The organism is Prevotella sp. lc2012, from assembly GCF_900107065.1.
In the GTDB taxonomy this organism is placed as follows: Bacteria; Bacteroidota; Bacteroidia; order Bacteroidales; family Bacteroidaceae; genus Prevotella.
Map to the genome: position 1 here is coordinate 1 of NZ_FNUF01000005.1, position 115,343 is coordinate 115,343.

100 protein-coding genes and 4 tRNA genes are annotated in these 115,343 nt (G+C 47.3%); 35 read left to right on the forward strand and 69 right to left on the reverse strand.

The window, feature by feature from the left end:
* The 4 genes from BLU99_RS09900 to BLU99_RS09915 all read right to left on the reverse strand — a co-directional run.
* Window positions 1-446 (reverse strand): carboxypeptidase-like regulatory domain-containing protein (locus BLU99_RS09900; RefSeq protein WP_144006128.1); only part of this gene is annotated, 446 nt, incomplete at its 3' end.
* A 3-nt stretch (window positions 447-449) separates the two neighbouring features.
* Window positions 450-1,097 (reverse strand): DUF4974 domain-containing protein, encoded by a 648-nt coding sequence (locus BLU99_RS09905; RefSeq protein WP_091901643.1) that lies wholly within the window; start codon window positions 1,095-1,097, stop codon window positions 450-452.
* 13 nt (window positions 1,098-1,110) lie between these two features.
* Window positions 1,111-1,659: an RNA polymerase sigma factor gene (locus BLU99_RS09910; RefSeq protein ID WP_091901645.1), complete on the reverse strand. Its 549-nt coding sequence runs from the start codon at window positions 1,657-1,659 to the stop codon at window positions 1,111-1,113.
* A 288-nt stretch (window positions 1,660-1,947) separates the two neighbouring features.
* A tRNA-Asn gene (locus tag BLU99_RS09915) sits at window positions 1,948-2,021 on the reverse strand.
* Between the two features lie 170 nt (window positions 2,022-2,191).
* Between BLU99_RS09915 and BLU99_RS09920 the strand changes: the two genes are divergently transcribed.
* From BLU99_RS09920 to BLU99_RS09960, 9 genes are all read left to right on the forward strand, one after another.
* Entirely contained in the window at window positions 2,192-3,955 is a 1,764-nt protein-coding gene (locus tag BLU99_RS09920; RefSeq protein WP_091901647.1) for a S41 family peptidase, read from the forward strand.
* Between the two features lie 109 nt (window positions 3,956-4,064).
* Window positions 4,065-4,532, forward strand: coding sequence for a ribosome assembly cofactor RimP (gene rimP, locus BLU99_RS09925; protein ID WP_091901649.1), 468 nt, complete (start codon window positions 4,065-4,067; stop codon window positions 4,530-4,532).
* A gap of 37 nt (window positions 4,533-4,569) precedes the next feature.
* Window positions 4,570-5,829 (forward strand): transcription termination factor NusA, encoded by a 1,260-nt coding sequence (nusA, locus tag BLU99_RS09930; RefSeq protein WP_091901652.1) that lies wholly within the window; start codon window positions 4,570-4,572, stop codon window positions 5,827-5,829.
* A 37-nt stretch (window positions 5,830-5,866) separates the two neighbouring features.
* A complete protein-coding gene (infB, locus tag BLU99_RS09935) occupies window positions 5,867-8,668 on the forward strand; it encodes a translation initiation factor IF-2 (protein WP_091901654.1) in 2,802 nt (933 codons plus the stop codon).
* Window positions 8,668-10,116: a Fe-S cluster assembly protein SufB gene (gene sufB / locus BLU99_RS09940; protein WP_091901657.1), complete on the forward strand. Its 1,449-nt coding sequence runs from the start codon at window positions 8,668-8,670 to the stop codon at window positions 10,114-10,116. The genes infB and sufB overlap by 1 nt, the downstream gene beginning before the upstream one ends.
* Window positions 10,117-10,141: 25 nt before the next feature.
* Window positions 10,142-10,897 (forward strand): Fe-S cluster assembly ATPase SufC, encoded by a 756-nt coding sequence (gene sufC / locus BLU99_RS09945; protein ID WP_091901660.1) that lies wholly within the window; start codon window positions 10,142-10,144, stop codon window positions 10,895-10,897.
* A gap of 26 nt (window positions 10,898-10,923) precedes the next feature.
* Window positions 10,924-12,288 carry a Fe-S cluster assembly protein SufD gene (sufD, locus tag BLU99_RS09950; protein ID WP_369807720.1) on the forward strand — a complete coding sequence of 455 codons (1,365 nt, stop codon included), beginning with the start codon at window positions 10,924-10,926 and terminating at the stop codon, window positions 12,286-12,288.
* A 2-nt stretch (window positions 12,289-12,290) separates the two neighbouring features.
* On the forward strand, window positions 12,291-13,511 hold the full coding sequence (locus BLU99_RS09955) for an aminotransferase class V-fold PLP-dependent enzyme (RefSeq protein WP_091901662.1): 1,221 nt from the start codon (window positions 12,291-12,293) through the stop codon (window positions 13,509-13,511).
* Window positions 13,512-13,534: 23 nt separating this feature from the next.
* Window positions 13,535-14,164: a ribonuclease HII gene (locus BLU99_RS09960; RefSeq protein ID WP_091901664.1), complete on the forward strand. Its 630-nt coding sequence runs from the start codon at window positions 13,535-13,537 to the stop codon at window positions 14,162-14,164.
* Window positions 14,165-14,232: 68 nt separating this feature from the next.
* Here the strand turns inward: BLU99_RS09960 and BLU99_RS09965 are convergent, their stop codons facing one another.
* Together BLU99_RS09965 and BLU99_RS09970 are read right to left on the reverse strand one after the other, a co-directional pair.
* Window positions 14,233-15,018, reverse strand: a complete 786-nt coding sequence (locus tag BLU99_RS09965; RefSeq protein WP_091901666.1) for an acid phosphatase — start codon at window positions 15,016-15,018, stop codon at window positions 14,233-14,235.
* A 22-nt stretch (window positions 15,019-15,040) separates the two neighbouring features.
* A complete protein-coding gene (locus BLU99_RS09970) occupies window positions 15,041-16,195 on the reverse strand; it encodes a porin (RefSeq protein WP_091901668.1) in 1,155 nt (384 codons plus the stop codon).
* 129 nt (window positions 16,196-16,324) lie between these two features.
* Between BLU99_RS09970 and gpmI the strand changes: the two genes are divergently transcribed.
* The 3 genes from gpmI to BLU99_RS09985 are packed head-to-tail and all read left to right on the forward strand — an operon-like array spanning window position 16,325 to window position 19,178.
* Entirely contained in the window at window positions 16,325-17,851 is a 1,527-nt protein-coding gene (gene gpmI, locus BLU99_RS09975) for a 2,3-bisphosphoglycerate-independent phosphoglycerate mutase (protein WP_091901670.1), read from the forward strand.
* A complete protein-coding gene (locus tag BLU99_RS09980) occupies window positions 17,851-18,516 on the forward strand; it encodes a uracil-DNA glycosylase (protein WP_091901672.1) in 666 nt (221 codons plus the stop codon). The genes gpmI and BLU99_RS09980 overlap by 1 nt, the downstream gene beginning before the upstream one ends.
* Before the next feature lie 20 nt (window positions 18,517-18,536).
* Window positions 18,537-19,178, forward strand: a complete 642-nt coding sequence (locus BLU99_RS09985; RefSeq protein ID WP_091901674.1) for a DUF3109 family protein — start codon at window positions 18,537-18,539, stop codon at window positions 19,176-19,178.
* Here BLU99_RS09985 and BLU99_RS09990 read toward each other — a convergent pair.
* Together BLU99_RS09990 and BLU99_RS09995 are read right to left on the reverse strand one after the other, a co-directional pair.
* Complete coding sequence (locus BLU99_RS09990) at window positions 19,173-20,048, reverse strand: AraC family transcriptional regulator (protein ID WP_091901676.1); 876 nt, start codon at window positions 20,046-20,048, stop codon at window positions 19,173-19,175. The two genes, BLU99_RS09985 and BLU99_RS09990, sit on opposite strands and share 6 nt — an antisense overlap.
* Entirely contained in the window at window positions 20,042-22,402 is a 2,361-nt protein-coding gene (locus BLU99_RS09995) for a glycoside hydrolase family 95 protein (protein ID WP_091901678.1), read from the reverse strand. Before BLU99_RS09995 ends, BLU99_RS09990 begins: the two co-directional genes overlap by 7 nt.
* An 83-nt stretch (window positions 22,403-22,485) precedes the next feature.
* Here BLU99_RS09995 and BLU99_RS10000 point away from each other — a divergent pair, with 83 nt between their 5' ends.
* A complete protein-coding gene (locus BLU99_RS10000) occupies window positions 22,486-23,322 on the forward strand; it encodes a phosphate acyltransferase (protein WP_091901680.1) in 837 nt (278 codons plus the stop codon).
* Window positions 23,323-23,372: 50 nt separating this feature from the next.
* Window positions 23,373-24,443 (forward strand): butyrate kinase, encoded by a 1,071-nt coding sequence (gene buk / locus BLU99_RS10005; protein ID WP_091901682.1) that lies wholly within the window; start codon window positions 23,373-23,375, stop codon window positions 24,441-24,443.
* Between the two features lie 69 nt (window positions 24,444-24,512).
* Here the strand turns inward: buk and gyrB are convergent, their stop codons facing one another.
* The 3 genes from gyrB to BLU99_RS12315 all read right to left on the reverse strand — a co-directional run bounded on the left by gyrB (window position 24,513) and on the right by BLU99_RS12315 (window position 27,190).
* The gene (gene gyrB, locus BLU99_RS10010; protein WP_091901684.1) at window positions 24,513-26,486 is read right to left on the reverse strand and encodes a DNA topoisomerase (ATP-hydrolyzing) subunit B; all 1,974 of its coding nucleotides are present in this window, start codon (window positions 26,484-26,486) and stop codon (window positions 24,513-24,515) included.
* Between the two features lie 222 nt (window positions 26,487-26,708).
* Window positions 26,709-26,963: a 30S ribosomal protein S20 gene (gene rpsT / locus BLU99_RS10015; protein WP_091901686.1), complete on the reverse strand. Its 255-nt coding sequence runs from the start codon at window positions 26,961-26,963 to the stop codon at window positions 26,709-26,711.
* 155 nt (window positions 26,964-27,118) lie between these two features.
* Window positions 27,119-27,190: transfer RNA gene (locus BLU99_RS12315), tRNA-Glu, on the reverse strand.
* Window positions 27,191-27,358: 168 nt separating this feature from the next.
* Here BLU99_RS12315 and recO point away from each other — a divergent pair.
* Complete coding sequence (gene recO, locus BLU99_RS10020) at window positions 27,359-28,084, forward strand: DNA repair protein RecO (RefSeq protein ID WP_091901687.1); 726 nt, start codon at window positions 27,359-27,361, stop codon at window positions 28,082-28,084.
* Between the two features lie 70 nt (window positions 28,085-28,154).
* Here recO and ftsZ read toward each other — a convergent pair whose 3' ends face one another.
* From ftsZ to mraZ, 13 genes are read right to left on the reverse strand one after another with little or no spacing between them, the layout of a single operon-like run.
* Window positions 28,155-29,492, reverse strand: a complete 1,338-nt coding sequence (ftsZ, locus tag BLU99_RS10025) for a cell division protein FtsZ (RefSeq protein WP_091901688.1) — start codon at window positions 29,490-29,492, stop codon at window positions 28,155-28,157.
* 42 nt (window positions 29,493-29,534) lie between these two features.
* The gene (gene ftsA, locus BLU99_RS10030) at window positions 29,535-30,983 is read right to left on the reverse strand and encodes a cell division protein FtsA (RefSeq protein ID WP_091901690.1); all 1,449 of its coding nucleotides are present in this window, start codon (window positions 30,981-30,983) and stop codon (window positions 29,535-29,537) included.
* Between the two features lie 17 nt (window positions 30,984-31,000).
* Window positions 31,001-31,750, reverse strand: a complete 750-nt coding sequence (locus BLU99_RS10035) for a cell division protein FtsQ/DivIB (protein WP_091901691.1) — start codon at window positions 31,748-31,750, stop codon at window positions 31,001-31,003.
* A gap of 14 nt (window positions 31,751-31,764) precedes the next feature.
* Window positions 31,765-33,144 (reverse strand): UDP-N-acetylmuramate--L-alanine ligase, encoded by a 1,380-nt coding sequence (gene murC, locus BLU99_RS10040; protein ID WP_091901695.1) that lies wholly within the window; start codon window positions 33,142-33,144, stop codon window positions 31,765-31,767.
* 29 nt (window positions 33,145-33,173) lie between these two features.
* Window positions 33,174-34,313 (reverse strand): undecaprenyldiphospho-muramoylpentapeptide beta-N-acetylglucosaminyltransferase, encoded by a 1,140-nt coding sequence (murG, locus tag BLU99_RS10045; RefSeq protein WP_091901697.1) that lies wholly within the window; start codon window positions 34,311-34,313, stop codon window positions 33,174-33,176.
* A gap of 30 nt (window positions 34,314-34,343) precedes the next feature.
* A complete protein-coding gene (locus BLU99_RS10050; RefSeq protein WP_091901700.1) occupies window positions 34,344-35,603 on the reverse strand; it encodes an FtsW/RodA/SpoVE family cell cycle protein in 1,260 nt (419 codons plus the stop codon).
* Between the two features lie 26 nt (window positions 35,604-35,629).
* Window positions 35,630-36,964: a UDP-N-acetylmuramoyl-L-alanine--D-glutamate ligase gene (murD, locus tag BLU99_RS10055; protein ID WP_091901702.1), complete on the reverse strand. Its 1,335-nt coding sequence runs from the start codon at window positions 36,962-36,964 to the stop codon at window positions 35,630-35,632.
* A 33-nt stretch (window positions 36,965-36,997) separates the two neighbouring features.
* On the reverse strand, window positions 36,998-38,269 hold the full coding sequence (locus BLU99_RS10060) for a phospho-N-acetylmuramoyl-pentapeptide-transferase (protein WP_091901705.1): 1,272 nt from the start codon (window positions 38,267-38,269) through the stop codon (window positions 36,998-37,000).
* 41 nt (window positions 38,270-38,310) lie between these two features.
* Window positions 38,311-39,762 (reverse strand): UDP-N-acetylmuramoyl-L-alanyl-D-glutamate--2,6-diaminopimelate ligase, encoded by a 1,452-nt coding sequence (locus tag BLU99_RS10065; protein ID WP_091901707.1) that lies wholly within the window; start codon window positions 39,760-39,762, stop codon window positions 38,311-38,313.
* Window positions 39,763-39,778: 16 nt separating this feature from the next.
* A complete protein-coding gene (locus BLU99_RS10070) occupies window positions 39,779-41,971 on the reverse strand; it encodes a penicillin-binding protein (RefSeq protein ID WP_091901710.1) in 2,193 nt (730 codons plus the stop codon).
* Window positions 41,972-41,979: 8 nt separating this feature from the next.
* The gene (locus BLU99_RS10075; protein WP_176771116.1) at window positions 41,980-42,465 is read right to left on the reverse strand and encodes an FtsL-like putative cell division protein; all 486 of its coding nucleotides are present in this window, start codon (window positions 42,463-42,465) and stop codon (window positions 41,980-41,982) included.
* A 43-nt stretch (window positions 42,466-42,508) separates the two neighbouring features.
* Window positions 42,509-43,456 carry a 16S rRNA (cytosine(1402)-N(4))-methyltransferase RsmH gene (rsmH, locus tag BLU99_RS10080; RefSeq protein WP_091901712.1) on the reverse strand — a complete coding sequence of 316 codons (948 nt, stop codon included), beginning with the start codon at window positions 43,454-43,456 and terminating at the stop codon, window positions 42,509-42,511.
* Window positions 43,453-43,908: a division/cell wall cluster transcriptional repressor MraZ gene (gene mraZ, locus BLU99_RS10085; protein WP_091901715.1), complete on the reverse strand. Its 456-nt coding sequence runs from the start codon at window positions 43,906-43,908 to the stop codon at window positions 43,453-43,455. Before mraZ ends, rsmH begins: the two co-directional genes overlap by 4 nt.
* 282 nt (window positions 43,909-44,190) lie before the next feature.
* Between mraZ and BLU99_RS10090 the strand changes: the two genes are divergently transcribed.
* The 6 genes from BLU99_RS10090 to BLU99_RS10115 all read left to right on the forward strand — a co-directional run bounded on the left by BLU99_RS10090 (window position 44,191) and on the right by BLU99_RS10115 (window position 49,672).
* Complete coding sequence (locus BLU99_RS10090) at window positions 44,191-45,015, forward strand: 1-acyl-sn-glycerol-3-phosphate acyltransferase (RefSeq protein ID WP_091902035.1); 825 nt, start codon at window positions 44,191-44,193, stop codon at window positions 45,013-45,015.
* A 34-nt stretch (window positions 45,016-45,049) separates the two neighbouring features.
* A complete protein-coding gene (locus BLU99_RS10095; RefSeq protein ID WP_091901718.1) occupies window positions 45,050-46,048 on the forward strand; it encodes a GNAT family N-acetyltransferase in 999 nt (332 codons plus the stop codon).
* Between the two features lie 225 nt (window positions 46,049-46,273).
* Window positions 46,274-46,924: a hypothetical protein gene (locus BLU99_RS10100; RefSeq protein WP_144006129.1), complete on the forward strand. Its 651-nt coding sequence runs from the start codon at window positions 46,274-46,276 to the stop codon at window positions 46,922-46,924.
* Between the two features lie 2 nt (window positions 46,925-46,926).
* Window positions 46,927-47,520: an RNA polymerase sigma factor gene (locus BLU99_RS10105; protein ID WP_255397547.1), complete on the forward strand. Its 594-nt coding sequence runs from the start codon at window positions 46,927-46,929 to the stop codon at window positions 47,518-47,520.
* Entirely contained in the window at window positions 47,507-48,820 is a 1,314-nt protein-coding gene (locus tag BLU99_RS10110) for an outer membrane beta-barrel protein (protein ID WP_144006130.1), read from the forward strand. Before BLU99_RS10105 ends, BLU99_RS10110 begins: the two co-directional genes overlap by 14 nt.
* 72 nt (window positions 48,821-48,892) lie before the next feature.
* Window positions 48,893-49,672 carry a hypothetical protein gene (locus BLU99_RS10115; protein WP_091901724.1) on the forward strand — a complete coding sequence of 260 codons (780 nt, stop codon included), beginning with the start codon at window positions 48,893-48,895 and terminating at the stop codon, window positions 49,670-49,672.
* Here BLU99_RS10115 and BLU99_RS10120 read toward each other — a convergent pair.
* The 5 genes from BLU99_RS10120 to BLU99_RS10140 form a co-directional block, all read right to left on the reverse strand.
* Entirely contained in the window at window positions 49,669-50,370 is a 702-nt protein-coding gene (locus BLU99_RS10120) for a response regulator transcription factor (RefSeq protein ID WP_091901726.1), read from the reverse strand. The genes BLU99_RS10115 and BLU99_RS10120 overlap by 4 nt on opposite strands.
* A 4-nt stretch (window positions 50,371-50,374) precedes the next feature.
* Window positions 50,375-51,682: a sensor histidine kinase gene (locus BLU99_RS10125; protein WP_091901727.1), complete on the reverse strand. Its 1,308-nt coding sequence runs from the start codon at window positions 51,680-51,682 to the stop codon at window positions 50,375-50,377.
* Window positions 51,683-51,790: 108 nt separating this feature from the next.
* Window positions 51,791-52,276: a hypothetical protein gene (locus BLU99_RS10130; protein WP_091901730.1), complete on the reverse strand. Its 486-nt coding sequence runs from the start codon at window positions 52,274-52,276 to the stop codon at window positions 51,791-51,793.
* Between the two features lie 83 nt (window positions 52,277-52,359).
* The gene (locus BLU99_RS10135) at window positions 52,360-54,033 is read right to left on the reverse strand and encodes a sigma-70 family RNA polymerase sigma factor (protein ID WP_091901732.1); all 1,674 of its coding nucleotides are present in this window, start codon (window positions 54,031-54,033) and stop codon (window positions 52,360-52,362) included.
* Window positions 54,034-54,042: 9 nt separating this feature from the next.
* Window positions 54,043-55,320, reverse strand: coding sequence for a hypothetical protein (locus tag BLU99_RS10140; protein ID WP_091901734.1), 1,278 nt, complete (start codon window positions 55,318-55,320; stop codon window positions 54,043-54,045).
* Window positions 55,321-55,545: 225 nt separating this feature from the next.
* Between BLU99_RS10140 and BLU99_RS10145 the strand changes: the two genes are divergently transcribed.
* The 4 genes from BLU99_RS10145 to BLU99_RS10160 all read left to right on the forward strand — a co-directional run bounded on the left by BLU99_RS10145 (window position 55,546) and on the right by BLU99_RS10160 (window position 61,150).
* Window positions 55,546-56,040, forward strand: a complete 495-nt coding sequence (locus BLU99_RS10145; RefSeq protein ID WP_091901737.1) for a DUF3836 domain-containing protein — start codon at window positions 55,546-55,548, stop codon at window positions 56,038-56,040.
* A 160-nt stretch (window positions 56,041-56,200) separates the two neighbouring features.
* Entirely contained in the window at window positions 56,201-59,017 is a 2,817-nt protein-coding gene (locus tag BLU99_RS10150; protein WP_091901739.1) for a M16 family metallopeptidase, read from the forward strand.
* A 100-nt stretch (window positions 59,018-59,117) separates the two neighbouring features.
* Complete coding sequence (locus BLU99_RS10155) at window positions 59,118-59,963, forward strand: DUF3737 family protein (protein ID WP_091901741.1); 846 nt, start codon at window positions 59,118-59,120, stop codon at window positions 59,961-59,963.
* Window positions 59,960-61,150, forward strand: a complete 1,191-nt coding sequence (locus BLU99_RS10160) for a MalY/PatB family protein (RefSeq protein ID WP_091901743.1) — start codon at window positions 59,960-59,962, stop codon at window positions 61,148-61,150. Before BLU99_RS10155 ends, BLU99_RS10160 begins: the two co-directional genes overlap by 4 nt.
* On the opposite strand, the gene BLU99_RS10165 is transcribed toward BLU99_RS10160, so the two are convergent.
* Window positions 61,143-62,405, reverse strand: a complete 1,263-nt coding sequence (locus tag BLU99_RS10165; protein ID WP_091901745.1) for a histidine-type phosphatase — start codon at window positions 62,403-62,405, stop codon at window positions 61,143-61,145. The genes BLU99_RS10160 and BLU99_RS10165 overlap by 8 nt on opposite strands.
* A gap of 207 nt (window positions 62,406-62,612) precedes the next feature.
* Here BLU99_RS10165 and BLU99_RS10170 point away from each other — a divergent pair.
* Window positions 62,613-62,684: transfer RNA gene (locus BLU99_RS10170), tRNA-Arg, on the forward strand.
* A gap of 282 nt (window positions 62,685-62,966) precedes the next feature.
* Here the strand turns inward: BLU99_RS10170 and BLU99_RS10175 are convergent.
* The 9 genes from BLU99_RS10175 to BLU99_RS10215 all read right to left on the reverse strand — a co-directional run bounded on the left by BLU99_RS10175 (window position 62,967) and on the right by BLU99_RS10215 (window position 70,824).
* Complete coding sequence (locus BLU99_RS10175) at window positions 62,967-63,569, reverse strand: outer membrane beta-barrel protein (protein ID WP_144006131.1); 603 nt, start codon at window positions 63,567-63,569, stop codon at window positions 62,967-62,969.
* Window positions 63,570-63,611: 42 nt separating this feature from the next.
* Window positions 63,612-64,142, reverse strand: a complete 531-nt coding sequence (locus BLU99_RS10180) for a hypothetical protein (RefSeq protein WP_091901749.1) — start codon at window positions 64,140-64,142, stop codon at window positions 63,612-63,614.
* Window positions 64,143-64,838: 696 nt separating this feature from the next.
* Window positions 64,839-65,810, reverse strand: a complete 972-nt coding sequence (locus tag BLU99_RS10185; protein WP_091901752.1) for a hypothetical protein — start codon at window positions 65,808-65,810, stop codon at window positions 64,839-64,841.
* A 65-nt stretch (window positions 65,811-65,875) separates the two neighbouring features.
* Window positions 65,876-66,343: a hypothetical protein gene (locus tag BLU99_RS10190; protein ID WP_091901754.1), complete on the reverse strand. Its 468-nt coding sequence runs from the start codon at window positions 66,341-66,343 to the stop codon at window positions 65,876-65,878.
* Window positions 66,333-66,650 carry a hypothetical protein gene (locus BLU99_RS10195; RefSeq protein WP_091901757.1) on the reverse strand — a complete coding sequence of 106 codons (318 nt, stop codon included), beginning with the start codon at window positions 66,648-66,650 and terminating at the stop codon, window positions 66,333-66,335. Before BLU99_RS10195 ends, BLU99_RS10190 begins: the two co-directional genes overlap by 11 nt.
* Window positions 66,651-66,664: 14 nt before the next feature.
* Window positions 66,665-66,964: a helix-turn-helix domain-containing protein gene (locus BLU99_RS10200; RefSeq protein ID WP_091901759.1), complete on the reverse strand. Its 300-nt coding sequence runs from the start codon at window positions 66,962-66,964 to the stop codon at window positions 66,665-66,667.
* Window positions 66,965-67,076: 112 nt separating this feature from the next.
* Window positions 67,077-67,937 (reverse strand): hypothetical protein, encoded by an 861-nt coding sequence (locus BLU99_RS10205; protein WP_091901761.1) that lies wholly within the window; start codon window positions 67,935-67,937, stop codon window positions 67,077-67,079.
* A gap of 47 nt (window positions 67,938-67,984) precedes the next feature.
* Window positions 67,985-69,421, reverse strand: coding sequence for a tyrosine-type recombinase/integrase (locus BLU99_RS10210; protein WP_091901763.1), 1,437 nt, complete (start codon window positions 69,419-69,421; stop codon window positions 67,985-67,987).
* 218 nt (window positions 69,422-69,639) lie between these two features.
* Window positions 69,640-70,824, reverse strand: a complete 1,185-nt coding sequence (locus tag BLU99_RS10215; protein ID WP_091901765.1) for a helix-turn-helix transcriptional regulator — start codon at window positions 70,822-70,824, stop codon at window positions 69,640-69,642.
* A 198-nt stretch (window positions 70,825-71,022) separates the two neighbouring features.
* Here BLU99_RS10215 and BLU99_RS10220 point away from each other — a divergent pair, with 198 nt between their 5' ends.
* Together BLU99_RS10220 and BLU99_RS10225 are read left to right on the forward strand one after the other, a co-directional pair.
* The gene (locus tag BLU99_RS10220; RefSeq protein ID WP_091901767.1) at window positions 71,023-71,901 is read left to right on the forward strand and encodes a Cbp1 family collagen-binding glycoprotein adhesin; all 879 of its coding nucleotides are present in this window, start codon (window positions 71,023-71,025) and stop codon (window positions 71,899-71,901) included.
* Between the two features lie 37 nt (window positions 71,902-71,938).
* Window positions 71,939-72,679 carry an autotransporter outer membrane beta-barrel domain-containing protein gene (locus BLU99_RS10225; protein WP_091901769.1) on the forward strand — a complete coding sequence of 247 codons (741 nt, stop codon included), beginning with the start codon at window positions 71,939-71,941 and terminating at the stop codon, window positions 72,677-72,679.
* Between the two features lie 86 nt (window positions 72,680-72,765).
* On the opposite strand, the gene secDF is transcribed toward BLU99_RS10225, so the two are convergent.
* The 3 genes from secDF to BLU99_RS10240 form a co-directional block, all read right to left on the reverse strand.
* A complete protein-coding gene (secDF, locus tag BLU99_RS10230; protein ID WP_091901771.1) occupies window positions 72,766-75,792 on the reverse strand; it encodes a protein translocase subunit SecDF in 3,027 nt (1,008 codons plus the stop codon).
* A 114-nt stretch (window positions 75,793-75,906) separates the two neighbouring features.
* Entirely contained in the window at window positions 75,907-77,001 is a 1,095-nt protein-coding gene (locus BLU99_RS10235) for an endonuclease/exonuclease/phosphatase family protein (protein WP_091901773.1), read from the reverse strand.
* Window positions 76,998-77,936: a rhomboid family intramembrane serine protease gene (locus BLU99_RS10240; protein WP_091902040.1), complete on the reverse strand. Its 939-nt coding sequence runs from the start codon at window positions 77,934-77,936 to the stop codon at window positions 76,998-77,000. Before BLU99_RS10240 ends, BLU99_RS10235 begins: the two co-directional genes overlap by 4 nt.
* Window positions 77,937-78,198: 262 nt before the next feature.
* Between BLU99_RS10240 and BLU99_RS10245 the strand changes: the two genes are divergently transcribed.
* Window positions 78,199-78,468 (forward strand): HU family DNA-binding protein, encoded by a 270-nt coding sequence (locus BLU99_RS10245; RefSeq protein WP_091901775.1) that lies wholly within the window; start codon window positions 78,199-78,201, stop codon window positions 78,466-78,468.
* A 75-nt stretch (window positions 78,469-78,543) separates the two neighbouring features.
* Here the strand turns inward: BLU99_RS10245 and BLU99_RS10250 are convergent, their stop codons facing one another.
* The 9 genes from BLU99_RS10250 to BLU99_RS10290 form a co-directional block, all read right to left on the reverse strand.
* A complete protein-coding gene (locus BLU99_RS10250; protein WP_091901777.1) occupies window positions 78,544-79,347 on the reverse strand; it encodes a gluconate 5-dehydrogenase in 804 nt (267 codons plus the stop codon).
* A gap of 137 nt (window positions 79,348-79,484) precedes the next feature.
* Window positions 79,485-79,555: transfer RNA gene (locus BLU99_RS10255), tRNA-Gln, on the reverse strand.
* A 58-nt stretch (window positions 79,556-79,613) separates the two neighbouring features.
* A complete protein-coding gene (gene tyrS, locus BLU99_RS10260) occupies window positions 79,614-80,909 on the reverse strand; it encodes a tyrosine--tRNA ligase (protein WP_091901779.1) in 1,296 nt (431 codons plus the stop codon).
* Between the two features lie 87 nt (window positions 80,910-80,996).
* Complete coding sequence (yidD, locus tag BLU99_RS10265) at window positions 80,997-81,227, reverse strand: membrane protein insertion efficiency factor YidD (RefSeq protein ID WP_091901781.1); 231 nt, start codon at window positions 81,225-81,227, stop codon at window positions 80,997-80,999.
* Window positions 81,224-81,610, reverse strand: a complete 387-nt coding sequence (locus tag BLU99_RS10270; protein ID WP_091901783.1) for a ribonuclease P protein component — start codon at window positions 81,608-81,610, stop codon at window positions 81,224-81,226. Before BLU99_RS10270 ends, yidD begins: the two co-directional genes overlap by 4 nt.
* A 12-nt stretch (window positions 81,611-81,622) precedes the next feature.
* The gene (locus tag BLU99_RS10275) at window positions 81,623-82,372 is read right to left on the reverse strand and encodes a uroporphyrinogen-III synthase (RefSeq protein WP_091901785.1); all 750 of its coding nucleotides are present in this window, start codon (window positions 82,370-82,372) and stop codon (window positions 81,623-81,625) included.
* A gap of 7 nt (window positions 82,373-82,379) precedes the next feature.
* Window positions 82,380-83,399 (reverse strand): DUF4271 domain-containing protein, encoded by a 1,020-nt coding sequence (locus BLU99_RS10280; RefSeq protein ID WP_091901787.1) that lies wholly within the window; start codon window positions 83,397-83,399, stop codon window positions 82,380-82,382.
* 3 nt (window positions 83,400-83,402) lie between these two features.
* A complete protein-coding gene (gene metK, locus BLU99_RS10285) occupies window positions 83,403-84,665 on the reverse strand; it encodes a methionine adenosyltransferase (RefSeq protein WP_091901789.1) in 1,263 nt (420 codons plus the stop codon).
* An 89-nt stretch (window positions 84,666-84,754) separates the two neighbouring features.
* Window positions 84,755-85,672, reverse strand: coding sequence for a site-specific tyrosine recombinase (locus tag BLU99_RS10290; protein ID WP_091901790.1), 918 nt, complete (start codon window positions 85,670-85,672; stop codon window positions 84,755-84,757).
* 80 nt (window positions 85,673-85,752) lie between these two features.
* Here BLU99_RS10290 and aroQ point away from each other — a divergent pair, with 80 nt between their 5' ends.
* From aroQ to BLU99_RS10310, 4 genes are read left to right on the forward strand one after another with little or no spacing between them, the layout of a single operon-like run.
* Entirely contained in the window at window positions 85,753-86,175 is a 423-nt protein-coding gene (gene aroQ, locus BLU99_RS10295; RefSeq protein WP_091902042.1) for a type II 3-dehydroquinate dehydratase, read from the forward strand.
* Window positions 86,172-86,798, forward strand: a complete 627-nt coding sequence (locus BLU99_RS10300) for an O-methyltransferase (protein ID WP_091901793.1) — start codon at window positions 86,172-86,174, stop codon at window positions 86,796-86,798. The genes aroQ and BLU99_RS10300 overlap by 4 nt, the downstream gene beginning before the upstream one ends.
* 28 nt (window positions 86,799-86,826) lie before the next feature.
* Window positions 86,827-87,162 carry a 30S ribosome-binding factor RbfA gene (gene rbfA / locus BLU99_RS10305; RefSeq protein WP_091901795.1) on the forward strand — a complete coding sequence of 112 codons (336 nt, stop codon included), beginning with the start codon at window positions 86,827-86,829 and terminating at the stop codon, window positions 87,160-87,162.
* Window positions 87,163-87,212: 50 nt separating this feature from the next.
* The gene (locus tag BLU99_RS10310; RefSeq protein ID WP_091901797.1) at window positions 87,213-88,442 is read left to right on the forward strand and encodes an FtsX-like permease family protein; all 1,230 of its coding nucleotides are present in this window, start codon (window positions 87,213-87,215) and stop codon (window positions 88,440-88,442) included.
* Here the strand turns inward: BLU99_RS10310 and murI are convergent.
* The 9 genes from murI to pckA all read right to left on the reverse strand — a co-directional run bounded on the left by murI (window position 88,434) and on the right by pckA (window position 98,448).
* Window positions 88,434-89,267 carry a glutamate racemase gene (gene murI / locus BLU99_RS10315; protein ID WP_091901799.1) on the reverse strand — a complete coding sequence of 278 codons (834 nt, stop codon included), beginning with the start codon at window positions 89,265-89,267 and terminating at the stop codon, window positions 88,434-88,436. The two genes, BLU99_RS10310 and murI, sit on opposite strands and share 9 nt — an antisense overlap.
* On the reverse strand, window positions 89,254-89,769 hold the full coding sequence (locus BLU99_RS10320) for an OmpH family outer membrane protein (RefSeq protein WP_091901801.1): 516 nt from the start codon (window positions 89,767-89,769) through the stop codon (window positions 89,254-89,256). The genes murI and BLU99_RS10320 overlap by 14 nt, the downstream gene beginning before the upstream one ends.
* A 1-nt stretch (window position 89,770) precedes the next feature.
* Complete coding sequence (locus tag BLU99_RS10325; RefSeq protein WP_091901803.1) at window positions 89,771-90,274, reverse strand: OmpH/Skp family outer membrane protein; 504 nt, start codon at window positions 90,272-90,274, stop codon at window positions 89,771-89,773.
* Window positions 90,275-90,309: 35 nt separating this feature from the next.
* Window positions 90,310-90,825 (reverse strand): OmpH/Skp family outer membrane protein, encoded by a 516-nt coding sequence (locus BLU99_RS10330; protein ID WP_091901805.1) that lies wholly within the window; start codon window positions 90,823-90,825, stop codon window positions 90,310-90,312.
* Between the two features lie 80 nt (window positions 90,826-90,905).
* Window positions 90,906-93,575 (reverse strand): BamA/OMP85 family outer membrane protein, encoded by a 2,670-nt coding sequence (locus tag BLU99_RS10335; RefSeq protein WP_091901807.1) that lies wholly within the window; start codon window positions 93,573-93,575, stop codon window positions 90,906-90,908.
* Window positions 93,576-93,640: 65 nt separating this feature from the next.
* On the reverse strand, window positions 93,641-94,384 hold the full coding sequence (locus tag BLU99_RS10340) for an isoprenyl transferase (RefSeq protein WP_091901809.1): 744 nt from the start codon (window positions 94,382-94,384) through the stop codon (window positions 93,641-93,643).
* A 3-nt stretch (window positions 94,385-94,387) separates the two neighbouring features.
* Window positions 94,388-95,059: a type IX secretion system protein PorG gene (locus BLU99_RS10345; RefSeq protein ID WP_255397549.1), complete on the reverse strand. Its 672-nt coding sequence runs from the start codon at window positions 95,057-95,059 to the stop codon at window positions 94,388-94,390.
* A gap of 3 nt (window positions 95,060-95,062) precedes the next feature.
* Entirely contained in the window at window positions 95,063-96,187 is a 1,125-nt protein-coding gene (locus BLU99_RS10350; protein ID WP_091901813.1) for a DUF6242 domain-containing protein, read from the reverse strand.
* A 647-nt stretch (window positions 96,188-96,834) separates the two neighbouring features.
* Window positions 96,835-98,448, reverse strand: a complete 1,614-nt coding sequence (gene pckA / locus BLU99_RS10355) for a phosphoenolpyruvate carboxykinase (ATP) (protein ID WP_091901815.1) — start codon at window positions 98,446-98,448, stop codon at window positions 96,835-96,837.
* Window positions 98,449-98,752: 304 nt separating this feature from the next.
* On the opposite strand from pckA, the gene upp reads away from it, so the two are divergent.
* Window positions 98,753-99,409 (forward strand): uracil phosphoribosyltransferase, encoded by a 657-nt coding sequence (gene upp / locus BLU99_RS10360; protein WP_091901817.1) that lies wholly within the window; start codon window positions 98,753-98,755, stop codon window positions 99,407-99,409.
* Window positions 99,410-99,484: 75 nt separating this feature from the next.
* Here the strand turns inward: upp and BLU99_RS10365 are convergent, their stop codons facing one another.
* From BLU99_RS10365 to BLU99_RS10395, 7 genes are all read right to left on the reverse strand, one after another.
* A complete protein-coding gene (locus BLU99_RS10365) occupies window positions 99,485-102,511 on the reverse strand; it encodes a leucine-rich repeat domain-containing protein (RefSeq protein WP_091901819.1) in 3,027 nt (1,008 codons plus the stop codon).
* Between the two features lie 34 nt (window positions 102,512-102,545).
* A complete protein-coding gene (locus tag BLU99_RS10370) occupies window positions 102,546-105,239 on the reverse strand; it encodes a leucine-rich repeat domain-containing protein (RefSeq protein ID WP_176771120.1) in 2,694 nt (897 codons plus the stop codon).
* Between the two features lie 214 nt (window positions 105,240-105,453).
* Complete coding sequence (locus BLU99_RS10375; protein WP_176771121.1) at window positions 105,454-106,959, reverse strand: SLC13 family permease; 1,506 nt, start codon at window positions 106,957-106,959, stop codon at window positions 105,454-105,456.
* A 293-nt stretch (window positions 106,960-107,252) separates the two neighbouring features.
* A complete protein-coding gene (locus BLU99_RS10380; protein ID WP_369807721.1) occupies window positions 107,253-108,257 on the reverse strand; it encodes a 2-oxoacid:ferredoxin oxidoreductase subunit beta in 1,005 nt (334 codons plus the stop codon).
* 19 nt (window positions 108,258-108,276) lie between these two features.
* Window positions 108,277-108,672, reverse strand: coding sequence for a four helix bundle protein (locus BLU99_RS10385; protein ID WP_091901826.1), 396 nt, complete (start codon window positions 108,670-108,672; stop codon window positions 108,277-108,279).
* A gap of 21 nt (window positions 108,673-108,693) precedes the next feature.
* Entirely contained in the window at window positions 108,694-110,541 is a 1,848-nt protein-coding gene (locus tag BLU99_RS10390; protein WP_091901828.1) for a 2-oxoacid:acceptor oxidoreductase subunit alpha, read from the reverse strand.
* A gap of 760 nt (window positions 110,542-111,301) precedes the next feature.
* Window positions 111,302-112,054 (reverse strand): hypothetical protein, encoded by a 753-nt coding sequence (locus BLU99_RS10395; protein ID WP_144006132.1) that lies wholly within the window; start codon window positions 112,052-112,054, stop codon window positions 111,302-111,304.
* 626 nt (window positions 112,055-112,680) lie between these two features.
* Between BLU99_RS10395 and BLU99_RS10405 the strand changes: the two genes are divergently transcribed.
* Window positions 112,681-112,890 (forward strand): hypothetical protein, encoded by a 210-nt coding sequence (locus tag BLU99_RS10405; protein WP_144006133.1) that lies wholly within the window; start codon window positions 112,681-112,683, stop codon window positions 112,888-112,890.
* Between the two features lie 10 nt (window positions 112,891-112,900).
* On the opposite strand, the gene BLU99_RS10410 is transcribed toward BLU99_RS10405, so the two are convergent.
* Both BLU99_RS10410 and BLU99_RS10415 read right to left on the reverse strand, forming a co-directional pair.
* Window positions 112,901-113,608 (reverse strand): hypothetical protein, encoded by a 708-nt coding sequence (locus BLU99_RS10410; RefSeq protein WP_091901836.1) that lies wholly within the window; start codon window positions 113,606-113,608, stop codon window positions 112,901-112,903.
* On the reverse strand, window positions 113,605-115,257 hold the full coding sequence (locus tag BLU99_RS10415; protein ID WP_091901838.1) for an RHS repeat-associated core domain-containing protein: 1,653 nt from the start codon (window positions 115,255-115,257) through the stop codon (window positions 113,605-113,607). The genes BLU99_RS10410 and BLU99_RS10415 overlap by 4 nt, the downstream gene beginning before the upstream one ends.
* Window positions 115,258-115,343 lie beyond the last annotated feature (86 nt).

Below are 115,343 nucleotides of genomic sequence, written 5' to 3' on the forward strand. Positions count from 1 at the left end.
ACGAAGAGACCACTCTCGTTCGATACGCCACCTGTGATGAGCGTGGAGTCCTGAGATGAGAGCAGGGCAATGTTAGCGTAGGCTACGGGCTGGCCTTGCTCGTCTATGATGTTCCCCTTGTATCTAGGGGCTGTCTTCTGCGGACACTCGACGATGACTTCCTGTTGGTTGGGATTTGTAATCCCTGGCTCAACACTCATGCGGATGGGGTAGAAGCCAATCATCTGACGGATGGCATCTGGAACGCTCTTACGATGTACCGAAGTAGTGATACGGAAGTCCTCCAGTTCGTTGTAGAGAAAACTGATGGTGTATTCCTCGGTCTGCTCGTTCAGTTGGCGCAGAGCCTCGCTGAGCGATATGTTATTGTATTCTTGCGTAATCTTCTGGGCCTGCACTCCTGTAAAGATGAGACAGCAGACAAGCATAAATATGATTCTTTTCATGGCTTACTCTATTATTATCTTGTTATCCTTCAGTTCCACGGTGATGCTCTCGAAAAGGTTGAGTCGATGCAATACGGCTTCAAGTGTCTCTTCCTGTTTCCATACGAAATAGAAACGGAATTGGCGGGCATCGGCATTTTGGAATTCCACCTCTTTGTTGTAGTAGGCAGCAATCTGCGGCAACATCTTATCCAATGTAATATTGTCGAAAACAATAGGCTGTACATTGGATACAGTGTCCGTCTTGATGGTATCTGTCGGTAATGCTGGAGCAGGCATGGCAGATGGGGTTTGTTCTGCCTGCATAGTCTGTGGTTGGGGGGCGCTAGCCATTCGCACAATGTGGATGGCTGCAAAGGTAATACCTGAGACAAGGAGCACACCGATGAAAGAGGCGGCGATCTTCATCCAGCCATACCTCTGCTGTTTAGGCTGAAGCTTCTGATTGAATCTCTGCCAGGCGACATCTACATCGACAGGCTTTTGGTTCTGGCGATGGCGGCTGCTACGCTTGGCTTCTACCATGAGGCGGTAGGTCTCGCGGGTGTCGTCGTCACGGTTGACGATGTCTTGGATTTCCTGATCGGTGTATGCATCGGGATTGTCGAGCATTTCCAGTAGCTGACGAATGTTTTCGTTGATCGTTTCCATTGTTATTGTTAGTTTAATGTTTCTCGAAGTGATGTCTGATACGCTGAATGGTCTGTATGAGATACTTGTAGGCGGTATTGGGATTCAAGCCAAGTCGACGGGCAATCTCGCTTACGGTCAAGTCTTCGTCGAAACGGAGGTGGAAGATGCTGCGATGAGGTTCCTCCACTTGCTCGTCCACGTAAGCAGCGATGTCGTCAATTCGTTCCAACCGTTTGTCAATAGGTTGAAGGTCGGCTTCATCTTCTATGGGCATCAATCCCTTTACTCTGTCGTGTATCCGCATCTGTCGGATTCTGTTCAGACAGGCATTGCGTGCGGCGGTCAGCAGATAACGGTCATTCTGGGGTGGAATGTCGCTGTCTGCTATTCGCAAGAAGATGTCCTGCACCACGTCCTCAGCTTCTTCGTCATTACCCAACAAGACTCTGGCCAGATGAATCATCTCGCTGTAGTTCTGGCGGAAAAGCTGTTCGATGAATTGCTTACGCTCAGTCAGCTCCAAGCGACTTTGCTTGGCACTCGCTGAATCGCAATTTTCAAGTTTTCTCTGTTCAAACATATCAGTCTATTCATTTTTGTACCCCGCTTATTGGGCACATCTATATGTAAGACACTTCAGATACATTGTTTTTTTATGGAAACGCCATTTTTTTTATTTATCTGTCATTCTTTCTTATTTCGTTACAATATTCAGTGCAAAGATACGGAAAATCCAGCAGTCTTATCCACGTTTTGTTGAAAAACCGATATAAGAATGATTAGAAATGGGTGCAAAATGGGTGCAACTTTGAAACGTGAGAAAAAGAAAAGTCCCGTAAATCATCGATTTACAGGACTCTTTCTAAGGCGCTTCAGGATGGGCTTGAACCAACGACCCCCTGATTAACAGTCAGGTGCTCTAACCAACTGAGCTACTGAAGCAGGTTTTGCTGTTAAGCGGGTGCAAAAGTACGGCTAAAAATTGAAACTACCAAACTTTTCAGCGAAAAAATTCAAAGAACCCTTATTTTTTTGCAAAAATGGGAGGAAAAAGAGTAATTTGTGGAGAGAATCGTTTAATTTTGCAGTTGTAATTAAATACAAAGAAGAATATGAAAAGATATATCTTGCCTTTGCTGTTGCTGCTGACTGTCACGTCGACGGCTTCTGCACAGAATAACAAGGATCACAATTTCGAAGTGGCGAAGCATCTGGATATCTTCAATCAGGTGTACAAGAACCTGGAGCTGCTGTATGTGGACACGCTGAACCCAAAGGAGACGATTGGCACGGGTATCGCTGCGATGCTCGCCAGTCTGGATCCGTATACGGAGTTCTATGCCCAGGACGAGACGAAGAACTTGAAGATGATGCTGACGGGTAAGTATGCAGGTATCGGCGCACTGATCCGGAAGCATCAGAAGTTGGACCGTATCGTAATCGATGAGCCTTATGCTGGTATGCCGGCCGCCGAGGCTGGTCTGAAGAAGGGTGACGTGATCCTGAGTATCGATGACTCGATGATGACCGATAAGCCCGTGGGGTATGTCAGCGACCATCTGAGGGGGGAGCCGGGGACGAGCTTCCTGCTGAAGGTGATGCGCCCCTCGACGGGTAAGATGATGAACTTTAAGATTACCCGGCGAAATATCAAACTGCCGGAGCTGCCTTACTATGGTATTCAGGACAGTACAGTCGGCTATATCAATCTGAACCAGTTTACTGAGGGTTGCGCGAAAGAGGTGCGCCGTGCCTTTATCGACCTGAAGAAGCGAGGGGCCACCTCATTGGTGCTCGACCTGCGCGGTAATGGTGGCGGTTCGGAACAGGAGGCTGTCGACATCCTGAACCTCTGGCTACCGAAGGGTATCACTGTCGTGGATAACCGAGGAAAGATCAAACAGGCCAGTAAGGAGTATAAGACGAGGATGGAACCGCTCGACACGGTGATGCCGATGGTGGTGCTTGTCAATAGTGAGACGGCTTCGGCCAGTGAGATTACCAGTGGTGCCATTCAGGATCTTGACAGAGGAGTCATATTAGGTACGCGCACATACGGGAAAGGTCTGGTACAGGTCCCTATCGACCTGCCTTATAACACGAACATGAAGGTGACGACCTCAAAATATTATATCCCGAGTGGGCGTTGTATCCAGGCGATTAACTATAAGAAGGGTAGTGGTGGTTATCGTGAGCATATCCCCGACTCACTGACAAAGGTCTTCTATACCAAAAATGGTCGTGAGGTGCGTGATGGTGGTGGTATCATGCCTGATGTGGAGCTGAGAGCCGACACGATTCCTAATATTGCCTTCTATCTTTCCGCTAGCGGACAGGACTCGACGGAGGTGATGTTCGACTATGTGGTTGACTATATCGCCAAGCATCCGACGATAGCCTCTCCGGCGGAGTTCCATCTGACTGATGCCGAATGGCAGGCATTCAAGGAGCGTGTTATCAAGAGCGGATTTACGTATGATCCTGTCAGCAGGAAGCAGTTCGAGCAGTTGGTGAAGACGGCGAAGTTTGAGGGCTATTACGATGATGCCAAAGCGGCCTTTGACGAGTTGGAGACGAAGCTCAGCCACGATGTGGCTTTCGCCTTGGATCGTTATGAGCAAACGCTTCGTCAGATCGTGGAGTCGGAGATTATCTCTGCTTACTATTATCAGGCTGGTGCTATTGAGGCAAGCCTTGGTTACGACAAACAGTTGAAGGAAGCCATCCGTGTGCTGAAGAGTCCTGAGGAATACAAGAAGATACTTGCTCCGCAGAAGAAAAAGGAAACCTCGTCGATTATCGGAATTGGGGAAAAGTTGGCAGGAAATATCACTTTTCAGCCGAAAATGAGAGAAATCTACAGTGTGATAGCATAAAAAACAGCTAAATATTTGGCAGTTAACGGGAAAATGCTTATCTTTGCACCCGTTCAGCGGAATGAGAGGCTCGGAGGAGTCTCTCATTTTCGATATTAATAAGTATTAGATGATTAATAAGGAAACTATTCAAGTATTGACGGAAGAGTGGTTGCAGGGCAACGACTACTTCTTGGTAGACATCAACTTCGGTGCTGATGAGAGAATCGTGATTGAGATTGACCATGCCGACGGTGTGTGGATTGAGGATTGTGCGGAGCTGAGCAGGTTCCTGCAGGAGCGTCTGGGTGACGAGCTTGGGGACTTTGAACTCGAGGTGGGCAGTGCCGGCCTGGGGCAGCCGTTCAAGGTAGAGCAGCAGTACGTGAACCATATCGGTGACACGGTGGAAGTGCTCGGACAGGATGGCAAGAAGATACAGGGCGTCCTGAAATCGGTTGACGGCAAGAATTTTACCGTTACTGTGCAGGAGAAGCAGAAGCAGGAAGGGAAGAAACGTCCCGTCTTAGTTGATGTGGATAAGACCTTCTCGATGGACGAGGTGAAGTATGCGAAGTACCTCCTCACCTTTAAGTAAGGAGACTGAAAGAAGAATAATAAAACAATATAAAGTAATGGCAACTAAGAAAGATGTGAAAGGCCCCTCGATGATCGAGACCTTTCAGGAATTTAAAGAGACCAAGAACATTGACCGTACAACACTGGTGAGCGTGCTGGAGGAAAGTTTCCGCAATGTTATCGCTAAGTTGTTTGGCTCTGACGAGAACTTCGATGTGATCGTGAACCCTGATAAGGGCGACTTCGAGATTCACCGTAACCGTATCGTTGTGGCCGATGGTGATGTGCAGGACGAGAACAAGGAGATCTCCCTGACTGATGCACAGAAAATCGAGCCCGACTATGAGGTGGGCGAGGAAGTGAGTGAGGAAGTAGAGTTCGCTAAGTTCGGCCGCCGTGCCATCCTGAACCTCCGTCAGACACTGGCCTCAAAGATTCTGGAGCTTGAGCATGACTCTCTCTATCAGAAGTACAAGGACAAGGTGAACACCGTGGTCAGCGGTGAGGTGTACCAGATCTGGAAGCGTGAGGTGCTCCTGATGGACGATGAGGGTAATGAGCTCCATCTGCCGAAGAGTGAGCAGATCCCTGCGGACAACTACCGTAAGGGTGAGACGATCCGTGCCATTGTGAAGGAGGTGCAGAACGAGAACAACAACCCCCGTATCATCCTCTCGCGTACCAGCCCTGTTTTCCTCGAGCGTCTGCTGGAGGCTGAGGTGCCTGAGATCAACGATGGCCTGATCACTATCAAGAAGGTGGCCCGTATGCCAGGTGACCGTGCGAAAGTGGCCGTGGAGAGCTACGATGAGCGTATCGATCCGGTAGGTGCCTGTGTCGGTGTGAAGGGTAGCCGTGTACACGGTATCGTCCGCGAGCTGTGTAATGAGAATATCGATGTGATCAACTACTCGTCGAACGTACAGTTGTTCATCCAGCGTGCGCTTAGTCCTGCCAAGGTGTCAAGCATCACCCTCGACCAGGAGAACCGTAAGGCTGAGGTCTATCTCCAGCCCGAGGAGGTGTCGCTGGCCATTGGTCGTGGCGGTATGAACATCAAACTGGCTTCCATGTTGACAGAATACACGATTGACGTGTTCCGTGTGGTTAACGAGAATGAGGCCGACGAGGATATCTATCTGGACGAGTTCTCTGATGAGGTAGACCAGTGGGTGATCGATGCCATCAAGGCTATCGGTCTTGACACAGCGAAGGCTGTGCTCAACGCTCCGCGTGAGATGCTGATCGAGAAGGCCGACTTGGAGGAGGAGACCGTCGACCATCTGCTGAGCGTGCTCCGTGCAGAGTTTGAGTAATTATCTATTATCAATTATCATTTTTCAATTCGAATAAATGGGAGTCAGATTAAATAAAGTATTAACAGAACTGAATATTGGACTTCAGACAGCCGTTGACTTTCTGAAGACCAAGAAGAGCCTGGGCGAGATCAAGGACGATGCAAACGTCAACACCAAGATCTCTGACGAGCAGTATGAGGCGCTTGTCAAGGAGTTCAAGGGTGATAAAGACGTGAAGGCCCAGGCAGGGATGATTTTCCCGAAGAAGAAAGAGAAACCCAAGAAGGAGTTCCATGCCGAGCCGGTAGTAGAGAAAAAGGAGGAGTCTCGGCAGACGTTCACACCGCTAGGGAAGATCGACCTGAGTACCGTCGGGAAACCGGCTGCCAAGAAAGAAGAGCCTCAGGCTCCTAAGAGTGAGCCTGTTGTCTCGAAGCCCGAGCCGGTAGAGGAGGTGAAAGTGGTGCCTGAGCCCGTCGCTGAGCCTGTCGTAACGACAGAGCCCGAGCCGGTGGTTGAGTCTGCCGCTCCTGAGGTGGTGGAGACCTCGGCTGCAACGGCTACCGCGGAGCCTTCTGAGTCGGCCGCCTCTTCTGTCTTCAAGTTGAGAACAGAGCAGAAGAAGGGACCCAATCTCAATGTGGTGGGAAAGATTGACCTCGATTCTCTGAACCAGAGCACCCGTCCGAAGAAGAAGTCTAAGGAGGAGCGTCGCAAGGAGCGTGAGGAGAAACAGGCTCAGATGCACGGTGCTAATGGTGAGAAGCGTAAGCGCGAACGTATCCATGGCGGTAAGGAACGTGTCGATATCGAATCGGCTGCAAACCAGAGCCAGGACAACGGTAACAAGAACAAGAAAGGCAAGGGCAAGGGTGGAAACCAGAACTTCCAGGATAATGGTCAGCAGGGCGGTAAGAACAAGAAAAAGAACCGTCCCGTGAAGCCGTTGGAGGTGGACGACGAGGCTGTTGCTCGTCAGGTGAAGGAGACACTGGCCCGTCTGACTTCAAAGAACCAGAATAAGAAAGGTGCCAAGTACCGTCGTGAGAAGCGTGATGCCGTAGCAGAGCGCATGCAGGAGGAGATGGAGTCACAGGCAGCAGAGAGCAAGGTGCTTAAACTGACCGAATTCGTGACTGTATCAGAGCTTGCTACCATGATGAACGTTGGTGTTAATCAGGTTATCGGCACTTGTATGTCTATCGGCATCATGGTGTCTATCAACCAGCGTCTTGATGCAGAGACCATTAATATCGTGGCCGAGGAGTTCGGCTTCACTACAGAGTATGTCAGTGCCGAGGTGCAGGAAGCCATCACAGAGGAGGTTGACGACGAGAACGATCTGATCAGTCGTGCGCCAATCGTGACAGTGATGGGTCATGTGGACCATGGTAAGACCTCTCTGCTCGACTTTATCCGTAACACGAACGTGATCGCCGGTGAGGCTGGTGGTATCACACAGCATATCGGTGCCTATAACGTGAAGTTGAAGGATGGTCGTCAGATTACCTTCCTTGACACTCCGGGTCATGAGGCCTTCACAGCTATGCGTGCCCGTGGTGCCCAGGTGACTGATATCGCCATTATCATCATTGCTGCCGATGACTCGGTGATGCCTACCACGAAGGAGGCTATCGCCCATGCACAGGCAGCCAATGTGCCGATGGTTTTTGCTATTAATAAGATCGATAAGCCGGGTGCTAATCCTGATAAGATCCGTGAGGACCTGGCCAACATGAACCTGCTCGTTGAGGAGTGGGGTGGAAAATACCAGTGTCAGGAGATCTCTGCCAAGAAAGGTATGGGCGTCGACGAACTGCTGGAGAAGGTGCTGCTTGAGGCCGAGATGCTTGACCTGAAGGCTAATCCTAATCGTAAGGCCACTGGTTCTATCATCGAGTCGTCACTCGACAAGGGACGTGGATATGTGTCGACCGTCTTGGTGTCAAATGGTACACTCAAGGTGGGTGATGTCGTTATCGCAGGTACAGCTTGGGGTAAGGTCAAGGCGATGTTCAATGAGCGTAACCAGCGTATCGAACAGGCAGGACCAGCTGAGCCCGCTATCATCCTAGGTCTGAACGGTGCACCTACTGCTGGTGATTCCTTCCATGTGATGGAGACAGAGCAGGAGGCTCGTGAGATTGCCAACAAGCGTATCCAGTTGCAGCGTGAGCAGAGCTTGCGTACCACGACGAAGCTTGGTCTCGACGAGTTGTCACATCGTATTGCTCTTGGTGAGTTCCATGAGTTGAACATCATTGTAAAGGGTGATACTGACGGTTCTATCGAGGCTCTCAGCGATTCGTTCATCAAACTCTCTACTGAGAAGGTTCAGGTGAACGTGATCAACAAGGCTGTGGGTCAGATTTCGGAGAACGATGTTATGTTGGCATCGGCTTCTGAAGCTATCATCATCGGTTTCCAGGTGCGTCCTTCTGCTGATGCCCGTCGTGCTGCAGAGCGCGAGGGTGTCGAGATCAACACTTACTCTATCATCTACGATGCTATCGATGATGTAAAGTCGACAATGCAGGGTATGCTCGACAAGGTGAAGAAGGAGATCATCACTGGCGAGATTGAGGTGAAGCAGGTGTTCAAGATCTCGAAGGTGGGTACTGTTGCCGGTGGTCTGGTGACCGAGGGTAAAGTTCACAACAAGGATAAGGCTCGTGTGGTGCGCGATGGTATTGTCATCCATACGGCTCCGATCGATGCCCTGAAGCGTTATAAGGACGACGCGAAGGAAGTGGCGACGGGTCTGGAGTGTGGTATCTCACTTGTCAACTTCAACGATATCCAGGCAGGTGATATCCTTGAGACCTTCACCGAGATTGAGGTAGAACAGAAACTTTAATGGAAGAAAAGAAGAATGAGTTTGTCCGTCAGGTGGCTGAACAGAAATACGAGTTCGGATTCACCACGGATGTACATACGGAGATTATAGAGAAGGGGCTGAACGAGGATATCGTTCGGCTCATCTCTGCTAAGAAGGGGGAACCCGAGTGGATGCTCGAGTTCCGCTTAAAGGCTTTCCGCTACTGGAAGGAGCAGACGGAGCCTACGTGGGGACATGTGCATGTGCCTCCCATCGATTATCAGGCCATCAGCTATTATGCTGACCCTATGGCAAAGAAACCTGCCGGCGACGGGAAGATCGATCCTGAGCTTGAGAAGACGTTCGATAAGTTGGGTATTCCTCTTGAGGAACGGTTGGCACTTTCTGGTAATACGGCTGTCGATGCTATTATGGACTCGGTGTCGGTGAAGACGACCTTCAAGGAGAAACTGCGTGAGAAGGGTGTCATCTTCTGCTCTATCGGTGAAGCTATCAAGGAGCATGGTGATCTTGTGCAGCAGTATTTAGGAACGGTGGTGCCTTACAAAGATAACTTCTTTGCAGCTCTCAATTCGGCTGTATTCAGCGACGGATCGTTTGTGTATATCCCCAAGGGCGTGCGCTGCCCGATGGAACTGAGCAGTTACTTCCGTATCAATGCAAGGAATACGGGACAGTTTGAGCGCACATTGATTATTGCCGACGACGATGCTTATGTGTCTTATCTGGAAGGATGTACGGCTCCGATGCGTGACGAGAACCAGTTGCATGCTGCTATTGTCGAGATTATCGTGAAGGATCGCGCCGAGGTGAAGTATTCGACTGTTCAGAACTGGTATCCTGGTGACGAGAATGGCAAGGGTGGTGTGCTTAATCTGGTGACGAAGCGAGGAGATCTGCGCGGTGTGGACTCGAAGCTCTCATGGACGCAGGTGGAGACAGGTTCTGCCATCACATGGAAATACCCTTCGTGTATCTTGCGAGGCGACAACTCTCAGGCAGAGTTCTATTCAGTAGCAGTGACGAACAACTACCAGGAGGCTGATACGGGTACGAAAATGATTCACATCGGCAAGAACACCAAGTCGACCATCATCTCAAAGGGAATCTCTGCTGGTCATTCGCAGAACTCATACCGAGGACTGGTCAGAGCGGCCTCTACTGCTGATAATGCTCGTAACTACTCGTCGTGCGACTCGCTGCTGTTGGGCTCTGATTGTGGTGCTCACACCTTTCCTTATATGGATGTACATAACGACACGGCCATCTTCGAGCACGAAGCAACAACCTCAAAGATCTCTGAGGATCAGTTGTTCTACTGCAATCAGCGTGGTATTCCTACTGAGCAGGCTGTGGGACTTATCGTCAACGGTTATGCAAAGGAAGTGCTTCAAAAGCTCCCCATGGAGTTCGCCGTCGAGGCCCAGAAACTGTTGTCTGTGTCATTAGAAGGTACGGTAGGGTAAGAGTAAAAATATAAAAGGTAAAATAATGCTTGAGGTAAGAAATCTACACGCCAAGATTGGTGATAAAGAGATATTAAAGGGCATCGATCTCGTGATTAACGATGGTGAAACGCATGCTATCATGGGCCCCAATGGCTCTGGTAAGTCTACGCTGAGTGCGGTGCTCGTGGGCAATCCGCTCTATGAGGTGACAGAGGGTGAGGCGTATTTCAATGGTAAGAATCTGTTGGAGATGAAACCGGAGGATCGTGCTCATGAGGGCCTGTTCCTCTCGTTCCAGTATCCAGTAGAGATTCCTGGTGTCTCGATGACCAACTTTATGAAGGCTGCCATCAACGAGAAACGAAAGTATCAGGGCTTGGAGCCCATGAACGCGGCTGAGTTCCTAAAACTGCAACGTGAGAAGCGTAAGATCGTGGAGCTCGATTCTAAGTTGGCAAACCGTTCCGTGAACGAGGGCTTCAGCGGTGGCGAGAAGAAACGCAATGAGATCTTCCAGATGGCGATGCTTGAGCCGAAGTTGAGCATTCTCGACGAGACCGATTCCGGTCTTGATGTCGATGCCATGCGCATTGTAGCTGAGGGCGTGAACAAACTTCAGACACCGGAGACCTCCTGTATCGTCATTACTCACTACGATCGTCTGTTGGAGATGATTAAGCCACAGTTTGTCCATGTACTCTATCAGGGACGCATCGTGAAGACTGGTGGTCCTGAACTCGCTGTTCAGATTCAGGAGCATGGCTATGATTGGATTAAGGAGGAAATAGGTGAGGAGTAATCTTAATTGAGAATTGAAAATTGAGAATGATGAATACTCCGAGTGAGAAACAATACATCGAGTTATATGAGCAGGCACGGGAGGTGATTTTCTCTCATGCTACTGATGCCATGAATGCTGTGCGCGAGCAGGCCTTTGAAGACTTCCGTAAGCAGGGCTTCCCATCTAGGAAGGTGGAACGCTATAAATACACGAATATCCAGAAGCTCTTCGAGCCAGACTATGGTGTCAACCTGAGTCGTATCCAGATTCCTGTCGATCCTTATGAGGCCTTTCGTTGCGATGTTCCTAACCTGAGTACAAGCCTCTATTTCGTGGTGAACGATATGTTTTATCGCGACGACAAGCCTAAGGGGCATCTACCTGAGGGTGTTATCATAGGTTCTCTTCGTGATTATCCAGATCTTGTGGCTATGTATTACACGAAATTAGCCAGAACCAACGAGGATGCCATTACGGCTCTCAACACGATGTTGGCGCAAGATGGTATGCTGGTTTATGTACCGAAGAACGTGAAGGTCGATCGTGCCATTCAGGTTATCAATATCTTGAAGGCAACTCCTCAGAACGCTCAGCGTCAGGTCTCTGATTTGATGGTAAACCGTCGTGTGCTCATCATCTTAGAGGAACATGCCGAGATTAAGATGCTTTTCTGTGACCATGCGGCTGATGATCGTAACTTCCTTGCTACACAGGTCATCGAGGCCTATGTGGGGGAGAACGCATCGCTTGACCTCTATTGTATGGAAGAGACACATGCTAAAAATGCCCGCGTGAGCAATGTCTATATCGATCAGCAGGCAAATAGCCGCGTGAACCATAATGTTATCACCCTGCATAATGGAATAACCCGTAATAAGCTTGATTTAACGTTTTCTGGTGAGGGAGCCGAGTGCCAGTGCTATGGCTGTGTGATTGCCGACAAACAGCAGCATGTAGATAACAATACGCTCATCATGCATAAAGTGCCTCACTGCACCTCGAACGAGCTCTATAAATATGTACTTGATGATGAGGCAACGGGAGCCTTTGCCGGACGTGTGCTTGTGGAACATGTGGCGCAGAAGACCAGTTCGCAGATGACGAATCAAAACCTCACTGCTACCAAACAGGCGCGGATGTATACCCAGCCGATGCTGGAAATTTATGCCGACGATGTGAAATGTGCCCACGGTTCTACTGTCGGACAGCTTAACGATGCGGCGCTTTTCTATATGCGTCAGCGTGGTATATCACTCGAGGAAGCGAAGTTACTGCTCCAGAATGCCTTTATCAATGAGGTCGTTGACAAGATGCAGCTCGAACCACTTCGTGACCGTCTCCATCATCTGGTGGAGAAACGTTTCCGTGGTGAACTCAACAAATGCTCCGGCTGTAAACTCTGTAAATAACTATGTATAATATAGGTAAGATACGCGAAGATTTCCCGATCCTGTCGAGGGAGGTATATGGTAAGCCACTGGTATATCTCGACAATGCGGCGACGACACAGAAACCGCTCTGTGTGCTTGATGCCATGCGCGATGAGTATATGAATGTGAATGCGAACGTGCATCGTGGTGTGCATTATCTGTCTCAACAGGCTACCGACTTGCACGAGGCCGCTCGTGAGAGGGTACGTGGCTTTATCAATGCTTCGAAGGTCGAGGAAATCGTTTTTACTCGTGGAACGACGGAAGCGATAAATCTTGTGGCGAACTCGTTCTGCGAATCGCAGATGCAAGCAGGTGACGAGGTAATCGTTACGGAAATGGAACACCATTCGAACATTGTGTCATGGCAACTTCAGGCGATGAAACGGGGGATTATCGTTAGGCATATCCCTATTACGGATGATGGTATTCTCTGTCTGGATCAGTTGGAATCGCTTATTACGGATAAGACCAAGATGATAAGTGTTGCCCACGTGAGCAATGTGTTGGGTACTGTGAATCCTATTGAGAACATCGTGAAGATTGCCCATGCACATGACATCCCTGTGATGGTGGATGGTGCACAGAGCGCGCCCCATTTTAAAGTGGATGTGCAGGCGTTGGACTGTGATTTCTTTGCTTTCAGCGGACATAAGATGTATGGGCCTACGGGCATTGGCGTACTATATGGTAAGGAGCAGTGGCTAGAGAAACTGCCACCGTATCAAGGAGGTGGTGAGATGATAGATAAGGTGACATGGGAGAAAACAACCTTTGAACGCCTACCGTTTAAGTTTGAGGCTGGTACACCTGACTATGTAGCAACGCATGGATTGGCAAAGGCCATCGATTATATTGATTCCATAGGCTTCGAGGTTATACAACAGCATGAACAGGAGTTAACACGTTACTGCATGGAACAGCTTCAGACCATTGAAGGTATGAGGATATATGGTCCTATGGATATGTCGCAGAAAGATGCGGTTGTCAGTTTCAATGTGGGTGAGATTCATCACTTGGATATGGGAACATTGCTTGATCGTTTAGGTATTGCAGTTCGTACGGGTCATCATTGCGCTCAGCCATTGATGGATCGCTTGGGTATCAGTGGAACTGTTCGTGCCTCTTTCGCCCTTTATAACACGAAGGATGAGGTCGACATTCTGGTGGCTGGCATCCGTCGCGTGGCTCAGATGTTTTGATGGAAGCATAGAATAAACAAGGTATGTTGAAGAGTCATTTTTATGAAGGAAAGGTTGAGGCCGGTTGTGATGAGGCAGGGCGTGGTTGCTTGGCAGGTAGTGTATATGCTGCTGCAGTAATTCTGCCAGAGAACTATCAGAATGATCTGTTGAATGACTCGAAGCAGCTTTCAGAGAAGAAGCGATATCAACTTCGTGAAATTATCGAGCACGATGCAGTGGCTTGGGCTGTTGGCATCGTTACTCCTGAGGAAATCGACAAAATCAACATCCTTAATGCATCGATCATGGCCATGCATCGTGCACTCAACCAACTTAAAGCGCGTCCTGAGGCGATCATCGTCGATGGCAATAAATTCAAGCCCTATAAGGATCCTGTTGATGGAAAGCAATTGCCTCATACTACTATTGTAAAGGGCGACGGTAAGTATCTGGCTATAGCTGCAGCAAGCATCCTGGCCAAGACATATCGTGACGACTATATGAACAAACTGGCAGAGGAATATCCACAATACGATTGGTTATCAAACAAGGGTTATCCCACAAAGAGACATCGTGAAGCCATAAAGCAATACGGCGTTACACCTTACCATCGCAAGAGCTATAATCTGCTTGGAGATGGCCAGTTAAGTATCGATTTTGGAGATTTCTAAAATATTCAAACACCATACAAGGGGACTCGTAAAGAGTCTCCTTGTATGCTTATTTGCGGTTTCTGAGATCACTTTTTGACGCGCTTGGCTTGCGCTTTTTGGTAGGCTTTCAGTTCGGCAGGGGTAGCGAGCCCCATCTTGCAACGGAACTCCTGACGGGCACGACGCATCTGTTCTAAGAATCGCTCGCTGGTGTGCAGACGGGCATAGGCGGCGCTAGCGGCCAAGCGGGCAGCGTCTATATCACTTTGCCAGTGGGCACCAACAATCACCCGACTTTCGCCATACATATAACCACGGGCCAAAATGGTGTCAGCACGATCCGGATTGATCTCAGAGAGCAGTAGGGCTGAGCTCCAACCAAGCAGCGTATGGCCTGATGGATAGGAGCCATTTGTGCGCAGATGTGGCTCATCAGCAGGGTAGAGTGTAGGCTCGTTGAATCGCATGAACGGGCGCTTGCGCATGTAGTAGCGCTTGGGGATGGTACAGATACTGTCGCATGTGGCAGTTCCCTCGCGCAACACCTTGTAAATCTCAGGTGTTTCTTCCTTTGAGATTTTTAGGCCAAAGGGCTCACTGAACTCACGGATGATACAATCGAGCCCATACACAGCATCGCGGATGGCAATGGCAGCGCGCTCTTTGTTGTTACGCATATCTTTACCCCAGAAGTACTGCATGATATCATACGCAAAGTGTGGACCAACAGTGTCGGGTGGGGCTGGACACCATTTCAGCATGTCGGGCATTTCGCTTGTTGTGAAATAAGCATCGACTGGTGACTTGTCACTCTGTGCCTGAGCACTAACGGCTGCAATAATCAAGGCAGCCAGTATAATAATCTTCTTCATATTGTTTGTATTTTAGTTGTGATTAGAATTTTACTTGGAAGCGGGTTTCGAGTATAGAAACTTCGTTGTCAGCATAGTTTGCACGACCAGTAACCTTGGTATATGAAGCGCGGATACGCCAAATCATATACTTGTTTACATAATAGTTGTAAGCGATTGTCCAGTCGTTGAGATAGCCACCATGGATACCAGCCTTGGCATCAGAAAGTGAGGTGTAGTTGTACTGGAACAGCAGTTCCATAAAGCCTGCATCGGGTGTGTCAATACCGCCATCATTCATTGTGTATTTATAGCCATCGCCCTTGATCAGACCGCGAACAGTAACATAGGCACCACTGCCTGTAAAGGCGTCGAGATTGTTGCGACGGGTGATGCGATTCCAGAAGTACTGACCTGCCATGGCAAAACGCCCTTTGGAGAAAAGAATCTCGGGGGTGAACTTAAACATAGTCTTTGCATCGGTTATCTGGGCCTGTTGAGCCTTGATCTTCGCTACGCGGGTGGGCCAATTGCTTGAGAGGGTGAACTGCTTGTGCTTCAGTTCTTCATGGGCGTCGTACCGTGCTCCCTCAACACCACCGCTGATACCCACGTGAAGCAGATGACCACGCTCTACATGTGGGTGCCAAACCAATCGTGTCAGGGCTCCAATGGCCTCACTACCTGTTACGTTGGTGTTCTGTTTCATGGCGTCAGGCTCTACCACGCCACTTACTGTAGCAAGCACTTTAGGACTCGTGTATTCATACATCATACCAATCATACGGTCGTCGTTAAAAGCGGCGTTGCTCTGTGGCTCTTCCATCGTTTCCTTGAACGAAGAGCTGGTACAGCTTTGGTATCCGTACTGATGGATGAAATATCCGCCACGCACGAAGTTCTTCTTGTTGAAATTGTACTGTACCCAGACATCCTTCATGTTCACTTTTCCATAGGCATAACCCATGTCAATCTTACCCTTCCATTGACCATAGGTGAAACCTACGCCAACACGCATGTCGGGGATACCAACACCCGATTCCAACTCGTCATCTTGATGTAACGGGTTGAGATAGGCCGCATCAAAAAGTATGCGTCCTGAGGGTTTTACCTCGAGCTTAGGCTCGTCTGTTACTTGTTGTGCTCTGCTAACGAGACATGTCAAGATGATTGTCAAAAGGAATCCAAAACGTCTCATAATCAATAAATTGTTAGTTATTGTTGGCAAAGATAAGAAATAAATATGAAAGGAAATATGAATTGCGATTTTTTTTCGTAACTTTGCACCGCGAAAAAAGAAACGTACGTTTAAATTAGTAATAAGATTATGGCAAAGAAAGCTCTATTGATGATTCTCGATGGATGGGGAATCGGTAAGCATGGTAAGGGTGACGTGATTTTCAACACACCGACGCCTTACCTCGATTTGTTAACAGCCACATCGGCTCACTCTCAGTTGCAGGCTTCTGGCGAGAACGTAGGTCTGCCCGACGGACAGATGGGTAACTCTGAAGTGGGTCACCTTAATATAGGTGCTGGTCGCATCGTTTATCAGGATCTTGTAAAGATTAACCGTGCTTGTAAGGATGGTTCTATCATGGAGAATCCGCAGGTGAAGGCTGCTTATACCTATGCTAAGGAAAACAACAAGAAACTGCATCTGATGGGTCTGACATCTGACGGTGGCGTGCACTCTAGTCTTGATCATCTTTATAAACTAATCGAGATTGGTAAGGCTTACGGATTGAAAGGTCAGGTGTTCGTGCACTGCTATATGGACGGTCGTGATACCGATCCGCACTCCGGTAAAGGATTTATCGAGCAGATTACCAAGGTCTGTGCTGATAACGATGCAGCCATAGCTTCGATTGTTGGACGCTTCTATGCTATGGATCGTGACAAGCGCTGGGAACGTGTAAAGGAGGGATACGACCTGATTGTCAACGGCAAGGGTAAGCAGGCTACAGATATGGTACAGGCTATGCAGGAGAGTTATGACGATGGTGTGACGGACGAGTTCGTTAAGCCAATCCATAATGCCGGTGTGGACGGTTGTATCGAAGAAGGCGACGTGGTAATCTTCATCAACTTCCGTAACGACCGTGCCAAGGAGATGACCATAGCCTTGACACAGGAAGATATGCCTGAGCAGGGCATGAAGACCATTCCTGGCTTGCAGTACTATTGCATGACTCCATACGACGCAAAATTCAAGGGCGTAAATATCCTTTTCCCAAAAGAGAACGTGGAGAACACGCTTGGTGAGTACTTGAGCAAGCAGGGCAAGAAGCAGTTGCATACTGCTGAGACAGAAAAATACGCTCATGTAACGTTCTTTTTTAATGGTGGACGTGAGCAGCCATATGAGGGCGAGGATCGTATTCTTGTGGCTTCGCCGAAGGTGGCCACTTACGACCTGAAGCCGGAGATGAGCGCTTTTGAGGTGAAAGAAAAACTCGTTGCTGCTATCAATGAGGCTAAGTATGACTTTATTGTGGTGAATTTCGCCAACGGCGACATGGTGGGTCACACAGGTATATACAATGCTATTGCTAAGGCTGTGTGGGCTGTGGACAACTGTGTACGTGAGGTCATCGAGGCGGCTAAAGCTAACGACTATGAGGCTATCATCATTGCTGACCATGGTAATGCTGATAACGCCATCAATCCCGATGGCACACCTAACACCGCTCACTCGTTGAACCCCGTTCCTTTCATCTATGTAACCAATAATAACTCGGCTACTGTTAAGGATGGTCGTTTGGCCGATGTTGCTCCCTCAATCTTGCACATTATGGGTCTGGAGCAGCCTGCCGACATGACTGGTGAGAACCTGATCTGCGACAATAAATAATGAATGTTCAGATAGAGCCAAGCTGGAAACAGCATTTACTTGGTGAGTTCGACAAAGATTATTTTGTCGGACTCACCAATTCTGTTCGTGCGGAATATAACCAATATACCTGCTATCCACCGGGCAAACTGATCTTCAATGCCTTCAATCTCTGTCCGTTCGACAAGGTAAAGGTGGTGATTATTGGACAGGATCCCTATCATGAGCCGGGGCAGGCTCATGGATTGAGTTTCTCTGTACAGGATGGTATTATGTTCCCTCCCTCCCTCCAGAATATCTTTAAGGAAATACAAGCCGACCTAGGTACGCCTATTCCCATGTCGGGCAATCTGACGCGCTGGGCTGAGCAGGGTGTGTTGTTGTTGAATGCCTCGCTGACTGTTCGTGCTCATCAGGCTAACAGTCACTCTACATTAGGCTGGCAAAAGTTTACGGATGCTGCTATCCAAGCCTTGGCAACCCAACGTGAGCATCTGGTGTATATGCTATGGGGTGGATATGCCCGTTCAAAGGCTTATATGATTGACAAGAACAGCAACCTAGTTCTTGAATCTGTACATCCCTCTCCTCTGAGTGCCAATCGCGGCGGTTGGTTTGGGCAGCACCAGTTTTCCCGCTGCAATGCCTATCTTGAACAGAACGGTAAGACTCCGATTATCTGGTAATTATCATTGTCAATTCTCAATTGGAAAAGCTTCCTCCCATACTCCAAGTCGGTGATGTGCTACTCTCTTCAGAGATTCTGACGGAGAAGTTTTGTTGTGATCTCAGTGCTTGCAAGGGTGAGTGCTGTGTGGAGGGTGATGCTGGTGCACCGGTGTCGATAGAAGAGGTAATGGCTATTGAGGCATGTGTTGATACGGTATGGGATGATCTCTCTGCTTCGGCGCAGGCTGTCATAGACAAGCAGGGTGTAGCTTATACCGACCAGGAAGGCGATCTTGTAACTAGTATTGTCAATGGTAAGGACTGCGTGTTCACCTATTATGACAAGATAGAAATGACACAGAGAGATGGTTCTTCTTGCGTCGTACATGGTTGTTGCCTATGTGCATTGGAGAAGGCTTACAGGGCAGGGAAGACTCATTTCTGTAAGCCTATCAGTTGTGCCCTCTATCCCATTCGTGAGAAGAAGATGGGGCAGAATCTCATTGGCTTGAATTACAACCGATGGAAAGTCTGTAAAATGGCTGTTGCCAAGGGCGTTCTGGAAGATGTCCGCCTATATCAGTTCCTTCGTGAACCGCTAATCCGACGTTTCGGAGAGGAATGGTATCACGAATTGCTTGAGATGGTTGATGAATTGAAGCGACAGGGGTATCTATGACTTTCGGTATTCCGAGGGTGGCATACCCACATGTTCCTTGAAATATTTGCCTAAGAAACTCTGATTGGGGAAATTCAGTTCCTCTGCAATTTCTTTAATGCTTTTTGTGGAGTCTTTCAGTAAGACACGTAACTCCAAGGTGACGTAATTATCGATCCATTCGTTGGGCGTGCGTCGGCTGACACTCTTCACTGTCTCCGACAGATACTTTGGCGTGATACATAACTGTTGGGCATACCAGCCTACACGGCGTTCCTGCTTATAATAGTTTTCTACCAGTTTAATGAATTTTGTGAAGATAACATCTGCTCGTGATTGCGGCTTGTGGTCCTGCTGTACCCGATAGATGACATTGCTCAGGTCGTAGAACATCGCTAGGATCAACGTCCGAATCAGATCCTTCCGGAAATGGTTGCTCTCGTCGCCGATTTTCTGTTTGATGGCTTGGAAGTACCTTTTGAAGGTATCAATCTCCTTGGGTTCTAGTCTGATGACGGGATGCTGTCGGGAGAAGAGAAATAATGCGCTGACGTCACTCACATTTTTGATGATTTCTCGGTAGAAGTCAACCGACATGATCATGCACAATCCTTCCATATCGGGAGAACGTTGATAATTGTCCACGACATGTCGTTCACTGACAATGAGGATGTCCCCAGGACTGATCACCTGTTTCTGTGTGTCGAGTTGGTACATCACTTGTCCTTTGGTACAGAGACCGATGAGGATGAAGTTCATTCGTCTTGGTTCTGTCGGCATCGGTGCCTCGTTGATACGTTCGGTCAGCAGAAGATCGTTGTCGAGATAGGCCGACTCACTCCATGTCTTGACCTTGTTCAGGTCGGTTTCTTTGATCTGTACTTTTACCATGTTTTGATGTTTTTGGTTTCACCAGCCTTCAGCCTGATGGTTCTCTCTATACCATTATATAAAAGGGAGACGAGGCCATCGTTCTTGGCCTTGATGGTACAGTTGTGAACCTTGCTGTCCTTCCACTCGAAACGGAGTTCATAGCCGCCGCGGGCACAGAGACCGCTCACATAACCGTTTTTCCATGCCTTAGGACATGCGGGCAACAATTCGATTCTGTTGCCAACACTCTGCATCAGCATTTCACAGACGCCAGCTATACCACCGAAATTCCCGTCTATCTGGAAGGGAGGATGGGCATCGAAGAGGTTGGGGTAGGTACCTCCGCTGCGGCGGCGATACGGGCCTCTGTAGTTGTCGGGTGATACGTATGTCAATAGTTTCTGATAGATATGGTAGGCTTGCTCGGGCTTGTGCAGACGAGCCCATAGGTTGATGCGCCAGCCCGTGCTCCAACCTGTAGTCTTATCGCCCTTGATTTCAAGGGAACGCTCACAGGCCTTTAACAGTTCGGCTCCAGAATCTTCAATTAGATGATTACCGGGATAGAGACCGATGAGGTGGCTTTGGTGACGATGCTGCGGGTCCCAGTCGTCCCAGTCGAAGTACCACTCGTTCAAATCACCCAGATGACCGATGGTGTAGGGATGAAGACGGGCTAGTGTCTGTTCCATCTCCTTATTTTCCAATCCGAGAACCCTTCCGGCAGCGATGGTGTTAAGAATTAACTCGCGGATGATGGCGAGATCGGCCGTACCACCATAGCAGGTCATGCCGTGATAACCCTTATCGGTCTTGTATTCATTTTCAGGCGATGTACTGGGTGCTGTGATGAGTTCTCCGGACTGTTTGGGGTTTTCGATGAGCCAGCGTAGGCAGAATTGTGTTGCGCCTTTCATCAGCGGATAGGCTACCGAACGCAGATAGTCCTTGTCCTGGGTGAACAGGTAGCGCTCCCATAGGGTATTTACGAGCCAGGCACCGCCGAGGTTCCAGTTGGCCCATTCTGGCTTCTCGTTTTTCTCACCGACGGGGTTTGTCATGGCCCAAATATCACTATTATGACTGGAGCACCATCCCTCATCAATGCCGTAGTAGTTCTTTGCGGTATACCGACCATTTTTGGCGAGGGCATCAATGAAGCCGTTAAGCGGCTCAGCCATCTCTGCCAGGTTGGCCACGAAGACGGGCCAATAGTTCTCTTCGAGGTTGATGTTCACTGTATAGTTACCGCGCCAAGGTGACCAGAGGTGTGGCGTCCATAATCCTTGTAGGTTAGCGGGGACACCTGGCGTACGTGAGCAAGAAATCAGCAGGTAACGTCCAAATTGGAAATAGAGTTCCTCGAGATATCTACTTTGACCGCCACCGTCAGTATAATTTTTCAGAAGGTCATCGGTATTGCCGAGGTATATGGATGTTTCGTCTTTATCGGAAAGACGAATCTTCATCCGATCATAGAATGTCTTATAATCGGCAAGATGACGCTCAAGAAAAACATCAAAGCTATAGTTTTCTGTGTGCCAGATATCATCTATTACATTGTTCAAATAAGGAGCTCCTTCGCTGACGGGGTGCTTGTCGAAGCCATTGAAACTGGTCTCGTTGACAATATAGATGATTGCTTCATGGGCCTTGCTGATGATCAGTGATGAATCACTGGCTGTCACCTCTCCGTCGGTTTTAGCTTTGAGGATGGTACAGAAATGGATGCTCTCCTGAGGGTCGCCAGTGGCATGCCCTGTCATGGTGAGTTGATGGTTTTGACAGTTTGCTATTGCCTTAACCTTATGGGGTATCTGTGCTGTCAAGGAGATGCGACAGTTGACATCGCCTCTGAGACGAATGGCGATGAGCTTGTCGGGATGTGAAGCGAAATACTCTCGTTCAATGGTTTTACCATTACGGATGTAACGGTCACGAATAATTGCGCTGTCGATATTGAGGCTACGGTGGTAGTCGCTTACTTTACCGGGACTAAGATCTTCGATGTGTAGTGTGCCGAGAGGTTGGAAATGCTGGCTGTTGGGTCCTTGCACGTGCAGTTGCAGTGAGTCGGCTAGGGCATAGTCTTCATTAAATAGGGCCTCACGGATTCTTGGAATCCATAGGTGAGCATCGGCATCAAGATTTTTGTCTGTGGGCTTTCCCGTCCACAGGGTGATATCGTTCAGAAAAATGATATTGTCATGGATACCGCCATAGACTAGAGCACCGAGCTTGCCGTTGCCTATAGGCAACGATTCCTCGAAGAATTCTGCAGGACGGTTGTATCGTAAAACCATCGGGGACTGTTCTTGGGCTGTCGTAACTAAGGCGACAGTCAGGAGTGACAGAAACAGAGTTTTTCTCATGATAATCGTTTTTAGTCTCTAATCGTTTGCAAAGATACGGAATTTTTGTATATTTGCAGCATAAAACCGAAAAAACAAAACCTATGCAGTCGATCAGAAATCTCAATGATATGATTGTTTTCCTTCAGCAACGGGGTGACAGAAAACGCGTCGCTGTGGTATGTGCAAATGATGCTAGTACCCGTTATGCTTTAGAGAAAGGTCGTGAGATGGGATTCATTGAACCAATCTATGTCGATGGTGACGATAAAGACGAGTGTGCTCGTCGGGCTGTGGCTCTGTGTAAAAGCGGAGAGGCAGATATTCTCATGAAAGGTCTCATCAATACTGATATTCTATTGCGTGCTATATTGGACAAAGAGAATGGCATTCTCCGTCCCGGTCATGTGTTGACGCATGTGGCTATGGCTGAGATCCCGAAGTACGAGAAATTGCTGTTCTTCACTGATGCTGCAGTGATTCCTGTGCCAACTGAGGCGCAGCGTCGTCAACAGATTCATTATGTCAACTATGTCTGTCATGCCCTTGGTATTGAGGAACCGCGTATTTCATTGATCCACTGTGCCGAGAAGGTTAGTGCGAAAGTCTTCCCTTATACCGTCGACTATCTAGAGATTATCGCAGAAGCGCAGACGGGAGCATTTGGGCGTTGCATCATTGACGGACCGTTGGATCTGAAGACATCGCTCGATTCCGTAAGCCTGCGTGAGAAAGGCATCCGTTCCGTTATCGACGGACGAGCAGATGCGCTGATCTTTCCAGATATAGTGGCGGGTAATGTGTTTTATAAGACACTGACACTCTTTGGCTATGCTAAGACGGCTGGTGTTCTCCAGGGAACGCAGTGCTGTTGCGTGTTGCCCTCGCGTGCCGACAGTCCCGACTCCAAGTATTACTCTCTGGCGTTAGCGGCCATCTAATCAAAGAAAAACATCATGTAATCCTTTCTGTTAATAAGCTACTAACAACGATGAAGATTCTTGTGATCAATCCTGGTTCCACCTCTACGAAACTTGCCGTCTATAACGACGAGAAACCGGTTCTGTTGCGGACAATCGTTCATACGCCAGAGGAATTGTCTCAATTCGATGATGTGCTCGAACAGCAGAATTATCGAAAGCGTCTGGTAATCGACGAGGTAAGACGAGCGGGTATCGCAGTTGTGTTTGATGCTGTCATCGGACGTGGTGGATTGGTGAAGCCGCTAGAGGGTGGGGTCTATGAGATTAATGATCTGATGATTCAGGATACCCATAGTGGTATTGCTTTGCATAACCATGCTTGTAATCTGGGGTGTTTGATTGCGCATGAGATTGCCTCGGAGATTTCCGGTTGTCGTTCTTTTATAGCTGATCCGGGCGTGGTAGATGAATTGAATGATTATGCTCGTATCTCGGGTTCACCGTTGATGAACCGCATTTGTATCTGGCATGCCTTAAACCAACGTGCCATCGCTCGGCGCTATGCCGCTGAAATTGGCCGTGAGTATGAAGATTTGAACCTGATAGTCTGTCATATGGGTGGCGGCATTTCTGTCGCAGCTCATCAAAAGGGAAGAGCTGTTGATGCGAATAATGCCCTTGATGGTGAAGGCCCGTTTTCGCCCGAGCGTGCAGGCAGTCTGCCTGCTGCAGACTTGATTCGCCTTTGTTTCAGTGGAAAGTACAGTGAGAAGCAACTTCTGAAACGTATTGCGGGTAAAGCCGGTCTTAATGCACATCTTGGTACGAACGACGTGCGTGAGATAATCCGTCGTATAGAGGAGGATGGCGACAGACACGCAGAATTGATTCTTGATGCGATGATCTATCATGTAGCGAAGAATATTGCGGCAGAAGCGGCTGTTCTTTGTGGAGTAATTGATGCAATCTTGCTGACGGGTGGTCTGGCTCGCTCAGAATATGTCGTCGGTCGTCTACGTCGGCGTATCGGTTTCTTGGCCCCAGTCTTCTGTTTTCCAGGGGAAGATGAAATGGAGGCTCTCGCTCTTAATGCTCTTGCCGTTCTTCATGGGAAGCGTCAGGCGAAGGAGTATCGATGAAGATAAAACCCCACCCAACGGGCAGCGCCTGTGTGGGTGGGGTCGTGAAAAAGTATTTAATGATTAATATTATGCGTCGATGTTCGCATAGGTTGCGTTCTTCTCGATGAACTCGCGGCGTGGCTCTACATCGTCACCCATCAGCATAGAGAAAATCTCGTCAGCCTCTGCGGCATTTTCGATGGTCACTTGTTTCAGTAGACGGTTCTCTGGGTTCATGGTGGTCTCCCACAACTGCTCAGGATTCATCTCTCCGAGACCTTTGTAACGCTGCGTGTGGAGTGCTTTATCATCACCGTTGCCAGCCACGTACTTGTCTATGAATGCCTGACGTTGTTGTTCTGTATAACAATATTCAGACTGCTTCTTATAGGTACATTTATAGAGTGGTGGTGTAGCGATATAGAGGTGACCGCCTTGGATTACCTGTGGCATAAAGCGATAGAATAGCGTCATGATCAGCGTGTCGATGTGTGAGCCATCGACATCGGCGTCGGTCATGATGATGATTTTATCGTAGCGCAACTTGTCAATGTTTGCCTCACGGTCGCCTTCGCCTTCAACACCGAAACGCACACCGATTGATTGGATGATGTTCATCACAGACTCGGCCTCGAATACACGATGCCATTGTACTTTCTCCACGTTTAGAATCTTTCCGCGCAGAGGTAGGATAGCCTGGAAATGACGATCTCGCCCTTGTTTGGCAGAACCACCTGCAGAATCACCCTCGACGAGGAATATCTCACACTCCTTCGGGTCTTTGTTTGAGCAGTCGGCCAATTTACCAGGCAAACCGCCACCCGTCATCGGGTTCTTGCGTTGTACGCTCTCACGGGCCTTGCGAGCAGCGATACGGGCGGTTGCAGCAAGCACCACCTTGTCACACACCATTTTAGCCTCTCTCGGATGCTCCTCGAGATAATTGGTCAGCGCCTCTCCGACAGCCTGCTGTACAGCTCCGGCCACCTCGGAGTTTCCGAGTTTGGTTTTGGTCTGACCCTCAAACTGGGGCTCTGCCACCTTGATGGAAATGACGGCTGTCAGTCCCTCGCGGAAGTCGTCACCGGCCAACTCAATCTTCGCCTTTTCAATCTGTTTCGAGATATTGGGATCCTCGTCGGCATATTTCTTCAGGGTGCGGGTTAGTGCCATACGGAAACCCTGAAGGTGCGTGCCACCTTCGATAGTGTTAATGTTATTAACGTAGGAGTGGATATTCTCGCTGTAGTCTGTATTGTACATCACTGCCACCTCAATGGGTACACCTTGTTTCTCTGTCTTCAAATAGATGACATCGTCGAATAGGTGGGTACGGTGACGGTCTACATAGCGCACGAACTCCTTCAGTCCTTCCTTAGCATGGAATACTTCTTCCTTCAGGTTGCCGTCTTCGTCGGGACGCATGTCCTTGAGTGTGATGGTGATACCGGCATTCAGATAGGCCAATTCACGCATACGTTTGGCGATGATGTCGTATTTATATTCGGTGGTGGTGAATATGGAACCATCAGGCCAGAACTGCTGACGGGTACCTGTTTTGTCTGTATCGCCAACAATTTTCACGTCGTAGAGGGGCTTGCCTTTCTCGTATTCCTGCTGGTAGATATGGCCGTTGCGGAATACCTGTGAGAGCATATGAGTGGATAGGGCATTCACACAGGATACACCCACACCGTGGAGTCCTCCAGATACTTTATAGGAGCCTTTGTCGAACTTTCCTCCAGCATGAAGCACGGTCATAACGACCTCGAGGGCCGACTTATGCATCTTTTCGTGCTCGTCAACAGGAATACCACGACCGTTGTCCTGTACGGTGATAGAGTTATCTTCATTAATGGTTACTTCAATATGCGTACAGAAGCCAGCCATCGCCTCATCGATAGAGTTGTCGACGGTCTCATTGACCAGATGGTGGAGGCCTTTTTCGCTGATGTCGCCGATGTACATCGCAGGACGTTTGCGTACGGCTTCGAGGCCTTCGAGCACCTGGATGTTACTCGCGGAATAGTTTTGTTCTTGGTTCAGTTGTTCTTCTGTCATTTTTTCAAATGTTCACTAATTGATATCAAAGACAGTGTGGTCTGTCTATGCATAATTTTCTGCAAAGGTACTAAAAAGAAATGAGATTAACGAGTCTTTATCTGCTAAAAAACCACAAAAAACAAAAACTCCCCTCCCAAAGGGAGGGGAATTGCTGAAAGGGGAAAAATAAACGGATCACCAACTTTCGTAAGTGATCCGTATATGCCAGTTTTAAAATGATTATCCCAGCTTGTTAATGTGCATAGCAAGGCTAGACTTCAGGTTTGCGGCCTTGTTCTTGTGGATGACGTTGGTCTTTGCCAACTTGTCAAGCATCTTCTGAACCTTCGGGTATAAGGCGACAGCCTCTTCCTTGTTTGTCATAGCGCGCAGTTTACGCACAGCGTTACGCATAGTCTTTGCGTAATAGTGATTGTGAAGTGCCTTCTTCTTGTCCTGACGAATTCTCTTCACGGATGATTTGTGATTTGCCATTTTTAATTTTGATTATTTATTATTAATTTAAAGCTTATGGGTCTTACGTCTCGAGGACTGCCCTGGGCGGACTCGGAATATTGCTATCCGAATCCTCCGTCACCTTATCCCTGATGGCAGGTAGCACTTGGCTGTGCAGATGGCGGATTTAATCGTAGTCCCTAGGAGAGTCGAACTCCTCTTTAGAGAATGAAAATCTCTCGTCCTAACCGATAGACGAAGGGACCATAGTCGTCAAATGCGGCTGCAAAATTACATCAATTTTTCCAATTGACAAAATTTTCTTTAGGAAAAATGCCAAAGAAGCCGTGGAAATTGCTGTTTTTTTGTATTTGGTCGATCTTTTTCTAGGATTATCGGCGTTATCTGTAGCTTTTTTCTTAACTTTGCATCGTATGTTAACGAAAACTCAGGCTGTTGTGCTTCATGCGCTGAAGTATGGTGAGACGCGGATGATTGTAGATGTGTTCACCAGAAGTCACGGTAGACTATCGTTTATCGTCAGCATCCCAAAGTCGGTGAAGTCGAAGGTGAAGAAACAATTCTTCCAACCACTGACAATGTTGGATATCGAGTCTGACATCCGATCTAAGGTACAGTTGCAGAAATTGTCGGACGTAAGACTTGCCTATCCCTTCATGACCATCCCTTTTGATGCGTGTAAACTTTCCATGTCTTTGTTCGTGGCGGAGTTTCTCTATTATGCTTTACGGTCGGAACAGCAGAATGTGCCTCTCTTCGATTATATGACACACAGCATCCAGTGGTTGGACAATCAGGAGAGTAACTATGCCAATTTTCATCTAGTGTTCCTGATGCGACTCTCTCGTTTTCTAGGGTTCTATCCGAATTTGGATAACTACCAGGATGGGTGTTATTTCGATTTGAGAGAGAGTACATTCATGACTTATCCACCTGTCCATCGGGATTTCTTGGAGCCGGAAGATGCTGCGAGGATTCTGCGGATGATGAGGATGGACTACCCGACGATGCACCTTTACCGATTATCGCATCAGGATCGTAACAGATTGTTAGAGGTTACGCTCAACTATTATCGACTTCATCTTGCTGATTTTCCAGAACTGAAGTCTTTATCAGTCCTACAGGAGCTATATCAATAAATAGAGAGGAGACAGATTCACATCTGTCTCCTCTTTCCGTATACCTAACGTATACATTTTAAAGGTATGTTTAAGCAAATTTAATCGTGCTTTGGATGGGCTCTTGTGGGTCGCTAGGGAAATTTTCCGGGATGGTTGTCTCGTCACCGCTTGCCTGACTATTGATGCTCTCCAGAATCTCACGGGTGCGCTTGTAGGTCGGTGTTGATTCAACAGCAGATATGACATCGTCGTTATCCAGATCTTCTGGACGGAAGAGATAAATGTTTGGACGACGCTTATATCGCTTGGTCGCACCTTCACCGCCGTAGTAGCGGTTACGACGGTCTTGACGTTCAGCGGCTTTCTCCTGTTCAGCAGCGATGCGGTTGATATCCTCTTGACTATGTTTTTTCAGATGCCCGTTCATCCCGTCGACATTCTCAATACCAAAACCAGTGGCCAGAATGGTCACTTTCACCTTTTTGCCAAGTTCTAGATCCGTGGCAAGCCCCCATTTTATCTCAAAGTCGTTGCCGAATTTCGCCATGAAGTCGTTTACGTCGTTCATCTCTTCCATCATCAAGGATGTCTGACCATCCTTGGAGCCTGCAAACGAAATGGAGAGTAAGATTTTCTTGGAGTTGAAGATGTCGTTGTCGTTGAGTAGTGGAGAGTTCAGAGCGTCGTCGATGGCTTTTCTTACACGTCCCTCTCCTTCTCCGTAACCTGTCGACATGATAGCTACGCCACCATCCTTAAGCACTGTCTTTACGTCGTTGAAGTCGAGGTTAATTAGCCCGTGTACTGTAATGATTTCTGCAATGCTCTTGGCGGCTACGCTCAGCGTGTCATCAGCTTTACCGAAAGCATCGAGAACTGACAATTCGGGATAGATTTCACGGAGACGTTCATTGTTGATGACGAGCAGGGCATCGACATGCTTCGACATCTCCTCCACACCGTCGAGTGCTTGATCAATCTTACGGTCGCCCTCGAAACGGAAGGGGATGGTAACGATACCGACAGTGAGGATACCCAATTCCTTGGATATACGGGCTATAACAGGAGCCGCACCAGTGCCAGTGCCGCCACCCATACCGGCGGTAATGAATGCCATACGGGTGCCATCGCTAAGCATATTACGGATATCCTCAATACTCTCCTCGGCGGCTTGACGCGCTTTCTCGGGTTTATTGCCGGCTCCAAGCCCCTCTTTGCCCAGTTGTAGATGAACAGGCACAGGCGAGTCGTTGAGTGCTTGGTTATCGGTGTTGCAAAGCACGAATGTAACATCATGGATGCCTTCGCGATACATATGGTTGACGGCATTGCCACCACCACCGCCGACACCGATTACTTTGATAATGCTATGTTCCTTTTCCGGTGCTCCGAAATCCAGAATCTCTATGCTGTTGTTTTCGCTCATAGTTGTATATTCTAAACTGTAAACATAAAACTCAAAACTCTCTTATTCCTCCTCGACAATAGTTCTGCCAAACTGCTTGAGGCTCTTCAATGCCTTATTCCATATGCTGTTCTCCTTACGGATACGTTCCTCTTCCTCTTTCTGCCTGAATTCCTCCTCGCGTCTGATGCGGTCTTCCTCTTCCTGTTGGCGACGTCTCTCCTCTTCTGCTGCTTTCTTTTCGGCTTCCGTGCGGATAACACCAGCGGGGATATCGGTGGCTTGACGAGCCGGTCGAAGGTCGGCTGGTCGTTGGTCGACAGATTTCTGTGAGCCGAACAGGTCACCATTAGGATCGACGGCATTGCCGGCGCAATTGATGTCGCCTTTTGCCAACAGACCGAGTACGGTGTTCATCATGCCATTGTGAATCTTGATGTCTTCGTTATTGGAGATAATGGTCTGCGTCACGAATCTCGCAATGCGGATCTTCTCGATATGAGTGTGGTTGGCAAAGGCCTTCTCGATATTGATCAGGTTGGAGCCGCCGCCGGTAAGGATGATACCGCCGAGCAACTTATCGTAATACTCAGATGGGATCTGATACCATACATTCTCGATAATTTCTTCTAAACGGCCCTCTACTATCTCAATGAACTTGCGGCTCTCTACCTGACGTTCCGGGTCAATAGAGTACTTTAGGTCATTATCGATGTCGTTATTATCTGTGAAGGCAGATGCGTACTTAAGTTTCATGTGTTCTGCATCACTCTCCTCCATCTGGAGGGTGGCAATATCTTTGGTGATATTATTGCTGCCTAAGGGGATGACAGCCAGATGGCGAAGGATATTCTTGGAATAGACGGAAACCGTGGTCGTATCTGCTCCTAGGTCAACGAGGGCGCAGCCCGAACGTTTCTCGGCTTCTGTCAATACACTGTCTGCCAGAGCTAACGGGGCAAGGTACATCTCTGCTACGTTGATGCCTGCAGTCTCAAAGCATTTATTAAGGTTCTTATAAAAGGCCTTCCTTTCCAGGATATTGAGGAAGTTTCCTTCCAGATGTGTTGTCTGGATGCCAACAGGGTCGAGTTGTAGCTGGCCACCAACCTTGTATTCTTGAACGGCAGCGTCGAGAATCTCCTGATCCTGATAGGTCATGTTACGGTTGGCATCCATCAGTTCGATAACCATCTCCTGAGTGACGATGGTCTCCACGGGCAGATCTTTGGAGACCACATTTTTTACACCACGGATAGATTGGCCGCCCACGCCGACATATACTTGGGTGATTTCCGTCTTCAGTTGGGTTTCCAACTTCTTGACAATGTTGGAAAGGCATTGAGCGGTCTTGTCGATATTGTAAACCACTCCCTTACGGATGAATGCGGAAGAATCCTCTTTTACTACAGCTAGCACTTGGATGCTGCCGTCGAGATTCTTCTGTCCCGCGATACCGGTCATTTTGGATGAACCGAGTTCAATAGCTACGATAAATTCCTTTGCTGCCATCTCTTCTATGATTATTTTTATCTATTATTTTTCTTGCAGATAATCTGGTTGTCAAATTCCACACTGATATAGTGGTATTTGTTCCATCCAGCCTTATTTAGACCATAAAGATAGAACTTACGCAATCGTTCCAGTTTCTTGTCGATATGGTTGGGGACACCCAAATAGATAATATGATCTCCGATACGCGGAACCATCTCCATCGAGCCGTCCGATAAAATGTTGATTTGTACAATCTGGTTCTTCCAGAATTGATTCTGAAGAATGTGGTTGGCAACCCGAGTCAGTGTGCCTTGCGCGTATTTGTGACTGATTGCTCCTGTGGCGATGACCAGATCCGTGACATAGCGTGTTTCAGGCATCATATTGCCGTAAGTGTCTACGTAATAACTCTCGCCATTGCCAGCCATCACCCGGACGACGGGTATCCGTTGTTTAACGTCTATGCATACATGACCGCTCTGTGTTTTGTAGCACTCGGCCTTCTCAATGAATGGACTTTTTTGCAGAGCCTCTTCTATACGTCGTGGACTGATATTCTCCATAGGTTGCGACAGTGGGTATATATTGTCGTGTGACAGGAGATTCTTGATCTCAGTTGTTGTCAGAAATCCGTTCACGAGGTTTTCTTTGATATCAATCTTCACCTCCGAACACTGCGTGGCCTTCACATCCGGTTTATTAAACGCGGTGACGGCCAGTAGCAGATAGGCGGCAATAGCGATATCGCACACGACGAGAATGGTTTTCTTCCAGTTGATAGACATTAAATATTTGACGTTTATGACAATTTACTTTCTAACATTTTTTTGATTTGGGGCACCTGATTGTCGAGGTCACCGGCGCCAAGAACAATAAGTACTTCGAAGTTGTGGGTTTTCACATAATCGAGCACCTCGTCTTTATTGATAATTTCTTTCTTCACTCCTTTACGGAGGTTGTCGTATATCAGTTTTGACGTGACTCCTTCAATGGGCTGTTCACGCGCTGGGTATATCTCTGTGAGTACAACTTCGTCAAGTAAACTCAGAGCATCGGCAAAATCCTTGTAGAAGTCACGGGTACGTGTGTAGAGGTGTGGTTGAAAGATCGCGGTAATGTGTTTATCGCGGTAGATCTCTCTGATGCTCTTGGCACTCTGATAAATCTCTTTCGGGTGATGAGCATAGTCGCTGAGGAAGACCAGATGGTCGGTTTTGATCTTGAAATCGAAACGTCGGTCCACACCACCGAATGTCTTCATGCCATTTCTCAGCTCCTCGGCCGTACAACCGTTCAATTGTGCCATGGCCATAGCGGCGATGCCGTTTTCGATGTTGATAGGCACGGGTTGGCCCAGTTGTATGTCTGTTACGTTTTCTATAGGTGATATGAAATCAAAAATGATTTCTCCATGGCCAATGCGAATGTTCTCTGCATGGAAATCTCCTTTGTCAAGACTGTAGTCGTAGAGTCTTACACCTTGCTGGATATGCTCCTTCATCTCCAGATTGCGGTGAATGATTAATGCTCCTCCCGGCTGAATCAGTTCTGTGTAGTGGCGGAAACTCTCAAGATAGGCTTCTTTAGTACCGTAGATGTCGAGATGGTCAGGGTCCGTTGAGGTAATGACGCTCATCCAAGGACGTAGCCAGTGGAAGGAGCGGTCAAACTCGTCGGCCTCAATGACCACATAGTCGGAGTCGGAGAGGATATAGTTCGTGCCGTAATTCTTGGATATGCCTCCGAGGAAGGCGTTACAGTCCAGATGACTCTGATGCATGATATGGGCACACATCGTCGAGGTGGTGGTCTTACCATGGGTGCCGGCAACGCAGAGCCCCTTATGAGCCTGTGTCAGAGTCCCGAGTACTTGTGCTCGCTTTTGGATTTCAAAACCATTCTCTTGGAAGTAGCGGAGTTCCAGATGATCAGCTGGGATGGCTGGCGTATAGATAATTAAACAACAATCTTGTCGTTTACAAGGTTGGGGGATTTTCTCAATATCCTCCTCATAATGGATGAGCATACCTTCTTTCTCCAACTGAAGTGTTAAGTCGGAGGGAGTTTTGTCATAGCCAGCTACGACAAGTCCTTTTTTAAGAAAATAGCGAGCGATGGCGCTCATGCCAATACCACCGGCTCCTACGAAATAGACTGCTTTTATCTGATTCAGTTCCATATTGCTAGATAATAGATGTTATAGTGGCATCATGCCTCTGCCAACTTGATGACTTCTTTGGCGATGATTTCGGCAGAGTCGGGTAGCGCAAGTTTCAGTACGTTCTGGCTGAGTGACTTCAACTTGGCTTCGTCATTGACTGTTCTGATGGCCAAATCCAGCAGGCAGCCGGGCGCATCGGCATCTTTGACGTAGATGGCCGCATCGCGGGTAGAGAGCGCTAATGCGTTCTTGGTTTGGTGATCCTCGGCAACATTCGGACTAGGTACAAGAATCACGGGTTTACCAATTAGGCAGAATTCTGAAATGCTACTGGCACCGGCACGACTGATGACAAGGTCTGCAGCTTTGTAGGCTGCTCCCATGTCGGTGATGAAGTCAGTAACCTTCAGGTTTGGGAGATCCTCGCCTTTCAGACGAGTTCCTGAATAGGGCTCACCTGCTTGCAGTCTCTCGGCAATCTCTGCGCTGTAGTACTTTCCTGTCTGCCAGATGAACTGTACATCTGTTGACTTGATGAGATCCAGATGCTGGAGCACGCTCTCGTTGATGGTTCTGGCTCCCAGACTACCGCCTACTAAAAGGATAGTTTTTTTTGTGGGGTCAAGCCCCAGGCTCTTCAGTGCTTCCTCACGGGAGAGGGTGGTGTCAAGCAGGGCTTGTCGTACGGGATTACCGGTCATGATGATCTTTTCCGCAGGGAAAAACCGTTCCATGCCATCATATGCCACGCATATTTTTTCTGCCTTCTTGGAGAGCAGTTTGTTGGTGACCCCTGCATAAGAGTTTTGCTCCTGAATGAGACATGGAATACCCATGGCAGCAGCTTTGTTCAGTGTCGGACCACTGGCATAGCCTCCCACGCCGACAGCTACCTGTGGCTGGAAATCCTTGATGATTTTCTTGGCCATCCGCTGACTCTTCCATATCTTGAACAATACTTTCACATTCTTCAATAGGTTCTTACGATCGAAACCGCAGATTGGCAGTCCTTTGATTTCATAGCCAGCAGCAGGCACACGCTGCATTTCCATTCGCCCAAGGGCACCGACAAAAAGGATGCTGGCATTGGGACGCAGGACTTTAACGGCATTAGCGATGGAAATGGCAGGGAATATATGACCTCCTGTTCCGCCTCCACTGATAATCACTCTTAACTCTTTCTCCATACCTTTATTAATTGTGTGCAAAATTACAAATTATATTTCGTTTATCGCTACTTTTACTGCCCTTTTTTTAGCAGAGCGGCTGACGCTGAGAATAGCACCGATATAGGCACAGTTGATAATGGTCGAGGTTCCACCTTTGCTGATAAGGGGAAGGGGTTGACCCGTGACAGGGGCGATACCTACTGCTACTAGCATGTTAAAGGTTGCTTGTATCACCAGCAGTAGTGCCAGTCCCATGGCCAGGAAAGCTGGGAAATTGTTTTCGCAGCGGCTGGCGATACGTGCCGTTCTGTAAAGAAGGACGATATAGAGGAAAACAACGAATACGGCACCGATGATACCGAGTTCCTCGATGATGATAGCATAGATAAAATCAGAGAAGGCTTGTGAGAGAAAGTCGCGTTCTACAGACTGTCCTGGTCCTTTGCCGATGATATTGCTTGATACGATAGCGATGTTGGCATGGGCTACCTGTGCATCTTTATCGAGATCGTATTCTGATGGTGGCACGTCTTTCTTGTCGAGATGCTTCACAATACGATTACGCCATGTAACGAAACGATGGAACACGCCACCACCCTTAATGACTTTCGTATCTGTGGAATGGGTGGTAACCGTTTCTACTGTCTGGGTGCTGTTTTCCTTCTCTGCACCGATACTCCCCAATGTCAGTACTAGTGTTAGGAACACTGCAACAAGGACGGTGACGACTCCCACCAGTTTTCCCATCTGAACCATCGGAACGCGTCCGATGAACATCATCAGGAAAATGACAACCAATAGCAGAGCAGCTGTAGACAGGTTCTCTATACCTATCAAGGCGGCAGTCGGTACGACAATCCAAAGAATGTACTTAAAAGCTTTCCTATCTGCTCCGTCCTCATGCTGCATGGCACTGAGAATCTGAGCCGTTATCAGAACCATGGTGCCTTTGGCGATCTCTGATGGTTGGAAAGTAACACCGCCTGGCAGTGAAATGACGCGGTTGGCACCATTGATGGATTCTCCTCCAATCAGCACCCATAGTAGGGTGATGCCTGATATAATCAGCAGGAAGGGGGTCATAAGTTTGAAATAGCGGCAAGGAATATTTAATGTAACAACGGCTATGAATACACCGAATAGAATCATCAGTGCGTGGTAGAAAATAGGACCCATATAATTTTGACTCTTGTATGTCAAGTTGCTGGAGGCTGAGAATACCTCAACAATGCTGATCATACAGAGGAAGAAGAATACCATCCAGATGACCTTATCTCCTTTGAAGATGTTTCCTATTTTCTTGTTCATGGGTGTTGTCGTTTTGTTTCGGTCTTTTATAGACTTCTGGCCAATTCCTTGAACTGCTCACCACGATCTTCCATGTTCTTAAAGAGATCAAATGAGGCGCAGCAGGGACTGAGTAGAACGGTCTCACCGGGCTTGGCCATCTCATAGCAAGCCTCCACGCATTCTTTCATGGAGTGGGTGTCACGTATGGGTATGCCCAAACTATCAAAGTTGTCGTGTAACTTCTGATTGTCGGCACCGAGATAAACGATGCCAGAGCATTTCTTCTTGATCAGCGGTTTTATAGGGTCATAATCATTTCCTTTGTCTTTTCCGCCGATGATGAGGATGACCTTGGTCTTCATAGCTTCTAGGGCATACCAACAAGCGTCAACGTTCGTGGCCTTAGAGTCGTTTACATACTGTACGCCCCGCACGGTACATACTTTCTCAAGACGGTGCTCCACGCCAGGGAAGTCGCTGAGACTCTTGCGGATTTCTTCTTTCTTGATTCCGGCGATGTCGGCAGCTATACCAGCAGCCAGAGAGTTGTAAAGATTATGTTTGCCTGTTAGACTGAGGCTTTCCTGTTCCATGTTGAATGGTTCTGGCTCCTCGATTTTGTACTGTCCCTCCTCGATATAGCCGATCACGCCCTTTTCTTTGATTTCAGAGAAGGGATACTGAATGGCCTTAATGTCATATTTTTCCAACTCGCGTTTGATGATGGGATCATCTGCCCAATAGATGAAGGCATCCTGTGGAGTCTGATTCTGGATGATACGCATTTTGGCATTGACGTAGTTCTGCATCTCAAAGCCGTAGCGATCGAGATGGTCGGGTGTGATATTCAATAATATGGCGATATTAGCGCGGAAATCATACATGTTGTCAAGTTGGAATGAGCTCAGCTCGATGATGTAATACTCGTGCGGCTGTTCTGCCACCTGTAGCGCTAGCGAATTTCCTATGTTTCCTGCCAATCCGGCATCATAGCCAGCCTCCTTGAAGATGTGGTAGATGAGTGAGGTGGTCGTTGTCTTTCCGTTTGACCCAGTAATGCAGATCATCTTCGAATTGGTGTATCGACTGGCAAACTCAATCTCACTGATAATATGGATTCCTTTCTCAAGTGCTTTTTTCACCATTGGTGCCGTATCGGGTATGCCAGGACTCTTGATGATCTCGTCGGCATTCAAAATTTTCTCTTCTGTATGCTGTCCCTCTTCCCATTCGATATGTCGGTCGTTAAGCATCTGTTTATATTTGTCGGCAATTTTCGACATGTCAGATACAAACACGTCGAAACCTTCTTTCTTGGCAAGGACTGCGGCGCCGGCACCACTCTCTCCTGCTCCTAATATGACTATTCTTTTATTCATGGTTTTATCTGTATAATCTGTGTGATATGTGGTTTATCTCATCTTAAGTGTGATGATGGTTAGTGCTGCTAGGATGATGCTAGTTATCCAGAAGCGGATGGTAATCTTTGACTCATGGAACGGACGGTGTGGCCAGCCCTTTAGAAGGTAGGTGCTGGTCGCATCGAGCTGTGAGTCTAGTTTACGGAAAGTATCGTGGATAGGTGCCGCACGGAACACGCGGACACGTTTCCCCTTGTGTTTCTGAATTCTGAACCACTGGGTTTGGATGATAACGCTCAAACTCTCAACAAAGAAGATGCCGCAGAGAATAGGTAGTAGAAGTTCCTTATGGATGATGACGGCACATACGCCGATGATGCCACCGATAGTCAATGAACCTGTGTCACCCATGAAGATTTGCGCTGGGAAGGCGTTATACCAGAGGAAACCAATCATGGCACCAATAAATGCGCAGAGGAATACCACCAATTCTTCAGAATGGGGGATGTACATGATATTGAAATATGATGCGTAGCCAATATGTGATGATACATAGGCGAGGATGCCCAATGCTACACCCACAATAGCGGAGTTGCCAGCGCACATGCCATCCATACCGTCGTTGAGATTGGCACCGTTGGAGACGGCAGTTACTGCGAAAATGGTGATAAATACGAAGATTACCCATCCGGCTGCCACCTTGTACTTTCCGCAGAACGCCATGATGCTCGAGTAGTTCAGGTTGTGGTTTTTGATGAATGGGATTGTAGTCTGCAGTGATTTTACAGCCTCTTTCTTGTGCTTGACCACGATCTCTTGGTTCTGTTGCTCAATGTTGACGTTCTCACGAACCACCACGTCAGGACTTAGCCAGAGTGTCAAACCAACTATAAAACCGATACTCACTTGCCCGATGATCTTATACATTCCTTTCAGTCCATCCTTGTTGCGTCGGAAGATCTTGATATAGTCATCCATAAATCCTAGGAATCCTAGCCAGATGGTGGTTGCTATCATCAAGATCAAATAGATGTTCCGGATGCGCCCCAATAAGAGTACTGGCACGAGAATACTCACAATGATGATGATGCCGCCCATGGTGGGAACACCTTTCTTTTCAACACCGAACGGGTCGATGCTCGGGTCGCGCTCGGTCTCAAAGATTTTCCTGCGTTTCATCCATTTGATAAACCGTTCGCCGAACCAGGCGGAGATGACCAGTGAGAAAATTAGCGTCAGTATGGCACGGAACGAGATATAGGACCACATATGTGACCCGGGGATATCATACTGGTCGAGGAATCGGAAAAGATAGTATAGCATATCAACTCAAATTTTTAATTCCAAACTCATAAAACAATCAGCTATAAACTAAAGATATCGCGGACCACCTCTTTGTCGTCAAAGTGGTGTTTTACGCCTTGAATCTCCTGATAATCTTCATGCCCCTTGCCGGCAATGAGGATAACATCGCCTTTCTGAGCGAGCATGCAGGCCGTACGAATGGCTTCACGGCGGTCGACAATACTGATCACTTTCTTCATTTGCCGATTGTCCAGGCCGGCGAGCATATCATTGATGATAGCCTGTGGTTCCTCGTAACGAGGGTTGTCGCTAGTGATAATGACCTTATCGCTTTGCTTCACGGCCTCTTGTGCCATCAGCGGACGTTTGCCTTTATCGCGGTTACCACCTGCACCGCAGACTGTGATGACTTTCCCCTTACCATCAAGCACCTCGTGGATGGCGTTGAGTACGTTTTCCAGGGCGTCGGGAGTGTGAGCATAGTCCACAATGGCAGTGTAGCCTTCTGGTGAACGGATGGGCTCCAGACGACCATTGACGCTCTTTAGTGTACTGAGAATCACTAGAATTTCCTCAGGTTTCTTTCCAAGCATAACGGCTGCACCATAGACGGCGAGCAGGTTGCTAACATTGAATTTACCGATAAACTGCACACCTACCTCTTTTCCGTTGATATCGAGGTACATACCCTCAAAATGGCACTCGATAATCTTTGCCTTGAAATCGGCAATGCGTCGGGTCGAGTAGGTCTTAATCTGCGCTTGACAGTTCTGTACCATGACCATACCGTTTTTGTCGTCGGCATTGGTAATGGCGAACGCATCTTTACCGAGTCCATCGAAGAATGCCTTCTTCGCATCGCGGTAGTTCTCGAAGGTTTTATGGTAGTCGAGATGGTCGCGGGTCAGATTGGTGAAGAGTCCGCCAGCAAACTTAAGTCCACCGATACGCTTCTGGGCGATGGCATGGCTAGAACATTCCATGAAAGCATATTCGCACCCGGCTTCCACCATCTGAGCCAGTAGTTTATTTAACTCGATAGGGTCGGGTGTGGTATGATCGGCTGGGATGGGTTCTCCCTCTATATAGTTACAGACAGTCGAGAGCAGTCCGCACTTATGTCCGAACGCACGAAACATGTTGTATAATAAGGTCGCGATTGTCGTCTTTCCATTGGTTCCTGTTACGCCTACGAGTTTCAGTTTAGTAGACGGATCACCGTAGAAAAGGGTGGCGACCTGTCCAACAACAGCCTCGGTAGATGTCACGACAACATAGGTCACCTCTGCTTTTTGTTCTTCGGGAAGTTGTTCGCAGAGGATAGCGGTAGCTCCTAGTTCGATAGCCTTCGGGATGAATCGGTGCCCGTCGGTTTGTGTGCCTGGAATGGCGATGAAGAGATGACCTGCCTCTATGCGACGGGAGTCGATATTTACACCGCAGATATCCTTCTCCGGATCGCCAAGGATGGTCAGCACATTCACGTGATTGAGCAGTTCATTCAGTTTCATATCTTTTCTTATTTTATTATTCCAATATCAGTTCGCAAGTCATGCCCTGACGGATAATGGTACCTGCGTAGATACTCTGAGACTTGACCTTGCCTCTGCCCCTAAGACGGACCTTCACACCACGGTTCTCAAGTAGGAACACAGCATCACGGGCACCCATACCGATGACATCGGGGATGATGTTCCTATGGGTTCTTACCTGCGAAAGAACGACATCTTTGTTTCCTTTGTGTGCCCTTCCCCAGACGGGGTTCCCGTTGGCATATGAGCCGCCCCAATTGGTACTGGTTCTGATGCCGAGGTGACTCAGAACATAGTTAGCGGCAACCATGTCTCCACTCTTGACATCAGGCATCATCACCGACAAGGAGTCGCGGGCATCATCGACATTACGCTTGAGGCTCTGTGCCATGACTCCTTCTGCGATATTGTGGAACACAACACCACTCATGCCACCGCCAGAAGCCGGAAGACCGGATTTCTTTAGACAGACGATGCAGGAATAGCGTGGGTCGTCGGCTGGGAAGAATCCTGCAAAACTGAGCCAGTAACGTGTTGTACCGGAGTGATAGCTTCCGTATTGATCAGCTACCTGTGCCGTACCAGTTTTACCAGCAACCTTGAAGGATCGTGAGCCGGCCTTACGGCCGAGTCCTTGACTGACGACGTGTTCTAGAATGGTTTGCATCATCTTGATGGTTTGGGGCTTTGCGATGCGTTCCTTTAGTACGATGGGTTCAAATTCCTTGACCACCTCACCGTTCTTCATGAGCTGTTTCACGAATCGAGGCTGCATCATCTTTCCATCGTTGGCTATGGCATTATAGAAGGCCACCGTGTTGATAGGGGCAATCTGTGTCTCATATCCAATGCTCATCCAGGGCAAAGTGGTTTTGCTCCAATATTTGGCACGGTCGGTGGTCTTCGTGTCGGGCATGCGGATATATGGCGGTTGGTAGCCCACTAGTGGGAGTCTTAGGTCCTCATGGATACCTACACGGTAGAGTCCTTGTACGTATCTTTTGGGGTTGTTGCCATAAAATTTGTCAATGACATAACTTACGCCTATGTTCGAACTAACTTCCAGTGCACGGGCCACGTTGATATCCTGATAGCCTCCGCGACGCCAGTTGTGGTCTTTCATCGGACGACCGTGCATCTCCATTACTCCACTGCCTGTATGGATTACAAAACTGGTATCATTGGGAATGACCCCGTCGTCAAGAGCCACGAGGAAAGAGGCGACCTTGAACACGGAACCAGGCTCACAGCGGTAGCTGATAGCGTTATTTACCATTTCATGGTATTCTCCATCGGCACCGCGTGTCATATTCACAATAGCCTTTACGTCACCGGTCTTTACTTCCATTAGAATGGCTACACCCATTTCTCCGCCGATTTCTTTCAGCTCCTCGATGACGGCACGCTCTGCCAGATCCTGCATGCCTACATCGATGGTTGTCACGATATCATAGCCGTCGATGGGACTTTGTACAGGGATGTCCATGTACTTGTTCAGTACTTTCCGTCGATGCATCAATCCATTGGTGCCACGTAACAGAGAATCGTACGACAGTTCTAAACCGTTCTTGGCGCTGTCCTTGGCACCGTACATGTCACCGACAGTACGTACAGCAAGAGTGCTGAACGGATGGTTTCGTGAGTTGAACTCTTCCCAGTGGAAACCGCCTCTGTAGACGGGCTCTTTGAAGATGGGAAGTTGTCGCACTTCACAGAACGTGTTATAGTTGATGCGCCGTGGCCATATGGCCCAGTGTCTGGCTCCCATCTTACCATTCTTCTGGATTTTTCTTTTACCTTCCAGCAGGTTTGCCTTGAAATCGGCAGCCGACTTCATGGGGAATATCTGGTGAAGGCCATCACAGATACTGTCGATTTTCTCTGCCCAGATGGAGTCACGTTTATGGATACCGATGGAGTCATCGGTTCCGGCTTGGAAGTCCATATATACCCGATATTCTGGAATGCTGGTGGCCATCAGTTGACCATCGCAACTCAGGATATTGCCACGACTGGGTTTTACGCTGACACTGTCGCGCTTTAGTCGTGAGGCTACCTGAGTCCAGTAGGTCTTCTTTGCTGTCATGATGTATAGGGCCTTGCCGACGATGGCAAACCCTATCAGCGTCAGAACTACTGCGATGGCGAAGTAGCGAGGCATCACTTTGTCACTCTTAAACTTGCTCATTCTGTTCCTTATTCGGGTACATTTATAATATAGGGCGGCTGGTCTGCGATATGCAGTAGACTGTCCTTGTTTTGTTTGAGGGCGTGGAGTACGTGACTCTCACGGCATTTCTCTGTAAGAGTGCTGGAACTTGACAGTGCCTTGTATTTGGCGTCGAGTAACTCTTTCTCTAGCTTGTCAATAGCTATCATGTCTTGTTGACACTGGTATCTGACCGCGACATAAACAATGGTAAAGATCACCATCAACACAAAGAGCCAAATGTTACGGCGCACCATGTCAGCTGTCAGGAAATCACCACCAAGAATAGTTCTCAGTGTCAGGGTCGGCGTCAGCTTCGGATCCTCCTCTCTGACCGTCTCCTTAATCATCTGGATGGCCTTCCTCGCCTGCTCCCTCATCTCAGCAGCCTCATCCCTCGACCTTTCCTCTTCTTGGATGGCTTCGGATGTGGTGTCTTCTATCTTCAGTTCTATATCATCATTCTTTCTCATCTCTCTCTCATTCTGATACTATAAGGGGGGGGGGTAGGCTATATCATATACGCTCTGCTACTCTCAGTTTGGCGCTCCGGCTGCGCGGGTTTCGTTCTTGCTCCTCGCTGCCGGGCACGATGACCTTATTACTGAGTTGTCTGAAGGGAGCTTCCGTCCGCCCAAAGAAATCTTGTTTCATCTTCCCTTCGGCATTGCCGGTCTTCATGACGTTCTTTACTATACGGTCTTCTAGAGAGTGATAGGTGATAACCGAGAGGCGCCCACCTTTTCCAAGCATTTCCCGAGCACCGTCCAACATCTCTTTGAGTGCGTCCATTTCGTGGTTCACCTCTATGCGCAATGCCTGGAATAGTTTGGCAATCTCTTTTTTCTCGGGCATAGTAGCACTACGTTCGCCTGGACGTGGCCTCTCACGTTGAAGTAACTTACCCGTGATCTGTATCAGGTCGTCGGTGGTCTTGATGGACTTTACATCTCGTGCCTTAACAATAGCGGCAGCGATCTTGCGTGCGCCTTTCAGTTCTCCATAAAGGAAAAGAATGTCAGCCAACATCTCTTCGCTGTAGCTGTTAAGGATCTCTGCAGCCGTCATGCCTGCCCGTTTGTTCATTCGCATATCAAGGGGTGCATCGAAGCGGAAGGAGAAACCACGTGACTCGTCATCGAAGTGATGACTCGACACGCCGAGGTCAGCCAATAGGCCGTCAATATGATCCACGTCGTAGTAACGCATCCAATTCTTGAGATATCGGAAATTGCTTCTGACAAACGTAAATCGGTCATCGTGGAGGATATTTCTCTCGGCATCCTCGTCTTGGTCGAAACTAAACAGGTGGCCGTTTTTCCCTAGTCGTCGAAGGATTTCCCGACTGTGTCCGCCGCCACCGAAGGTTACATCTACATAAACACCGTCGGGCTTGATATCAAGCCCGTCGATGCTCTCCCGAAGGAGTACTGGTACGTGATATGTCTCGGCAGTTGTCATCATATAGCATCGTTGGCATTCATTATCTGCTCGAATTCCTTCCCAAAATCCTCGTCAGTCTTAAGTGTGTGCTCCAGATTCCTAGGTGACCAGATCTCGATGGTATCATCCATGCCGATAAACTGAATATCCTGATCGATCTCCGCAATCTTTTGTAAACGTTTGGATATCAGAAATCGGCCGTTGCCGTCAAGCGTCACGACTTCTGCCGCTGACACAAACTGACGAAAAACCTGCTGGTGGACGGATTCCCACGGGCGAAGCTGTGCTTTGAGCATATCTAGTCGAGCGTTCCACACGCTTTCGGGATAGAGTACAAGACAACTTTGGAAGACGTCTTTCCTCAATACCAGATTTTCTTCGCCAGATGCCTGAAGCACCTTGCGGAAGACTGCTGGCAGGAAGGCTCTTCCCTTCGAGTCGGTCTTAGCTTCTATATTCCCTAGAAATCTCATACGTACATATTTATATGAATTCGGTTACAAAGTTATATAAATTTCCCCACTCTGCGCCACTTTTCCCCACTTTTTTTGATTTTTAACTTTCTTTTATAGACGTTTCTCATGGAATGTTTCCGGCAATCTGTTCGCTTATGAATATTGATTAATAGCATAACGGTATAAGAAAAGCATCAATGGTGAGCAAAATACCTTTAAATTAAAAGATTTTTTTGCTTTTCTTGCTCAGAATTGAAAGAAATGTGCTATTTTTGCAAATTGTTAGTATGAATGAGAGAAATGGCAACTATCACAGAGAAGACGATAGACATTGATAATATCCTGAAAGAGAAGATGGGGACAAAGGCGAAGTTCGTTCCCCGTCCTTTGGTCGCATGGCTGAAACGAATCGCACATCAGGATGAGGTTAATGCTTTTCTGTGGGAAAGCCGTGATAAGTCAGGGGTAGATTGGCTGGAAGCCTGTGTGGAGTATCTGGATATGACGCTTGAGGTTGAAGGAAAAGAAAACCTACCTGCCCCGGATGACGGCCGCCTATACACGTTTGTTAGCAACCATCCATTGGGTGGTGTGGATGGTGTGGCACTTGGTGCGATTATCGGGCGTCATTATGACGGGAGATTTCGTTATCTGGTTAACGACTTGCTGATGAATCTGCCAGGATTGGCTCCTGTATGTATTCCTATTAACAAGACTGGACATCAGAGTCGTAATTTCCCTGCGATGGTGAAGGCCGGCTTTGAGAGTGATAACCATATGCTGATGTTCCCTGCCGGTCTCTGTTCTCGTCGCCATCATGGTATTGTTAGCGACGTCCCTTGGACGAAGACCTTTGTTTCAAAGAGTGTGGAATATCAGCGAGATGTTGTGCCTATCCGCTTCAGCGGGCAAAATAGTAATTTCTTTTATCGTCTGGCAAACTTCAGCGACAAGTGCCTACCATTTAATCTGGCGATGCTCTTTCTTGTCGATGAAATGTACAAAAACGTACATAAAACCTTCCATGTGCAGGTTGGAGAACCTATTCCATGGCAGACTTTCGATAAGAGTAGAAACCCGATGGAATGGGCGCAATTTGTCCGGAAACGAGTATATGACCTATAACACCAAGCCAATAACCCATTAACCAAACAAAGAGATGGAACAAGAGATTATCCAGCCAATCGACAAAGCGCTTCTGAAAAGTGAATTGACCAAAGAGCGCCAGTTGCGGATGACCAACAAGAGTCACAACGAAATCTATGTAGTCACGGCTCATAACGCTCCAAACGTGATGAAAGAGATTGGACGATTGCGCGAGATTGCTTTCCGAGAAGCGGGAGGCGGTACTGGCAAGGAGATGGATATCGATGAATTCGATATTTGTGACAATTGTTATAAGCAGTTGATTGTGTGGAATCCGGAGGCCGAAGAGATTATCGGCGGCTATCGTTATCTGGAAGGCTCTTGCTGGGAGATGGATGACAATGGACAACCCAAGCTGGCTACTAGTCATATGTTCCATTTTTCCGATAAGTTCTTGAACGACTATATGCCTTATACGATAGAATTGGGTCGTTCGTTCGTGGCGTTGCCTTATCAGAGTTCGCGAATGGGTGCGAAGAGTCTTTTCGCTTTGGATAATCTATGGGATGGTTTAGGTGCGCTGACGGTTATCAAGCCCAACGTGAAATATTTCTTTGGAAAGATGACAATGTATCCGTCATATATCCGAAAAGGGCGTGATATGATTCTTTATTTCTTAAAGAAACATTTCGATGATAAAGAACATCTGATTATACCGATGAAACCGCTGAAAATTGAGGCTGACCCATTGGAATTAGAACGATTGTTCTCGGAAGAGGATTTCAAGAAAGATTATAAGATTTTGAATACAGAGGTTCGTAAGCTCGGTTATAATATTCCTCCCTTGGTGAATGCCTATATGAGTCTTTCGCCAACCATGAAACTTTTTGGTACTGCCATCAACTATGGATTTGGCGATGTGGAGGAGACGGGCATCTTGATAGCCGTCGATGAGATTCTTGAGGAGAAACGTGTGCGTCATATTGATTCTTATATCAAAGAACATCCTGAGGCACTTCAGATTACCAGTGGTGCCAACAAGGTCATCTACAAAGAACGCAAAGACTTTTAATATTCCCTTTTGGGGCATGTGTGTTGTTGAAACACGGAATAACGCGCCATGTCCCTTCTGCTGCGGCTTATGGATGAAAAGTGCCTTTCCTCAAATATGATTAGGAATTAAGCGTGAGGAAAAAAGGTGACGCAAAAACTTAAAGAATCTTAAATTGTGAGGATTCGCTGCAAGGTTTTGTATTTTTGCAGTTATATGGATAAATCAAAGCACATCATGGAGTGTATGAAGAAGATAGTGAATAAGAAGGTTTGGGTATTATTGATAGGATCTGTGTTTTATGTTTCCTGTTCGGTGGGGGATGATAAGATTCAGGATTCCTTCATTGATCTTTATCCCTCAAATATGGATTATTTGAATAGTGGGCAGAAACCGTCAAACAATCAGACTGTTTCGCAGGGAGTCTTCGATGGCGAGTGGGTTATCGATGGGATGGTCGTGGCTACCGCCCGGTTGGAAGTTACCAACGACTCCATGAAGATTATCTTACCAGAACAGGCTATATTACAGTCTTCCGGGGTGGAGGCCTTGTTTCCGTTTGGTGAGTCTGATACCACCACAACTCCTGTCTTCAATTTCCCGGAAACAACTCAAATCATAAAGTATAAGGTGGTTGGTCTCTCCAGAGAGGCGGGTTATGCCACCTTGTATAGCGGAAGATCCTTTTGTGTTACAATTAATGATGTGGGTTATCGGGTTGATTTGATTAGTGAGGAGAATGGAACGGCTATGTATAGTATCACAACACACTTATGGTCGTTGGGTATTCCGGTAGATAAGATTGCTGTAACAAATTTGCAGACAAGAGAACAACAGACGAAAGTATTGTCATCACCCATGATGCTGATATATAATACGAAAAAGAAAGTAGGGTAGGTGTGATAGAGACTGAACGACAACTACTCGACGCGATACACTGCGGTGACCGACAGGCGTTACGCCGTCTTTATGACCGCTATTCAGGATATGCCATGGCCATCGGTCTAAGGTATGTTCCGGAGCGAGATGACGTGCGAGACATTCTTCAGGATAGCTTCATCAGTATTCTGACTTCTATCAATGAATTTGATTATCGGGGAGAAGGCTCACTGAAGGCATGGATATCACGGATCGTCGCTAATCGAGCAATCGACTGGCTGAAGGAACATGAGCGACTGCACTTTACCGATGAGATTCCTGATGCTGCAGAAGAGGGGGTCCCGGAGGTAGAAAATGTACCACCTGATATTCTAAACAGGATGATTGGACAACTGCCAGAAGGCTGCAGGATGGTGTTGAACCTCTTTGTCTTCGAACAGCTCTCCCATAAGGAGATTGCCCAAAGGCTTGGTATCCGGGAAAATTCGTCCGCCTCACAGCTATCCCGAGCAAAAAAGATTTTGGCGGAAATGGTAAAAGAGTACTTATATTCACAAAGCGATGAAAGAGAAAGATTGGAAAAAACAGCTATTCGAGCGGTTGTCACACTATGAGGAGACAGCCCCGGAAGGGCTGTGGGCTGATATAGAGGCTCGGCTTGGTGCCCAGATGCCCCAGAAGCACCAGTCTGCACGTACCATCCCCTTGTGGGTAAAGTTGGCTGCTGCGGCGGCTTTTGCTGGTGTGCTGACCGGTAATGGTTATTTGATGTGGATGATTGGTTGTGAGGGATCTGTTGATGGTGAAGGCTCTCGCGAGATAGCTGAGTCGGTCATGATAACTTCGAAACAGGATCCGGCCAAGGTTCAAGAATCAACCGCCGAATTAGCGAAGAAATCGGATCCTATGGATGTTCTCCTAGCTCAGTCGGCTGGGGTACCTCAGAGAATTCTGCAGGTATCAGACAGGCAGATAAAGCTAGAAAGTCAGGAAGACTTGAACGTTTCGGCTGATCCATTAAGACCTGTATATGTTGTCCAGGATAATCCGGTCATTCCAGAGAAACTGGAAGGACAGACTCTTCCAGAGGATCGATTTACTGCACAAACTTCTACGCAGCCTTTGGAGGAGACGATTAAAACAGATGAAAGTGTAAGTAAGATCAAGGAAAATGCTAGAGAATCCGAGGAGGTCATGCGCGAACTCGATCGTCAGATTGCTCAATCGGTAAATCTTCAACATGGGTATGCAGAGTTTTGCCTCTATACCTCAAACGGCTTTGGCGATCAGTCGAATTCGAACGGTGTACTGATGAATCCGATGTTAATGGACAGTTATAACTGTGGCAAATATATGTCGCGTCCCAATTCTGTCTATGATGATCCTGTATTCCTTGTTAACTATGAGGAACGGCAGAAACACCACCAGCCGATATCGTTTGGATTGACGGTTAATTTCCCCATTTCATCGAGGATTTATATGGTGACAGGTTTGGTGTACACGCGTCTGCGATCCGATTTCTCCAATATGGCAGACCATGTTTTGTATAAGAAGGAACAGACATTGTATGATATTGGTATTCCTGTCATGGGACAGTTTTATGCCAAGAACAGAGGACGTCTGAGAGCCTATGTTGCAATTGGCGGACAAGCTGACTTCAACGTGAAGACTCGTCTGATAGCTGATGGAGTGGAGCAGGAATTGAGAAAAGATCGCGTACAATGGTCGGCCAATACGGCTTTGGGTCTACAGTATCATATTCTTCCGCAGTTTGCAGTCTATGCTGAGCCGGGCTTGAAATACTATTTCGACAATGGGAGTGGCATAAGCACTTTCTTCAAGGATAGGCCCATGAATTTCAATCTGCAGGTGGGCTTGCGCTTGGCACTCGAAGGAGACCGATTAACGAATTAACCTAAAGATAACATAGTTTTTAGGATTAGTTCCGGAAAATCATCGTATCTTTGCACTTGGAATGTGTGAGATATGAACAAGGCAATTATGTATCTTTTGTTGGCTGTCGGCATCATGCTCGGTATGGTGTTTGTTGGCGGAGCCCTATTGGGTTTCGTATCGGGCTTTGTGGACGGTTTCTCCAGTATGCCAGAAGGGTCTACCAATACGAAAAGCCTGATGGCATACGGGACGATGATTCTGATACTGATGGTATGCCTTGTGCTCCACTGGGTGTTTCTTCGTTCCGGTTTTGCCTGCTATACGATGGGAAGAATTCCGGATGGGACATGGTGGAAGATAGTTCTTCCGTTGGTGCTGGTAGAAGTAGGCTTAGCTCTGATCTGTATGAGAGTTGAACAGGAAAGTGGCGGGGAGCGTCTTATGTCGAGCATAACTGAATTTATAAAAGATAGTCCGCTTCAGGTGTTTGTCTGTTTCATCGCTCAGGAGGCCATAAGTGCTATGGTTATCTATGGTGCGGTGCTTCGTGAACTGTTGGAGTGGAAGCATCGTCCGCAGATTATTATTCCTGTGGCCTTGGTGGTTGTTGCCCTGATCAATTGGCTGAATGTCCCCACTCCGTGGCTAATCATCCCCATTGTCTTGGCTGCTTTGATAGAGATGTGGACTTTTGAATGTACACGCAGTTTTATCCCTATCTTGGTAAGTGGTGTTGTTTTTTGGCTGGTGTATATATTTGTACCAGAGTCGTCTTTTTCCTGGTGGGGGATGCCCCTTGCTGTCGTGCTGATTGTTCCTTCTACCTTGTATCTTATCAGGGTGATGGATCGTTTCAGGCCGATAGACTAGTCTTCTACAAGAAGTTGCAGACCGACACCTCGAATAGTCTTGAGATTGATTTTCGACTCGTCGGACAACAGTTTCCTAAGTTTATTCACAAAGACGTCAAGCGAACGTGAAGCGAAATAGTCGTCTTCCGTATTCCAGAAGCGGCTGAGAATAGCCTCGCGGCGCACCACATTGTTCTTATTCTCGGCCAGCAGTCGCAGAATCTGTGCTTCGCGTTGGGTGACGGTCTGCAGCGCGTTGGTGTCGTCGTTGCGTAGGGTGGCATGGTCGGCATCAAGGGTATATCGACCGAGTTTGTAGTGACTGGTCTCCTTCTGTGTCTTGGCACCACCACGCATCTTCATCAGTGCTTGGATATGGGCATCGAGCTCTTCGGGTACAAAGGGCTTCTTCACGTAGTTGTTGATGCCTAGACGGTAACCGGCCTTCACATCATTTGGTGAGGTGAGGGCTGAGGTGAAGATGATGATTACGCTACCGTCAGTCTCGCGGATACGCTCCACCATCTCGAAACCATTCATCACGGGCATGTCGATATCTGAGATGATCACGTCGGGATGCGTCTCCTCCCAGGCTTTCACACCTTCCTTGCCATTACAGGCGGTGGTCACTTCATAGCCACCGATGATATCTTCGAGGCCTGTCTTCTCGATATAGGCGAGCGACTCGTCATCTTCTACTAAGAGTAATTTGATCATATCCTTATACTTTGTTTCTCTCAATTTTGGGAATGTAGAGCGTGAACTCCGAATAGTGGTCTTTCTCACTTGATACTGTGACCTTACCTCCATGGGCCTGCATGACCTGATCGACATAGTTTAGACCGAGTCCGAAACCACTGACACCACCCTTACGATTCTTCTCGTGGATGGCTGCCCGTCCGAACTTGTCGAAGATGACCTGCTGCTCTTCGCGGGTTATACCGATACCATTGTCGCGTACTTTTAACAAGACATATTTGTCGGTATCGATGGTTTTGATCTCTATGCTGATATTGTCCTTCGAATATTTGATGGCGTTGTCAATGAGATTGGCGATAGCCTCGGTGATATACTGTTCATCGGCTAGCACGTTCTTAACCTCCAGACTGGTGGTAATCTCTATGGGTTTGGTCGCTTTTGCCTTGGCTTTTTCTATGAGGTCGAGGATGATCGGCTCTATGTTGATGTCCCATTTGTTCAGAATCAATTTCTTATTCTCCAGTTTCGAAATGGTCAGTAGTTTATTGACCAGTGCCAGTAGATGCTCAGACTCTTCCTCGATAATGGAGAAATATTTATCCTTAATCTGCGGCTTGTCGTCAACCTTTCCCGAGTGTAGGAAATGGGCCCCCATAATGATACTGGATAGAGGTGATTTCATGTCGTGAACCATCGCATACGAGAAGTCGTTACGCAGTTCGGCAACCTGCTCCTGCTCATTGATAAAACGTAACAGTTGGATGATAATCACGGCAAAGAAACCGAGGATGATGGCACTGATGAGAAACAACGGACTGAGCCGGCGTGCCAGTTCGGGATAAGGGTTGTTGAGCGATAGACGGATGCCCTTAGACTGGTCGTGCCTGATGCTCAAGGGTTTTGTGATCAGAGAGAAAGCCGAGTTCCTGTCGTTGTTCTGCCGGAGCACTCGTCCTTCGGCATCTACCTCTTGTATGGTTACGTCACGGTTCAGGTTGACAACGCTGAACAGACTGTCGACAAAAAAGGCCAATGTGTCGAGCGAAATCTCAGAATGGTATCTGCGACTCAGCACGTCGTTCATACCTTCTACCGAGGATACCAGCGACAGGTCGTTGCGTAACTGCGACAGACTGAGTGTGTCGTCGCTGGACAGGCATCTCGAACGCTCATAGCTTTCGCAGAAAAGAGCCCACGGTAGTTGGTTGGTCGCTCTCTCTGAGATATCCCTTGTCACCGAACAGTAGGTCATCCACATATAGAGTCCCAGCAGCAGTAAGACTGCCGCAGCACTTACAATCGACACATATTTATACCTGTTCCTATGCATAACTGCCCACAAAGGTAGTGTAAATCAAGAGAAGTACAAAATAAAAACGCATTTATTTTGTACTTCCTTCTGCTTGCCATCAGAGGCACGACCTTTAAGTTCGTTCTTTTACTGGCGGATGTTGAATCTGCCGTTCAGCCCTATCGAATAGTTGATGGTGAAGCGTGCAATTTCACCGTATTCGAAAGAGCCTCTGCAAAGGATGAGTGTATACTTACCAAAGCTGAGGGGGCCGACCTCACAATAGAGATCGTATGGACAGACACAGTTGGCTAATGACAATTCCTCATTCTCTAAGATCCTGATCTCGTTGCCATCGATGGAGGCTTGAATCTCCAGTTTGCCGGGTTCGCAGTTGAATAAGGCATTTACATGTTTGAGCGCCAGATAACCGTTAGTCAGACCTTTGTATTCGACGTACTCATGATCATAAGCCGAGGATTCTCCTCTTGTGCCAGCAGCATGTTTACAGCCAGAATTAGCATTATTTATCATCTGAAAGAAAGCGTTGTTGCCTCCTTCACTGCTACAACCCTCTATGCCGACAGACAGCATCAACAGGGCGATGATCTTAAATAGAAGATTCCTTTTCATTCTTGTCTGTTTTATAGTTATTCTATGATTACAACTGCCAATCTCTGAAAATCTTGTAGGAAGTAACGGGATTTTAACAAATTTTACCAATGGACACGGATGCCGAGAGGTAGGGTAATTTGAAGCGGATGCTCCGTGCGATACGATTGGATGTCACTACCGTCGTTGAAGAAGTATTGCAGACTGGGCTCCAGATATAGGCCGAGATGTGGCGTAAGATTGTATTGCAGACCAAGGCCGAATGTGGTAGACCATTGGTAGGGCACGTCAAGGTCGGTTTTCTTTTGGAATGTCTTGCTGCCGTTGGCCTCATGACGGATGAGGACTTTACCCTGAACGGGCAACTCCAGTGTAGCACCTACGGAAGAGTAGAGACTGAAGTGGGCCTTGCTATACCACTGCCATCCTAATCGGAGTGGGATGCCCAGATAACGAAGTTGTTGCTTCTCTTGGATAAAGGCCTGTGTACTACCAGTGGTAATGGTGGAGTTGAGCTGGGTATAGCTGAGTCCTGTCTCCACGGAGAGACGCTTGGTGAGCTGACGATTCAGCAGAATCTGGAACGTGACAGGCAACTGGTGCTTGTGGTGAGCCTCCATCATACCTCCGTTGAGGGTTGAGTTCAGGGTTGCAATATAATTTATCGAACGTGTCTCTGCATCGCGTACGACCATTGGGTCATAATTCAGATAGAGGGCGTAGTCTATCCAGTTGTTGAACTGTGTGGGGATAGAGGTGTTGCTTATGGCATTGAAACTGGTCTTGCCAACGCTGGCCTGTGCCATGTAGTCTTCGTTGTTGCCAGCAATACCACTGTAAGTCATACTGATATGCCAAGGACGACTGACTTCCGCCTGTGCTACGAGTAGGTGTTCTGATTCGAAGGCGGGAATCGTGAAAATATCGTGATGAGATTCTACCTTGGTTGTATCGATAGGAGTCTGGTGAGTCGTCTCTTGGATGCTCTCATGAGGAGCCTCTGCGATCTGGTAGGTGGTCGTGTCAGAAACCTCGACAGACGGTTTATGTTGGGCGGACAGCTTAGGATAGGTGGTCTGATAAGATGGCACCAGAATAGGACTCTGAGAAATGTCTGAATCCAGAGATCTTTCAGGTTCTTGTGTCATCTCGGTCTTCTTTTGTGCTATCGGGGTACTCTCCTCAATAGTCTTGTCTTTCTGTATAAAGAGCCAGATAGCGGTGGGAACGGCAATAAGCAGTAACAACAGTACCCACGAGCGTCTGATGAGCGTTCGCAATGTCCGTTTTGCATGGAAGAGTTGCGAGGAAGACGAGTGAGGGGCGATTCCCAATACCTTACTAATCTCCTGATGGGAGAAATTCTCGAATACTGAGAGTCTGAAAACATCTTGATAGCCTTGCGGCAAGAGGGCAACGAACGATTGTAGTTGGTCGTAAGATGGAGTCTGGCTTGTATCCGTGGTCTCTGTCTCTTCTTTGGCCAACTGCATGAGTGCCGATTGTTCCTTGTTGGCATGCTGCCGATAGTGGTAACCTACGTTTCTGACTATCGAGATCATCCACGATTCCAGTTTCTCGGGCTTCTCAAGTTTGTCGAGTGAGGTCAGGATCACGACGAAGGCATCGTGTAGCAGATCTTCTGCCACATCGTCCTCCTTAGCGTATTGCTTACAGATGTTTAGGAGTTTGGGCTTGTATTGCTGATACAGCAGGTCCAAGGCATGGCGTTCGCCAGCCTTGCACCTGTTTATCAGCTCTGTCGTATCCAGCTCCATTCTTGTTGCTTATTCTTGCCTACTGTAGCTGCCCCAGCCTTCTAACTCCAGACCATCACCGTTGAACGTGGCATTGATGGTTGTACCATTAATCTCGTTGTCGAAAAGACCTGTGTTGTATTTGTAAATCGTAACATTGGCTTTAGAACCATTATAAGTGACGGTATAGGCGAAAGACTCGTCGTATTCGTCGCCCCTGAGACTGTAACCTGTATTGTCTGAGCGGAAGACCCATGTTGTGAAGATGTCCTTCATGAGAACATTGCTATATTCTCCTCCTGTCCATCTGCCTACGATAGGACTGTCGTTGTCTCTTGCGGGTACACCATATTTCTGTCCGGCATTCACCTCCTGTGATTCGAATGGGTCGTTCGCTTGTTTAAACCAGGGATAACATTCAAGCATATTATGTGAGACCAGCGTCTGCATATTGTCGAAAGAGCGTGCCTGATACTCGATAACGTCTCCTGCCTGGAAATAGCATTTATAGTAATAGCCGTGATATCCGTATTGCTCACCGCCATGGTAGTCGGTCAGCTCATAGTGGAAGGGATCGAGAGCGATCTCGCTGCTCCCGTTCTTGTTGGTTTTGACAGTACGCAGATATCCTGTACCGTCTGCACGGAAACAAATCACCTCCGTGATACAAAAGGAAAGATCTGGATAGAGAATCCTGATGTCCTGTATGTTATCATGGATCATGTGTTGCCAATCGTTCTGCCAGAAACCTATTAAATAGTTGGGTGCGTTCTCCGCGCTTTTTACAATCTCTGTGTCTAATACAAGGATGCAGCGGATCTGGGCCTCATTTATAAGCGTGCTGTAAGATGCGGAACCAGGACCAAGCGCGTTTCCTTCTGCGTCGTAAATATTGATCATGGAACTTTGGAGAAAATTACTTATATCATAGTAAGTCTCTCCTTGATACTCCAAACGGAATACTTTCGTGAGTCCATTTTCCCCCCATTGCATGACCATTGTCTGGATGGAAGGAGGGAGATTCTCTAGTAGGACATGATTCACGGGTACGGATTTGGCTTTGTATTCAAGTGCGTATAAGGCATCTGTATATCGCTCTGTAAGGTCAACCACATGCAGCTTGAGGCCGCTTCTCTCAAAATATTTGATAACGGTTTTCGCTTCTTGTTTCTCAGGATCTCTTGTGAGCGTAAGACCCGGCCATCTGTCTGTCGGCGACATGTCATCGTCGTTTGATGAACAACCCGTCAGGACTGACAGTCCTGACATCATCAGCGTGATTACCAAAAGCATACTAAGTTTCTTCATAACTGTATCATTTAATGTTGCAAATTTAGTTCTTTTTATTATATAGTGTAGTGTTGTATAAAAAGACTGCATAGGAATAGAGGGATTTTACGATTTGTTAACATTAAGCTTGGATTTAACCTAATGATAACATTCGCATAACATTAGTTACCGGAGAACGGTCGTATCTTTGCAACGTCGAAAGGACATAAAACTGATTAGAAATAAAGTAATAATCTCAAAAAAATGAGTAATATGGAGACAATCATCACCGCAGCAACAGTACTCACGATGTACTTCAATGCAATCAGCAACGTTGACGTGAACTACATGTACAATGCAGACATGGAGGACGGAGTCATTAATAAGATTGAGGTGTATGAACAGGATGCCGACCATCAGATAGTCCATAAGATGGAGTACCGCTATGAGTACGACGAGCAGGATCGACTGGTGAATAAGGAGATGCTTCGCTGGGATGATGCAACTCAGAACTGGACCAGGGACAGCCGCCTCACGTATAAATATTATAAGAATGGATACAATGTGGAGGTGAGCCACTGGGATGCTGCCAGACAGTGTTACACGCTTCCTTCCGAGGTGACGCTCTATCGTTCAATGGCTCCCTGTCTCACATCTGTGAAGACCTATCGGATGAATGAGACACAGGATAATATGTATCTCCTGAGTAGTATGCTCGTGATGGAGTCTGTCGATAATATGCTGTTTGCTAACAAGTAGTCTTTCTCTCTCTTATTAACATATTGAGTTTTGCTACAGGATATACGTTACTCGTGTGCCTGTGGCTTTTTTCTCTAAAGATAACCTGTGAAACCCTATATTGTTAAGAAAAAACTGTATCTTTGCAACCGAAAAGATGATCAACTAAACCTCAAACAATATGAGAATAACAAAATTTTTTGTAGCAGCGATGCTGCTGATGGTCGGAACGATGTCTGCTCAGCAGATGCCAGAACTCCCTACAGACAAGGAAGTGCGTGTCGGTAAGCTTGACAACGGACTGACTTATTATCTGCGTTACAACAATACACCGGAGAAGAAGGCGAATTTTTACATCGCCCAGCGAGTCGGTTCCGTGCAGGAGGAAGACACCCAGCGTGGACTGGCTCACTTCTTGGAGCACATGGCCTTCAATGGCTCAGAACATTTCCCCACAGGGAAGATGATAGAGTATCTGCAGACAATAGGTGTAGAGTATGGCCGTAGTCTGAATGCCTATACTTCTTTCGACCGAACTGTTTATTATGTGGCCGATGTGTCAACAGAGCGCCAGTCGGCTCTCGACTCTTGTATGCTGGTGTTACGTGACTGGTCAAGTGGCATCACCATCACCCCGGAGGAGATCGAGAAGGAGCGTGATGTGATTCATAACGAATACCGATATCGTACGGCAGCGGCAGATCGTATGTTGGAGCGTGCCCTGCCGACGCTGTTCCAAGGGTCGAAGTATGGCTACCGTATGCCGATTGGCACGATGGAGGTTGTGGATAATTTCAAGCCCGAAGAACTGGAGGCCTATTACAGGAAATGGTATCGCCCAGATAATCAGGCTCTGGTCGTCGTTGGCGATATCGACGTAGACTATACCGAGAATCTGATCAAGAAACTCTTCTCTGATATTAAGGTGGCTCCCGATGCCGCACAGGTCGTCGACGAACTGGTGCCCGACAATGAGCAGCCGATTTTCGTGGCAGAGAAGGATAAGGAACTGCCGTATCCCATACTGCGTATAGGTATCAAACGTGATGTGATGCCCGTAGCCGTCAAGAAAACGGCAGCCTATCTTGTAACTGATTATCTGTGCAATCTGGTATGCCGGATGCTCGGTGCCCGTCTTGATGAGATCTCACAGCAGCCGGAATGTCCATATCTTCAGGCTATTGTCCAGAACGGAAAACTTGGTAATGTTGTCCGTACGAAGGATGCTGTGACACTAATCGGTGTGTCTAAGCATGGTCAGGAGATAGAGACCCTAAAGAGTTTGGAGCGTGAGATTCTCCGTGCCCGGAAATTTGGTTTTACGGCAACGGAATACGCTCGTGCTAAGGCCGACTACCTGAGTGCGCTGGAGAGAGACTATGACAACCGTGATAAGCGAAAGAACGCGGAGTACGCCAATGAGTATATTGAGAACTATCTGGAGCAGACGCCCATTCCCTCGCTTGAGGAGCGTTACCAGATAATCAGTGCGCTGGCTCAGCAACTGCCAGTCGACATCGTGAATCAGGTGATCCGACAGATGATACCGGAAAACGACAAGAACCTGCTGGCATTTTATATGCAACAGGAGAAGGAAGGTAATGTCTTCGTGACAGCCGAGGAGATGAAGGCTGGCGTCGATGCTGTCCATGCTGAGACACTGACCGCTTGGGTGGACAACGTGAAGGAGGAACCTCTGATTGCTGATCTTCCCGTCAAGGGACAAATCGTGAAAGAGACCGAGAATAAGACCCTTGGCTATAAAGAGCTGACACTCTCGAACGGTGCCCGTGTAATCCTGAAGAAGACCGACTTCAAGGATAATGAGGTGATGATGCAAGCTGAGGCCAAGGGTGGTGCATCGCTCTTCGTCGATACAGATCCGATAAACGTGGACTTTGCTAGTACAGTTGCGATGTTTAGTGGTCTCGGAAACTTCACGAAGTCTGAACTCGACAAAGCCTTAGCTGGCAAGCAGGCAAGTGTAAGTCTCAGTATTGATGAGGATCGTCAGTATATCTCTGGTCGTTCCACTCCAAAGGATCTGGAGACTCTCTTCCAACTCACTTATCTGACGATGACGAATATCAACAAGGATGAGAAATCGGTGGCAGCGTTTATCAATCAGGCGAGGACTGTGTTTGGCAATAAGAGCCTGAACCATGATCTGGTGTTCAAAGACTCAGTAGAGAGCACCTTGCACTGTGGAAATAGATTTTATGTGACCCCGGAGGTTGAGGAGCTCTCACAGTTCGATTACGACCGTACGCTCCAGATTCTGAAGCAGCTTTATGGCCATGGAGGACAGTTTATCTATACCATTATCGGTAACTTCGACGAGCAGCAGATCCGTACACTCATAGAGCAGTATATCGCCAGTTTGCCTGGTGGCTCTAGGGATTTCGGACATGTCCGTGATATCCGTACCTTCTTCAAGGGAGAGAAAGTCAACCAATTCTCGAAGAAGATGGAGACTCCGCAGGCTCAGGTCAGAGAGATATGGCTGAACGAAGATATGGCATATACCCTCGAGAATAAGGTGATGCTCAATGCTGTTTCACAGGTGCTTACACGAGTCTACGAACGTACCATCCGTGAAGAGGAGAGTGCTGTCTATGGTGTTGGTGCCGGCGGAAGAATTGATCTGAACGGCAGTCGTCCTGTGTTCATACTCAATGCTGCGGCTCCGACGAACCCGGATAAGATGCAGATAGCTCGCGACCTGATGGTGAAGTTCGTGGCTGAAGCCACTCAGAAGATTGCCGACGAAGATCTCAATGCCGTCAAGGAGATCATGCTCAAACAGGCTCAGGACAATGCCCGTGAGAACGGGCACTGGATGAATGTGCTGACAGAGTGGACTGCTGAGGGTGTAGATCTGCAGACAGGCTACGAGGAGACAGTGAAATCGCTCACTCCAGAGAAACTCCAGAAGTTCCTAGCTGACCTCGTGAGTGCAGGAAACCATGCGGAGATTGTCATGATGCCGGAAAAGTAATTAAAAACATTTAAATAGATAAGATAATCCGTAATCGGTGTATGCCGTTTACGGATTTTTCTTCGTATCTTTGCAGACACATCATATAACAGACACAGACATGGAACTGATAAAAGACAAGAAATTCGGTGGAGAACGCCCGCTATTCGCACAACACGATCTGAGAATTGAGAATATCACTATCGAGGACGGAGAGAGCGGAATCAAACAATGCCGTAACATCGAGGCTTATGGGTGTAAGTTCTATGGAAAGTATCCTTGGTGGCATGTCGATGGGGCTTATATTGAGAATTGCTATTTCGCCCTCGGTTCCCGTTCTGCTGTTTGGTACACCAATGATATGGTGATGAAGAACTCACGTATTGACGGTCCGAAATTCTTCCGTGAGATGAGAAACCTGGAACTTGAGAATGTTGAGATTACAGATGCCGACGAGACATTCTGGAAAGTCAATGGTCTCAGAATCAAGAACGTGAGACTGCACGGAGGCACCTATCCGTTCATGTTCTCGCAGAATATCTATGTCGATGGTCTGGAGAGCGATGCGAAGTATGTATTCCAGTACTGTAAGAATGTGGAGGTGCACAATGCCAAGATCCTGACGAAGGACTCGTTCTGGGAGTGCGAGAACGTTACCGTCTATGACTCGGTACTCGATGGTGAGTATCTGGCATGGCACTCGAAGAACGTACGCCTCGTGAACTGTCATCTGGCAGGTGAGCAGTTGCTCTGCTACACCCAGAACCTTGTGTTGGAGAATTGTACCATTGATGCTGCCTGCGACCGTATGTTTGAGTATTCTACCGTTGAGGCCGACATCAGAGGGCATATTGAGAATATCAAGAACCCGACGAGTGGACATATTATTGCCGATTCCATCGGTAGTGTCACGATTGATGAGAATGTCCGTCAGCCGAATAACTGTATCATAGAGATAAGGGCATGAAATACGATTTCGATGAATTGGTAGAGCGCAGGGGTACCAACTGCGTGAAGTGGGATGAGGAAGGTCCCTGTCAGACGGACGACCGTTGCTCGTCTAAGGAGATGATTCCCCTGTGGGTAGCCGATATGGACTTCAAGGTGGCTCCCGCCATCCAAGAGGCTGTCAGGAAACGGGCCGAGCATGGGGTGTTTGGCTACAACATCGTACCGGAGAGTTATTATGAGGCTGTCATCGCCTGGTTCCGGCGTCGTCATCAATGGGATATCCACCGTGAGTGGCTGCTCTACACGACGGCTGTCGTACCGGCCATGTCGTGCGTCATCAAGGCGCTTACCATGCCTGGCGAGAAGGTGCTGATCTTGTCGCCGGCCTATAACTGTTTCTTCTCCAGTATCAAGAACAACGGGTGTGAAGTGCTCGAATCACCCTTGAAGGCTGCAGATGACAGCTTTGAGGTCGATTTCATCGACTTCGAGAGCAAGTGTGCCGACGAGAAGACAACGCTCTTCCTGCTCTGTAACCCTCATAACCCTACGGGTCGTGTATGGACAAGAGAGGAACTGCAGCGGATGTACGACATCTGCCACCGACATGGTGTAAAGGTGGTGAGCGACGAGATACATTGCGAACTCATCATGCCTGGCTATCGGTTTGTACCCTTTGGAACGGTCACAGACGATTGTGTGGTGATGAACTCACCCTCGAAGAGCTTTAATACCGCTGGTCTTCAGATTGCCAATATCATCTGTTCGCATCCCACATGGCGACGCCGTATCGACCGTGCCATCAATATCAATGAGGTGTGCGACGTGAATCCTTTCGGTATTGTGGCGCTACAGGCGGCTTATAACGAGAGTGAGGATTGGATCGACGAACTGAACCAATACCTCTGGGGAAACTATCAGTCGATTCGCGATTTCATCGAAGAAAACATCCCTCAGTGGAAGGTCTGCCGCTTGGAGGGAACCTATCTGCCGTGGGTGGATGTCTCTGCCATGGGTATCACCTCGCAGCAGCTATGCAACCGTCTGTTTGCCGAGGCAAAGGTCTGGATTAACCCCGGTACAATGTACGGTCGGGAGACAGGCGAGGGGTATGTCCGGCTGAACATCGCCTGCCCGCGTAGTCGCCTGATGGATGCTCTTCAGCGTATCGAGACTGTGGTAAACCCTTGTCCCTTTACTTGATGCTGTTGCAGCGTGCCGTGTAGAAGTCGCGGAAGTCTGACCACTTGTAGTATGGGTACTGGGTCGTAGGAACGGGCAGACTTGCCTCGCAGCCGTTGAGCAGGCACTTCACGAGAATGTCGGCACTCTTCTTGCTGCGATAGAATATCAGTTGCATATTGCTGGCCTTGCAGGTCTCCCAATTCTGGTAGCAGTTCTTCACCTCATAAGGGTCTTCAGGATCACGGTCGGCGCCGTTGATACCCATCAGCACTGTCATAGGACCGAGGTAGGTGTCATGTCCGAAACGGAGGTCGGCAATATGGTCACTACTGCCATTGAGAACGGCATCTGCCTTCTTGATGATATCCTCAAGGATGGGAATCGACTCATACTGGGGTTCGAACACCCAAGTGTAGGTTCCCAGATTAGACGTCTCCCACTGGGCTGCAATCTCCTCGTCGGTGATGATGTTACCCATCATTCCTTCATGTCCGATACTGGGCAATGAGGTATAGAGATTGATTAGGTCGCCACCGAGACGGTGCGGATCAACCTGCAAGCCTTCTGTGCTGGTGAACACGCGCTTGATGACAACCTGTCGCAGTGTGTCAACGACATCCTTAAACTGGGCGCGGTTCTTCTCGAAGCGTGGCGTGGCTTTTGGGAACTTTCGACGGGCGGGATTCTGTCGGTCGTTTGGAGCGACACCGTCGAGAGTGGAGCGAGCCGATTGTTCACGAACCTCAATGGCGGGATTGCATTGTACAAGCTCCTGACAGAAGGCGGACATACTGATCACACAACGGCCTGCCAGTGAAGCGATGGCAAACACGTTGCCGCCTTTCTTGAACACTTCTGGGAAACGGTTATACATGGTACGGGCGATGCTCTGATGCTGTTCCCATCCCAACTGTGTCAGTTCGCTGACACCGGCGCTAAGTTCTGCTTTGGCAGCCTCAAACTTCTCGTAGAAGGCTTCTCCCTCTGCTGTGAGCTGTTTTCTCTCATGAGCCGTGGTAAGTAGTTTGTCAAGGCTCTTGTAGAGCATATCGTTCCAGTAGTAACGGGAACCATGACGACCATAATGACTGATATAAAATGCTTTGTAGCCACGGGGGGCTTTTGTCAACTGTGTGTTCTCCTGCTGATAGGGATAGTCGGTGCCGTAGGCTTTTCTGGGATTTTCCTTAAGTTGGTCAAGTGCGGAAAGACTTTGTGCTCCTACTGTTACTGTCAGGAGAGTGAGAAATAAGAAAGTTAGAAATCTTTTCATAAATGTAGTTTTTAGTTTTATGTTTTATATGAGTTGCAAAGATAGGGATTGTTTGTGACATATGCAAAGGAATCATCGATTATTTCGCCTTGTTTTGCGATGTGACAGCGTAAAAGTATAGTTCTACGATGTCCGTCTGAAAAATAAATGCCGTTGATTTTTGTTTTTTCCGTCTTTTCTCCGTACCTTTGCACACGAAAAGCATATGCCCTGATAGTTAAATGGATATAACAAGGCTCTCCTAAAGCTTAGTTCCGAGTTCGATTCTCGGTCGGGGTACAAAGAAAAGTTTGCAAGTGCTTATAAACAAGCCTTTTGCAAACTTTTTCTTGTTTTCTTGGGAAACATTTGGTAAACAAATGTCTATTTCTGCAGTTTTTTAGTACCTTTGCACATGGATTGTAGGGGTTTGGCCTACGGTTGTTTTACACATAATTCCCTTTCGGCTCTGTAATCCTTACGGAAAACAGAGCCTTTTCATATCCCCCTCAAAGGTGGGGAGGGGGGTGATGGGGGATAGGGCGGTATGGTGCAAATAGTCACTTTCTGAAAAAATTTTTTTTAAAATTTCAATCCAACATGAATATTAAATGAGCCAGCAGGTTTCTTTTGTATTTCATGCCCCGAATTGTATGAGGAAATTGTGAAATGCTCGTATTCATATTGTTGCTGATTATACCCAAGGGCAAAGTAAAATGTTTGCTTATTACTTATTTTAAAGTCGCAGCCAATTGCGGGTTCAAAGAAAAAGCCATTAGCCATCTTTATCTCATCCGTCTTGTCTAAATTAAAGGAATTTCCCAAATCTATAGAAGCAAAGGGAGAAATTTTTGCATTAGTAAAATTTGCCTTTATTCTTGCAAATAGTTGAATAAGATTTTGTGTCGATTTGCTGTCATAGGATGAAGATGTAGAGTATTTACCCCCCGATTCGTAACTATGATAAAAAAGACCATTAAGATATTCGTAACCTGCACCTATGCCCAAATACAGATAATCGTTAAATCTAAATCCATTAATCATTGATACTCCAAAGGAATAATCTGTGCGGTCATCAAGACCTATAGCCCCTTTAATCTCAACTGACTTTTCATAACCGCTACTTTGCGCATAAGATAATACGCAAGACATCAACAAAAGCATAGTAAAAATTACTTTTCTCATATTACTTAGTGAGTTTATATGCCGTTACCCATCGGCTCAAAATTAGATGTCTGAATTAACTGAAACTTTATTGTCGGGGCTTGCATTCGTTGTGTATTGAACATGAACCCCATCCTCTTCTTCGTCATCATTAAAATACCATGCCACGCTACACATATTGACTTTGTGCTTTCCATAAGTCTTTAGTTTAGAGGTTCTATTAACTGCCCCTAATATGCCCTCATTCCAATCTATTTCATTACCATACTTTTCTTTGAATTGCTGGGTCATACTTCTAAAAATGGTTTCGTCTTTGGCAATAGATTCATGGGGGAAATAAATGGTAACTAAAAGAATAGAATCATTCCCGCTATTGAACTTGACCTCCATTTCACAATTTGGATAGCCAGCATATTTTACTTTATAGCCATACCTGCCTTCTGCGGTTTTGTTGGGTTTATAGCCTTTTACTGCAAGTGCAGAATTAAACTTTTTCATTGTAGTGTTGGGATTTATCCCGAATACTGACTGTGGTGTCTGCGCATTGCAGAGTTGTGAAAACATAACCACCATAAGCAAAATTATTTTCTTCATACTTACTTTTAGGTGCTTATATGCCGTTACCCATCGGCTCTAATCGTTGAACTTCAATTCACCATGAGCCTACGCACATTCCATAAAGAAAAGGCGCAGGACTACTCCATACGCCTTCCTGGTCACCACAACCATCGTAAATATATGGATAGTCTGCGCCCTATACGGGGAGACACCCAATAATTTACGATGTTTTGTTGCTCGTTCAGCTTCGAGGTGGTGTTTGGAAGGCTATTGAGCAATATGTCTGCATCTATAATGCGGGTGTAAAGGTACAAATTTTCTGCCGATTTAGTATCAATATTCCAATTTTTCTTTCATCATGGGCTGCTATTTTGCCGAAAACCTAACAAAAGTTCACACGAATATATTATTAATTATATATATTAATTATTATATAGTGATATAATTAATAGCATATATAAGTATGTTTGTATCATGCAATAATCAATGCACAATCTTTATGTTTCTTGCATGAGGTTTAATGTTGTACCCTTTTTATTGGGTGTGAAAAGCATAAGAATTTATATGCTTTGTATCTTGCTCTAAATGAGGATATTGTGTTGTATTGAGATTGTTCTTTTAATTGTCTTTAGGCTTATTCTCGTGCCTTGTAAGCCACTTTGTATTAGTCGGTGGATAAGTTGCCCATCGGCTATGTAGAATGGGCTTATATGGGCTTAATTTACGGAGTGCCTAATTTGGGATGCTGTTAAGTCCTACGGCTTGCGCTATCTTTTCGGTTAAATCCCATCGGCTTGTAGTCTGTACCTCTATTAGACTTTGTATTTTCTTGATTTCATGTTTTCTTGCATCCTTATCGGACTTTGACAGAATGTCACCTGCGCTATTGACAGCATTGTATAGCATCTTTTTCACTTCTTCAAGTGAACACCCTGCATTGATGGCACTTTCGGTAAGGGCATAGGCATAAACATTCAAAGTGCGAAAATCTTTTTTGTCGTTTGGTAATTTTATATCTTTGCTTGGCACAAGTCTTTGGTATTGATTAAGCAGGTCTTTCTTTAGTACCATTTCCCAATCCGAATTAGCCAAATGCCATAGTTTCATATTTCGCCCTTTGTTCAGAACAATATGCGGCTTTTTATAGTGGACTTCAAATTTGATGTATTTTTTTGCATCCTCCCATCCTATTTGTCGTAAAGTCTGCTTACGGCTTTCGCTTTGCTTTGTCTTGATATTGTAGCCTGCATCGTACATCTTTAGTGAAACATTCTTATCTGACCACCATCTAAACCGCCCTTTGTCTCGGCCTTTCTCTTCTTTCGTTAGCCCCTCATTGGGTTTAGATGAATGGTGGATGATATACTCCTTTGGTTTTGTCGGCACTTCCATAATAACACCATATTCAAACTCATCTATATCGGCTTGCCAAAAGTCCAAATTCGTGATTTGTTTAATATAGTCTATGGTCTGAACAAACTTTGCTCTGTCAAATGTGAAATTGTTGCCTTGAAAGAAATACGGAACACTACCTTTGAGCCTTATGCCATCCGTATTGTTAAGTATCACTATTTTCATGTCCTCACAGCCTTTTATGGCATAGATTTCACGATTATACTTAGAACTTTGGTTTTCAAGTTGCAAATGTGTAAAATTTATAGTACCTTTGCACCCGAATATGGTTGCACTGATAAAGTCAATCATAGTCAAAAATTTATTTTAAAATCCAGAGTAGGGGGGTACTGTGAAGCACTCCCCTACATTTTTTGTTATATGATAGATGCAGCGAACTTGAAAGCCTCATCAATGTGTTCGGGGGTGGCCATGCCGACAAAGTAGAATATCGTAATAGTCTGCCATGAATCGTTAGAGTAGAATATCATCAAATCCCCTATGTCGGTTATCTTTCCATCACTATCTGATATGCCGCAAGTTCCATAACCTATAAATTGGGGATAGTCGGGATTTCTGCGTATCTTAGTATGTACTTGATAAGGCTTGTTTCGCATTAAAGATGATTTTGATTGCTCCTTATGCGTGAATTGCGCCTTAAACTCACCGATAGTAGGATGCAAGGTGTTTGAACTCTTCTTTATGGGCGAGAATAAATCATCTTTCACCGATATACGATTAGGCAAAATCTGACTACCACCTTTCCAATAGTAACTGGTCTTGGTGTCGGCCTTTAATTGGTAGGTGCATATTTGCATTGTCTTTTGAATAAACTCATTCTCCATTGAATACCTCCTTTCTGTCAAGTATAGCAATTATCTTTTCTTGTGCGACCGTATCGGCATATCCTAAGATATGATAGTACAAAACCAATTCTTGCACTAACTTTTCATTTCGGATAGGGCTTGTAGATGATTCCCACCTCTTTAAGTCGGCATTTATGGCGGTACACAAAAACCATCGTATATCTTCTAATAGAAAGTTTTTGCTTTGTTGTCCTCCCGTTATGGGCGGCACACAAAGGCTTTCAATGTTTAGAATGTCTTTTACGGCTTCGTTGAAAAAGTCGCTTGTAGTTACTTTCTTTCCCATTGTCTGCCCTCCTATTACTTTGCATCAATATAGTGTGCTTGCATGAATTTGTGCAAGTCACCTCTTTTCACATAGATTTTCCTGCCAACTTGTGTAAAGGGGATAATACGGCGGTCTCGATAGGTCTGCCATGTCTTTTGGCTAACACCTAACAACTTCCTTGCTTCCGTAGATTCCAGCCATTGGCCGTTAATCTCATCAGTGCTCTTTTGCCTTACAAGTTCTTTTAGTTCTTGCAGGTCGGATTTCATACCCTCCCACTCGGTTTGTGGGAGCATTACCATTGTAGTGGGTTGGTTTACCTTTGTTTCCATTCTCTTTATATTTTTGTTTGTTAATGTTTTGTTGTTTATTATGGTGCAAAGGTAATAGGTTTCTTGTAACCCTCATTGGTAGAAAAAAAAGAAAAAGCCACCTGTTTTTCTACTAAACAAGTGGCAAGTATGGATTATAGCGGATTTCGTGCTCTTGTGTTTCTAAACACATTGCTTTCATATACTCCTCTATGGGATATGAGTATTTCTTTTTAGCCTTTTCATTAAGTAAAATCTGCCTTTCTTTAGGGATAAACCCCATATACGAAAGACATTCGTACATTGTCCTATATATGGAATTACTTAACTTTCGGTTGCCTATGTAGTTTAGAAATACATCTATTGCACAATAAAGTTTGCTATTACTCTTTGGCCTACCTTGTTCCTTTTGGAGATATGATATGTGGTCTTTAAGTCCTTTTATAGTACCTTTGATTTGTTCCTTTGTGATTTCTTGTGGAACACAGTTTTTTGTTAGTTCAATTATAGTTTCTTCATCATAGGTTCTTCTTTCTTCCGCACACTTATATAGATAGTCCATGCGTTCTTGATGTGTTAGGCTATCAAACCAATTTTCCCTTTCTTCGTCATGCGGTAGAGTGATGGGTGGAACATCTAAACTGTTTTCTTTATAAAGTTCTATTAGTCGTAGTTCTAACCATTCCCTTGCTTGTTGTGGCAAAGTCGCTTGTGAACTACCTATTCTAATATTATCCTCGGATTTAATAGCCAGCAAAGATTCTGCGATATTTAATTGTTCTTTCAAAAAGTCCAAACAATCGGTTGGCTTATCGGCATCGGGATTGGGCGAACACTTAATATTGAAAAGCCATTGGTGAATATCGTCCGCATTGTTCTCAAAAATACTTCCGTTCAACAAAGAGATAAATTCCTCTTTGTTTTCATCCTTTGGGATAAGCCCATCCTTATAAATGATAAGTTCTATTTGCTTTGTTCCGTCAATTAGTATCATAACTTTAGAATTGGGGCAAGGGAGTTACCCCTCACCCAGATTATACATTATTGGATATGTGCTAATACCATTTGCAACTTTTCGGGTGATAGCCCTTGCAGTTGCTTTATTATATCATTCACTTTGCTATCTTCATCTTTCTTAAATATTTCACTCATTGCATTGTCGGTTCTTTCAGTTGCAAAACTACCCATATATCTTTCTGTAATAGATACGCTTGAATGGCCTAAAAGGTCTTTCACCATCAAGTTATCCATGCCTTCATCCTTTGCTTTTCTTGCAAAAGTGTGCCTTGCAACATGGGTAGATACTTTCTTTTCAATTCCTGCCCTTTTTGCTATTATTGCCAATTCCTTATTTATCAAGGCGGTCTTGGCACTTATCACCGTGAACATATTATATTTCATATCGGATGGCATTCTGTTCTTTTCCTCTTGTGTGACATACTTACTCCATATTGCTTTGCCATCTAACAAAGGAAATATGTAGTCTGTTGGTTGTGCATCATCCTTTCTGTAATGCTTTAGTATGTCAAGGGCTGCGGGTATAAGTTTTATATCTCTTGGTTTGTTATTCTTTCCCATAGTGTACCTTATTCGCCCATCGTCAGTAATATTACACCATCTTAGTTGAATAAGGTCTCCTGCCCTTATTCCTGCGCAGTAAAATGAAAAGAAAAAGTAGTTTCGACAATTCCAGATGAGGCTATCTTTCGGCAATTCAAGCCCTAATATTCTATCAAGTTCATCATCAGTTAGTTTTTCTTTCGTTGTAGGAATACCGCTGCAAGTAAACACATTGAATGGGTTGTCTTGTGGCAGCATCTTTTTATCTTCGTCAATAGCCTTATTCACAATGGCTCGGAAAACCCTAAACACAACTTGGATTGTGTTCTGATGCAATAGTAGTTCGGGTTGTCTTTCGTTGGGTATTTGATGCAAGAATGTATCAAACTCAGACAATAGGGCTGGAGTAAGTTCGGCAAAGGTAATGTCTTTTTTCTTCTTTGATTTAAGATAGGCTTTTAGTTTATTCATAAAGCCATTGTACTTTTTCCAATTCCGAATATTGCCTAATGCCCTTATATCGTCTGTTCGCTTTTGGGCATAATCTACAAAAGAATCACTTGTTTCGGACTTTCTAATCTTTTCCACAAGATTTTCTAATGTCAAGTTGCCTGCCTTTTGCAATTCGGTGGCAGCATCCTTGTACTTTTCCACCATATCAAACAACTCTGCATTCTTTTTAGCATAGTCCGTGAAACCCTTTCGGAAATGTGCATAAGGTTTTTGTGGGTTTGCGTTCCAATGGTCGCTGATAATTTCGTTCTTACCAGTCTTGGGGCTTTTCCTAATTTCGGCCTCAACCTCATACATAGTCCGTACCTTTTTCTGTTTCCTGTCTAATGTGATACGAAACACTACGGGATATAAACCCCGTTTGTTGGCCTGTGTTGCCAACTGAAATCCAAATGAAATTGCCATAATGTATTTATTTTAAAATCCGTATGCAAAGGTACGAAAAACATTTGAAATTGGGAAACATTTGGGAAACAATTTTGTTATTTCAAAACATTTTATTACCTTTGCACCCGAAAATAGAATCAATAAACACCAATAAATAAGGCAATTCCGATAACGAACACTATATTAGAATATAATGTTAGTAGTTTCGGTCGGGGTACTAATGACTGGGCGAACTTTCAAAGGCTTCGGCCAGTCGTTTTCTTTTGCGACTGTTGTCTGGCTTGGATTTTCTGTTGGAAATCACTGGGCGAACAACCGATATACAACTTGAAATTCCGATAGAAGGTGCTGATTGACGAGAATCCAGACTTGGCAGCCACATCAGCGAGGTAGGCATTGGGATCGCCTTCGATCAGAAGAACGGCGTGGTCGATGCGCCTCCGATTGATATATTCTGAGAACGACATACCCATCTCCACATTGATGACTTGGTAGATGTAGTTCCTGTTGGTGTGTAGCTGTTTAGCCAGATCGTTGGTCTTTAGGTTGGGCTGGAGGTAGAGCGCATTGTCTTCTACCAGATGACGGATCTTACCCCTTAACGACTCTTCGTCCTTCAAGATGCCGCCAGTGGACTCGTCTGTATCGTCAATCTCTAAGAGAGCGTCCTGTATGGAGAATTTCTGACGGAGGCCGACATGCCCGATAAAAAGAATCAGAATTGAGAAGATAACCGACGGAATGGCGAGCATCCACATAGAGTCGGCAAAGCGGTACCGACCGACTGCATTACAAATAAAGGCTATCAGCGAGGCTGTCACAAGAAGAATGAGTAGCGGTTTGACAGAGTTCAGGGATTTTTCCTCGATGTCTGAATAAAAGTTCTCAATCAGTTGGTTGTACTGTGTAACCCGTTGCCAGCCGAAGATGAATATCGGTGGAATCTCGAGGGCGAAGACGATCTTTACTAGCAGATGTGCCTGTCCCTGCCACCATGCCAGTCCTGTGAGCGTAGCATAATTGTCACCGTAGAGATGGGATTGTATGAACTGGACGGTCTCTTCCTTGTCCATGAGGATGTAGAGCAGGCCTACTAGGATGAAGCAGACGAAGGCGGGTGACAGGTATAGCCACTGGCGCCAGCGTAGCGGCTGGTTCGTCGTGAGCTCTTCTATATAGATGTAGAAAAGGGGGAACACCGCTGGGTTACAGAAACTGTAGACCGTATCTGAGAACGGGATAGCCTCTGTGAGTCTGTGGAAATAGATGGAGTGGGCCAGATACAGGAAGGCGGCGACGACCATATAGATGAGCAATCGGCTCTTGGGCTTGTCCCATCTGTCATGAAGACTCAGGCCAAGCAAAGCCGAGAGGATGATACAAACCATCATCGGCAGGGATATGATCATGGACTGTATCATGGCACAAAGATAACTAAAATGTGGTTCAGAACAAAAAGAAACCGCCTCTTTTTCTTTTGGATTTGTGATTTTGCACGATGAAATTGCGAATATGCCCGCTATTTCTACGAATATGCCCGATAGATTCTATAATTATAAACTGTTAAATTCTCTCATAATCCCTATCTTTGCAGAAAAAATGTTAAAAACCTAATAAGTATGAAGAAGAAAGTTTTCTCTTGTTTTATTGTCCTGACTACCTTGATGGTTGTCGTATCGTGTAATGGTGGTGCCGGTGTGGACGAGTTAAAGCGTCAGGTGGACTCTCTTGAAAATCTGAACGCGCGTAACCAGAGTGACCTGGATAACATGAGCTCTTTTGTTGCAGTGCTGTCTGAGGGGCTCGACACAATCGCCAAGCAGGAAGGCACCTTGTTCTATACAAATCAAGGACCGGAGGGGACGATCGTGGACCGCGAACAACTTAAGAAGAACCTGGAGTCTTTTGCCAACACACTCGCCGAACAGCGTGAGAAGATCCGTCGGATGACCGATTCTTTGAATGCTAAGGGTGCGAACATGAAGAAGTTAGAGACGCTTATTACCTATTTAAATAAGCAAATTGATGAGAAAGATCAGATGATAACCCGTCTTCAGGAGGAACTGAAGCAGAAGAACGCGAATATCGCTCAGTTGAGTGGTAAGCTAAGTGCACTGAGTCAGAATAATAACTCGTTAAGTCAGAAGGTGCAGGAGCAGGAGCAACAACTCAGCAAACAGTCGGCAAGGATTAATAAGGGTTATGTCGTGATGGGCTCTGGAAAGGTACTGAAAGAATCGGGCGTCATCACGGGCGGCGGCTTTATGAAGAAATCATCGGTTAACTATAACGATTTGCCGCGTGAGTTGTTTACTCAGGTCGATACACGTACGTTTGGCGGTATGCAAATCCCTGCGGCCAGACCTAAGGTACTCTCGGCTATGCCGTCCTCATCGTATGAGATTGTCAAAACCGGTAAGGACGCCTCGGAGATTCACATCACTGACCCAGAGGCTTTCTGGAGCAATACGAAGTATCTGATAATCCAGACCAAATAATCTTTATTATTAATACACATCTAAAAACCTAATTGTTATGAAAAGAAACAGATTATTCATGATGGCCGCATTCGTAGTCGTTTGCGCATCCGTTTCAGCACAGCAGGTGATCACTCTTGACGAACTGCAACAAAGGAAAAAGACACAGGCAAAGACCACTCAGACAAAGGCTGTTCAACCGAAAGCACAGAAGGCAAAGGTCGGTAAGAGTGTCCTTGCATCTACCGGCATGGGCTTTAGTACATTCTACCTGCAGTATAATGCCGCCAGTCAGAAGTATAGCCACGACGGTCATAGTATCAGCACCAGTCTTCCGTCTTTCTCTGCCGGTTATACGAAGGCATTCCCTCTCGGTCCCTCATTATATATTGAGCCAGGGGTCGCTCTCCAATATCTCTTCAAATCGGAGAAAGAAGATGGGGGGACAGAGAAATTCAGCATGCTTTCCGCTAAGATTCCGGTTAACGTGATTTACTCACTTCCTGTGGGCGATGGAATCTACATTGATCCGTATGCTGGCGTTTATCTGCGTGGTAACATTCTGGCTCAATACAAGTATGAGCATGGAGGACATTCTGAGACTGTCGATCTCTTCTCCAAGGATGATATGGGGAGCAGTGACAATACAGCAAAGCGGATGCAGGTGGGCATGAATCTTGGTGTCCGTGCTCGTTTCAGTAAGTTCTTGGTGGGACTCGGCTATTCGATGGATTTGACCGATTTTACAAAGTATAAGAAGACTAACTCGTTTGACATCACTCTTGGTATGACTTTCTAATAGAAACCTTATTAAATAATAGAAGGGAGCGTACATCTTTGTACGCTCCCTTATCATTTGATGTGTCTGAATAGAATCAGATACTTTTATTTTGCGGCAACGGCAGCCTCGTCCTCCTTGATGGTGCGACCCAGTGTCAGGTAGGCAACAGGGGCAGCGATAAAGAGAGACGACAGTGTACCGAAGATCACACCGAGAATCATTGCGAACGAGAATGAACGGATGCTATCACCACCAAGGATGAAGATAGCCAACAGTACGATCAGGGTCGTAACAGAGGTGTTAATGGTACGGGCCAATGTCTGGTTCAAAGAGTCGTTGAACAACTGCTGACGATCACGTTTGCCATACAAACCGATGTTCTCACGGATACGGTCGAACACCACCACCTTATCGTTGATAGAGTAACCGATCACCGTCAGGATGGCACCGATGAACACCTGATCGATCTCCAGTGACATCGGTAGGATACCCCAGAACAGTGAGTAGCAGCCGATAACGATCAAAGCGTCGAGTGCCAACGCAACGACAGCGCCTACAGAGAAGGCGAGGTTGCGGAAACGGAGCAAGATATAGAGGAAGATGGCAATCAGAGCGATAACAACGCTGATGATAGCACCGTAGGTGATATCCTTAGCCACTGACGGACCAACCTTGGCAGAAGAGATGATGGAACCTCCTTCGCGAACATCGGGGTTCTTGAAGGCTTCTACGTTCTCCTGACTGACGAAGCCGCCCTTCTTCAGTGCATTGAAGAGGATGGTCTCAGCCTGGTCGTCAACCTCAGGATTATTAGACTCGATATCCCAGTTGGTAGAGATACGAACGGTCTTGCCGTCTGTGCCGAGGGCGATGACGCTGGTGTTAGCCTCCTGACCCTGGTTCTCGCCCATCGTGTTGATGAAGGCACCAGCCATGGCTGAACGTACATCCTCAACATGAGTCTGCTTGTCGAGTGTTACCACGTAGTTACGTCCACCGGTGAAATCGATGCTCTGGCTCAGACCGCGTACGGCAAATGAGATGCAGCAGATGATGGCGATTGCTCCCCAGATGGTGAAGGTCTTTTTATACATGCCCATGAAATTGTAACGGGCATTCTGCATCAGGTTCTTCGAGTATGCGGTCACAAAGGTCAGATTCGTCCACTTGTCTTTCTTCAGCATGTGATCGTAGACCAAACGAGTCATGAACACGGCGGTGAAGAAGCTCACAAGGATACCGATGATCCAAGTAGTAGCGAAGCCTTTCACAGGACCTGTACCGAAGTAAAGCAGGATGATACCAGTGATGAGCGAGGTGAAGTTTGAGTCGAAGATAGCGCTGAAGGCGTTTGAGTAACCCTTGTTGAGAGCTTCTTTCACGCTGAGGCCCTTCTTCAACTCTTCCTTGATACGCTCATAGATGAGCACGTTGGCATCCACAGCTGTACCCAGCGTCAGCACGATACCGGCGATACCCGGCATGGTCAGAGCAGCCTGGAACGAAGTCAGGATACCCAGTGTGAAGAACAGGTTGAACAGCAGAGCGATATCGGAGAGAATACCCGGAATGAAGCCATAAAGCATGATCATGTAGATCATCAGCAGCACGAAGGCCACAACGAAGGAGATAACTCCCTGCTTGATAGACTGGGCACCGAGTGACGGACCAACGACCTCCTCCTGTACGATACGGGTAGGAGCCGGCATCTTACCAGAGTTAAGTGTGTTTGCAAGGTCCTTTGTGAGCTCAATGGTGAAGTTACCTGTAATCTGAGAGTTACCACCATCAATCTGAGTCAGGATACGGGGAGCAGAGTAAACGGCATCGTCGAGCACAATGGCTACGGCTTTACCGATGTTTTGCTTGGTAATCTGGCTCCAGCGACGTGCACCGTCAGAGTTCATCTGCATAGATACAGAGGGGTGACCCATCTGATCGAAGTCGTCCTTGGCGTTGGTGATCACATCACCCTCCAACGGAGCACGACCTGAAGGTTCGGTAATCTTCAGAGCATAGAGCTCGAAGATCTCGCCTTTGGCCTGACCTCCGAAATCCTCTGGTCTGGCACCCCAACGGAGTTTCAGTTCTGCAGGGAAAATCTGGTTAGCGAGATCAGAGTAAATGATCTTGTTGATCTCTGCGGTATCGCGGGCATTAGCATAACCAACCACTGCGAGGGTGTTGCCCTGTGTGGGCTGGAAGATAGCGAACAGGGGATTCTGCTTCTTGGCCAACTCTGCAGCCTTGGATACTGCTGCGTCTTTGTTGTCCTTCTTAGCCAACTTGGCAGCGAGGTCGGTTGTAGCAGCCTTGGCAGCGTCAACAGCAGTAGTGTCGGCAGCCACGTCTGTGGTGTCAACGGCAGCATCACCCTGAGCAGCATAACGCTGATTCAACTGAGCGAGCAGCGGGGTAATCTCCTGACTGTTATAGGTCTCCCAGAATTCGAGGTTGGCAGAACCCTGGAGGAGCTTACGTACACGCTCGGGCTCCTTGATACCAGGCATCTCGACCATGATACGGCCGCTCTGACCTTCGAGTTTCTGGATATTGGGCTGTACAACACCGAACTTGTCGATACGGTTGCGAACCACATTGAATGAGTTGTCAACGGCGGCCTGCACCTCTGTACGGAGAGCGCTCTCGACCTCGGAGTCGGAACTCTGGGTGCTCACCTTGCCCTTCATCTGCTGAGTGGCGAAGATGGCAGCGAGTGGACGACCGTTGCCTTCCTGTTTCCAATACTTCACGAACAGAGAGATGAAGTCATTCTGACTGGTCTCCTCTTCTTTCTTGGCGAGTTCCATCGCCTTCTTGTAGGCAGCGTCGGTCTTGTGGTCGGCGAGCACGTCGACAACATCAGGCACAGACACCTCAAGAATCACGTTCATACCGCCTTTCAGGTCAAGACCTAGGCCAATCTCCATCTCACGGCACTGCTTCAGAGAATAGATGCCCATGTACACCTTCTCGTTGTTGATTGAGTCGAGGTACTCCGCACCTGCCTGCTCACCCATGGCAGCGGCCTTACTCTCATAGTGGCGCGTCACGAAGGAGAAGGAAAGGTAGAAGCAGCACACGAGAATCAGAAGCACTGCGATAAATTTTACAATTCCTTTGTTTTGCATTTTGATTTTTGTTGTTATTTAGTTATTATATATTCTGTTCGCGTACATTTTAGCGTGCAAATATAGGCATTTTTTTAGAGAAGGAAAAATTTATAGACGATTTTCACTTATTTTTTATGGATTATGGGATAATTTTAGTCTGCAGGATATAGGATAATGGTCGCTTGCGTCTATTTTGTTGTCGACAGAGCAGTTATAGGGCTTAAAGTGGTCGGAACACATGATATGATCGATGCGAAAGAAGAATCCTTTCTGATTATATGACAAACCGACACCGCGCCCTGTCTCCACAAAACAGTCTGTCAGTCCTTGTGCGATAATACGACGTGAGTAGGAGATAGGATTGTCGTTAAAGTCGCCACATACAATGATGGGGTATTGTCTGTGTGCCTCGATATACTGGTGTACCGCCTCGGCCTGTGGCGCTCTGATGGCAGTTGACTTCCCGAGTTTTCCAAGTAACAGCAACGACTCCTCTTTGACGGTATCACTCTCCATCTTGCCTCGCAACATCTCCTTGTAACGGGTACGGTCTTCCGTTGACAGATGGGTGGTTTCCAGATGGTTGTTGATGACGATGATGGTATCGCCCTCCACCTGCAGGAAATAGGCCACGGAACCGTTGGCCAATGAAGAATATTGAATTCTCTCTTTTCGGAGGATGGGGAACTTCGAGTGGATGCCTATGCCATTCTTGCTTGTGGGTAGCTCCTGGAAGAGTGTTGTGTCGTTGTAGGGGTATATCTTTTTGTACCTGTGAAGGACAAAACGCCGCCAGGAATCGACATCTTCCTGCAGGCATACGATATCTGCATCCTGACGTTTCAAATAGTTGTAAATCGTGTCGAATGCATCCTCGTATTTGTAATTGCCGCTATACTGACACACGTTGTACGATAGGATCTTGAAGGTGCCGTCGGGCACGTCCTGTTTGGAGTTTAGGGGCATGTATACAGTGATGGGGATATACACGAGTGCGTAACCAACAAGTGGGATCCATGCTTTCCTCCATTTAAATGTTAACCAAAAGAACAGGAACAGCAGGTTGGCAATCAGAAAGATCGGAAAGGTCATTCCCAGGTTGGAAAACATGGGAAACCGGACGGGGTCGACATGGTCGCCGTAGCCGGCCAGGAGCATCAGTACGACTGTGGCGGCATTGGCGCCGGCCACGATGTTGATGGTGAATGTCTTTAGTTGTCTGATCATCGCTGATTGCTGGCGTCAAAGAGCTTTTTCTTCTCCTCCTTCGTCAGACTATCGTAGCCACTTCTCCGAATCTTGTCGAGGATGGCGTCGATCTCTTCTTGGTTGTGTTTTTTGCGGGCATTATATGCCATGTCTTCCTCCTTTGATCCACCGCGCTCGACATGCATGTCGGTATGGTGCTGACTCCTGTTCTGCTGCTGTCGCTGCTCGAAGTTGCGTTTCAGGTTCTCGAAGAACTGCTCGCCACGGATGCGATTGAAGCCGGATCCGGGATGACGGTTCCAATAACGTATCATCAGATAGCCGAAGAGCATACCGCCCAAATGGGCCGTATGGGCTACACCGTCACCAGAGGAGCCAAGGGCAGAGAAGAATTCAATGGCCACATAACCCAACACGAACCATTTGGCTTTGATGGGGAATGGGAAAGGAATGATGAAAAGTCGCTCGTTAGGAAAGGTCATGCCAAAAGCCAGGATGACAGCATAAACGGCACCAGAGGCACCGATGGTGGTCCAAGCATTCAAGGCATTGGCATAATGAGCGCCGTACTCCATGACGGTACCGAGGCTGGCACCTGGCACTTGCTCGGCTACGGTCATGTAAAATGAGCCGAACTGCGCCAGCTCCTGTAGTACACCTGCGCCGATTCCACATGTAATGTAATAAAAAAGGAATTTCTTGGGTCCCCATACGTTCTCGATGACGCAACCGAACATCCACAAACCGAACATGTTACTCAGGATATGCATGAAACTGGCATGCAGGAATAGGTACGTGACCAGTTGGTATAGATGGAAGTTACTCGCCATGAAAAAATGGAGACCACCAATGTCTGCCAGGTCAATACCACGTAGGTCGAAGACAGTGGTGGCGAGGAATGCCAGCAGATTAATAATCAGCAGATTCTTGGTGATGGTAGGTATGCGGAACATCATGTCTTTTTGCTTTTATTATTTGTTATTGTTGTCTGATTTTCAAGGGGGACAGCGTGGCTGCCTCTCCTATTCGTGGGCAAAATTACTAAAAATATCTCTTTTTTATGCTTAAAAAGGGGTCATTACAACTATTTTTCATGAAAAAAGTTATTTTTTCCGTTTTTTTGTTGTTTCTTTAAATACTTTCCATTATATTTGCCAAAGAATTCAGCTAAACATTAGTTATTACTATTAATAATTCACTAAATTTTTCAAGATTATGAACAAAACAGAATTGGTAGAGAAGATCGCAGCAGGTGCTGGTCTCTCAAAGGTTGACGCAAAGAAGGCTCTTGACGCTACAGTAGCAGCTATTAAGGACGCACTCGCAAAGGGTGACAAGATTGCTCTCGTTGGTTTCGGTACATTCAGCGTGAATGAGCGTCCGGCTCGTGAGGGTATCAACCCTGCAACCAAGCAGAAGATCAAGATTGCTGCAAAGAAGGTGGCTAAGTTCAAGGCTGGTGCCGAGCTCGCTGCTGCTCTCTAAGCATCATAATGTAATAAAAAATTAAGGAGACTTCCATTTGGAGGTCTCCTTGTTTTTTTATCGTGTTTTCCTCTATTATTTTGGCTGTTTGCCAATGTAGGCGAGGATACCACCGTCGACGTAGAGGACATGACCGTTAACAGCATCAGAGGCATGTGATGCAAGGAAAACGGCAGGCCCACCAAGTTCACTTGGATCGAGCCAACGTCCAGCTGGTGTCTTGGCGCAAATGAAACTGTCGAAAGGATGACGACTGCCGTCGGGCTGGCGCTCACGCAGTGGTGCAGTCTGTGGGGTAGCGATGTATCCCGGACCAATGCCGTTACATTGGATATTATACTCGCCATATTCAGAACAGATGTTGCGGGTGAGCATCTTCAGACCGCCTTTGGCGGCAGCATAGGCACTGACGGTCTCACGTCCCAGTTCAGACATCATTGAGCAGATATTGATGATCTTACCCTCGCGACGCTCCATCATCTCGGGGATGACAGCCGACGAACAGATGAACGGACCAACGAGGTCGATATCAATGACTTGTTGGAACTCTGCGCGTTTCATTTCGTGCATGGGGATACGCTTGATAATACCTGCGTTGTTGACAAGGATATCGATCTGTCCTACCTCCTGATGAATCTTGTCGACGAGAGCTTTCACGGCGTTTTCATCGGTCACGTCGCAGACATAGCCTTTCACGTTTTCGATACCCGCTTCTCTGTAGTTGGTCAATCCGCGCTCCAGAGCGGCCTCGTTGATGTCGTTGAAGATAATGTTCTTGATGCCGGCTGCAACGAAAGCTTTGGCGATGTTAAAACCAATTCCGTAGGAAGCTCCGGTAATCCATGCGTTCTTACCTTCAAGAGAGAATAAATTTGCCATAGTCTTGTTTGTTTTAGAATTATATTATCCGTTTGTTGCCTGCAAAGTTACAAATTATTATATGGATGGCAAAAAAGGAACACTTAAAAATGATGAAAAAAAGAGGATCTGCAGAAACGCAGACCCCCATTGTGAAGTTGGACGACTCGGATTCGAACCGGGAATGACAGAACCAAAACCTGTAGTGTTACCATTACACCATCGTCCAGAATCGGGTGCAAAGGTAGTAAAAATTTAGCATTCAGCCAAATTTTTACCACCATATCTTATTTCACGATGAGCAGATAGTAGTTCTTCTTACCTTTCTGAGCCAACAGGTACTTCCCGTCTATCAGATCCTCTGCGGTAATCGGTCGGTTCTGGTCAGTCAGTTTCTCCTTGTTCAAAGAGACGCCACCACCCTGTACCATCTTACGCATCTCACCCTTTGAAGGGAATACGGGAGCAACGGTAGTCAGTAGCTCAACGGCTGGTTGACCGAGCTGATCTTTGGCTATCTCATACTGTGGTACACCGTCGAAGATGTCGAGGAATGTCTGCTCGTCAAGTTTTTCAAGTCCTTCCTTGGTTGATTTGCCAAAGAGGATACTACTGGCCTCGATGGCTGTGTCGAGAGCCTCCTGAGAGTGTACCATGACTGTGACTTCTTCTGCCAGACGTTTCTGCAGGATACGACGTCCCGGATCCTGCTTGTGCTCTTCAATCAAGGCGTCGATGACATCCTTCTCCAGAGAGGTGAAGATCTTGATATAGCGCTCTGCATCCTCATCGCTGACGTTCAACCAGAACTGATAGAACTTGTACGGTGTGGTGCGCTGTGGATCAAGCCAAATGTTGCCACTCTCGGTCTTTCCGAATTTCTTTCCGTCACTCTTGGTGATAAGCGGACACGTGAGAGCGAAGGTTTCCACCTCGTTACCGAGTGTGCGACGAATGAGTTCTGTGCCGGTGGTCATATTGCCCCACTGGTCGTTACCACCCAACTGGAGTTTTACACCATAGTGCTGATACAGATAGAGGAAGTCGTAGCCCTGTAACAGTTGGTAGGTGAATTCCGTGAACGACAGACCGTCGCGGGCCGTACCGTTCAGACGCTGCTGTACACTCTCCTTCGCCATCATATAGTTGACGGTGATATGCTTACCAACCTCGCGTGCGAAATCAAGGAAGGTGAAATCCTTCATCCAGTCGTAGTTGTTGACCATTACGGCTGCATTCGGCTCCTTCGACTCGAAGTCAAGGAACTTAGCGACTTGCTTCTTGATACATTCCTGATTATGGCGCAGCGTCTCGTCATTGAGCAGGTTACGCTCCTGACTTTTTCCGGATGGGTCACCAATCATACCCGTGGCTCCTCCTACGAGGATGATGGGCTTGTGGCCGCAACGCTGTAAGTGGCGGAGCATCATGATGCCGCACAGATGTCCAATATGCAGAGAGTCGGCCGTCGGGTCTGTTCCCAGGTAGGCCGTCACCATCTCCTTCTGGAGAAGTTCCTCTGTTCCCGGCATGATCTGTGCCAGCATGCCGCGCCATTTCAATTCTTCAACAAAGTTCTTCATCGTCGATATTATTATTCTTTTTTTTCTTTTTGGGAGTCTGGATGATCCGGACTATCCGGAATCCGTCGGATCGTCAAAGACGAGGCGTTATGGTACTGGATCATAACCAGAGCCGCCCCATGGATTGCATCGTAGTATTCTCCAGATAGCTAGCCACAGTCCCTTGATAGGGCCATGTTTCATAATGGCTTCCTTGGCATACTCGCTACATGTCGGGGTAAACCGGCACGAAGGTCCCAGAAGGGGCGATATACATATCTGGTAGAAGCGGATGGGCAGTACCAGTATTCGGGATAGTATCAGCGATAACAGCTTCATGCCTTCTTCGCTATTCGTTGTAACAGACTGACAACACGTCGTTCTACTTCCTGTGTCGGACAATGTCTGTCGGAGAGCCAGATAAAGGCAATCAACAGAAGCTTGTCTTCAGAGATAATACCGTCAAGAATCTGTTTGTGCTGGCGGTATGCCTCGCGAATCTGACGTTTTACCCGATTCCTGTCAACAGCGTGTTTGAACCGTTTCTTGGGAACACTGATCAGGATCTGAACGGGAGCACATCCTTGGCAGCACGTCGTCTGCTGATAGACCATCCTGAGGGGATAGGCTGCCAGCGCATGACTGTCGCCTTTCTCAAAGAGCGTCTCTATCAGCCGGTTGCTGACAATGCGCTCCTCTTTTCTGAAGGTCGGAGCCGCCATGCAAAGATGCTGTTAGTCTTGTTGCTCAATCAGGAAATGCTGCAGAGCGCTCGTCATCGAAGGATATTTCTCAGAAGGAGCCTCTATGTCAAGTCGGAGACCAGCCTCTTTGGCAGCTTTTGCCGTTGTTGGTCCGAAGGTGGCAATGGCAATCTTGTCCTGTTTGAAATCAGGGAAATTCTTACTCAGCGACTCGATTCCTGCAGGACTGAAGAAGATCAGCATATCGTAATCGAAAGTCTCGACCTCTTCGGGCGTGAAGTCGTTGCTCACAGTCTTGTACATCACACACTCCTTATGCTGCAGTTTCTTGGAGTCAAGCAGTAAAGAAAGACTATCATTGTGTACGTCGCTCATTGGCACAAGATATTTCTCCGTCTTGTGTTTGACCATGGTAGGTACCAAGTCGTCAATACGTCCGGTCTCTCCGAAGAACACCTTGCGCTTGCGGTACTGCACGTATTTCTGGATGTATAATGCAATAGTCTCTGTGACACAGAAATACTTCATGTCCTCAGGAATTGTCACCCTCAGCTCTTTGGCCATCTTGAAGAAATGGTCAATAGCGTGTCGTGAAGTAAAAACGATAGCGGTGTAATCCAGGATGCTTACTTTCTGAGTGCGGAACTCCTTAGCGCTGATGCCCTCCACTTTGATGAAGGGACGAAACACCAATTCAACGCCAAATCTATTCGCAATGTCGAAATATGGCGATTTCTCACTGGTTGGCTTGGGTTGTGAAACCAAAATCTTCTTTACCATCTGTGTCCTAAAAATTTACTTTCAGAAAATTGACAATCACCGCAAGTCCACCCCAAAGGGCAAATAACGGTATTATTTCGAGGGCACAAAAGTACAAAATAATTTGCAGAAAACCTGCATTTTGCCTAAAAAATGTAACGTGTGCCTTGTAAAATGTGAGGATTTTGGCTAAAACGACCACCGTGGCACAGTAATAAACAACAGATTGGGGAGGAATGTGGAAGTAGGCCAAGAGTAGTACGGAGGGGAACAGAAGGATACCTTCCAAGGAGGTGATAAACAGTAATGATGTCAAGAATTTTTTGTTTTTTCTTCCATCAAAGAAGACATTGTTCACCACGGTGTATAACAGAAAACGCAGCAGGAAGTATCCGGCAAAGACGCCTCCGAATATACCCAGTAACTGGTATTCTGAAGAGAGATTGAAGGTGCTGGCGACATAGTTGGTCGTGTAGAAATAGTAGAGCAGGGCAAAAACAATACATGTCAGCACGACGAGATGCATCTGTAACTTGACCTCGTTGCCTGTCTCTGTCATGGTATGCTCTCCTTTCTGGACGTAGAAGAAATCCTTAATCTGGTGTACGATAAACCATGAGAGCTTTGAAAAGACGAAAGCGATGAGCAGGAAGCAGAATACCAACAGTCCTGTGATAACGTTATCATTGCTGATGGTATAAGGAACGGGATCGCCTGCGACGCCATAGCGGCCTCCGTTGAGTTCCGGGTGATAGAGACTGTCGTTTGAGAAATAGTTCTCCCGATAGTATTGGGGGATATCAACGACTTTTGGGTCACGTGGGACGCCATGCCCTGGAAGGTGGAGCGTATCGGGTTGCTGACTGTAGTGTATCTCGCTTGGTTCAAACCAAGCTTGAATGGCAGAGTCTTGTTGGGCAGGGGTCGCGTCTTTAGGCAACAACCGCAGCACCTGATAGGGTGTCTGCGGCTTTGTCGGTTGACTGACGGCTGTATCTGTATAGGCCGTTTCCGACAATGGACTGAAGATGCTGTCCTGTCTTAGCATATCCTATGACAGACCGAATTCCCGGCGGATGTCCTCCACCCGGTCAAGTTTCTCCCATGTGAACAATTCGACATCAATGACCTTTTTCTCATGGTAGTGACTCGTGAAGGTTTTCTTAACCACCTCCGATTGCCGTCCCATATGTCCATAGGCCGCCGTCTCACTGTACATAGGCTGCCGTAGCTTCAGGGTGCGCTCGATGGCTTTCGGACGCAGGTCGAACAGTTTCTCTATCCGCTTGGCGATCTCACCGTCGCTCATCTGCACCTTGCCCCTTCCGTATGTGTTCACGTAGATGTTCATCGGTCGTGCCACGCCGATGGCATAGCTAATCTGTACAAGCATCTCATCGGCCACGCCTGCTGCCACCATGTTCTTGGCGATATGACGGGCTGCGTATGCTGCAGACCGGTCAACCTTCGAGGAGTCCTTGCCGGAGAATGCACCACCGCCATGAGCGCCCTTACCTCCGTAAGTGTCAACGATAATCTTACGACCTGTAAGACCAGTATCGCCGTGGGGACCGCCGATGACGAACTTACCTGTCGGATTGACGTAGTATTTGATATCCAGTCCAAAGAGGTCAAGCACCTTCTGACTGTGAATCTGCTGTTTAACCCTCGGGATGAGGATGTTGATGACGTCGTCCTTGATTCGTGCGAGCATCTTTTCGTCGTCGGAGTCGAACTCGTCATGCTGGGTGGACACAACAATCGTGTCAATGCGCTCGGGAATACCTTCGTCGCTATATTGTACGGTGACCTGACTCTTGGAGTCGGGACGCAGGTAGGTCATTTCCTTGCCTTCCTTACGGATATCGGCAAGCGTGCGCATAATCAGATGAGCCAAGTCTAGGCTTACGGGCATGTAGTTCTCCGTCTCATTGGTGGCGTAGCCAAACATCATGCCTTGGTCACCGGCTCCCTGTTCGTCCTCATTACCATTATCAACACCACGGTTGATGTCGGCACTCTGCTCGTGAATGGCACTGAGGATGCCACATGAGTCACCATCGAACTGGTACTCAGCTTTGGTATAGCCGATGCGTTTGATGGTATTGCGGGCGATGGTCTGCAGATCGATATAGACATCGCTTCGTACTTCGCCCATGATAACAACTTGTCCTGTCGTGACAAACGACTCGCAGGCAACGCGTGCTTTTTCATCGTAGGCCAGGAACTGATCGAGTATTGCGTCTGAAATCTGGTCGGCCACCTTATCGGGATGGCCCTCAGATACTGATTCTGAAGAAAAGAGGTATGACATAGCTTATATTTTTGGGTGCAAAATTACGAAAAAACGAGGGAAATGCAAAAGAAAAGTTTGTTTTCTTTTCATTTCCAAGTGCAAGAAACTTACCTTTTCATGTTCCTGGGGTGATGCTCCAGAATCTCGCGTCGCAGGGCAGACGTGTCAATATGCGTGTATATCTCCGTCGTTCCGATACTCTCATGTCCAAGGAGGGCCTGGATGACTCGCAGGTCGGCACCGCCTTCCAACAGTGAGGTGGCAAAGGAATGGCGCAGCGTATGAGGGGAGATGGTCTTTGTGATGCCGGCCGTGACAGCCTGCCGTTTGATCATGATTAGGATCATCGTGCGGGTAAGGTGACTCCCGTAGCGATTCAGGAATACATAGTCTTCCTCTCCCGGCTTGATTTTCATCAGTTGACGGTCATAAAACCAGAATCTAAGCTCCTGGATGGCTTTCTGGGAGATGGGAATGAGGCGCTCTTTGCTTCCTTTTCCCAGTACACGAACGAACTCTTCGTCGAGATAGAGGTTTGAGAGTTTCAGGTTCACGAGTTCACTGACACGTAAGCCACAGGAGAATAGAACCTCGATGATGGCTCTGTTACGGTGCCCCTCCCATTTGGAGAGGTCAATGGATGCCTCTATCTGGTCGATCTCCTCTGTCGACAGCACCTCGGGCAGGTGGGTCCCAATCTGGGGCGATTCCAGTAGTTCCGTGGGGTCGTCATCCCGATAACCGTCAAGCATCAGGAACCGGAAGAAGGAACGAATGCCGCTCAGGATCCTGCATTGCGATCGGGGGTGGATGCCGATGTCGTGAAGGCCGGCAGCGAAATGCTGCAGATCCTCCAACTCAACCTCGCGCAAATCCTTGCCTTTTCCTGTTTCCGGATCGCTTTCATGTTCCAGATAGTCAAGAAGCTTCTGGAGGTCACGCTGGTAGGCATCCAACGTGTTCCCCGACATGTTACGTTGCAGTTTCAGGTAACGTATATAGCTCTTGATGACATCCTTCTCCATATTTATCGCAAAGTTACGACTTTTTTTCGATATTCAGAAAAAAAATCGTAACTTTGCAGGCGTTATATAACATGATGAATATGAAGATTCAGATTATCAACGGTCCGAACCTCAACTTGTTGGGAAAGCGCGAGCCGGGAATCTATGGCTCATCTTCTTTCGACGACTATCTGCCGCAGTTACGGCACCAGTACCCGTCGGTGCAGATTGACTATTTCCAGAGTAATGTCGAAGGAGAACTGATCAATAAGATGCAGGAGGTGGGCTTCGACTACGATGGTATCGTGCTCAATGCAGGAGCCTATACACACACCAGTGTAGCGCTGCAAGACTGTATCCGTTCGTTGAAATGCCCGGTCATCGAGGTGCATATCTCGAATGTGCATAAGCGCGAAGAGTTCCGTCACAAGTCACTGATATCTTGTGCCTGTCTGGGTGTTATCTGTGGCTTCGGACTCGACAGCTATCGGCTCGCTGTTGAGGGACTGTTAGCAGTGAAATGACGATTGACGAGTATATCCTGCAGCATATCGACCCGGAGGGCGATTATCTCTACCGACTCTTTCGGGCGACGAACATCCACACCATCCATGGTCGGATGGCAAGCGGTCATCTGCAAGGACGGTTGTTGAAGATGCTTGTACGGATGATCCGTCCGAAGAATATCCTGGAGGTTGGTACTTTCAGTGGGTATAGCGCCATTTCCATGGCGGAAGGTCTTGAGGGCGATGGTCATCTCTACACCTTTGAGATTAATGACGAGATGGAGGATTTTACTCGTCCTTGGATAGAGGGCTCGCCTGTGGCAGACAGGATCACGTTCCTCATCGGTGATGCGCTGACGGAGGCGCCCAAACTCGGCATCCTGTTCGATATGGCGTTCATCGATGGTGACAAGCGCACTTACCGGGAGACCTACGAGATGGTGATGGGTATTCTGCGACCGGGTGGTTTTATCTTGGCTGACAATACGCTCTGGGATGGTCATGTCGTGGATCATGCCTATGACCGCGACCAACAGACGCGAGGTATAGATTCCTTCAATGAATATATTGCCCGTGACGAACGGGTGGAGAAGGTGATTCTTCCGTTACGTGATGGTCTCACCCTCATCCGTAAGAAATGATAAAAAGAAACAATTAAATATTTAGAATATGCAAGAGACAAGACAGAATAAGATAGCCCGACTGCTCCAGAAGGAGCTCTCGCTGATATTCCAACAGCAGACTCGTGCCACTCATGGTGTGATGGTCAGTGTGACCCGCGTGAAGATCTCTCCTGATCTGAGCATCTGCACCGCCTACCTCAGTATCTTCCCCAGTGAGAAGGCCGAGGAGATTCTGACGAATATCAATGCCAACGGGAAGTCGGTTCGTTATGAGTTGGGAACACGCGTCAGGAACCAGTTGCGTATCGTGCCAGAGCTTCGTTTCTTCATTGACGACTCTCTCGATTATATTGACCGTATCGATGAACTGTTAAACAAATAAGCTATCAGCTGTTGGCGGTTCGGATATACAACCAACAGCGACAGTCAATCATGAACTTCCCTTTTTTCATAGCCAGGCGTTATCTCTTCTCAAAGAAGTCGACTCATGCCATCAATATTATCAGTGGCATCTCTGTTATCGGTGTGGCTGTTGCTACGATGGCATTGGTTGTCACACTGAGTGTTTTTAATGGTTTCCATGATCTGGTGGCCACCTTCTTCACGTCGTTTGATCCGCAGTTGAAAGTGTCACCGGTTGAAGGAAAGTCTGTTGCGGCAGATGATCCCATACTGACTCAGATCCGACAACTGCCCCAGGTTGAGGTGGCGACGGAGTGTGTGGAGGATCAAGCGTTGGCAGTCTATAATGGTCGTCAGGCAATGGTGACGGTCAAGGGTGTTGATGATAACTTCAATCAGCTGACTCATATTAACAAGATCCTGATCGGTGATGGAGATTTCTGTCTTCATGCCGCTGATATGGACTATGGAATTCTTGGCATCCGTCTGGCGGAGCTGTTGTCAACGGGCTTCTCCTTTGACTATCCGCTTCAGATCTATGCACCGCGCCGGGAAGGACAGTTCGACCTGACCGACCCTTCCGATGCTTTCGAGATGGAGAATCTCTATTCGCCAGGGGTGCTCTTTAATGTGAAGCAGGCAAAGTATGATAAGAATTATATTATCACGAGTATTGCCTTTGCCCGTCGCATCTTCGATCAGCAGGGCATGCTCTCGTCATTGGAGCTTCGTCTCAAACCCGGTAGTAACTTCGAGGCTGTGAAGTCGGAGATAAAGAAGTACTGTGGCGACCGGTTTGTTGTCAGGGATCGTTTCGAACAGCAGGACGATACGTTCAAGATTATGAAGATCGAGAAACTGATTGCCTATATCTTCCTTACCTTTATCCTGATGGTAGCTTGTTTCAACATCATCGGCTCCTTGTCGATGCTTATAATCGACAAGAAGGAGGATGTGGTGACCCTGCGTAACCTGGGTGCCTCCGACAAGCAGATTGTCAGAGTGTTCTTGTTTGAGGGTCGTATGATCTCGGCTATTGGTGCCGTTCTGGGCATTGTCATCGGACTGCTGCTCTGTTGGGCACAACAACGTTTCGGACTTGTCGGACTTGGTTCGTCAAGCGGCTCGTTTGTCATCAATGCCTATCCTGTGAGTGTGCACCCAGAGGATATCATTCTGATCTTTATAACGGTATTGGTGGTTGGCTTCTTGTCTGTCTGGTATCCTGTCAGATACTTTGCCAAACGGCTTTTAGCCTAATGTGATGTTCTCCACTTCCACGTCTTCATGAAGGAAGAGACGGGCGGATTCCTTGAATTTGTCGGGATTCTCCGTGGTGAGGTAGTGTACCCCTGCCCCCTGGGCACATCGCTTTTCAATCTGAGGATGGCGCTCCAGATAAGACTTCAGGCTCTCTGCCACATATTCCCCTTGTGAGACAACACGGACTCCTGTTGGGAGATATTTCAGGATTTTCGGCATAAGCAGGGGGTAGTGCGTACAACCGAGGATGATGGCATCGATATCAGGATCCTTACGCATGATCTCATCGATACGTTTCTTGACGAAATAGTCGGCACCAGGGGAGTCGGCCTCGTTGTACTCTACAAGTGGAACCCAGAACGGACAGGCGACACCAGAGACCTGAATGTCGGGGTATAGTTTCTGGATCTCTAAGTTATAGCTCTCACTCTTGATCGTTCCTTCAGTGGCCAGTACACCGACATGACGACTGTCTGTCAGGTCACCGATGATCTCAGCCGTCGGACGGATGATGCCGAGCACACGTCGCGTAGGATCCCATTTCGGGAGATCGTTCTGTTGGATGGTGCGCAGCGCCTTGGCCGAGGCGGTGTTGCATCCGAGGATCACGAGATGACATCCCATCTCAAAGAGTCTCAGTACCGCTTGGCGCGTGAACTCATAGACCACGTCGAACGAACGAGGTCCATAGGGAGCACGGGCGTTGTCGCCCAGATAGAGATAGTCGTATTGGGGGAGCAGTTGGCGGATGCCGTGTAGAATGGTCAGGCCTCCATAGCCACTGTCAAAGATGCCGATGGGACCTGGACTATTGGAGAGCATTCCTCACCAATTGATTGATGTCTTCTCCCATGTCGGGGTTGATAAACGGGAGCGCTTTCGCGTCGGTATCGATGATGAAGGCATAGCCACGCTCCCGTCCGATCTTACCAAGTGTCTCAATAAGACGGATCTTGAGGGGGGCCATCATATCCTTCTCTGCCTTTGCAAGTTCTGCCAGACTCTTCTCCTTAAAGGCGATATTTTTCTCCATCAGTTCTTGTAGTTCTGTCTGGCGCTTTTGGAGAATGATCTGTGGGAAGTCACGCTGTCCTTCCAGAAACTCCTCGTATTTCCGGTTGAACTCGTCTTCCACTCGTTTGGTCTCAGCCTGATACTGTTCTTTCAGATGAGTCAGTTCTTGTTGTACAGTAGTGTACTCCGGCATCGACTGAAGGGCTGTCTCATAGCTGAGATAGCCGAAACGAAACATATTGGTGCTGTCCTGAGCCGACACGCCAAGGACAGCACACAATGTGATAACGATGCTTAAGAGACGTCTCATATTACTTCAGTCCGAGCTTACTCTTTACCTTGGCTGTAACGTCTGTAGAGAGGTTCGTGCTGATATAGGGCAGTGAACCATTCTCCATGATGTAAACGAAGCCCTCGGTCTGACCAACGCTCTTGATGGCGTCCAGAACCTTTGCTTGGACAGCCTGTGTCTTCTCCTGATAAGCCTTCTGCAGAGCCTTCTGATTGTCCTGGAAGCTCTGCTGGATCTTTGCATACATATCCTGCAGCTCCTGCTGACGACGCTGCTTGATGTTTTCGGGCAGAGTGGCCTGCTCCTTGTCGAAAGCCTCACCCTTCTTCTGCAGCTCATCCTGCATACTCTTCAGGTCAGCCTCATACTGCTGCTGCAAAGTATCAATCTCTTTCATAGCTTTCTCATATTCAGGCATAGCCTGGATAATCTCCTGGGTGTTCACATGACCGAACTTACCCTGTGCGTTGGCGGTGGTGAATCCGCAGATAGCGCAGATAGCGCAAACAATTAGTTTCTTCATCTTTTTTATTAAGTTATTAATCAATACTCATTATATTAGTTTGCATAACCGAGTTTCTTGAGAACCTCTGAGCTGATATCAATCTTGGGGGAACCGAAGATGATGCCTGTGTCACTGGCACGGTCGAGCACCAGTTGGTAGCCGCGCAGATCGGCAATATCCTTGATGGCATTATATACCTCGTCTTGAATAGGCGACATCAGGGCAGTGCGCTTCTTGAAGAGCTCTCCGTCGGGACCGAAGTATTTCTTCTTTAGGTCGGCAGCCTGCTTCTCTTTCTCCACGATAGCGTCCTGTCGGGTTTTCTTCTGCTCTTTTGAAAGGAACACAGCCTCGTTCTGATAGTTCTTGTAGAGCGTCTGTGCCTCTGTCGTGAGCGCGTCGACTTCCGCCTGCCATTTCTTGGATACCTGGTTCAGTTGTTCGTTAGCACGCTCGTAGGCTGGTATATTCTTGAAGATATATTCCATATCCACAAGCGCGAACTTCTGTGCAGAGGCAGAGGTTAATCCAAAGATAGCGCAGATAGCGCAGATAATTAGTTTCTTCATAAGCGTTCTCTTTTAGTGTAACATCTATTTGACGTGAAAACTCGTAAACGGTTTTAAACATTAAACAACTCTTAACGAAATCAGAACTCCTGTCCGAGGATGAAGTGGATATGACCACCACCTTTAGACTGGGCGCCGTTCTGACTGGTATATACCTTGTCGAAGCCATAAGCCCAGTCGATACCCATCAGACCCACCATCGGGAGATAGATACGGACACCGACACCAGCAGAGCGTTTCATCTTGAACGGATTGAAGTCCTTGGCATTCGACCACGCGTTACCACCTTCGAGGAAGCCCAGACCGTAGATGGTGGTGTTACCCAACATGAACGGATAACGTAGCTCCAAGGTGAAACGGTCATAGGCGTAGGCGTTATAGGACGAGATATTGTTGCCCTTCATCATCTGCTCGTAGGCTGATGAGTAGGAGAGGGTACCATTCTCATAACCACGCAGTGCGATGGTCTCTTCAGAGTAACCGTAGGAGTAACCTGTCATACCGTCACCACCGACATAGAAGGTCTCGAATGGCGACCGTTTGTGCTTGTTGTAGCTTCCCAGCAGTCCCATCTCCACGCGGGTCATCAGCACAAAGTTCTTCTGACCGCCTGTCAGGGCTGTGAAAGTACGCAACTTGAACTTCCACTTGTGGTATTCAATCCAACGGTACATATCCTGCAGCTCATCCTCGTAGGTAGCCGAGGTGCTGTTCTTTGCCAGTGTGCTGTAGTCCTTCTTGTCGAAGAGCGACCAGGGTGGGGTCAGGGTCACAGAGGCTGTGAGCTCTGATCCACGGCGTGGGAACAGCGGGTTGTCGGTAGAGGTACGTGACAAGGTCACACCCAGATTGATATTGTTACAGTTTCCATTGTGGATATAGAAATAGCTCCAGTCGCGCAGCATATAACGTGAGTAGCCGAGCTGTGCCGACAACTGGAAGTAGTCGTCGGGCCAGCGCAGACGCTTACCCCATCCGAGTGAGGCACCGAAGACGGTCATGGTCTTGTCGTCGTCGAGCATCGACTCGTAGTTATAGGCGTATGGGTTGTAGCCACCGTAGCCACCGGCGTACGCGTAGTAGTTGTTGTAGAACGCGTTGTTACGGTAGTAACTGGAGATATCCGACTGCTTGGAGTAGTAGGCACCGAGGCTCAGACCGTTCGGACGCTTGCCGCCAAACCAGTTCGTGGAGTAGTTAGCACTCAGTGAACTATAGTAGCTACCATTGGTCTGGAAACTGAATCCCAGTTGCTCTCCGTCGCCGTAAGGCAGGATACCACGATGGAGCTTGTTCTTGCCGAAGAGGTTGCGGATGGAGAAGTTGTTAAACTTGATGCCCACTTTTCCGATGATACCCGTCTGTCCCCAACCGAGGGAGAACTCTAACTGGTCGTTCGATTTCTGTTCGAGCTGCCAGTTGACGTCCACGGTGCCATCATCGTAGTTGGGCACCACATCGGGCACCACTTTCTCTGCATCGAAGAATCCCATAGAGGCAATCTCTCGTGCGGAACGCATCAGCGCCTCTTTGTTGAACAGGTCGCCCGGCTTGGTACGGAGCTCACGACGAACCACCTCCTCATAGAGACGGTCGTTACCATAGATACGCACATGGTTCAGATGAGCCTGCGGACCCTCTGTGACGCGCATCTCCAGATCGATGGAGTCACCGTCGATGTTGATCTCAACAGGATCGATGTTCGAGAACACGTATCCGTTGTTGTAATAATAGTTACCGGCGGCATCGTCATCAGCCTTCAAGCGTTTGTCGATCTGCTTTTGGTTGTATACATCACCTTTCTTCATGCCAAGTACGGCATTCAGGTAATCGGTCGTGACCACGGTATTACCTACCCATGTGATATCACGGATAAAGTACTTGTCGCCCTCGTCGATCTTAACATAGACATCAACATGCTTATCGTCATAGTTGCTGATGGAGTCTTCCACGATGCTGGCATCACGGAATCCTAACTCATTATATTTTTCGATAAGAGCTTGCTTGGCTTCCTTGTAGCGCTCGTCGGTAAACTTCTTAGCCTTGAAGAAGTTCTTGAGTTTGCCGGCTTCATGAATCTTACCGAACGCACCTTTTCCGAAGATCGAACCATTGATCTTCCCGTCCGACAGCTTCTCGTTGCCGTCGAAGATGATCCGGTGTACCTTCATCTTCTCCTTCTTGTCGATGTTGACATCCAGCGAAACCATGTTACTCTTCTCCGTATCATCGTGCTGTACGATATCGATCACTGCGTTCTTGTATCCCTTCTCGTCGAAATACTTCTTGGCAAGTATCTTGGCACGGTCAATCATGTTCGGCGTGATCTGACTACCTTTCATGATACCCAGTTTCGCTTCCATGTCCTCGCGCTCGACTTTCTTGATACCGTTGTAGTTGATGGTGCTGATACGGGGACGCATGCCCAGGTGGATGCAGAGGTAGATCTTGGAGCCGACGATAGAGTCGGCGGTGATGCTCACCTTCGAGAAAAGACCATTACGCCAGTAGCGCTTGACGGCCTCGGTAATCTGTGAGCCGGGCACTTCAATCTCCTGACCGACACTTAGGCCGGAGAGACCTGTCAGCACATAGTCCTCATATCCCTCGACACCCTCTACGGCGATGCCGCCAATCTCACAGGTACGTGGTGTACCAGCATACGAGATGTCGGGGTTTACAATCTTATCCTGAGCGTATAATGGTGAAAGGGTGAAAAGGCAAAGGAGTGAAAGTCCGAAGACTCTCATCCCCAATCCTTTTGTCTTATACCTTATTATATTATATATCATCATTGAGTATTGTTTCGCTTTTATCATTTCTTCTCCTCAGCTTCTACCTGAGCCTCTGTCTTTCCAAAACGACGTTGGCGGTTCTGGTAGCTGGCGATGGCCTTATGCAGGTCTTCTTCAGAGAAGTCGGGCCAGTATGTATCACAGAAATAAAGTTCTGAATATGCGATCTGCCACAACAGATAGTTGGAGATGCGAAGCTCGCCACCCGTGCGGATCAGCAACTCGGGGTCGGGCATGAAGTTTGTCCAGAGGCGCTTGTCGACGGTGTCCTCGTTGATGTCATTCACATCGAGCTTCCCGTCTTTCACCTCCTGGGCAATCTGCTGGGCAACGCGTGTCAGCTCCAGTCTCGACGAGTAGCTGAGTGCCACCACCATGGTCATGGCGGAGTTACCAGCGGTGTGTGCCTCCGTCTCGGCCAACTTCTTGTTGACCATCTCGGGGATGCGTGAGCGGTCGCCCACCACCCGGAAGCGGACATTGTTCTTCATGAAGATCTCGTCCTCCAGGGATGTCAGCACCAGTCCCATCAGAGCTGCCACTTCGTCGGCAGGACGATTCCAGTTCTCTGTTGAGAAGGTATATAGCGTCAGGAACTTAACCCCCAGGCGGGTACATTCGGAAGTGATGCGACGCACAGCGTCAACCCCGGCCTGATGACCATAGCTACGCTCTTTGCCGCGCTCTGTGGCCCAACGTCCATTACCATCCATGATGATGGCAATATGCTGGGGAATCCGGTTCATGTCCAAAAGTTCTTTCATATACTAATATCTGTCGTTATTGCACGTTTTGCATTTTGCCCACAGGTCGTATGTGAGTGCCAGCTGGAGCACACTGTAGCCGTCGGTATTCTTGAACGGACCACTACTCCTAATGCCATAGACGTCACTTCTGCCGTCCAGTTGGTCGCTGGTGGAGAAACGCACGCCCCACTCTGCGGTGAGGTTCATACGCTGTCCAATCTTATATTTGACACCCGCTCCAAGCAGTAAGCTCATAGCCATACCACTGTTCTCGCCGCTGTGGTGGGTGATACCCATTCCTGTCGTGATGAACGGAGCCAGTCGTTTGCTACCGCGATATTCTTGTCCGTTGCCATAGGACCAGAAATTGTATTCAAAGCGTACGCAGGTTTCTGTCAACTGGTGACTGAATGCATAGCGCTCTATAGGATACCATGTCTTCACATCATCACTGGAGCCTTTGATCTTCGTGGTCGCGATGTCCAGTCCCAGTGCCATCCGAGGGTTAAGATGATATTTGACGATGACCGCTCCCCACGGCTGCATCCCTTTTAAGAGATGACTGTTGAAGTCTCCTATATAGACTGCCGTTCCTGCACCTGCCCCCAGCTCAAGCTTGTATTCCGGCTCTTCCTGGGCGTATGTGGCTACAGAGAGTGCCACGGCAACCATGCAAGCGAACAGTCTTCTCACGTCTTATTCAATCAGGAACCCACGCCAGACACTGTTGTCATCCAAGCTCTTGATCCAGAGATAGCCGTTGTCGTCGGTAGCCGCACTGAGGTGATAGGCTGTCAACTCGCTGGGAAGCGTGAATGCCTTGTTGGTCTTCCACGTGATGCCCTTATCACGACTCTCGTAGATCTTTCCGTTGTCACCGATGGCAAGTATGTGTCCCTTATAACGGAGCAGGTTCAGGTTCTCCATTTTAGGCAGGTAATATACGTTATAACTCTCCATGGGTATGTAGACCCATTTCGACGGTTCACTTCCCGACGCATATTCTGCCAGTTTCCGCCAGACCACACAGGCAGTGCTGTTCTGGTCGTTAGTGCCGATCAGTAACTGGTAGTCTGTGGAATCGTTGGTGGCAAGCGGCCAGGAGGCAAATGCGAACTTGGAGGGCAACAGTGATGAGGCCTCGTCAAGCGAGTCGGCGGTCCAGGTGGCACCCTGATCCTTGCTGACCATCAGTCGTCCGTCGTTTGCAAAGGCGTAAGCCTCGGCAGCGCCAGCTCCGATAAACTGTCTCAGACCAGCCTTCTTGACGGTCTGTTCCCATTTCGCCTTCTCGGTGTCGGTGGGGAAATCCTCGGCTTCCATCTTCTCCCAGGTCAGCACGCCTGTCTTTACCTGATGCTTGTTTACCGTCACCTCGTAAGTGCGGAAGATATCACTGTTGAAAGCATAGACACGGATCTCCCTTGGCTTGGAAAAATCAATGGAGTCGGTACTGGAATAGTAATTCAGCGTGTCGCTGGTGAGACTCTTGATGACAACCGTCCCGTTATTCATGCTGGAAATGCTTGCCAGCACGTGAGTCAGGTCGCAGTCTTCAGGCAGCGAGTCAGTGTTATAGATCTTTCCTTGATAGTGGTCAATATGGAAGACCGGCATCTTGGAACAGGTTGATTTGTATACAGAGTCCTTCCCTGCCGACGTGGTGGTGTGAATGTATCTGTTCACGGTCGTCAGCATAAATTTGGTAATGGCTGTGTCGTCGTAAAAGGTTACTTCAGGATCGTCGTCGGAGCCAAGACATGATGTGTACAGGACAAGGCTTGCCATGACGAGACAGAGGGTGTAGATATATCTTTTCATTCAGTAACGAATTCTTTTTATCACATTTTTGGCTGCAAATTTACGCACAATTCCTCAAAATCAGTTCATTTTCACCTTATAATTAATGAAATTATGTCATAATTTGACCGTTTTTAAGTTAGTTTTGTTTTTCCTTCTTTCATTTTTTCATTTTTTCATGAAAAAAGAGTGTGGTATGAATCACTCACTCCACACTCCTTTCAACGGATGTTGACATGACCCTCGCTCGTCACGACTCGGCAATAGGAGAAAACTCCATGGCCTTGAAGTTAGCGAACGTTGGTGTTCATGAGCGTAATGACACTCAGAACAGTCGCAACAGCAACAAACGCCAACATGACCGCTGTTTGAAAATCTAATAACATAATCTTTACCTTAAAAAATCTATTAACTACTAACCTAATGAATAACAATACAATCTCACGATTGCGCTGCAAAGGTACGTAGAAAATAAGAGTTGGGATTTAAGAGTTAAGAAAAAGTACCTGATGCAGTCGCCTTTTTGACTTACATCAAAAAAAAGATTGGCTGCACCTTTCGGCACAGCCAACCCATTGTATAGAGTATTGTTTTTTGCTCTAAATGAAACTTAGAGTTTCGGACCTGCGACTTGCCCCCATGGGCGAAGTTGCTTTCGGTCCTGCGTTTTACAACTTCGGACCTGCAGCGACCAGAGCCTTACCGGCCTCGTTGCCCTCGTACTTCTTGAAGTTCTTGATGAAACGGGCAGCCAGATCCTTAGCCTTCTCCTCCCACTCAGCAGCAGTTGCATAAGTGTCACGAGGATCAAGAATAGCAGGATTTACGTTAGGCAGCTCTGTCGGAACCTCGAAGTCGAAGAAGGGAACCTTCTTGGTAGGAGCCTTCAGGATGCTTCCGTCCAGGATGGCGTCGATGATACCACGTGTATCGGGGATAGAGATACGCTTGCCAGTACCGTTCCAACCAGTATTAACCAGGTATGCCTTGGCACCGCTCTTCTCCATCTTCTTAACCAGCTCCTCAGCATACTTAGTTGGGTGCAGCTCGAGGAATGCCTGACCGAAGCAAGCAGAGAATGTAGGAGTAGGCTCAGTGATACCGCGCTCTGTACCAGCCAACTTAGCTGTGAAACCAGACAGGAAGTAGTACTTGGTCTGCTCAGGAGTCAGGATAGAAACGGGAGGCAGTACACCGAATGCGTCGGCAGAAAGGAAGATCACGTTCTTAGCGTCAGGACCTGCGCTCTTACCGTTCACCTTCTGGGCAATCTTCTCGATGTGGTTGATGGGGTATGATACACGAGTGTTCTCGGTGACGCTCTTGTCAGCGAAGTCGATCTTGCCATCCTCGGCAACAGTAACATTCTCCAGCAGAGCGTTGCGCTTGATAGCACCATAGATGTCGGGCTCGTTCTCCTTGCTCAGGTTGATAACCTTGGCATAGCAACCGCCTTCGAGGTTGAACACACCCTCGTCGTCCCATCCGTGCTCGTCGTCACCGATCAGCAGACGCTTCGGGTCGGTAGACAGAGTGGTCTTACCAGTACCAGACAGACCGAAGAAGATGGCGGTGTTCTTACCCTCCATGTCAGTGTTGGCAGAGCAGTGCATAGAAGCGATACCCTGCAGGGGCAGATAGTAGTTCTGCATAGAGAACATACCCTTCTTCATCTCACCACCGTACCAGGTGTTGATGATAACCTGCTCGCGAGAGGTGGTGTTGAAGGCAACACAAGTCTCTGAGTTCAGACCCAGCTCCTTGTAGTTCTCAACCTTTGCCTTAGAAGCGTTGTAGATGACGAAGTTAGGCTCGAACTTCTCCAGCTCCTCAGCAGTAGGCTGGATGAACATGTTCGTTACGAAGTGAGCCTGCCAAGCAACCTCCACGATGAAGCGGACGGCCAGACGGGTACCCTCGTTAGCACCACAGAAAGCGTCAACAACATACAGGTTCTTGTTGCAGAGCTCCTTGATGGCAATGTCCTTCACCTTTGCCCAAACCTCCTCGCTCATGGGGTGGTTGTCGTTCTTGTACTCCTCAGTAGTCCACCATACCTTGTCATGGCTCTGAGCGTCATCAACGATATACTTGTCCTTAGGAGAACGACCAGTGTAGATACCAGTCATTACGTTTACAGCGTTGAGCTCTGTGTTCTGACCCTTGTCGAAACCAGTCAGACCAGCCTTCGTCTCCTCTTCGAAGAGAACCTCATACGACGGGTTGTGAGCAATCACGGTAGAACCGGTGATGCCATACTGTGTCAAATCTAACTTTGCCATATTACTATTTTTTTAATTGTGAAAATGATCTCTTAATAAGATGTTCTTTTTAATCGCCTGCAAAGTTACGAATTAATTCACAATAGACTTGTCACAATTCCTGAATTTTGTGTAGGCACACGGCCTTTTTAGGTTAAAGAACTTAAAATTAGAAAGGAAAGTGCCTCTTTTGTCACACCGACATAACAAAAAATATTCGTGGGTGTATAGATATACATACCTTTATGTAATTATTTTCAGAAATCATTGGCATTTTCAGATATTATGCTTACTTTTGCACACATAAACTAAAAACTGTAAGAATATGCAAGTAATAGATTTCAGCAAGAGTAATTCGGTGATCAACCTGTATATGTCGGAACTGCGCGACAAGAACTACCAGAGGAACCGTATGCTGTTTCGTCACAACATCAGACGTGTCGGTGAAATGATGGCCTTCGAGCTCTCCAAGACCCTGGAGTACAAACCGAAGACGGTCACGACCCCTTTGGGAACGCTCGAGATCCCTCTGCCGAAGGAGGATTTGCTGATTGCTACTGTGCTCCGTGCCGGTCTCCCCTTCCATGAGGGGTTCCTCAATGTGTTCGACCATGCCGATAACGCCTTTGTGTCGGCCTATCGGATGTACACCAACCGTGAGCATACCGAGGTGGGTATTCATACCGAATATATGGCTGCGCCCAGTCCGAAGGGGAAGACGCTCATTATCGTCGACCCGATGCTGGCCACCGGCGGTTCGATGGCTGCGGCCATCGAGGCACTGATCAAGACCGGCAAACCCAAGAAGGTGCATATTGCCAGTGTCATTGCCGTACCTGAAGGCTTGGAGGTCGTCAAGACTGTTCTGCCAGAGGATTCCACCATCTGGTGTGCCGCCATCGACCCGGGCATGAACGAGCATAAGTATATCGTCCCAGGCTTCGGTGATTGTGGTGATCTCTGCTACGGCGAGAAACTCTAATTGACTAAAGGATACATAAAATCCCGCTCCAGACAGAGCGGGATTCTTTTTGTTTGTATATGAAGGTCTGAAATGCTATTTGAGGATCTTGACAACCTGGCCGTTTTTCTTCTTGATGATGTTTAGGCCATGCTGGAGGTTGTCGATGCGGTTTCCTTTGATGTCGAAGATCTGGTCATCCTCATCGTCCGTCGTGATAGAGGCAATGCCTGTCGATGTGATGTCATCGACAATCTTGGAGAAGTCCTTCCAGTAAGGAGCAGTCATATACGCCTCTTTACAGCCCGTCGGCACGTGTAATGTCGCTTGCTGTTGTAATGGCAAAAACAAAGTCTCTTCGCTAATGGCAAGAGGGGTAGTGTGATAGACATAGAGGTCTGTCATATTGAAGCACCAGTCAATGAAATAAAGACCGAGGTTCGTCACACTTTGAGGAATGTGGATGGATGCCAGTTTCTCACATCCTTCGAAGGCGCTTTCACCTATATACGTGACGTTGTCGGGGATTGTTATATTCGTCAGACTGCTGCATTCTATAAAAGTCGTTAAGGCTATTGACGTGACGCCATTAGGGATATTTATTGTCGTGAGGTTTCTACATTCCGCAAAAGCGCTTTGGCCTATGTACGTGACGTTGTCGGGGATTGTTATAGAGTTTAAACTGCTGCATTCTGAAAAAGCATATTCGCCAATGTTCGTGAGGCTGTTGGGGAGAGATGCTGTAGTTAAGCTATAGCATTCGTTGAAGGCATTGCTACCTATGGATGTAACTCCGTTAAGAAGAGTTATTGTTGTCAGGTTTTCGCAACGTGTGAAGGCATAATCACTGATGGATGTAATCTTGCCTGGAATAGTTATAGAAGCTAGGCTGAAACATTCCTCGAAAGCGCTTTGGCCTATTGAAGTGACGCTGTTGGGGATTGTTATATTCGTCAGATTGCTACAACCCTTAAAAGCAGCGTCACCTATTATTGTGATGCCGTCATGAAGGGCAATGGTGGTCAGTCTGCTACATCCTTTAAAAGCAACGTCACCTATTATTGTGATGCCGTCATGGAGGGTAATGGTTGTCAGGCTATCGCAGTCTCTGAAGGTTCCTTCGTCTATTGACTTGACATTGTCGGGGATTGTTATAGAGCTCAACCTGCTGCATCCTGCAAAAGCATATTCGCCAATGTTCGTGAGGCTGTTGGGGAGAGATGCTGTAGTTAAGCTACGGCATCCGTTGAAGGCATTGCTACCTATGGATGTAACTCCGTTAAGAAGAGTTATTGTTGTCAGGTTTTCGCAACGTGTGAAGGCATAATCACCGATGGATGTAATCTTGCCTGGAATGGTTATAGAATTCAGATCGATACATTCCTCAAAAGCGCTCTGGCCTATTGAAGTGACGCTGTTGGGGATTGTTATATTCGTCAGACTGCTACAACCCTTAAAAGCAGCGTCACCTATTAATGTGATGCCGTCATGGAGGGCAATGGTAGTCAGGCTTTTGCAGTCTCTGAAGGTTCCTTCGCCTATTGATGTGACACTATTAGGAATATTTATGGAAGTGAGATTATAAAAATAATCGAAAGCATAATCGTCGATAGATGTCACCTTTTCCGTTAACATAATTTTCTCGATAGTATACGCTCCAAGTAACTGTTTTGAATTGACGGTCTCACAGTCCAGCGTTATTTCTTTTAGGTTGCTACAATCGTGGAAGATTTCAGAACCTATATAGGTGGGAGAACAAAGTATAGTAACAGATACCAAACCTGTGCAACCAGAAAAAGCACCATAGCCTATTGAAGTAACGTTGTTAGGAATCGTTATTGCAGTCAGGCTACTGCATCCCTCGAAAGCACCACGGCCTATTGAAGTGATGTTGTCTGGGATTGTTATAGAGTTCAAACTGCTGCATCGCCAAAAAGTCCCTTCGTTTATTGAAGTGATGCTGTTAGGGATTGTTATACTAGTCAGACTTTTACATCCCTCGAAAGCACCATTGCCTATTGACGTGACGTTGTCAGGGATTGTTATAGAGTTCAAACTGCTGCATCCATCAAAAGCACATTCGTTTATTGACGTGACGCTGTTGGGGATCATTATGGTTGTCAGACTGCTGCATCCCTCGAAAGCACTAACGCCTATTGACGTGATGTTGTTAGGGATTGTTATATTCGTCAGACTGCTGCATCCCTTGAATGTGCTATTGCTTATTGATGTAACGTTGTCAGAGAGTGTTATATTCGTTAAACTGCTGCAATCCTCGAAGGCGCTTTCGTCTATAGATTTGACGCTGTTAGGAATCGTTATAGTAGTCAGACTGTTACACCCTTTAAAGGCACAGCAGTCAATGGATGTGACACTGTTGGGGATTGATATTGAGTTCAGATTGGAACAATCTTCGAAAACACCTTTACTTATTAATGTGACGTTGTCGGGAATCGTTATAGAGTTTAGATTGGTACATTTCCTGAAAGCGCTGTTGTCTATAAATGTGACACTGTTAGGGATTGATATAGAAGTCAGACTGGTACAACCAGAGAATGTGGCCCAACCTATGGATGTAACGCCATCCGGAATGGCTATTGTTGTCAGACTGCTGCATGCCAAGAAAGCACCATGGCCTATTGATGTAACGCTATTCGGGATGGTTATTGTTGTCAAATTGCTGCATTCTTCGAAAGCACCATAGCCTATTGATGTAACGCTATTCGGGATCGTTATGGCAGTCAGATTGCTACATCCCAAGAAAGCACATTCACCTATTGATGTAACGCTATTAGGAATCGTTATAGCAGTTAGATTGCTACACTCTAAGAAAGCTCTTTTGCCTATGGAAATAACCTTATATGTTTTACCCATATAAGTCTCTTTCTCTGGGATGACTATATTTCCTGAATATGAGGCTTCGTTATAAGACGAGAACGTTACCTCCAATTCGTAATTGCCTTCAGTGCCAATGCTATCGTAATAAATGGTTACACCCTCATTATTCATCATAGCGATGTCATAGGAATAGCCGTTTGTTCCGATCATACATGCGAGTATGACAAGAAGAAGTCTTGTTGTGAAGTATTTTTTCATTTCTGGTGTACTGGTTAAAATGATCATAAAGTCAAGAGATGTATCAGATATAGCATAGATGCTATTTGAAAATTTTGACAACCTGGCCGTTTTTCTTCTTGATGATGTTTAGGCCATGCTGGAGGTTGTCAATGCGGTTTCCTTTGATGTCGAAGATCTGGTCATCCTCATCGTCTGTCTTCATTGTGGAAATGCCTGTCGATGTGATATCATCGACAATCTTAGAGAAGTCCTTCCAATAAGGAGCTGCCATGTATGCCTCCTTACAGCCAGTCGGCACGTGTAATGTTTGCTGCTGTTGTGTCTCGTCGAAGAATGTCTCTTCTTCAGCAGCGAAGGGAGTCGTATGATACACGTAAAGATCAGTCATGGCGTAACATTCGTTAAACACACATACACCAAGACTTGTCAAACTTTCAGGTATAACGAAGGATGTTAGTCTTGAACAATTCATGAAAGCATTATCTTCTATGGAGGTAATAGAGTTCGGTAAAGCTATGGTGGTTATGCCATGGCATCCATAGAAAGCCCAGGCGCCAATAGATGTGAAACTGTTCGGAAGAATTACAGAGGTCAGGTTGGTGCATTCCTCAAAAGCTTTATAGTCTATGGAAATCACTCCCTCTGGGAAAGTAACAGAAGTGAACCCTTCCGCACAGCAGAATGTATAGGGGTTAATCTTTTTTATACCCTCCGGAATCATGAGATCCTTAACCTCTTCCTCGCCAATATAGAGATGATGAGCATTCGCCAAGGGGTTTGCCTCACGGTCTTTGAAATCAATGTTGCACCATGCCGCCAGATCAGGAATGTGAACAGCTATTAGGCCTTGGCAATTCATAAAAGCCCCTTCGTCTATCGACCTAACGTGTTCGCCCATGGTTACAGACTTCAACCCATAACATGAGTTAAAGGCATCCTTGCCAATGTCTGTCACATGGTTACCGATAACTAGTGACGTGGCATTCTGACAACTGGCGAAAGCCTTTTCACCAATGCTTTTTACGCCATCGCCAATTTCAATGGAAGATAATTCTGTACAAAAACTAAATGCATTTACTTTAATAGATGTTTCCCCGTTTCCTGGAATAGACAAGGAATTCAAGCCGCTGCACCCTAGGAAGGCTCCATCACCTATGGATGTGACGCTATCAGGAATCGTTATTGTGGATAAATTACTACAGCCCGCGAAAGCCCGATCACCAATGGTGGTGATACTGTTAGGGATAATCACCGAGTTTAGCTTGCTACATTCAAAGAATGTATAATCACCAATGGTGGTAATGTCGTCAGGAATAGTTACTGTGGTAAGGTCGCTACATCCGTAGAATGCTTCTGGATGGATAGATGTTACTTTTTCTGTCATCACAACTTTCTGGACAGAGCCTGTTTCTTTTAATATTGGCGTGACCGTTTCACAATCAAAAGTCACTTCTTTTAAGTTGGAGCAGTAGAAAAAAATTCCTTGACCTATTGAGGTCGGGGAACAAGAAAGTTGTGCAGAAGCCAGGTTCTCACATCCCAAGAACGCATAATCGCCAATCGATGTGACGCTATTAGGAATCGCAATTGTGGATAGATCACTGCACTCTCGGAAAGCTCCATTACCAATGGTGGTGATACTGCTGGGGATGGTCACCGATGTGAGCTTACTGCACTCTCGGAAAGCTCCATTACCAATGGTGGTGATACTGTTGGGGATGGTCACCGATGCGAGCTTACTGCACTCTTGGAAAACCCCATCACTAATGGCGGTGATGTTGTTAGAGATAGTTACTGTGGTAAGGTCGCTACATCTGTAGAAAGCCTCTGGATGGATAGATATTACTTTTTCTGTCATCACAACTTTCTGGACAGATTCGGTTTCTTTTAATATTGGCGTGACCGTTTCGCAATCAAAAGTCACTTCTTTTAAGTTAGAGCAGTTGAAGAATATTCCTTGACCTATTGAGGTTGGGGAACAAGAAAGTTGTGCAGAAGTCAGGTTCTCACATCCATAGAACGCATAGCTGTCAATCGAAGTAACACTATTAGGGATCGTTATTGTGGACAGATTACGGCACTGTTGGAAAGCTCCATCACCAATGGTGGTGATGCTGTTAGGAATGGTTACTGTGGCAAGGTCGCTACATCTGTAGAACGCTTCTGGATGGATAGATGTTACATTCTCTGTCATCACAACATTTTGGACAGATTTGGTTTCTTTTAATAAAGGTGTAACCGTTTCACAATCAAAAGTCACATCTTTAAAGTTTGTACAATCGTGGAAGATTTCTTGACCTATGGAGGTAGGGGCGCAAAGGAATAAAGCCGAGATTAAACTATTACAACCACTAAATGCATGATTACCTATAGCAGTTACGCTATTTGGTATGGTTATAGAAGTTAAACTGTTACATTCCGTGAAGGCAAATGTTCCTATAGCAATTACGCTATTGGGTATGGTTATAGAAACCATGTTGCTGCATCCTTGGAAAGCGTAATCACCTATGGATGTAACGCTGTTAGGTATGGTCACCGATATCAGTTTGTGACAATATGCAAAAGCGTAGTCGCCTATAGAGACCACCTTGTATGTTACGTCCAGATAGGTCACCTCTTCTGGGATAACAACATCGCCATAATATGAAGTGTCCTCTGGAGAAAGGAATGTCACCTCTAAATCCTTATTGTTATTAGCATAGTTGTAATAAATGTCGGTGCCTTGAGCATTCTTTACTGCGATGTCATAGGAATAGACATTTGTTCCGATCATACATGTAAGTACGACAAGAAGAAGTCTTGTTGTAAGATTATTAGTCATGATTATAACTTGTTGGTTGAATTAATTTATAGTTTACGGTTGCAAAGATAATCATTTAATTTCATTTAGTCGCAGATTTGGCGTTAAATCTTTTGCTCTTAATACCAAAAAATCCCGCTCAAGGCAGAGCGGGATTTTTTGTTGGTATATAATAGATGAAATTCTCTTAGATCAGGTGGAGCGTACCCATCAGGTACACGAGGCCGAAGCCGAAGAGCATCGAGATGAAGCCCATGATGATACCCATCTTCACCATGTCGTTCTGCTTCACATAACCAGTAGCGAAGGCCAGAGCGTTCGGCGGGGTAGAGATCGGCAGGATCATGGCCGACGAAGCGGCGATGGCCACACCAATCAGTACGGTCGGGGTACCACCGATAGGATCGAGTTTGTCGCCCATGGCACCGCAGACGATAGCCAGGATCGGCATGAGCAGTGCTGCCGTAGCCGAGTTCGAGATGAAGTTCGACAGCAGGTAGCAGATAGCACCGCCAAGAAGCAGGATGAGCACTGGTGAGAACTCACCGAAGGGAATGCTCTCCACGGCATTGGCTGCCAGACCAGAGGCGTTCAGACCATAGCCGAGGGCGAAGCCTCCGGCCACCATCCAGATGACACTCCAGTTGATCTGCTCCAGGTCGCGCTTGTTGATGACACCCGTCAGGGCGAACACCATGAACGGTATCATGGCCACTGTATTAGAGTTGATGCCAGTGAACTTGTCAGACAGCCAGAGAGCGATGGTGACGAAGAATGTCACGATGACGATCCACGAGTGACGTCCCTTCTGTATGCCGCCCTCAATGGTCAGTTCGATGTTCTTCTGGGTGAAGGGGAACATCTTCAGGAGGATCCTCCAGCTGATGAACAGCAGCAGGATGACGAGGGGGAACATGAACATCATCCACTGACTGAAGCCCAGACCGAGGTTCAGACCCTCAGGGTCGTTCAGGTATTTCAGGGCGATGGTGTTTGGCGGTGTACCGATAGGGGTACCCATACCACCGAGGTTGGCAGCCACGGGAATCGACATGGCCAATGCGACACGGCCTTTGCCTTCGGGCGGCAGCTGACGGAACACCGGTGTCAGGAAGGTGAGCATCATAGCGGCGGTGGCTGTGTTCGACACGAACATCGAGAACAGACCGGTGATGAGCAGGAAGCCCAACAGCACCATCTCACTGCGTGTGCCGAATGGTCTCAGCAATACCTTAGCCAACTGAGCGTCGAGACCTGTCTTCGTGGCGGCGATAGCCAGCACGAATCCACCGATGAACAGCATGATGGTCGGGTCGGCGAACGTGGCCATCACGCCCTTGTGACTCAGTACTTTTCCTACAACCTCCTCATTCACCATCGGTGCGATACCACTGTCCGTACAGAACAGCAGCATGATGACGATGATGGCGATTGACGTGGCCCACGAGGAGACCACCTCAAGAACCCACATCAGTGTGGCAAACGCGAAGATGGCGATGATGCGCTGCTGGATGACGGTCAGGTTCTGGATGCCGTACCACTCGGAAGGCATGTTCCAAAGCAAGAGGGTTACTATGGCTACCAGAGCAATCTTGATAGCCCTTTTGGTACCATCGGCAGGATGGTATTTACGTTGAAAACGCATCTTATGGTACGTCTCAACGAGTGGAAATCCTTTGTATATGTGAAACATATCTAATAGTAATTGTTGATAATTCTTAGATTCTTGTGGTCGTTTTTTGAAAACCGCCACAAAGGTAGTAAGTTTTTGAGAATAAAGTAATAAGAATGAAATAAAATACCCGTATAACGAGTGTATAAATACACAAATACTTCTTTTGCTCTTGCTCTCTTTGGCGGAATTGTCAAGTAGACTTTGCAAACGATTGCCTTTTTGGGCCTCTGATTGACAGGAATCAAAAAAGGATAAAAGGGCAGAGCGCTCTGTCCTTTTATCCTTGGTTGTGTGTGGATATCTTCTTCAGCCTATTCGCTGACAGTCCAGATGTCGTTGGTTTCCAGCAGCTCGGTGAAGTTGTGATACTTCTTCTGAGCGCTCACCTCTTCCAACTGAGCGTGAACGGCCTCGTCGTAGGTCGGTGCATCCACGTCACGGATCACGCCGAGGGCGATGGGGAAGCCGTCTTCCGGAGTCATCATGGCGAGCTTCAGTTGCAGGGTGTTGTCCTCGCAGTGAGCATCGTGAACGAGTACATCGTCGATGGTGTAGCCGTCCTTGCCGATCTCCACCACCTTCAGGCCGAAGCCCTCCTGTACCAGTCCGAACTCGTTGTTCTCACCGAACACGAGCTTCTCACCGTGGCGCACGTAGATGGCGTTCTTCTTACGACCCTCGTTGTTGTACACGATGTCATGGCAGTGGTCGTTGAAGATCACGCAGTTCTGCAGGATCTCGCAGACGGCGGCACCCTTGTGCTCGTAGGCGGCCTTCAGGATCTCTACGGTTCCCTTGGCGTCGGTGGCGACGGCACGGGCGAAGAAATGGCCGCGGGCACCGAAGCAGAGCTCGGCAGGACGGAACGGATCCTCTACCGTTCCGTAAGGGCTCGACTTCGACACGAAGCCACGTGGTGAGGTGGGTGAGTACTGACCCTTCGTCAATCCGTAGATACGGTTGTTCAGAAGGATCATGTTCAGATTGATGTTACGGCGGTTGGCATGGATGAAGTGGTTACCACCGATAGCCAGTCCGTCACCGTCGCCCGACACCTGCCATACGGTCAGGTCGGGGTTGGCAACCTTCGCACCCGTGGCGATGGCGGCGGCACGACCGTGGATGGTGTTCATGCCGTAGGTCGCCATGTAGTGGGGCAGACGACTGGAGCAGCCGATACCAGAGATCACTGCTACGTTCTCGGGAGCTACGCCGATCTCGGCCATAGCCTTATGGAGTGAAGCCAGGAAGAAGTGGTCACCGCAACCAGGGCACCAACGAGGCTGGCCTTTCTTGAAATCATTTGCTGTAAACATTTTAATTAAGAGTTAAGAATTAAGAGTTAAGAATATTACAGTCATTATTGTCATATTTATCAGAGTTTTCTTTGGTCGTCTTCACAATTGATGCTAAAATGGATGTTATCTCGTTAGCTTCATTGTGAATAGACTCAAAGGTTTTATCATCTATATATTCACTATCATGTAAGAGTTCAATCCAGTAGAGAGTCTCATTGGCTTCTTTTAATGCGATCGAGGTCTTGCTTATAAAGTCTGCACGGCTTTGTGCAAATTTAGCCTCACGCATCATAGCGCCAATTGAGGTACCGCTTCGAAGCATCTGTTTAGATAACACAAATTCTGATTGTTGTCTTGTCAGATACTTGTATGCTTTTACCATTCGCAAGGCGAACTGATAAGCACGGTTTTCTATCGGATTTTCCAGAGTCATTTATTTCTTAATTCTTAACTCTTAACTCTTAATTATATTCTCGAACGAGTCTACGAGTTCGGAAACAATGAAAGGCTGACCCTTTACCTGGTTGAACTGGAACGGAACGAAGTTGTCGACCTTCATGCGCAGGTAACCGGCGAGCTGACCCATGTTCTGCTCGGCCACAACCACCTTCTTATACTTCTTCAGCACGTCGGCCGTGTTCTTCGGCAGCGGGTTCAGGTACTTGAAGTGCGTCTGAGCCACCTTGTAGCCCTTGGCACGGAGCTCGTCCATGGCAGAGTGCAGATGACCGTAAGTAGAACCGAAGCCCACGATGAGCAGGTCGGCATCCTGTACGTCGCCGTCGATCTCCAGATCGGGCACCTGGATGTTCGCGATCTTCTGCTGGCGCAGACGCGTCATCAGGTCGTGGTTTTCCGGGTTCGTAGAGATGGCGCCTGTGTTAGAGTCTTTCTCCAGTCCGCCGAGGATATGAGCGAAGCCCTCACGACCCGGCACGGCCCAGTAACGGGTACCGTTCTCGGCACGCATATACGGTGTCCATTTTCCTTTCAGTTCCTCGGGCACGTATGGCGGATTGATCGGGTCGAGCTTGGCGATCTCGGGGAGCTTGAAGGCACCCGAGCCGTTGGCCACGAAGGCATCGGTGAGCAGCACCACAGGTGTCATGTGCTCCAGGGCGATCTTACAAGCCTGGTAGGCGGCGTCGAAGCAGTCGGTAGGACTGGTGGCGGCCATCACCGGCATCGGACTCTCACCGTTACGGCCGAAGAGAGCCTGCAGCAGGTCGGTCTGTTCTGATTTCGTGGGCAGACCCGTGGCAGGACCGCCACGCTGTACGTCGAGCACCACGAGCGGCAGCTCCATGATCACGGCGAGGTTCATGGCCTCACTCTTCAGACAGATACCAGGACCGGAGGTCGAGGTCACGCCCAGGGCACCGGCGAACGAGGCGCCCAGTGCTGAGGCACAGCCCGAGATCTCATCCTCGCACTGTACGGTGGTCACGCCCAGCGACTTGTGCTTCGACAGCTCGTGGAGCACGTCGGTGGCAGGGGTGATGGGGTAGGAACCCAGGTACAGACGGAGACCGGCCTTCTCGGCAGCGGCGATGAAGCCGTAGGCCGTGGCCTTGTTACCTGTGATGTCCATATAACGTCCGGGCACCTTCTCCTTCGACTCAATGCGGTATACGTTGACAGCCGAGGAGTGGGTGTTATGACCGTAGTCGTAGCCGGCCTGCACCACCTTAATATTATTCTCTGCGATGGCAGGCTTCTTAGCGAATTTCTCTTTGAGGAAGTTGGCCACCAGAGTCAGGTCGCGGTCGAAGAGCCAGCAGACGAGTCCGAGGGCGAACATGTTACGGCATTTCAGCATCGCCTTGTTGTCCATGCCCGAGTCGGCCAGACAGTCCTTGACCATGGTGGTGAGCGGGCACTGGATCACACGGTCGGGGTCGATGTTCATCTCACCGAGGTAGTCCTCAGTCTTGAATTGTGCCTTCTCCAGATCCTTCGGACCGAACGAGTCGGTGTCGATGATGATCGTGGCACCCGGCTTAGCATAGCGGTACTGCGTCTTCAGGGCGGCGGCGTTCATCGCAACGAGCACGTCGCACTTGTCGCCCGGGGTGTACACCTTTCCGGCGCCGATGTGTACCTGGAAGCCTGAGACACCCGTCAGCGAGCCTTGCGGGGCGCGGATGTCCGCTGGGTAGTCTGGGAATGTAGAGATGCCGTTACCAACGGTGGCACTGACCGTAGAAAAAATGTTTCCGGCCAACTGCATACCGTCACCGGAATCACCCGAGAAGCGGACAACAACCTGGTCCAGCTCCTTCACTTCTAATTGTTCTGCCATAACTATTTGTTTAATTACAATATTTCTCTCTTTTGGGCTGCAAAATTATGCAAAATCTGCGAAACAACCAAGCGTTTTCGAATAAAAATTCATATTTTGTAGCCAATAATGTATGTTTTATGTATATTGATGTGCATTTCTGATAAATGACGCTGTTTCTCGTCCCAAAGAGCCCCCGCTCCCAAGCTTGCGGTTGCTGAGCCTGCCGAAGCAATGCCCCACGGTCCCTGAGCCTGTCGAAGGGTTGTCCCAGAGCGGCCCCTGAGTGGTTCCTGAGCTTGTCGAAGGGCCAAATACGATATATCTTTACAAACGATCGTTCATAACTCGCACAGAGGTCAGGAACGCTGGAGTGAGGGCCATAGACGCGAGTTTTAGGCGGTTTTTGTAATCAGTTGATAATAAGATGATTATACATATACGAGGACAGGGTGGCATCTTTCCCTCAAAGAGATAGGCCCCAAGAGTCATGGAGATAGGCTCTACAAGTGAAAGAGATAATCCCTATACCCTATAAGAGATTATCTCCTTCTCTCGTAGGTGCCATTCCTTACCGTCATGGAGATAATCTCCTTGACTGTAAGAAGCCACCCCTACCCAAAGTAGCCCCCATCTCTACGCCAAACAGGGGGAAAAGGAACTAAAAGTCCCCCTTAGTTTTTCTGGTTCACAACATCAGACGACCACTTTTTTCGGCACATTTTTAGGACAAAAGTGAGCAGTCCTATGATATTTCTTACGACTTACACGTCTTATTGCCTCAATTTCCTAGAGGAAGTAATATGCCATCATGATAACTCTCTTCTATAGCCTCATAATAATAATCTTCAGCCTCATATGATTCGTAAATGTAATCAGCTATGTGTTTGAGATATAAGACATAATCACTTGACTCAATAAGTAATTTCTCCTTTGCATCCATCAATTGTTTCTGCACATTTATCGCATTATGAGCATTAAAGAAATACAATTTGTGCTTATACCTAATAAACATCAACTGCTGAAAATGGGGCCCCATTCCTCTGAAGACATATATACCATCTTTAAAGGATGTATCCTTATAATTAACTAGATTGTGTACGTTTATCCCCGCCCCAACATGAAACTCATTGGTACAACTATAATATACACTATCCAATTGGGCAACCATGTATTCTGGAACTTCAACATAATACATTATGTTTTTCCTCTTACCATACATATGGATACCTATCAAGAAAAAACAAAATAAGCAGAGAATTCTTTTCATAATTTTATTGTATGTTGTACCATAACCATAGACTTTGCCAGAGTTGGTAGATTTAACATCTGTCTGCTCACCAATTCTATATACTTTTAGCCCCCTATAGGGGGTCAAGTATAGAGGGGGACACCTCTGGCTCATTCTGTCAGTCGGAAATCCCCGATTTCCACGGTTGCTGAGCCCCACCAGCGGTCCCTGAACCTGTCGAAAGGAGAACCGCTCGCTTGGCTTGTCCAAGAAGGGCCTGTCAGCATTATTATACTGTTTCACAGCGAGAGGGTGCTTTTGCAATCCCATGCGATATATGGTTGATATCGAGGGCAAATATAGGCAATTTGTTTTTCCCTGTTACTGTACGTAAGGCGGGTTGATGCGACAAATGGCCTATTCTTTTACCTTCAAGGAATTGGAACCTCTTGTAGTTTCTTTAGCAAATGAGGATCCGTTACCTTGTATAGCGTGTCTACCCAATGAAATTCATCATATGTTACAATCAAGAATGTATCATTCACAATGTTCAATTTCCAATTGAGGTCACCCATCTTAATTACAGAATCATTCACCAAAGACCATCTCGGAGTAACTACCACATCATCTATCTCATAGAGATAGCATTTCTTGTCGGCATACCTTTCTGCGAGAGTATACATTTTCCCCTTACGATCAAAGTACATGTAGAATTTTGTCTTGATATAAGGATCAAAATGCGCATAATACCAATACTGGCAGCTATCGCCAGCTATCAATTCTACTCTATTATATCCTTTTGAGCAACACGAGAATAACACTACGATAAATAATGATATATAAACTTTCTGCATAACTTATCTTTACGGTTGATATCGAGGGCAAATATAGGCAATTTGTTTGAAACGGCCAAATCTGTGGCGTATATTGTGAGGTATCCCTTCTTGGGCATGCCATGGTGGCGGTTGGCCCTTCGACAGGCTCAGGGACCGCGGTGGGGTGGGCAGGAACATGGAATGAGGGGTATAGCCGCCGTCGAAGAGGTACTTGTCGATCTTGCCGTTCCTCACCACCAGGCTGCCGCCCAGCAGGTAGTCCGTCGAGTCCGTGCTCTGGATCTACGCCGAAAGCCTTCATAGCTTCTATTACCTACATAGGAAAGAAATCCATGATATCCATTTTATATAGTAGCTTTAATTGTTCTATATTGTTTTCTGGAATATTATATAATTCCTGATACTCTTTTAACCTTCGATCAGCTTCGTCTTCCCCATATAATAGATATGAATAGTAAATATATTCTTGAATTGTTACATAATACTTCCCTTTATGATGTGGTAAATCATTATATAAGAAAGATATATATTCTTTTCTGTTTTCAGTTATATACTTCTCGACAAACTGAAGTGCTTCTTTTATATGAGTTTTATATAAGTGCATATTGTTCTTTGACATTTCGCTCATTGCTAGAATTCGGCATTTAAGGATATCTTTGAAATAAGGGCCTCCAGTTTTATTCCACATACTACAGTTATCTCTCTTAATAATATCAATTGCAGAATCCATTTGTTTGCCCAAAACTAAGAATTGTATTTTCTGGAGAACATATTTAAAATGCGCTCTCTCATCATCCATATATATATCCGCCATGCTGTCAGCAAGCGATACCGCAGAATCAAGAATCGTCGTGTTCGGATTATCCTTCATTTCAAAGAACAAAGCAAGTAATTTTTCATCAACTAAACTATCTGGAATGTCTTGACTCTGTTTACTTCTTATTTCTTCTGATCTAGCTGAGTTCTTGGAAGAACAGCATATGAAAGAGAAAATTGACAATAGTAATACTAATTTGTTCATTTTTTTCTAATTATTGGTTGGTACATTAGATTCCATGTAAATCTTCTAGGCATGACATAAAGAGCGTTTGCATTAGTTGCTCCGACCTCAATTCCTATCTCTCTTATGAAAAGTCCTTGCCTTAATTCACTTGAACTGAACACTTTAGAAGATTGTAATGATATCGAACCTGTCTGTCGTATCTGTGGGTCGCTATTATAATGCAGCGGAGTGTATACATTTTTATCATTCACCTGCAATCGCATATTTCCTTTATAATTGAGGGATAAATTATCATTAGAAGAATCTCCCTTCTGATTAATGTACGCGTCGAATTTGACTCCTTTGAAATATATTCCCATTGAATTGTTAGAAGTACTATTCTTAGAATTGATTTCGATAATTGCAGAAACATCAACAAAAGCAGTTATTCTATATGTATTTCCAAATAAAGCACCGCCAAGTTTAACGTCCCCATCAAATCCAATAGCACCCCCCACGGAATTTTGCACTTCAAAGTCAGTATTAAGATTCAGATCTCGTAAAATATCATTTCCTGTGGTCCCTATATATGAATAACCATCTGGTGTTCTTTCTGCTGACGTTACATTATCCATCCAAATATAATCACCCCATTGAGTTTTTACCCAATCCCTTCCATCCGGATCAATGGCATTCACAGGATTATTCGCGCAATACGCATACGGACTGACGCCGTAGTATTTCTCGCAGAGGGGGTCAATACGATCCCATCTTGCGAGGATGGGGTAGTGCTGGCGGGCGCCGTAGTCGTAGGTGTTCAGGCCATACATATTGTCGAACTCCTTGCCGTTGTACTTATACTGCTGGAAGTCACGGTTCCATATCATCGCCTTCAGCGTGTCCACGAGCTGGCCGCCGAAGGGATAGTAGTTCACGCGCTGCTTCATCGCACCCGTCGAGGTCACCGTCTCACGCACCGTGCCCAGATGGTCCTTGTTTTGGTAGTAGAACGTGAACTTGTCCGTCGTGCCGCTGGCCGTCGCCTGGGCGTAGCCGCCGTCGAAGAGGTACTTGTCGATCTTGCCGTTCCTCACCACCAGGCTGCCGCCCAGCAGGTAGTCCGTCGAGTCCGTGCTCTGGATCTCCGATGCCTTCAGCTCCACCTGCTGCCCGATCGTACGGGAGATGTTCGCCTTGGCCGTGTAGTGCACCATGCGCAGCTTCTGGCCCGTCGCACTGTAGACGTACTTCGTGATGCTGCCGTTGGTGAAGTAGATCTTCTGGGGATTGCCGCTCAGGTCGTACGAGATGAAGGCGATGCCGCGGCTCTTGTCGGTCAGCAGCGAGCCGTTCCCATTGTACGTGTACGAGTAGTTGGTACCCTTCGTGCCCTTGAAGTCGAGCGATCCCGCATACGTCACCTTGTTGGCCATGTCCTTCACCGTATTCAGCTGGTTACCGGTGTAGGTCACTATAAGGCTGTCGACAAGGCCGTACTTGCCGTTCTGCATTCTGCCCCTGCGCTCCAGACGCTTGATGTTGCCGTTCTTGTCGTACTCGAGCACCTTCTCGGTGAACCTGTTCGCATTGGTGCCCAGGTTGTCCTTCTCGCCGTAGACGGCATTCTTCAGGCGGTTGGCCGCATCGTAGGTGAACTTATAGCTATCGCTTATCATCTTCCAAGCCATATGGTTGATATCGAGGGCAAATATAGGCAATTTGTTTGAAACGGCCAAATCTGTGAGTTTAATTGTGGGTAGGCCTTCGATGCAAG

Coding starts and splice junctions, on each gene's coding strand:
- BLU99_RS09920 (WP_091901647.1), top strand. CDS start 2,192: ATGAAAAGATATATCTTGCCTTTGCTGTTGCTGCTGACTGTCACGTCG.
- BLU99_RS10035 (WP_091901691.1), bottom strand. CDS start 31,750: ATGTCTATCAACTGGAAGAAAACCATTCTCGTCGTGTGCGATATCGCT.
- BLU99_RS10130 (WP_091901730.1), bottom strand. CDS start 52,276: ATGAAAAGGAATCTTCTATTTAAGATCATCGCCCTGTTGATGCTGTCT.
- BLU99_RS09990 (WP_091901676.1), bottom strand. CDS start 20,048: ATGGTAAAAGTACAGATCAAAGAAACCGACCTGAACAAGGTCAAGACA.
- BLU99_RS10245 (WP_091901775.1), top strand. CDS start 78,199: ATGAACAAAACAGAATTGGTAGAGAAGATCGCAGCAGGTGCTGGTCTC.
- infB (WP_091901654.1), top strand. CDS start 5,867: ATGGGAGTCAGATTAAATAAAGTATTAACAGAACTGAATATTGGACTT.
- secDF (WP_091901771.1), bottom strand. CDS start 75,792: ATGCAAAACAAAGGAATTGTAAAATTTATCGCAGTGCTTCTGATTCTC.
- recO (WP_091901687.1), top strand. CDS start 27,359: ATGTTAACGAAAACTCAGGCTGTTGTGCTTCATGCGCTGAAGTATGGT.
- tyrS (WP_091901779.1), bottom strand. CDS start 80,909: ATGAAGAACTTTGTTGAAGAATTGAAATGGCGCGGCATGCTGGCACAG.
- BLU99_RS10150 (WP_091901739.1), top strand. CDS start 56,201: ATGAGAATAACAAAATTTTTTGTAGCAGCGATGCTGCTGATGGTCGGA.
- rimP (WP_091901649.1), top strand. CDS start 4,065: ATGATTAATAAGGAAACTATTCAAGTATTGACGGAAGAGTGGTTGCAG.
- BLU99_RS10290 (WP_091901790.1), bottom strand. CDS start 85,672: ATGGAGAAGGATGTCATCAAGAGCTATATACGTTACCTGAAACTGCAA.
- ftsA (WP_091901690.1), bottom strand. CDS start 30,983: ATGGCAGCAAAGGAATTTATCGTAGCTATTGAACTCGGTTCATCCAAA.
- BLU99_RS10195 (WP_091901757.1), bottom strand. CDS start 66,650: ATGGGAAAGAAAGTAACTACAAGCGACTTTTTCAACGAAGCCGTAAAA.
- BLU99_RS10275 (WP_091901785.1), bottom strand. CDS start 82,372: ATGGTAAAGAAGATTTTGGTTTCACAACCCAAGCCAACCAGTGAGAAA.
- BLU99_RS10310 (WP_091901797.1), top strand. CDS start 87,213: ATGAACTTCCCTTTTTTCATAGCCAGGCGTTATCTCTTCTCAAAGAAG.
- BLU99_RS10225 (WP_091901769.1), top strand. CDS start 71,939: ATGAAAAGAAACAGATTATTCATGATGGCCGCATTCGTAGTCGTTTGC.
- BLU99_RS10250 (WP_091901777.1), bottom strand. CDS start 79,347: ATGGCAAATTTATTCTCTCTTGAAGGTAAGAACGCATGGATTACCGGA.
- yidD (WP_091901781.1), bottom strand. CDS start 81,227: ATGAAGCTGTTATCGCTGATACTATCCCGAATACTGGTACTGCCCATC.
- BLU99_RS10385 (WP_091901826.1), bottom strand. CDS start 108,672: ATGACTCTGGAAAATCCGATAGAAAACCGTGCTTATCAGTTCGCCTTG.
- BLU99_RS10095 (WP_091901718.1), top strand. CDS start 45,050: ATGGAACAAGAGATTATCCAGCCAATCGACAAAGCGCTTCTGAAAAGT.
- BLU99_RS10120 (WP_091901726.1), bottom strand. CDS start 50,370: ATGATCAAATTACTCTTAGTAGAAGATGACGAGTCGCTCGCCTATATC.
- murI (WP_091901799.1), bottom strand. CDS start 89,267: ATGCTCTCCAATAGTCCAGGTCCCATCGGCATCTTTGACAGTGGCTAT.
- nusA (WP_091901652.1), top strand. CDS start 4,570: ATGGCAACTAAGAAAGATGTGAAAGGCCCCTCGATGATCGAGACCTTT.
- BLU99_RS09965 (WP_091901666.1), bottom strand. CDS start 15,018: ATGAAGAAGATTATTATACTGGCTGCCTTGATTATTGCAGCCGTTAGT.
- BLU99_RS10380 (WP_369807721.1), bottom strand. CDS start 108,257: ATGTTTACAGCAAATGATTTCAAGAAAGGCCAGCCTCGTTGGTGCCCT.
- BLU99_RS09905 (WP_091901643.1), bottom strand. CDS start 1,097: ATGGAAACGATCAACGAAAACATTCGTCAGCTACTGGAAATGCTCGAC.
- BLU99_RS10185 (WP_091901752.1), bottom strand. CDS start 65,810: ATGATTGACTTTATCAGTGCAACCATATTCGGGTGCAAAGGTACTATA.
- BLU99_RS10330 (WP_091901805.1), bottom strand. CDS start 90,825: ATGAAGAAACTAATTATCTGCGCTATCTGCGCTATCTTTGGATTAACC.
- metK (WP_091901789.1), bottom strand. CDS start 84,665: ATGTCATACCTCTTTTCTTCAGAATCAGTATCTGAGGGCCATCCCGAT.
- BLU99_RS10165 (WP_091901745.1), bottom strand. CDS start 62,405: ATGAAAAGATTTCTAACTTTCTTATTTCTCACTCTCCTGACAGTAACA.
- sufC (WP_091901660.1), top strand. CDS start 10,142: ATGCTTGAGGTAAGAAATCTACACGCCAAGATTGGTGATAAAGAGATA.
- gyrB (WP_091901684.1), bottom strand. CDS start 26,486: ATGACAGAAGAACAACTGAACCAAGAACAAAACTATTCCGCGAGTAAC.
- BLU99_RS10270 (WP_091901783.1), bottom strand. CDS start 81,610: ATGGCGGCTCCGACCTTCAGAAAAGAGGAGCGCATTGTCAGCAACCGG.
- rbfA (WP_091901795.1), top strand. CDS start 86,827: ATGCAAGAGACAAGACAGAATAAGATAGCCCGACTGCTCCAGAAGGAG.
- BLU99_RS10070 (WP_091901710.1), bottom strand. CDS start 41,971: ATGAGCAAGTTTAAGAGTGACAAAGTGATGCCTCGCTACTTCGCCATC.
- BLU99_RS10280 (WP_091901787.1), bottom strand. CDS start 83,399: ATGCTAAGACAGGACAGCATCTTCAGTCCATTGTCGGAAACGGCCTAT.
- BLU99_RS10220 (WP_091901767.1), top strand. CDS start 71,023: ATGAAGAAGAAAGTTTTCTCTTGTTTTATTGTCCTGACTACCTTGATG.
- BLU99_RS10115 (WP_091901724.1), top strand. CDS start 48,893: ATGAACAAGGCAATTATGTATCTTTTGTTGGCTGTCGGCATCATGCTC.
- BLU99_RS10235 (WP_091901773.1), bottom strand. CDS start 77,001: ATGATCAGACAACTAAAGACATTCACCATCAACATCGTGGCCGGCGCC.
- BLU99_RS10000 (WP_091901680.1), top strand. CDS start 22,486: ATGCAGTCGATCAGAAATCTCAATGATATGATTGTTTTCCTTCAGCAA.
- BLU99_RS10160 (WP_091901743.1), top strand. CDS start 59,960: ATGAAATACGATTTCGATGAATTGGTAGAGCGCAGGGGTACCAACTGC.
- BLU99_RS10340 (WP_091901809.1), bottom strand. CDS start 94,384: ATGAAAGAACTTTTGGACATGAACCGGATTCCCCAGCATATTGCCATC.
- BLU99_RS10060 (WP_091901705.1), bottom strand. CDS start 38,269: ATGCTATACTATCTTTTCCGATTCCTCGACCAGTATGATATCCCCGGG.
- BLU99_RS09960 (WP_091901664.1), top strand. CDS start 13,535: ATGTTGAAGAGTCATTTTTATGAAGGAAAGGTTGAGGCCGGTTGTGAT.
- pckA (WP_091901815.1), bottom strand. CDS start 98,448: ATGGCAAAGTTAGATTTGACACAGTATGGCATCACCGGTTCTACCGTG.
- BLU99_RS10090 (WP_091902035.1), top strand. CDS start 44,191: ATGGCAACTATCACAGAGAAGACGATAGACATTGATAATATCCTGAAA.
- BLU99_RS10135 (WP_091901732.1), bottom strand. CDS start 54,033: ATGGAGCTGGATACGACAGAGCTGATAAACAGGTGCAAGGCTGGCGAA.
- murC (WP_091901695.1), bottom strand. CDS start 33,144: ATGGAACTGAATCAGATAAAAGCAGTCTATTTCGTAGGAGCCGGTGGT.
- BLU99_RS10410 (WP_091901836.1), bottom strand. CDS start 113,608: ATGAACAAATTAGTATTACTATTGTCAATTTTCTCTTTCATATGCTGT.
- mraZ (WP_091901715.1), bottom strand. CDS start 43,908: ATGAGATTTCTAGGGAATATAGAAGCTAAGACCGACTCGAAGGGAAGA.
- BLU99_RS10215 (WP_091901765.1), bottom strand. CDS start 70,824: ATGATACAGTCCATGATCATATCCCTGCCGATGATGGTTTGTATCATC.
- murD (WP_091901702.1), bottom strand. CDS start 36,964: ATGAATAAAAGAATAGTCATATTAGGAGCAGGAGAGAGTGGTGCCGGC.
- BLU99_RS10145 (WP_091901737.1), top strand. CDS start 55,546: ATGAGTAATATGGAGACAATCATCACCGCAGCAACAGTACTCACGATG.
- BLU99_RS10415 (WP_091901838.1), bottom strand. CDS start 115,257: ATGGCTTGGAAGATGATAAGCGATAGCTATAAGTTCACCTACGATGCG.
- BLU99_RS10300 (WP_091901793.1), top strand. CDS start 86,172: ATGACGATTGACGAGTATATCCTGCAGCATATCGACCCGGAGGGCGAT.
- BLU99_RS09980 (WP_091901672.1), top strand. CDS start 17,851: ATGAATGTTCAGATAGAGCCAAGCTGGAAACAGCATTTACTTGGTGAG.
- BLU99_RS09910 (WP_091901645.1), bottom strand. CDS start 1,659: ATGTTTGAACAGAGAAAACTTGAAAATTGCGATTCAGCGAGTGCCAAG.
- BLU99_RS10140 (WP_091901734.1), bottom strand. CDS start 55,320: ATGAAGAAACTTAGTATGCTTTTGGTAATCACGCTGATGATGTCAGGA.
- sufD (WP_369807720.1), top strand. CDS start 10,924: ATGATGAATACTCCGAGTGAGAAACAATACATCGAGTTATATGAGCAG.
- BLU99_RS10240 (WP_091902040.1), bottom strand. CDS start 77,936: ATGTTCCGCATACCTACCATCACCAAGAATCTGCTGATTATTAATCTG.
- rsmH (WP_091901712.1), bottom strand. CDS start 43,456: ATGATGACAACTGCCGAGACATATCACGTACCAGTACTCCTTCGGGAG.
- BLU99_RS10125 (WP_091901727.1), bottom strand. CDS start 51,682: ATGCATAGGAACAGGTATAAATATGTGTCGATTGTAAGTGCTGCGGCA.
- BLU99_RS10100 (WP_144006129.1), top strand. CDS start 46,274: ATGAAGAAGATAGTGAATAAGAAGGTTTGGGTATTATTGATAGGATCT.
- aroQ (WP_091902042.1), top strand. CDS start 85,753: ATGAAGATTCAGATTATCAACGGTCCGAACCTCAACTTGTTGGGAAAG.
- upp (WP_091901817.1), top strand. CDS start 98,753: ATGCAAGTAATAGATTTCAGCAAGAGTAATTCGGTGATCAACCTGTAT.
- buk (WP_091901682.1), top strand. CDS start 23,373: ATGAAGATTCTTGTGATCAATCCTGGTTCCACCTCTACGAAACTTGCC.
- BLU99_RS10335 (WP_091901807.1), bottom strand. CDS start 93,575: ATGAGAGTCTTCGGACTTTCACTCCTTTGCCTTTTCACCCTTTCACCA.
- BLU99_RS10190 (WP_091901754.1), bottom strand. CDS start 66,343: ATGGAGAATGAGTTTATTCAAAAGACAATGCAAATATGCACCTACCAA.
- BLU99_RS10075 (WP_176771116.1), bottom strand. CDS start 42,465: ATGAGAAAGAATGATGATATAGAACTGAAGATAGAAGACACCACATCC.
- BLU99_RS10175 (WP_144006131.1), bottom strand. CDS start 63,569: ATGAGAAAAGTAATTTTTACTATGCTTTTGTTGATGTCTTGCGTATTA.
- BLU99_RS09995 (WP_091901678.1), bottom strand. CDS start 22,402: ATGAGAAAAACTCTGTTTCTGTCACTCCTGACTGTCGCCTTAGTTACG.
- murG (WP_091901697.1), bottom strand. CDS start 34,313: ATGGAGAAAGAGTTAAGAGTGATTATCAGTGGAGGCGGAACAGGAGGT.
- sufB (WP_091901657.1), top strand. CDS start 8,668: ATGGAAGAAAAGAAGAATGAGTTTGTCCGTCAGGTGGCTGAACAGAAA.
- BLU99_RS10375 (WP_176771121.1), bottom strand. CDS start 106,959: ATGTTTCACATATACAAAGGATTTCCACTCGTTGAGACGTACCATAAG.
- BLU99_RS10390 (WP_091901828.1), bottom strand. CDS start 110,541: ATGGCAGAACAATTAGAAGTGAAGGAGCTGGACCAGGTTGTTGTCCGC.
- BLU99_RS10370 (WP_176771120.1), bottom strand. CDS start 105,239: ATGATCGGAACAAATGTCTATTCCTATGACATCGCAGTAAAGAATGCT.
- BLU99_RS10205 (WP_091901761.1), bottom strand. CDS start 67,937: ATGATACTAATTGACGGAACAAAGCAAATAGAACTTATCATTTATAAG.
- BLU99_RS09955 (WP_091901662.1), top strand. CDS start 12,291: ATGTATAATATAGGTAAGATACGCGAAGATTTCCCGATCCTGTCGAGG.
- BLU99_RS10320 (WP_091901801.1), bottom strand. CDS start 89,769: ATGAGACGTCTCTTAAGCATCGTTATCACATTGTGTGCTGTCCTTGGC.
- ftsZ (WP_091901688.1), bottom strand. CDS start 29,492: ATGAGCGAAAACAACAGCATAGAGATTCTGGATTTCGGAGCACCGGAA.
- BLU99_RS10200 (WP_091901759.1), bottom strand. CDS start 66,964: ATGGAAACAAAGGTAAACCAACCCACTACAATGGTAATGCTCCCACAA.
- BLU99_RS09970 (WP_091901668.1), bottom strand. CDS start 16,195: ATGAGACGTTTTGGATTCCTTTTGACAATCATCTTGACATGTCTCGTT.
- BLU99_RS10050 (WP_091901700.1), bottom strand. CDS start 35,603: ATGAACAAGAAAATAGGAAACATCTTCAAAGGAGATAAGGTCATCTGG.
- BLU99_RS10210 (WP_091901763.1), bottom strand. CDS start 69,421: ATGGCAATTTCATTTGGATTTCAGTTGGCAACACAGGCCAACAAACGG.
- BLU99_RS10065 (WP_091901707.1), bottom strand. CDS start 39,762: ATGAAACTGAATGAACTGCTCAATCACGTGAATGTGCTGACCATCCTT.
- BLU99_RS10180 (WP_091901749.1), bottom strand. CDS start 64,142: ATGAAGAAAATAATTTTGCTTATGGTGGTTATGTTTTCACAACTCTGC.
- rpsT (WP_091901686.1), bottom strand. CDS start 26,963: ATGGCAAATCACAAATCATCCGTGAAGAGAATTCGTCAGGACAAGAAG.
- BLU99_RS10155 (WP_091901741.1), top strand. CDS start 59,118: ATGGAACTGATAAAAGACAAGAAATTCGGTGGAGAACGCCCGCTATTC.
- BLU99_RS10350 (WP_091901813.1), bottom strand. CDS start 96,187: ATGAAAAGATATATCTACACCCTCTGTCTCGTCATGGCAAGCCTTGTC.
- gpmI (WP_091901670.1), top strand. CDS start 16,325: ATGGCAAAGAAAGCTCTATTGATGATTCTCGATGGATGGGGAATCGGT.
- BLU99_RS10325 (WP_091901803.1), bottom strand. CDS start 90,274: ATGAAGAAACTAATTGTTTGCGCTATCTGCGCTATCTGCGGATTCACC.
- BLU99_RS10365 (WP_091901819.1), bottom strand. CDS start 102,511: ATGATCATTTTAACCAGTACACCAGAAATGAAAAAATACTTCACAACA.